Consider the following 90,372-nt stretch of genomic DNA (forward strand, 5'->3'; position numbering starts at 1 on the left):
CCTGCGCAGATGGTACTGCAGTTATGTGGGAGAGTATGTCGTCGCCTTTCTTTAGAAAAACCCTTCACTTTGTGAGGGGTTTTTTGTTTATAAAAAATTGTAGTATGTGTGAGACTTGATAGGTGTCATTGCTGATAATTAGACAGTAGAATTTTATTGAAAAACCATGATTCTAACTAATTGGTGTTTTTTTGTTTACAAATGATTTCAGTATTAAGACTTACTGTTAGCTATTGAACCAACAATTAGCAGGCTATCCTTATCGCGCATTTAGGTAACTGTGATTATAGAAGATTGCAGAAATGTTACGCTTAACCTCTACTATAAAACTTTCAAAAAGTGATGTAATTAAATATTTTATCACTTTATGTATCTTATATGCTATCTTTTAATTTGCATTTTATAATGCCTTTTAAATATAAATAGTATTATATAATCATTTATAAATATTGCTGACCATAAATAATATTTGTTCCTTTAACTTTTTAAATAGATTGTCTTTCAAACACGAATCTTCATACCAATTTTTGATAACTAAATCTGTGGATACTTATGATCTGATATTTTAAATCATTTCTATTTTCATTCTTTATGGTATTTAAAAATCATTTTTTTTATTAATCTACCCTATAAAACTATATTAATCGTATTTAGTAGGAAATGCTATTCCAATCTCTTTAATTAATATTTAAATTCTTAATTAATTCATTTTTTTTCCTAGGTAATGGAGGAACCTTATTTAGATAAAAATACACCGCTAGAGCTGCTTTTTTAGTATTTCGGAGAAAAATATTATAAAAAAACTTCTGCTGACAAGAATTTAAAAAGATCCTTGATTGACAGTTTTATTTATTAATAATTGTAGAATTCCAATTTGACTTTTTACTGGTAGATCAATACTTTCTATCTTTAATGCTTCTTTCGTAAAAAATGTTTAAGAATTGATTTTATTTACTACTTGATTTTGCTATTTATTTGAAGAGATATTAAATCTATAAATAGCTTCTATTTTTATTAATACACTACTATTAAAACTGCTATTTAATCTAGTTCTATTATTTCCAAATTTTACTGGAGTCAATGAAAAATCTATTTTATCTTGAAGATCATAGACATAATAATCATTTGTCGCGTATCCCACCTTGAGTCTTAGCAAAAGATTTTTTATTAGTGAGTTATTTTCAAGATAAGTTGAAAACTCTAATGTGCTGTTTTCAGCATAGGTCGGCGGTCTCTTCTCATCATGTAATCTAAATGTTTCCGAGATTCCTTTATAATCGATTCCTAATTTTAAGTCATTATTTAAAATCATATTAGCATCGAAAATACCCGGCATCAAAGCAGTTATCTCGTATTTTAGGTTTGGACTTTTATAATATATTCCAACTAAAGGCGTGAAAAAGAACCCAAATCTCTCATTTCCTGTGTAAAAGCCAAACTTATAATTAAGGTCTTTACGGATCTTATTGGTCCAAAATGCTATTGCTCCTATGTAAATATCACTTGAATTTAAATTTTTATAATCTGATGCTATTACTGGTAATAATACATAGGTCCCTGTCCATTTATCAGAATGCTCAGTTGTAATTCCTAATTTTAGCCTAGTATAATATAGTTCTGAAAAAGATTCATTCGGAAACAATTTCAATCTCTTTATGCTGAAATCAAATCCTGTAATAACGGCTGTTTTTTCATTTAAAACAATAGGCAAAAGTACTTTTGAATCAAAGATAGATATTGATGTACTTTCTGAATTAGAAGAATATTTAGTATCTAACGATTTTGAATAGTTTATGCCTATAACATCCACATACTCTTGCGCGTTTCCAATTAAAGGAAAAACGATCAGAAGAAAAACAAGTATTTTTTTTACCATTCTATGATTTCGATTATTTTAAAATTTCTAAAATTATTATTAATTACTTTTTATAGTACTATTTGCATCAAACAAATATTTTTAAAGCAACTATTCATATCAATATTCCTCTGTAATAATAGTGTAGAAATACACCACAATTTATTAACTTTTATAAAAGTCACAACCATTTTTCTTTTTATTATCTATATATTTCAACTTGAAATATATATGCTGAGCCTATTTTCTGATTAATTTAGTCAGGGCTAAGTTAAACTTTAATTTGTATTTTTGTAAAATATAAAATTACGATATGAAAAAAATTTTAATGCTTTTGACATTGGTCATTACAGCTGGGTCTCAAGCGCAACAAAGACCAAAATTAGTAGTAGGAATTGTAGTTGATCAAATGAAAATGGAGTATCTATATCGATTTTCTGATGATTACACTGCAAATGGATTCAAGAGGTTAATGAATGATGGATATACTTTTCATAATATGCATTATAATTATATGCCCACTTATACGGCACCAGGACATGCAAGTATTTACACAGGAACTACACCTTCCACTCATGGTATTGTAGGGAATGATTGGTTTAATAAAGCAACGGGTAAAGATATGTACTGCACTGATGATGCTAGCGTACAAACCTTAGGCGACGGTTCAGATAAAGAAGGCGCAATGTCGCCAAAAAACTTATTAAGTACTACAATTACTGATGAGTTACGTATGGCTACTAACTTTAAAGGAAAAGTGATAGGTATAAGTATTAAAGATCGAGGAGCAATTTTACCAGCCGGTCATTTTGCAAACTGGGCTTTTTGGTACAGCAAAACAGGTTCATTTGTATCCAGTACATTTTATGGAGATGAATTACCAAAATGGGTAAACGACTTTAACCAAGAAAAAAAATACATGACCTATATCAATAAAGGTTGGAATTTACTCAAACCAATTGCCACTTATAATGAAAGTCTTTCCGATGACAATCCTTATGAAGGAAAAATAAATAAAGCTAAACCGCCTGTTTTCCCGTATGATCTAAGCGCTATTTATAAAGATAAAGGAGCTGATGTTTTGCGAACCACTCCTTTTGGAAATGATCTTTTGGCAGATTTGGCAATGAAAGCCATTGAAAAAGAGGAATTAGGGAAAGATGATGTTACTGATTTTTTGACCGTAAGCTTTTCGTCTACTGATTACGTTGGACATACTTTTGGACCTCGTTCTATGGAATTGCAAGACACTTATTTACGTTTAGATCAAACTATTGCTGATTTTCTAACTTATCTTGATAAAACTGTTGGTAAAAATAATTACTTGATTTTTTTAACAGCTGATCATGCTGGAGCCGAAAATGCTAATTATTTAAAAGACAATAAGTATAACGTAAAAAATATTCCTTCAAAACAAATTGTTTCCTCATTACAAAAATATTCAAATGAAACCTTTGGTGCTGATCTGATTTTAGATTATTCTAATTTTAATCTTTTCTTTAACAGAGATATTATCAAACAAAAAGGGTTGGAATTTACAAAAGTGAAGCAAAGTTTCAAAGATTTTTTAATGACACAAGAACAAGTAAAAAGGGTATATACAGAAGAAGAGATTTTAGCATCATCAGGTGGCGACTATTTCTTAAGCTTTATCGCCAGAGGATATGATCCAAAACAAAATGGCGATATCGTAATACTTGATAAAACAGGCTATATGCAATATTATGATACTGGAACTACACATGGCTCGCCAAATAGTTATGACACGCATGTACCATTACTCTTTTATGGATGGCATGTGCCAAAGGGTGAACTTCATTCTAAAAGATTAATTACTCAAATTGCTCCTACGCTTTCACAAATGCTGAAAATCCCATTTCCAAATGGTACAGAATCAGAAATTTTAGAAACGCTTTTTGAAAAGAAATAAAGCTAATTGCTATTTGTATTTAAAAAAAAACTCCTTTCGTAAAATATGAAAGGAGTTTTTTGCTTTGTAAAAGATATTTAAAACTTATTTTCTACTTCTGCCGCTTGTAACATTAAATAATGCAAATCGGTATTTTTTATAAAAGGTTTTAACAAATGACTTCCAGGTCCATACATTGCAAGTTCAGTATAATCAGCGGAGTGATCCATGCTAATCCAGCCCACCGAATTGTATTTCTTTTGGATATCAGCTAAAACCTTAAAAGGCAAATGCCTTGGATTATAAAGTCCGTCTTCCAATTTTATATTGGAATAAAAATTTAAGATCTCTTTAGCTTCCTCTTCTTTAACAATGGTTTTATTTGCATATTCAATTCTGTCAATCATTTGTGAAACTGTAGTTTCTTGACCAACTCCATTTAATATCCAATCATTAGTTTGTCTATAATTTTGAATACTATCAAAATTATCATCGGCATTTTTGCCATAGATAATTCCTGGATTAGCGTTACCGTGATCTGTAGTGATAATAACTAAAGTGTTTTTATCTTTCTCGGCAAAATCAATTGCAATTTTTACCGCCTCATCGTGAGCAACTTGATCATAAAGCAATCCTGCAATATCATTTCCATGGGCTGCCCAATCTACTTTTCCAGCTTCAACTTGCAGTACAAATCCACTTGGATGATCTTTCATTTTATCAATGGCACATTTTGTCATTTCGGCTAAGGTGGGAATAGCCTCTGTCAATTCTTTACTGCTTTCTCTGTCCTTTGAATATGGAAGTCCATCATTGTAAAATACACCAAGTATCGGTTTAGAATTATCGCAAGAAAGCATTTCTTTTTTATTTTTGATGACAGAAAATCCTTTATTCGAAAATTCCTTATACATATCTCGTTTGTCTTTTCGACTATCCGATGCGAAATAATTATTTCCGCCACCCATCATCACATCAAATTTTAAATCAAGATACATTTCGGCAATACTATCTTGACTATTTCTGCTTTTTGACGCGATACAAAATCCTGCTGGCGTGGCATGGGTAATAGGAACGGTAGTCACGCAGCCCGCCATTTTTCCCGCTTTTTTGAATTTTTGCCAAATAGGAAGGTGTTCTTCTCCATTAATACCAACATTTAGTGAGCCATTTTTAACTCGAAATCCACTTCCCCATGAAGAACTAGCCGCAGCTGAATCAGTTACAATGGATGAAGCTGATGACATATCCATCAGCGCGCGGGCAACTTTATTGTCTTTATACAACTGAATCCAGTTACTCCCTTTTCCTGTTTTTCTATTTAGATAAATATCAGCCATGTTTAAAGTCCCGATACTCATTCCATCGCTAACAATTACAATAATATTTTTAGCTTTTTTATTCTTATTTAATGTATCAAAATTCAGTTCTTTTGCATTTCCTTCAAAAGGATTTAAAAGTGTCGATCCAATGGCAAATAAAGAACCATTTTTAAAAAATTTCCGTCTATTCATGGCTTGTGGCGTTTAATAATAATCTCAAAAGTAATTAAACTACTTCATTGAATATGTTAACAACATTTTATTTTTCTATAAAATATGCAATTTGTTAAGACTACTTATTGCTAAAAAAATCCCATTTGTTCTAGCAAATGGGATTTTTCAGTTTATACAGTTTCTACTGCTTGAGGTAAAGGAATTTGATTTCTTAATATATCTTCAAATGTTTCATGAGCTCGAATTAAATGGCCTTCTCCATTCATCCACAACACTTCTGCTGGTTTATAACGGGAATTGTAATTTGATGCCATCGAATAGCAATATGCCCCCGCATTGCGAAAACTTAATATATCACCTTCTTTAATCTCGGCTATTCTTCTATTATTTGCGAAAGTGTCCGTTTCACAAATATATCCAACAACAGAGTAAAAACGTTCTTTCCCTTTAGGATGTGATATGTTTTCTATATGGTGTTGCGAACCGTAAAACATAGGTCTTATTAGATGGTTAAAACCACTATCAATTCCAGCAAAAACTGTAGATGTAGTTTGTTTTACCACATTAACTTTAGCTAAAAAACAACCTGCTTCGCTAACTAAAAATTTACCTGGCTCAAAAATTAAGGTTAATTCTTTTCCATACTCAACGCAAAAAGCATTAAATCTTTTAGATAATTTTTTACCTAACTCTTCAATATCAGTTTCAATATCATCTTTTTTGTAAGGTACCTTAAAACCACTTCCAAAATCTAAGAATTCCAAGTTTTTAAAGCTTTTAGCAGCATCAAATAATATTTCAGCGGCATATAAAAACACTCCAATGTCAAGAATATCAGATCCCGTGTGCATGTGAATACCAACAATATTCATTTTTGTATTTTCAACTATACGTACTAAATGAGGTAGTTGATGCACTGAAATTCCAAATTTACTATCAATGTGACCTACAGAAATATTTGCATTTCCGCCCGCCATCACATGCGGATTAATACGGATGCAAACAGGAACTTCTGGATATTTTGTACCAAATTGCTCTAATATTGATAAATTATCTATGTTAATTTGTACTCCCATAGCATTTACCTCTTCAATTTCCTCTAACGAAACGCCGTTTGGTGTATAAAATATTTTTTCTGGTTCATAACCAGCGTGCAATCCTAACATTACTTCTTGAATAGAAACGGTATCAAGACCTGATCCCATGTCTCTCAATAATTGCAAGATGGCAACATTAGATAAAGCCTTCATAGCATAATTAATACGCAGCTTACTTACTTTCGAAAAAGCTTTTGATAATCTATTGTATTGGAATTGTATTTTTTCGGCGTCGTACACATATACTGGACTGCCAAATTGTTCCGCCACTTGAAGTAAATCTTTTGATTGCATGATTATTTATTTTACGCAAATTTATTATTCTTTATTTAGTTTTACAAGATAATAAGCGATTATCACAAAATATAACAAAAAGTTACAAAACGTTTAAAAAATCGTAAGTTTTGTTATATTTTTAAGTATTTATATTTCTCAATTTAAACCTTTCAGCAGTATCTTACTAATAGCGAAATGACTTTAAAATAGCAATTTCACAATTTATAATTGCAGTGTATATTTTGGCTGATCTTTATACAATTGGCCTTCAATGAAAGATTATCACCACGTTCTTTGGGCATTATTAATTTGAATTACATTATTGGTAAATCATCTTTTTCTTTTGTTGGCAAATCAGTATATCCCATTAAATATTGGTCAATCTCTCTTGCGGCATCTCGACCTTTAGATATTGCCTAAACAATTAACTATTGGCCTCTTCGCATATCGTCTGCGATAAATATGTGTGGTTTATTGGTTTGATAATTGTTTTTAAAATCGACTTCTAAACCTAATTGATCACTTAATGTTTTTTGGGTCCTGTAAATCCTAAAGCCATTAACGCTAAATCGCAAGATCAAATTTTCTCTGATCCTTCTCTTTCCGTTAATTCAGGTCTTGATCCGGCAATCATTTTCCAAGCCACTTCAACAGTTTTTAAACCAATTAATTCGCCTTTATCGTTAGAAATGAATTCTTTAGTATTAATTAACCAATTTATATCACAACCTTCTTCATGTGAAGAGGATGTTTTTAATATAATGGCTAAACCGGCAAACAATAACTTTCATTTCGTTGTGTTTTCAGTGATTACCATTTACATAAACAAATAATTTAATTTAAACATATCTCGATACCTCGGTCAGTCTATTTTAATTATTGTTTTTTAACATAATATAGTCCCAGTCTGCATTTTCTTACCGCTATCACTTCACAGAACAATTTACATGACTTTCTTAATTTTAAATGTTAATGACATTTGATAAATAGATAGTCTATTTTAAACTAAATTGTAATATCTCTTTTAAACTTTAAAAAGATTTCTGTATTCAGATGAATTTTGCTATTTTTGTGGCACTTTTAATCTGAAAGAAATTCAGAAGCCAGACAAATTCTATATTATGAACATACACGAATATCAAGGAAAAGAGATTTTAGCAAGCTATGGAGTTCGCATTCAACGTGGAATCGTTGCAAACAGTCCAGTTGAAGCCGTTGCTGCAGCAAAACAATTAACTACTGAAACAGGTACAAGTTGGTACGTTGTAAAAGCCCAAGTTCACGCAGGTGGACGTGGTAAAGGTGGTGGAGTAAAACTTGCTAAAAATTTACAGCAAGTTGAAGAAATTTCAGAGCAAATTATTGGGATGCAATTAATCACTCCACAAACTTCTGCTGAAGGTAAAAGAGTGCATAAAGTTTTAATTGCTGAAGATGTTTACTATCCTGGAGAAAGTGAAACTTCTGAGTTTTATGTTTCTGTATTATTAAATAGAGCTACAGGACGTAACATGATCATGTATTCTACTGAAGGTGGAATGGATATTGAGGAAGTTGCTGAGCATACACCGCATTTAATCTTTACTGAGGAAATTGATCCTTCTGTAGGTTTACAAGGTTTTCAAGCAAGAAGAATTGCCTTTAATTTAGGTCTTTCTGGAAATGCTTTTAAAGAAATGGTAAAATTTATTGATTCTTTATACAATGCTTATATTGGATCTGATGCTTCGATGTTTGAAATTAACCCAGTGTTAAAAACATCTGACAATAAAATAATGGCTGTAGATGCTAAAGTAAATATCGATGATAATGCTTTATACAGACAAAAGAAATATGCTGACATGCGCGACATTCGTGAGGAGAATCCTATCGAAGTAGAAGCAAAAGAAGTAGGTTTAAATTATGTAGATCTTGACGGTTCAGTAGGATGTATGGTAAACGGAGCTGGATTAGCGATGGCGACTATGGATTTAATTAAATATGCTGGTTTTGAGCCTGCAAATTTTCTTGACGTAGGAGGAACTGCTGATGCAAAACGTGTTGAAACTGCTTTCCGTATTATATTGAAAGATCCAAATGTAAAAGCGATTTTAATCAATATTTTTGGAGGAATCGTTCGTTGTGATCGTGTTGCTCAAGGAGTTGTTGATGCTTATAAAAACATGGGTGATGCTATTAAAGTGCCAATTATTGTTCGTTTACAAGGTACAAACGCCGCTATTGCAAAAGAATTAATTGATAATTCAGGAATGCCAATTTTATCTGCTGTTGAGTTTCAAGAAGCTGCAGACCAAGTAAAAGCTGCACTTTCTTAATTAAAAAATGGTATGTATTGAAAAACCTGTTTGCATCAGCAAACAGGTTTTTTTTTGATTCAAATTTTTTGTTAGTAAGTTTAGTCGGCTCAAACTATAAAATTTTGATAAAATTCAATATGCATTCACAGTATCAAATACCTTTGTAGAAACCTATTTTTTACTAATCTGATAAAAAATCGTTAAAGATGAAACTTCACATTCAAAATAAATTCACTAAAGAGCTTCCAGCTGATGCCACTATAGAAAATTATCCACGACAAGTAGAAAATGCTGCTTTTTCTTATGTAGAACCAATTAAACCTTTAAAACCTGTATTAATTCACGCCTCAATTGAAGTGGCAAATTCGATAGGTATTTCACAAGAAGATATTAATGCAATAGAATTTTTAAATGTTTTTTCAGGAAACACCATTTATCCAGAAACCAAACCCTTTGCACTTTGTTATGCTGGACATCAATTTGGCAACTGGGCGGGACAATTAGGCGATGGTCGTGCCATAAATCTAACCGAAGTTGTTCACGAAAATAAAACATATACGCTGCAATTAAAAGGAGCAGGACCTACTCCGTATTCCAGAACAGCAGATGGTTTTGCCGTTTTGCGTTCCTCTATTCGAGAGTATTTATGTGCCGAAGCCATGTATTATCTAGGTGTTCCTACAACACGGTCGCTATCTTTAATGCTTTCAGGCGACCAAGTAGTGCGAGATGTTTTATATAATGGAAATCCTGCTTATGAAAGAGGAGCTATTGTATGTAGAATTGCTCCTTCATTTATTCGTTTTGGAAGTTTTGAGATGTTTGCGTCCAGAACAGATATTGTGAATTTGAGATTATTAGCTGACTTTACAATTAAAGAACATTTTCCACTTATAAAACAAGAGGGAGTCAATAAATATTTAGCGTTTTTCAAGGAAGTTACTCAAAGTACATTAGAGATGATCGTGGACTGGCAACGCGTGGGTTTTGTTCATGGCGTTATGAATACTGATAATATGTCTATTCACGGTATAACGATAGATTACGGACCTTACGGCTGGCTGGAAGATTATGACTCTGGCTGGACGCCAAATACTACTGACAGTCAAAATAAAAGATATCGTTTTGGAAATCAACCAGAAATTGCACTATGGAATTTATACCAATTAGCAAATGCTTTATATCCTTTAATTGAAGATGCTAAAGCGCTAGAAGCCATACTTGATGAATATAGTGTGATGTATGAAAAGCAATATTTATTGATGATGCAAAATAAACTTGGTTTGCAAGAGAAACGAGACAATGATTTATCGCTAGTAGAACAATTGACTCAATTGCTCGAAAAAGCAGAAACAGACATGACTATTTTCTTTAGGAATTTAGGTGCTATTAAAAAAGAAGAATCAACTATAACCGCTTTTGAAAAAATAAAAATTGCTTTTTATAATGAAAATGGTCTTGAGGACATTTTATTATCGGAATGGCATAATTGGTTAGAGAAGTATTGTGTTCGTATCCAAAAAGAGTTAATAACAGATGATGAACGCAAAGTCAAAATGAATTTAGTAAATCCTAAATATGTATTGCGCAATTATATATCACAATTGTCTATTGATGCTGCAGAAAAGGAGGATTATTCATTACTAATCGAACTAGTTGAAATGCTTAAAAATCCGTATGATGAACAACCTAAGTATGAAAAATGGTTTGCCAAAAGACCAGACTGGGCAAGAAATAAAGTGGGATGTTCTATGTTAAGTTGCAGTTCTTAATAGGTTTTAAAAAATTAGATTACGTTTTATTTAATCCCAATTGACTCGTGGCTTCTAAGTATAACGTTACTTTTTTCATCTATATTTTTCTTAGTTTTGGTTAAAATATTGATAATGCTAAACTCATTTTTATTCGCTCTTAAATTATAAAATTCAGTTGAATTAGTTACTTCAACTTTGAGAATATAATTGCGATCCAATAAAATAGAGTGTATGTCTTCTTTAACAAATTCTCCATTTATCATATAGAGAATATCAAGACTTTCGTTTTTTGTAAATTCATTTTTAATTTGGTTTAAATTTAAAAAAACGTAATCCTTTTCGTTTTTTGAAATGATGTAAATCTGACCATAGTATTTTTTATTATGAATTATCGTGTCATTTTTTTTCACAGTAACCGATGCGATTGACTCTGGATCAAAATATTTAAGTGTGGTTTGCGAGTGCAAACTAGAATCCAGAAAGATAGCTGCTTCTTTGGTTTCATTATTTTGCGCAATTACTATTATATTAGTAAGTAAGAATACAATAGATAGAATTGGTTTTATTTTCATTTTAATATATTACTCATTTAAATGCTACATTTTTATACAGGAAAGATAAGTTTTTATGTTTTATTATCGTAGCGTTTAAAATACAAATTAATATCTCTCTACTAATAAACGTGTCCTATCATAAATTACGTAAAAATTCATAAATATAGTTTTTAAACTGTTTAAGTTTTAATAGATAAGCCTGCAATCAAAAACACCATATAAAAAAAGGGAAAATAGTCAAACTACCTTCCCTTTTTTTTTAAATGTGCTTTATTTTATTTTGGATCTAAACCCTCATTAATTCTTGAAATTAAATCAAGGACATGATATTTAGTCATACGATCAGCTGTTTTTGGAACAAATAATCGCAAATTACTTCTTAAATCAATCAACTGACCTCTTGCTATCGAAGGTAAATCTGTTTGAGCAAGATTCACTCTTTTTGTAGTAAAGCCGTATGTTACACCTACAGGAACTGCTCTAACTGTGGCAGAACCCGGTTTTAATAATTCTATTAATTTATCAACATACACTTTTTGTATGTTTCTGCGATAGATGTCAATAGCCGTATTGCTTTTAACTTCAGAGAAAATACCTTTATTCAAGTCTGTAATTAATTCATCAACTGAATAATTGTCTTTACTTGCTGCTGATCCTTCCATTAGTCGCACCATTCGATCTCCAGCCATCAAACTAGATAAAGTAGCATCTTGCATCGCTTTAACTACTTCAACTCCATTTTCTGGATTAATTTTCGAAATTACGTTTTGATCTAATAACCATTTTGGAGTAGTAAACAATTGTGTATTTAAAAATAATACAGCGTCTTTTTGAATACTTTTTGGAACAACTGTAAATTGATTTCCTGTCATATCATAGGTTTTAGGAGAATCATAAATTCCACCTACGTTTTTAGTCACGTGACCCATATATCTTCTAAATTGGCCTGTAAGAGCGCTATAAAGATCATCGAGTTCGCTATAACTTTCTCCTTTTTCACTAGACCATTCTAATAAATTTGGAAGAATTCTTTTTAAGTTTTTGATCCCGTATTCAGAAGCTCGCATCGCATTATCACCAATATCTTCTGTTTGATATCTTGGATCATAAGGACTTGTTTCTGTTCCAAACCATAAGCGATTATCTTTATAAGCCTCTTTAGTCATTTCATTTAGAATCGCTTTTTCTTCTTTTTCTGTACTTACATCTTCAAAATAAGAATAACCCCATTTAATAGCCCATTTGTCATAATCACCTATTCTAGGAAATAAGTCAGTTACTCCATCTTCTGGTTGCGCAACATAATTAAAACGGGCATAATCCATAATAGAGGATGTATGTCCATTTTTAGCTTGGTACTCTTTGTCACGTAATTTTTCAACAGGTGTTGCTGCACTTGCTCCCATATTATGACGCAATCCTAAGGTATGTCCCACCTCATGAGAAGATACAAAACGGATTAATTCTCCCATTAATTTATCATCAAATTTCTTAGCTCTAGCCGCTGGATCAACTGCTGCCGTTTGAATTAAGTACCAATTTCTTAAAAGACTCATGATGTTGTGATACCAACCAATGTGACTTTCTAAAATTTCTCCAGTTCTTGGATCATGAACATTAGGACCGTAAGCATTTTGGATTTCAGCAGCAAAATATCGTAAAACTGAAAAACGGGCATCCTCAAGGCTCATTGTTGGGTCATTTTCAGGCCAATATTCCCCACGAATTGCATTTTTCCATCCAGCAGCTTCAAAGGCAATTTGCCAATCATCAATTCCTTGTTTGATGTATTTTTTCCATTTATCAGGTGTTGCAGGATCTATATAATATACAATCGGTTTCAATGGTTCTATTAGTTCGCCTTTTTTTTGTTTTTGAGCATCTTCAGCAGACTTAGGCTCTAAACGCCATCTAACTGCAAATACTTTTGAATCTGATTTTTGAGACTCCTCTTCAAAATTGCCGAATTGATTTGCAAAATAACCCACACGTGCATCAAATTCTCTTTTACGCATTGGTGTCTTTGGTAATAAGATCATCGATGTATTCATCTCCATCGTGACAACTCCCGCATCTAATGCTGATGGTAAATCAACGCCCACTTTTGGTGTTGGGGTAGTGTTGATTTTTGGTGGTGTTGTAGTAAATGTTTTTACACTTCTAATTTCAGTGTTGATTGGGAAACTACTCACTTTAGAAATAAAGGACCTATCTTTTTGAAATGTTTGAATGTTTAACATCTGCTTTTTAATAGGATCTAGTGAAAATGTTTGGACATCACCGTCGAATGTAGCCGATAAATCAACAACATAGCCTGTAATTTTTCCAGAAGCATCTTTATTATAGGCTAAAACATCATAATTTCCTATAATAGGATCTGAAGTTGAGTTTTTTACTGCTTGCGCCAAAGGCTTATTTTCATCAGGAGACATAATTACATAAGTAATTGAACGTAATAATATATTGTCGTTTAACCCTTTTTCCCAGCGAACAACTTGCCGATTAATTTCTTCACCACCAAATATTCCTCCACCAGCAGGTGTTTTAGAATAGCGCGTAATAGTCATTATTTCGCTACCAATAATAGTATCTGGAATTTCAAATAGATATTTTTTATCCATTTTGTGAACAGTTAGCAAACCCAGTTGTGTTACCGCTGATGTATCAATAACTTTGTTATATGGTTTTGGCTCTTTTTTAGTGTCAGCTGCTTTTGCCTCTGTTTTAGTAGGTTCATTTTTATCTGCTTTTTTCTTTTTACTGCTTTGTGCAACTGTGTCTTGAACTGAAGACAAAAAGAGAAACATCATAAGTACGGATAATGTTTTTTTAATCATTTAGTTGATAGAATTATAGTTAATATTTAATTTTAAGTGCTGAAATGAAAGAATCTTACATTTATTTATTAATTATTTTCAAATCTATAAATATATTTTGAATTCTAATTATATAGTAAATTAATTTTGTCAAATTAACAATTGTTTATCAAGTAATTTTAAAACTATTTTATGACATTTCTCAATAATAGGCTATTATTTTCTGCTTATTTTTGTTACTTAGTACACATTATAATAATCGTCATTTCAAAAAATATATATTGAAATAGAATATGTTTTGAAATAGTTCCAATTTTATAATACTATAAACTTTTTGAATGAGAAAAATTAAATATAAGAAAGGTCATAAATTGCATCCATATCATCTTGAATATACTGGGAATCATAAAAGGCAGGAATCTCAAATGCAATTATTTGTTTATGACACTGTAGATTTAATTGAATACAATGATTTTGATGTTTCAGATTTGCAAAAATGTATCAGCGTTCAAAAAACGAATTGGCTCAATATCCACGGCTTAAATAATCTTGAATTGGTTCAGGCTATTGGAGCCTATTTTTCAATTGATAGTTTTATGTTAACTGATATTTTAAATACTTCGAGAAGAACTAAATTAGAAGAATCAGCTGATGTTTTATTTTTTAATATAAAGTCTTTATTACCAGCTGCGGATTCTGACAATATAAATATTGAACAAATTAGTTTTGTTTTAAAAGATGGTGTTCTAATCTCTTTTCAAGAAAAAAGATCTGATTTTTTCACTCATATTCGGGAACGAATAAGAACACATTCAGGATTAGTGAGAACAAAAAAAGCCGATTATCTACTTTATATTCTGTTAGATGCGGTAATGGAAAATTTCTATATTACAATAGAAAATGAAGAAGATAAAGTGGAAGAATTAATTACTATTTCTAAAGAGAGCGCTGATCCATCAACGCTAGAGCGAATAGAAAAACACAGAGACAACTTTAATTTTTTAAAGCGATCAATAATTCCGCTTCGAGATTCACTTTATGGGATCAAGAGTATGAAAGATGATACTATTTATAGCGCAATTGAAATGGATAGTTTTGGTTTTTTTTCTCGACTGCATCAAAAAAGTTTAGAACTTTTAGAACAAATTGAATCTGATTTAGGTACATTAGAAAGTGCTTCTAATTTTTATTTTTCTTCACAAACGCACAAGATGAATGAAATTATGAAAACGCTTACTATAGTTTCAGCAATATTTATTCCGCTGACTTTTATTGTAGGTGTGTACGGAATGAATTTTGAATTTATGCCAGAGTTGCATTATCGCAATGGTTATTATACAGTCATTGGGATAATGATACTAATTGGAATTGCGATGTTAGTTTATTTTAAAAAAAGGAAATGGTTTTAATTAAATAACAAAGGTCAAAAAAGGAAGCAAGATTTTTAAAAAATAATAAAATAAACAATGAATAAAGCGATTTATATTGCAACGAGTGAGCACAATAGTGGAAAATCTATTGTCACACTTGGTTTGATGAGTATGCTCATAGGTAAAACAGCAAAAGTGGGTTATTTTCGACCTATTATTGAAGATTTTGAAGATGGTAAAAAAGATAATCATATTGAAACTGTTATCTCTCATTTTGGTTTGGACATCGCCTTTGAGGATGCTTTTGCCATTACCAAAAGTAAATTGATTAAGAAAAAAAATAAGGGAAAAATAGGAGATGTTCTAGATCTTATTATTGAAAAGTATAAGCGATTAGAAGAGCAGTTTGATTTTGTTTTAGTGGAAGGTACTAGTTTTAGCGGAGAAGGCACCGTAATCGAATTAGACATGAATGTTTTAATTGCTAAAAATTTGGGAATTCCAACAATTATAGTCGGTTCAGGAGTGGGTAAAACTTTAGAAGAATTAATCGACAGTCTTTATCTCGCTTACGATACATTTAAAGTTAAAGATGTAGAAGTTCTCGCAGTAATTGCTAACAAGGTTCAACCAGAAAACATTAAGTTAGTAACTGATGGATTACAGTCTAACCTTCCAGCTGAAATTTTAGTAAATGCAATTCCTATAATTTCAAGTTTGAATAATCCAACCATAAGAGAAATTGTGGATGTATTAGGCGCTAAAATTTTATTCGGTGAGGAATATTTGAATAATGAGGTGGGAAATTTTAGCGTAGGCGCTATGCAATTGCATAATTATTTACTTCATCTTAAAGAAAATGCTTTGGTTATAACCCCTGGCGATAGAGCTGATATTATTCTGGGTGCTTTACAAGCCAATGAATCGGCTAATTATCCTTCTATTTCAGGTATCGTTCTTACTGGAAATATTATTCCTGAAATCAGTATTATAAAACTGATCGAAGGATTGACCACTATTTTACCTATAATTGCTGTAGAAGGTGGAACTTATGGTATCACAAATCAACTTGGAAACATCAAATCAAAAATTTATGCTGATAACAAGTTAAAAATTGAGACCTCTATAAATACATTTGAGAAATATGTTGATTTAGATAATTTAGCTATCAAATTAAATTCGTTTGAAGCGGAAGGAATGACGCCTAAAATGTTTCAATATAATTTAGTAAAAAGAGCTAAAAAACACCGTAAGCATATTGTTCTTCCAGAAGGCAATGATGACCGAATATTAATGGCAGCTGCTAGATTAATTGCAATGGATGTTGTAGATATTACGATCATTGGAAATAAAAAACAAATAGAAAGTAAGGTATTAGAATTAGGTTTAATCTTGGATTTTTCTAAAGTCCAAATTTTAAATCCTAAAGAGTCGCAATATTATGAAGATTATGCTAACACTTATTATGAACTGCGTAAAGCTAAGAATGTAACTTTGGCTATGGCCAAAGATTTGATGGAGGATGTGTCCTATTTTGGAACTATGATGGTTTATAAAGGAGATGCTGACGGAATGGTTTCTGGAGCAGCACATACTACACAACACACAATTTTGCCAGCTTTGCAGTTTATAAAAACAAAGCCTAATTGTAGTGTTGTCTCCTCCGTGTTTTTTATGTGTTTAGAGGATCGTGTTTCCGTTTTTGGTGATTGTGCCATTAATCCAAATCCTACTGCAGCCCAACTGGCAGAAATTGCCATTTCGTCGGCTGATTCTAGTTTGGCTTTTGGTATTGAACCAAAAATAGCGATGCTTTCTTATTCTTCTGGTTCTTCTGGAAAAGGTGACGAGGTAACAAAGGTTAGGGAAGCCACTGAAATCGTAAGAAACAAACGTCCCGATCTAAAAATTGAAGGTCCTATACAATACGATGCCGCTGTAGATATTGAGATAGGCAAAAGCAAAATGCCAAATTCTGAAGTAGCTGGTCAAGCTAGCGTTTTAATTTTTCCTGATTTGAATACAGGAAATAATACATACAAAGCGGTACAGCGTGAAACAGGTGCATTAGCTATTGGTCCTATGTTGCAAGGACTTAACAAACCGGTAAACGATTTAAGTCGTGGTTGTACTGTAGATGATATAATCAACACGGTTGTTATTACAGCCATTCAAGCGCAAGGATTTTAGAATAAATAGGATATAAAGCTTAGAAATCAGTTTTAAAAAATAACCATATTTTTAACAGCTCTTGGCTAAAAGCCAAAAGCTAAAAGCATATTTTTTCAATGAAAATATTAATTATAAACTCGGGTAGCTCTTCAATAAAATACCAGCTTATTGACATGCCAGCCAATAAAGTGATTTGTTCAGGGATGATTGACAGGATAGGATTAGAGATTTCCAATTTAACTTATGTAACCGACAAAATTAAAATAGAGGAATCACTATTTATTCCAGATCATAAAATAGGTTTAGAAAAAATTGCTGAATTACTTATGGACAAAAAAGCTGGCGTCATTACAAGTACTGATGAAATTGATGCTGTGGGACATCGTGTAGTTCACGGCGGAAGTAGTTTTTCTAATACCGTTATTATAACAGAGGAAGTTAAAGAAAAAATCAGACAGCTTTTTGATTTGGCACCCTTGCATAATCCGGCAAATTTAGAAGGAATTATTGTGGCGGAAGAGATTTTCAATACAGCCCAGCAAGTAGCAGTATTTGACACGGCTTTCCATCAAACAATTCCAGTTATAGCACATAAGTATGCGTTACCTAATTATCTTTTGACAGAGAATAAAATTCGATTGTATGGGTTTCATGGTACGAGTCATAAATACGTTTCAGAAAATGCCATTCATTATTTAACTCAAAATTCAGTTAATAAGGATTCAAAAATTATTACCATACACTTAGGAAACGGTTGTAGTATGACCGCTATAAAAAACGGAGAAAGTATAGATCATACTTTAGGTTTCGGACCCATGAATGGTTTGATAATGGGAACACGAAGCGGTGATGTAGACCAGTCTGTCATTTTCTATTTGGTACATTCACTAGGTTATTCGCTTGAGGCGGTAAATACGATGCTGCAGAAACAAAGTGGCATGTTAGGTCTTACTGGGTATAGTGATTTAAGAGATATTGAGGATAAAGCGGAGCATGGAGATGTCAATTGTCAATTAGCTTTAGCTATGAATGCCTATCGTATTAAAAAATTTATTGGCTCTTACACTGCTGTGCTAAACGGTTTAGACGCCATTATTTTTACGGCGGGAATTGGAGAAAATTCATCTTATATAAGAAAATTAATTTGCACCGATATGGAATATTTTGGTATCGAATTAGACGAAAATAAAAATGAATTGCGTTCTAAAGAAATTAGAGAAATCAATACAACCAATTCGAGAACAAAAATTTTGGTTATTCCAACAAATGAAGAGATTGAAATTGCCAATCAGGTATTTGAACTATTGGTAACCTAAAAAATAATTATCATATCGAAAAAAGCTTCTTTAATTAGAAGCTTTTTTTATACATTATATCGCATAAATCTGATTATATTTGAACATAAAATTACACATTTTGAAAGTAAGAATCATAATAATAACGCTATTATATTTTTTCTCCTCCTCAATTTACTCCCAAGACTTACTTCCCTTTGTTGAAAATTACAACAAGTCTGATTATCATGGTGACAATCAAATATGGAGTGTAGCGCAAGGAAAGGATAAGGCGATGTATTTTGCTAATAATTATTATTTAGTGCGTTACAATGGTGTAAAATGGGAGAAATATAGTTTACCAAATAAAACTATTATCCGATCAGTATTTATAGCTGGTGACCGCATTTATACAGGCTCCTATAAAGAATTTGGATACTGGTATCGCAAAAGCGGTAAAATGTTCTATGTTTCCTTTTCGAATAAAACGAAAGTCTTTGACGATATTGATAACGAAGAAATATGGAAAATCTTTACGTTCAAAGGCAAAACGTATTTCCAATCTTTTAATTTACTTTTCGATTATGATGGAAAGACAATTCAAAAAACTAAATTTCCCTTTCTTGTTTCTTATTGTTTTGTAATTGAGAACCAGTTGCTAATTGGTTCTGTTTACAATGGATTATATAAAATGAATGGTTCAAAATTTGAAAAAATAAAAGGCTGGTCTGTACTAGAAAATAATGTGATTCACGCCATTGAAAAGTACCAGAATAAAACATATATTTTTACCAAAAAAAATGGAGTTTTCGTTGTAGAAAACGGTGTCATAAACCCTTGGACTGATCCCTTGAATAATATTTTTAAAGCTGCAAGTATCAACGTTGCTCTATTTATTCCCGACCAAAAATTAGCAATAGGAACTGCTAACAATGGCGTTTTTATTTATGATTTTGCCACCAAGAGTTACAAAAATATCAATAGGGATAATGTATTGATGAATAATTCAATTTTGAGTATTACACTTGATGGGGAAAAGGACTTATGGTTAGGTCTTGACAATGGAATTGCACATGTTGAGGTCAATTCACCCATTTCTATTTTTTACGATAATTCAGGTATTTTAGGATCTGTGTACTCCGTGGTAAATCTACCTTCTGGCTACTTAATGGCTTCTAATCATGGGGTTTTTAAGTATGAAAGTAAGCAGCTGTCCTTAATTCCAAACACGCAAGGGCAAGCATGGAATATTAGTAAAATTAAAAATAGGTATATAATTGGTCATAACGAAGGAACATTTGTTTACGACAAGGATGAGTTTTATAAATTAAGTTCGATAAATGGAGGATGGAACTTAACAAAAAGCTCTATCAATAATTCATACCTGCAAGCTACTTATAGTGGAATTGTGATTTATAATGATATAAATGATTTAAATAAAAATAGCATCGTTCAAAAATTAGTAAAACCGATTAAATATGCAGCTCAAAGCCGAAAAAATGAGATATGGGCAGCTGATAATAATAGAGGTTTATATAGAATATTGTACAATGATGCCAATGAGACCACTTTAATCGAAAATGTTTCTAATCGAAGCAATTTGAGAAATGATTATGGAGTGAAGATATTTGAATTTAGAAAAGAGATATTATTTTTAATCAATAAACTTTGGTACACATATAATTCGATAACAGATCAGTTAGAACTCAATTCATTATTTAACACCAACTTTAAAAATGTATCCAATATTGTTTCTATTGATGAAAATAATTTTTTGATTTTAGAAAACGGACTTCTTTATACTATTAATGTAGAGGGAAGTATTTTTATTCGTCATTTGATTCAAGAAAAATATTATAGAGGAAAGATCATTAATGATAATTTAAAAATTCATAAAAATAGCAATAACTACTTATTAAATTTAGATGATGGATTTATTTCGCTTCCTATCAAATTCATTAAAAATAAAAAGTCTGATTTAAGTATTGAAGTTTTTGTAAACGATAGTCTCATATCTAATAAATCAACTATTCCTTATAATTCTGAACTCAAATTTCATTTATTATCGGGATTGTTTGGAGTTGCAAAACCTAATTTCTATTATAAACTAAATAAAGAAAAAGAATACACTGCTGTCAATAACGGATTAATTGTATTGAATAATTTGAATAGCGGTAGGAACAAAATCACTATTTATATAAATGATGGACTAAATTATGTCTCACTGAGAAATTTTGAATTTACTGTTGCTAACCCTTGGTATTTCTCTGCGTGGATGGTTTTGCTTTATCTTATCATTATAGCTTTGATCTTATATTTATATTACAAATGGAACAAAATACGATATATTCAAAAATTAGTTTTGCGTGATGAAGAATTGAAGCATCAAAATAAAATTTTGGAGATGGAGTTAAAAGCAGCTAACGAACTCAATAGCCAAGAATATGAAAAACATATACTAGAATTAGAATTACAATCAAAATCTTCTCAAGTAGCGGGTAAATCGCTTTCCATTGCTAAGCAAAGCGAAATGATAGAAAGTATTCAAGAAATTTTGGATTCTGATGTTGATTTTAATAAACTAAAAAGCGAAATTAAAAAAGTCATTAAGATTAATTCAGTTAATAAACACGAATGGGAAACATTTGAAAGTAATTTAAATCAGATTCACAATGAATTTATTATAAAGCTTTCTAAGAAATTTTCAAAGCTAACCCCAAAAGATATTAAACTGTGTATCTATTTAAAGATGAACCTTTCTTCAAAGGAAATTGCTCCTTTAATGAATATTTCTTTTCGCGGCGTTGAACTGCATCGTTATCGCTTACGCAAAAAACTGGATTTAAACCAAGAAGAAAATCTTTCTAAATTTTTACTCACTTTCTAGTAATTAATTCTTTGATTCAATAAGTCTTAAAGCTGTAAAGCAATTATTGACTATACATCATTACTACATCATAGTATATAAGAGGAGCTAAGATAAACTCCTGCAAATGCTATAATATATTGATTATTGCAATATGTACTTATTATGATGTAGTCATGTAGCAAATCTTATATATCAACTATAACGTTGTAATTGACTAATTTGGCTCCACTAACTTTTACAAATAAATAGTATATGAGAAATTTTATTTTAAGCTTTTTAGCACTTATTCTGCTCCCAGCCTATATGTCTGGACAGGTGATTAAGGGAAAGGTATTAGATCAAAGTGGGATAGGAATTCCATCAGCAATGGTTGTTGCTGCTGATTCTAAAACTTCAGTAGATACCGATATTGATGGAAATTTTAGCATTAACGCCAAAGTAGGCGAGGTGTTAAAAATAAGTATGGTGGGTTTTGAGGCTGTTTCTATAAAAGCAACTACAGCTTCAATGACTATAACCATGTTAGAATCTCAAGATACAGCATTGAAAGAAGTTGTAGTAATAGGATACGGATCAGCAAGAAAAAGAGATTTAACAGGATCTATCGTTAAGGTTGAAGGTAAGGAAATTGCTGATAGACCTAATACAAATCCTATTGTTTCTATCCAAGGGAAGGTTGCAGGACTTTCGGTTGTAAATTCAGGACAACCAGGAGCTGAGCCTGACATTCGTATAAGAGGTACAATTAGTAGGTATCAAACTAAACCATTATATGTTGTAGATGGAATCTTAAATGACAACATCAATTTTATAAATCCAAATGATATTGAATCAATGGAAGTACTAAAAGATCCTTCATCATTGGCCATTTTTGGTGTTCGTGGTGCAAATGGAGTGATAATTATTACCTCTAAAAAAGCTAAAACTGGTAAGACAATTATAAATTTCTCTTCCTCTTTAGGAGTTAAAAGTATAACCGGGAAACCTTCACTTACTAACGCATCTCAATTTAAGACTTTGTATGACGAGCAAAGAGTGAATGAAGGGGCAAGTCCTTACACGTCGTACAATTTATTTACTGGTGATACTAATTGGATAGATGCTATAGCAAACAATCAAGCAATAACCTCAATTAATAATATAAGTATTTCCAACGGTACTGATAAAAATAAATTTTATTTTGGAGCAGGCTACACAGAAGATGAAGGATTAATTGAATATGAGAAGTATAAAAAAATTACATTTAATATTAATGATGAATTGCAAATTTCAGATAATATAAAATTTGGAATTGGTGTTAATGGTTATCATGCTGACCTCCCTCAATTGCATAGTTTTGGCGCAGCTTTAAATGCTACACCTATTGTTTCACCATTAAATAATCAAGGAATTTACAATCAGTTGCCTATTGAAATTGGCGCTGCGCAAATTGGTAATCCACTCTTAGATGTTGAAGCAAAGAAATATACTCAGCTTAATAGTGAAAAAAGACTTGTAGGAAATATTTTTACAGAATTTAAGTTATTAAAAGATTTTAAATTTAGAGTGGCCTATTTAGCTGATTTCGGTTTTAATAAAGGTAGAGGATACACTCCTGTAATAGATATTTACTCAGCAGAAACGGATCAAATTACACCGTTTGCCGGGAACATATTAACAAACGTAAATCAGTATAACAATACGTATCAAAAGTTTCAGCAAGATTATTTATTAACATATAATAAGTCTCTTGGTAGTCATGAATTTACGGCTCTTTTAGGATATACTCGATATAGTGAAGATTACTCCGGAATGAGTGGAAGCGTAAAGCAATTTGTAAACGGTTCTCCTATTCCTAATGATAAAAGATGGTGGTATGTGGGTGTTTATCCTTTTGGTGATCCTACAACAAGAGTAGCTAATTCTGATCAATGGGATCGCTCTACCGCTTCAACATTAGCGAGATTATTATATAATTATGACAGTAAATATTTGATTAATGCCTCTTTTAGAAGGGATGGATCATCTGAGATTTCTCCAAAAAATAGATTCCAAAATTTTTGGTCTCTTGGAGCTGCATGGAATGTGCAAAGAGAGGATTTTATGAAAGATCAAACGATCTTTGATGCCTTAAAAATAAAAGCTTCTTTTGGCGAATTAGGAAATCAGTACTCATCTGTTCACTATCCTTTTTATCCAAATTATACAACAGGTTCTACGGCAGTATTTGGTGAGTCTCTAGTACCAGCATACGTTTTAGCTTATAGAAGTAATCCTGATTTGCAATGGGAAACTGTAACTTCTTACGAAGCAGGATTTGAAATGGCAACTCTAAACAATAGATTAAAATTTGAGGCCAATTACTATCATAAATTGACAGACAATTTACTGACATTTATAGACGCTGGAAGCGAAAAATTCTATACTAATTCAGGTCAAATCGAAAATAAAGGTTTAGAATTTTCTGCTACTTGGAGCGACCGTTTCAAAGATGATTTTAATTATTCAATAAGCGGAAATATAACTACTCTCAATAACAATGTAAAATCAGTTTACACAGATGGTTTTCAAGTTTTTGATGGGCCTTCTATCCTAACAGCAGGTGCTCCTATAGGTTCATTTTATGGGTATCAAGTTGAAGGGGTTTATCAATCTTATGCTGATATTCTTGCATCTCCTCCAAGTTCACTAGGGAGTTATGGACCAGGTGATTTAAAATATAAGGATATTAATAACGATGGAAAAGTAACTGCTGATGACAGAGCTGTAATTGGTAATCCAATGCCTGATTTTACTTATGGATTTTCAGGAAATATAGATTATAAAAATTTTAGTTTATCTGTTGATGTACAAGGTGTTTACGGAAATGAAGTTTATAGAGACTGGGGTAATGGTAGCACATTTGCGCAATTTAATTACAGAACAGACCGATTGAACAGATGGACTGGAGCAGGAACTTCTAACTGGGAACCACGTCTTAATGATGGTTCTGGATACAATAAGCAAAACTCTACTTATATGATCGAAGATGGGAGTTATATCCGATTAAGGAATATACAATTAGGATATAGTTTCGATTCCAGTATTACAGATAAATTAAAAATGCAAAGCTTAAGATTGTTTGTAAGTGCTCAAAATCTTTATACTTGGAAACACAATTCGGGCTTTACTCCGGAAGCAGGTGGATCTCCAACAAGATTTGGTGTTGATGGCGGTGGATATCCACTACCTAGTATTGCCACAGTTGGTATAAATGTTACCTTTTAATTAAAAATATAAAATAGAGAAATATGAAAAATTATAAATATATCATTAAAGTATCGCTCTTTTTAGCGTTAATGGTTAGCTTATTTTCAGCTTGTAATGACGATGATTTTTTAGATAAGAAACCGTTAGGAATTGCTACAGAGGGAGATTTAACCGCCGGTGGTTTTGAAGAAAAGGCCTTTGGTCTATATGGCAAAATCAGGAACACAACTGGAATTACTGATTGGACTCGTTATTGGTTTCAAAGTATTAGATCCGATGATGCTTCTAAAGGAAGTACAACCACAGATGCAGCTACAATGGGTAATGTGATGGACCGTTTTCAATATTCGGCTGCTGAAGGAATTCCAGCTGACAACTGGAATGGTCATTTTAGTTTAATTTATGCATGTAACGATCTAATTGCTGATGTAGATGCATCAGGATTAAAGGATCAAGGGAGCATCACTAATAAAGCGGAAGCGAGAGCAATTAGAGGGTTTGCCTATTTTGAATTGCGTCGTGATTATGGAGAAGTTCCTATTATTGATATAAAAATTGTAAAACCTAGTGATGTAATTAAATCGAAATCAACTATTGCTGCTGTAGATGCTTTTATCGTAAGTGACTTGATGTATGCTGCTGAAAATCTGCCTTTGAGTTGGCCTGCTTATCCAGGAAGAGCTACTAAGGGATTTGCTAATAGTTTATTAGCAAAATTATATTTGTATCAAGGAGAATGGAAAAAATCTCTGGATAAAAGTGAAGAGGTAATCACATCAGGACAATATAATTTAGTAAACTCTTATGTTACTTTATTTAGCGAAGCTGGCGACAATTCAAGCGAAGCTGTTTTCGAAGTTCAATTTTTAAGAACTGCGGGTGTAAATTATTCTAATAATTATTGGGAATCTCAAGGAGTTCGTGGTACAAGTTCATGGGATTTAGGATGGGGTTTTCACGTACCAACACAAAATTTAGTAGATGCTTATGAAAGTGCAGATCCACGTAAAGATGCCACTATTCTTTTTTCAGGTCAAAATGACGGTTTTGGACTAACTGTTCCAGCAAGTCCTCCATTAGCGCAACCTTATTGGAATAAAAAAGCTTATACAACGCCTAGTATTAGATTGCAATACGGAGAAAATAAGAATCAATGGAAAAATATAAAAGTACTTCGATATGCTGATGTTATTCTTATGGCAGCTGAAGCAGCAAATGAAAATGGAGCAGCAAGTGCTGCCGTTAACTATTTAGAAATGGTTCGTTCAAGAGCCCGAGGTTCCAATACTGGGATTTTACCTAAAGTAACATCTTTAGATAAAGCAACCTTACGAACTGCTATCAAACAAGAAAGAAGAATTGAGTTTGCTTTGGAAGGGGAACGATTTTATGATTTAGTACGATGGGGCGATGCTACCTCTGTATTAGGAGGTTTGGGTTACCAAGTAAAAAATCAATACTATCCAATTCCACAAACAGCTATTGATCAATCAGGTGGGATTTTAAAGCAAAATCCAAATTATTAACGACTATTGATAATTGTAAAAATTTAAAAGATGAAAATAAATGTAATGTTATTTAGAAAAGCTTTTGGAATAGTTCTTATTTCAATAGCATTTATAGGGTGTCAAGAAATGGATAGACCTGAATTAGGGGACTATGCTAAGGATGCTAATGCAGCAGGTGGACCACTAAAATTTTTTGTAGCTTTTGATGGTACTAGTGATAATGTATTGATGAATGCAGTAGATAGCGTTCGTGCTAATTTCCCATCTGATAATGCGTTGAAATCGATTCCCGGAATCAAAGGAAAAGGCGCACAAGGTCAAATAGGAAAATATATTAGATACGGTTCTGCTAATGACTTTGCTAAAACTGCTGGAAGTTTTACAGTTGCCTTATGGCAAAAGAAAGGCGAGTTTAGAACGGAGGAAATTTTTAGTATGCCAGCTGTAGGCGGATACCACTGGTCAGGAGGTTCTATGTTTTTATTAATGGAAGGAAATGCGGCCGAACCGATTGTCAAGTTTTTTGTGAAAGATGCTACAGATGAAAAATGGTTTGAATGGGTTCCATGGGGACCTACAGGAGCAGTTTCTGGAATTTATGATGGACAATGGCATCATTTGGCCTTTGTATATGACGGGGCAACCTCAACGATGACTCTTTATAAAAATGGTGTAGCAGGAACCACATCTAAATGGGGAGATCATGGACCTATTAAACTTGAGCCATCAAAAATCACCTCTTTAATAGTTGGCGCTGGACCAAGTTTAACTGAAGGAGATTGGTTAGGTAATTCATGGACAGGTGGTTTAGACCAATTCCGTATGTATGCCACAGCTCTCACAGCTGCTGAAGTAAATGCATTGTATACTAAAAAAAGATAAATAGTACTTTAAGGCTTATTATAGCATTTCTATAATAAGCCTTTTACTTAAAAATAAGTTCTTATATTTTAAAAGGTACCCAAATTGGTCTTTTTAAAAAAATTATAAAATTTTCAATTATTACTATATCGAAATGATTAAACTTTCTTTTTTATTCCTATTTATCAGTATTTTTAATTCATGCTCTACATCTACTCCAGATTCTAAATTGGAAGGGACACCGTTACCTGCAACGCCAACTTCACCAATAGTCACTTTGACAGATGCAGAAGCTATGGATCAGGTCCAAAAAGATGTGGTCAAATATTTCTGGGAATATGCTGAAACAAATTCTAAGTTAGCGCGGGAACGCTACCATGAAGGAGACCCTAGTTTTGAATCTAATATTATAACTACAGGCGGTTCTGGTTTTGGGTTAATGACATTAATTGTAGGAATAGAGCGTGGTTTTATACCCAGAGGCGAAGCGGTTTTGCGACTTACAACCGCTTTAACTTTCCTAGAAAATGCCGATCGTTTTCACGGTGCTTGGTCCCACTGGATTGATGGAAACACAGGAAAAGTTATTCCATTTGGTACTAAAGATAATGGCGGAGACATTGTTGAAACTGCTTTTTTATGTCAAGGAATTTTAGCGGTTAGAGAATATTTTAAAAATGGAAATTCCGCTGAAAAAGCACTTGCTCTTAAAGCAGATAATTTGTGGAAAGGGGTCGAGTGGGACTGGTACACTAAAGGCGAGAATGCGTTGTACTGGCACTGGTCTCCAAACTACGGTTGGGATATGAATTTTAAAATACAAGGTTATGATGAATGTTTGCTTGCATACGTTTTAGGCGCAGCTTCACCTACACATCCTATTCCTGCTGCAGCTTATCATGATGCTTGGGCTCGAAAAGGAAATATAACTAATAGTGGATCGCAATATGGAATACCTGTAATTTTAAATTATAATGGTGCTAGTGGTAATGTGGGGCCTCTATTTTGGTCGCAATATTCATATTTAGGTTTAGATCCACGTGGTTTAAAAGACGCTTATGCTGATTACTGGAAATTAACACAAAATCATTCTAAAATCATCAATCAATATTGTATTGCAAATCCAAAAAAATGGAATGGTTATTCTGATAAATGCTGGGGACTTACTGCAAGTTACACACGCAACAATGATGGAAGCACAGGGTATACAGCCCATCAGCCATTAAATGATACGGGAGTGATTACGCCTACCGCCGCTTTGTCTGCCTTTCCTTTTACGCCAGTAGAAAGCATGAAATTTCTACATTATTTATATGATGAAAATAAAAGCACATTAGTTGGAATAGCAGGACCCTATGATGCTTTTTCACCTCATTATAATTGGGTCACTAAACGCTATTTAGCGATAGATCAAGGAACAATTGCTCCCATGATTGAAAATCATCGCACGGGATTAATCTGGAAATTATTTATGCAAGCACCAGAGGTTAAGCAGGGCTTGGTAAAATTAGGATTTTCGTCAACTCAGCATGGCTTTTAAAAATAGGTAAGAGATGAAATATAAAATAATATTATCTACACTTTTATTTTCTTTGATTTCATTTGCACAGAGCGAAGTCGTTGGAAAAATTAAAACTGAAATTGTTTATCAGCAAGAATTAGGTTATGCATTACACATTCCAAAGGATATAAAAGAGAAAAAGCCTTTAATTATCTTTCTACACGGTTCTGGCGAAAAAGGAAAAGACATTGAAAAAATGAAAATTCATGGTCCTTTTAAATATTTAAAAACACATGAATTAGATGCATTTGTTTTAGGACCTCAATGTCCAGAGAATGAATATTGGGATGCTGAGGTACTTTATAAATTGATTTTAAAAATCCAAAAAGAAAACAATATCGATCCTAATAGAATTTATCTTACTGGATTGAGTATGGGAGCTTGGGGCGCTTGGAATTTAGCATTTGCATATCCTGAAACTTTTGCGGCATTAGTTCCTATAGCCGGTTTTGTTGATCGGATTCCGATGGTTGAGCCCTGTAAAATTGCAAAGATTCCAACTAAAATTTTTCACGGTTTGCTCGATGAAGTAGTAACAGTAGATTATTCTATTGCTATATTCAAAAAATTAAAAGCTTGTAAGGGAAATGTAGATCTCACTATTTTTGATGATGCAAATCATGATAGTTGGTCGAGAGTATATGACAATCAAGAAATTTATGACTGGATGTTTAAACAAATAAAAATCAGATAAATGAAAATTAAACTTATAGTATTACTTATTGGATTTTCTTTTTTTGGCTACAGCCAAAAAAAGGTATCCAAAAAGACCGTTATATTAAAACCGAAAACAGAGTTTGTGTCAGATTTAATTTCTAAAATGACTCTGGATGAGAAAATTGGGCAATTAAATCTACCCACTTCTGGAGATATAACAACCGGTCAAGCTAATAGTTCAGATGTGGCTAAAAATATCGAAGACGGCAAAGTAGGAGGTTTATTCAACATTAAATCAGTAAAGAAAATAAAAGAAGTACAAAAAATTGCTGTTGAAAAAAGCCGATTAAAAATCCCATTGCTTTTTGGGATGGATGTTATTCACGGTTATGAAACAACTTTCCCTATCCCGCTTGGACTTTCGAGCACTTGGGACATGGATTTAATTGAAAGAAGTGCTCAAATTGCTGCTCAAGAAGCTAGTGCTGATGGAATCAATTGGACATTCTCACCTATGGTAGATATATCTCGTGATCCACGCTGGGGAAGAGTTTCTGAAGGTTCAGGTGAAGATCCTTTTTTAGGAAGTAGAATAGCGGAAGCAATGGTGAAAGGATATCAGCAAAAAGATTTGTCAAAAAACAATACGATTTTATCTTGTGTAAAGCATTTCGCCCTTTATGGAGCCCCAGAAGCTGGTAGAGATTACAATACGGTTGATATGAGTCGAATACGAATGTATAATGATTATTTTCCACCTTATAAAGCTGCTATTGATGCAGGAGTGGGATCAGTTATGGCTTCTTTTAATGAAGTAGACGGCATTCCCGCAACAGGAAATAAGTGGTTAATGACCAATGTTCTGAGAAATCAATGGGGTTTTAAAGGATTTGTGGTTACGGATTATACAGGTATTAATGAAATGGTCGATCATGGAATGGGCGACTTACAGACGGTATCTGCTTTAGCCATGAATGCAGGGATCGAAATGGATATGGTGGGCGAAGGTTTTCTTAAAACTTTAAAAAAATCTGTAGATGAGAAGAAAGTAAGTATTGAGCAAATTGATAATGCAGTAAGATTGATTTTGAATGCCAAATATGATTTAGGATTATTTCATGATCCTTATAAATATTGTGATGAAAATAGAGCTAAAACTGAAATTTTTACTAAAAGTAATCGAGCTGAGGCGAGAGCTATTGCAGCACAGTCCTTGGTTTTACTAAAAAATAACAAGCAGCTGTTGCCGCTAAAAAAATCAGGAACTATTGCACTTATTGGACCATTGGCTGATGCCAAAGAAAATATGGCAGGAACTTGGAGTGTTGCAACTAACATGGAAAAATCTATCTCTCTTTTAACTGGTTTAAAAGAAGTTGCCGGTACTAATACAAAAGTGCTTTACGCTAAAGGAAGCAACCTTGATTATGATGCAGCTTTTGAAGAAAGAGCCACAATGTTTGGCAAAACATTACATCGTGATAGTAGAACATCTGCTGAATTACTTGCAGAAGCACTTCAAATTGCTGGTGAATCAGATATAATTGTTGCGGCCTTAGGAGAATCAGCTGAATTGTCAGGAGAAAGTAGCAGCCGTACTAACTTAGAGATACCACAAGCTCAAAGAGATTTGCTACAAGCATTATTAAAGACGGGTAAACCTGTTGTTTTAGTTTTATTTACGGGTCGTCCTTTAGTTTTAGTTCAGGAAAATGAAACCGTACCGGCGATACTTAATACGTGGTTTGCAGGAAGTGAAGCAGGATATTCAATTGCTGATGTATTGTTTGGTGATGTGAATCCTTCGGGAAAATTGACAGCTACTTTTCCTAGAAGTGTAGGACAAGTTCCTATTTATTACAATCAAAAAAATACAGGCCGACCTTTAATGAATAAGGAAGGCAAATTTGAAAAGTTTAGATCAAATTTTATCGATGAAAGAAACGAACCTTTATATCCTTTTGGTTTTGGATTGAGCTATACTAATTTTAAATATGATAAGGTCGAAATTTCAGCTGTTAAAATGAAAGCTGACGAAAAATTAAAGATAAGTGTTGAAGTTGAAAATACCGGCGATTACAATGGAAAAGAAGTAATTCAATTGTATATCAGAGATTTAGTAGGTTCAGTGACAAGACCTGTAAAAGAATTAAAGGGATTTCAAAAAATTGCTGTTAATAAAGGTGAGAAACAAAAAGTAACTTTTGAAATAGGGATAGAGGATTTAAAGTTTTACAATGCCGATTTGCAATTTATTGCTGAACTCGGGACTTTTGAAGTTTTTGTAGGCACTGATTCAAACACAGAGAATAAAGTTGTATTTGAGTTGATTAAATAAGTTACTAATATTACCTTTAAGTGAAGCCTTCCATTTATTAAATGGAGGGCTTTTTTGATAAAATAGTTCTACGAAATACGGAGTTTCAGCATTTTTTAATGATGAGAAGGAAAAAAATTTTAAACAATATTCTATTTTAAAGATAAGAAATTGACTGCTTTTAGCTAAATTGCTTTTTCTAAAATAAAGATAGAATTAAGTTACGCTTCAATAAATATCATAAAAACATATTATTAATTTTTTTTCATATTCGGAGAGCAGTTATATTATGATCTAAAATTAGTAGTATAAAAATCTTAACTGGCATCTATAATTTAACTGTTATTATACTACATTTTATTACGGAGTTATCTTTTTTAATTCATAACTTTTATGGTAAATCAAACAGATAAAACTTTAAGATTGGTTATTATTTAAAACAGTGTTACCGTTTTTTCTGATAGGAAATTAATAGTAATCCAAGTAAATTTTCAATTTTATGTTCCCAAATAGGCAAAATGGTTTGTTCCTACCTAAGAACAAGGTCATTTATGTTTAATTGAAGTATTTACCATAATAGAGATCTAAATAGATGCAGGAATTTGACACTTTTTTTAATTCAGACAGATTTGAGTTTACAGTCACTTTGAAGATCTAAAACTATTATTGTTTTGTTATATGTTAGCAAAATTATTCATCACATTTATTAATTTTTGGTTTACTTTCTGTTAAATCAAGTTACAGGTGGTTCTGCTTTTTTTTATCAATATAATCAATGTCGATTAAAATTTTTATTCATTATTTTAATCGTTTATTTAACAAACCGTTCTATTTAATAGTATTTTTCTTGTATTTAATAATTTTAAAATCAATACATCTTCATAACTTTATCTGCTTAAAAAGTATTTTAGTACGATTGACTTTTATATAAAATCAATAATCTATATCTTGTTTACCACAGTAATTTAATATCCTCAATAATTATAAATGTCTATTATAAAATGTTACAAGTAAATATTAATTTCAAAGTATTATTTCGACAATTTTAAAAATTATCAGTCCAAAATCATTAAAATTTTCACTTCTATTAAATCCATATTCTAACAACTAAATATTAGATATACAACACATCGATTTCAAAAAGAATGCAGATGTGAGTTTTACTACCACTTTTTAAAATACTAGTAATCTGCATTTTAGTAAAATTAAATAGTTTTTATTAGTAGATTACAGGGAAAAAACAAAACCAGCGGCTTTTGTACTAATAAAATAATTAGTAATCAACAATTAATTTAAATAATTATTATCATATATGTATTTTATTGATATATTTTTGTGATTATAAATAATTATTAACTTAATTTTAAAATAAAATGAAAAAAAATTTACTTTCTTTCATTTTGATGCTCTTCTCCATTATCGCATGGTCGCAGAGTACCAATCAAGATGATTTTTCTATTACCTTGAATGGAAATAGAATTGCTACTAAAGCAAATTTTAAGCAACAAGTAGATGTGCTTAGAAAAAATGTAAATAAACAGAGCTCAAAGACGAACTACACTCTGTTACAGTTTACGAAAATTCCCACATTAGAGGAACAAAAAGATCTAAAAAATCAAGGAATTACTTTGATTAGTTATCTATCTAATAATGCTTATTATGCAGCTGTAAACTCTAAGTTTTATAACAGTAATAAAGTTTTTAAAAACATTAGAACTTTTATAGAAGTAGATTCAAATTTTAAGATTGATCCAATAATTGCGGGCGAAGTTGTTCCGGATTATGCTAAGGTTGGTAACAATATAAAAGTTGTAGTTAGTTATTTTAAAGGCGTAGATAAAGACTTAATTTCATTAAATTTAAGCCAATTAAATGTAAAAGAGTTTAAAAATATAGAATCTTTTTATCAAGTTTATTTACAAGCTTCAGATGAAAAAATAAAAGAAATCTCAAAATTAAACTGGGTACAAAACATAGAATTAATAGATGCTCCCGTTGTAAGCGATAACCTTCCCGGGAGAACCTCTCACAAAGCAAATGTTTTGAGTTCTACCATCCCGGGAATTGGTTATGATTTAACTGGAAAGGGAGTTAAAATTGGTATTTGGGATGGAAATCTTGAAAAGCATATTGACCATACTGGTAGAGTAATTAATAGAGAGTATGAATCTCCTTCCTCACATGGTAGCCACGTTTCAGGTACAGTGGGTGGAGCTGGAATATTAGACCCTAGAGCTAAAGGAATGGCACCTGAGGTACAAATATATGGCTGGAATTTCAACACTCAATCTAACGGTTTGCCAGTTCATGCTGAAAGAGATCTTGCGGCAATAAATGATGGTGTAGAAATTACGTCAAACTCTTATGGTATAAATCTTACCACAGGTTTTAATTTAAATAGATACTCTGCTGGAGATAGAGGAGATGATGATGTTACTGTAAAATATCCTTTTTTATTAAATGTATATTCGAATGGAAATTCTCAATCAGCATATCCAGGTGGATTTTATACTTCAACAAAAGCTTCTAAAAATGCACTTCATGTAGCTGCAAATGATCCTAATGATGTAATTAGTTCTTACAGTAGCTTTGGGCCAACTGTTGATGGTCGTTTAGTTCCTCAAATTTCTGCTGTTGGTTCAAGCGTTTATTCATTAGACTATAATAATTCATATACCGTAATGAGTGGAACATCAATGGCAACTCCAGGTACATCTGGAACTTTGGCTCTACTTTATGAAAGATTTAAAAATATTTTTGGTGCTAAGCCTTTAGCTTCATTAATGAAAGCATTAGTATCAAATACAGCCAAAGATGTTGGAAATCTAGGACCTGATTATAAGTATGGTTTTGGAAATCTAAATGCTTTAAGAGCTATAAAGGTTTTAGATAAAAATATGTTTTTCACATCTTCACTTACAAATGGAGCTTCTTATGAGAAAAATATTGTTGTGCCTTCTGGCTTAACTTCTTTAAAAGTTATGCTTGCTTACTCTGACATTGGAGCTACTCCAGGAGCCACTACTGTTTTAGTAAATGATCTTGATATTGCAATTCTGAAAGATGGAATAACTATTCTTCCTTGGATCTTAAATCCAAGTGCTCCTAATGCAATTGCAACTAGAGGTGTGGATAACTTAAATAATATTGAACAAATCACTCTTGATAATCCTACTGCAGGAACTTACAAAATTATAGTTACAGGAACTAAAATTCCATTAAATTCGCAAGAATTTGCAGTAGTTTATGATTATGTTGCTCCAGAGATAATTTTGACTTATCCTATTGGAGGTGAAAAATTCATTCCAGATGTAACTGAATATATCCGTTGGGATTATGAAGGTGATGCTAAAGCTTTTACTATTGAATATTCTACTGATGGTGGAAGTACTTATACAACAATAGCTGCTAATATACCATCTGCTGCCAGAAATTTTGCATGGAAAGTGCCATCTGATATTGTTCCAAATGCTAAAATCAGAATTAGCGCAGGGAGTAAAGTAGATTTCTCAAAAGTAGATTTTTCTATAATGGCTGAACCAAAAAATCTTATAATTACCTCAGCAGCTTGTGGAAGTAGTTCTTATAAGATGGATTGGGATGCTATACCAGGAGCAAGATACGAAGTTCTAAAATTGAACAGTTATACTTTTGATGTTGTTGCAACCGTGAATGATCCCACTTATACATTTACAAATCTAACTGTTGGAAATGATAATTGGTTTACAGTACGTGCCGTTGATATGGCTAGTGGATTAGTATCTGAAAGGGCAAGAGCTATCAATGTTGAACCAATTGACAAGCCGGTATTGACAGCGCTTAATCTTCCATTTAAGGAAAATTTTAATGATAGAAAACCAGTTAATTACACCTTAGCTAAAGCCAGTGCAGCAGGAACTATAGGTTATGAGTATGCAAATGCAGCTTTTGTAGATGCTGTAAAAATGTCAGGCGCTCCTACTGCAGGAGTCACTCCATGGGTAGCTAGTACCATAGCCAACGCATTTTCAAATAACCCAAATTATATAAAAAGAATTTCATTTTGTGACATCGATGCTAGCAATGTAGCAGGTAAAGCCATCCGTTTGAAATTTAATTTGATTTGGAATAATAGTAATGCCATTAATAAAAACTTCTTAAGAATATTGGTGAATGGTGTAGCCATTGCAAGTGCTGATAATGTAAGTGTTTATGGAGGAACTTCACTTTCAGGTAATAGAGAATTAACTTATGATTTATCATCATTTGCGGGTTCTAATTTCAGCCTCACCTTTGAAGGAGCTATGGATAATGATGGTACAGCAGCGACAACACCAGTGTACAACACAATTTTTGTAGATAATATTGAAATTTATGAAGCTGTAGCAAATGATCTTGCTTTGACATCACTAACTGCTAATACAGGACTTACAGCTGCTGAGACTGTAACTGTTAAAGTTTATAATTATTCACCTGTTGCCATAAGTAATATTCCTGTTTCTTATAAAATTAACAATAGTGCTGAAGTTATAGAAATGATCGCTGGACCAATAGCTCCGTTAACAGAGGTTACTTATACGTTTACTCAAAAAGCAGATTATTCTGTAGGAGGAGTATATACAGTTGTAGCTAAAATAACACCTATTGATGATGCTGTTGCTACCAATAATTCTATAACTAGAACTGTAGTGAATGTAGGGTCAGATATAATTATAGGAAGTGCTACAGTGACAACCTGTGCAGCAGTGCTTACTGATACTGGAACTCGATTTGGGAATTATCCAGTTAGCGCAAATCAAACCACAACTTTTAAACCGGCTACGGCAGGTAATAGTATTAAAGTAGATTTTACTGAATTCGGTACAGAGAAAGATTACGATTTTCTTTTTGTGTATAATGGACCTTTAGTAACTTCGCCTTTACTAGGTAGATATGATGGAAATGCATTGCCTCCGTCATTAACTTCTACTGCTCCAGGTGGAGAGCTTACTTTTAGATTTACCTCGGATACTGAAGTAAATGATATAGGATTTGTTGCAAATATTACATGTGTGGCTAAGCCATCTGTAACACTGAACGATGTGGCAATTACTCTAATAGTAGCACCAGATGTTCTTGGTAAAAAGACAGCTGCAAATCCGATAACTATCCGTGTTTCTAATTTAGGAACCGCTGCAAGAACTAATGTACCGTTATTTTATCAAATAAATGGTGGTGCTAAAGTTATAGAGTCTATTAATTTAGTCGCTTCGGCAACGGTTAATTTTACTTTTGCAACTACAGCTGATTTATCTACTGTTAATGCTACTTATACAATTACAGCTGGTATAGATGAGGTTGATGATAATTTAACCAATAACTCATTGACAAAAGTTGTGTATAACAAAAACGAATTGCCTACTAATACCAATACTAATGGTTTTGCAATTACTAAATTAAAGTGGAATGATGTTACCAATACTTCAGGTACAACAGGCTACTCTGATTTTAAAAATGTTAAAATTCCAGTTTATGCTGGCTTTACTTATCAGCCAGAGGTAACTATCGCTAAAGCGGAAAGACCTATTACTAGAGACTTATCACCAACACCAGGAGTGTTTACCATGATCGTAATTGATTTAAATGGAGATGGAAATCTAACTGATGAGTTTTATGCGGGTACGTTTTGGGTTAACACCTTAAATACTGGAACTGCACCAGTTATTGCCTCGACTCCTAACACGCATTATTTTAGAAATAATTTCAGTCTAACGGGCGGATTAGTAATTCCAGCAGGTACCACTTCGGGTGAAAAATTGATGCGTGTGATTCACATGTTCCGTTCACCTAATGAGTATTTTAATGTAAATCTTGGACCTACAATTGATAATGTAACTACATCAAGAGAAGATTTTGAAATAGAAGAATACACAATCAATGTACTTCCTTTTACAGCTGCTGATGCAAGTGTTGAGCGAATTACAGTGCCAGTTAAACTAGGTATGAAACCAGTAACTGTAAGTGCAATAATTCGTAATTTCTCTACAACACCAATTTCAAATTTCCCAGTTGCTTATAAAGTAAATGGAGGAGTTGAGGTAGAACAAACCATTACCGCATCTATTGCCGCTGGAGCTACAGCAACTATCGTTTTCACTACGAAAGCTGATTTGGGTGCTGTTGCTGATTATACTATTGAAGTGTATACTAAATTATTAGGGGATACTGATGCTTCAAATGATTCTAAATCTATCTCTTTCTCTCACGTGGCAAATGCTGCGACAAATGTGACAGGAACTTTTGACGGTGTCGATGATTATTTAGCAACTGATATAACTCCTGCTTTAGATCTTACAAATAATTATACTTTTGAAGCTTGGGTTAATAGAAAAAGTGCAACCATCTTTGGTAGAATATTTGACAAGGCTAGAGTTAATTTATTTGTTCACACAAATAATAATTCTACTTACAAAGAAAACAGTTTAGTATTATCCATTACAACTGCAACGGGTTCTCACGTTTTAAATACGGGATTAAATACTGTTCCGTTGAACAAATGGCAACATATTGCATTTACTGTTAGTGCTGCTAATGTGTACACTATTTATATTGATGGAGTTGTTGCGCCATACACGGCAACTGGAACTGCTGGAGCTGCAACAACAAATGCGACTTTACCAGCATACATTGGAGGAAATCCAACATTAACGCGTCAATTAGATGGAAATATTGATGAGCTTCGTATTTGGTCTGGAGTTAGAACTCAAGCTGAACTTGCTGCTAATACTACAACTAAATACATTGGAAATGAAGCGGGTTTAATAGCTTATTATTCTTTTGCAGAGGGAGATAAACAATTTGTTTATGATACAACTACTAATGATAATACTGCTGTAATTAATAATGCAGATACAAATGGTACAGGAGCAGGAAAATTTTGGAATACACCTGTTCTTTTACAAAATTTGCAATTACAAAATCAATTGTCATCTTCTTATGATGCTGCTACTAAAACCTATACTATATTGTTGAATGATGGTGTTGATATCACCACGGCAGTAGCTGAGTTTACAGCAGGAATGAATTCTCTTGTTACTATCAATGGTGCAACACAAGTGAGTGGTGTAACTACCAATAATTTTACTTCTCCGGTAACCGTTGTAGTAGAAGGAGTTGGTTTCAACGCTGGTCTTACTGAAAATTATACTGTAAAAGTACTTTCAGGATTAAGTAATCAAAGTAAGTTGTTAAGTTACGATTTTACAACTGCAAATAATGCTACATTAATGCAACCTATTACTACAGTTATTTCAGGAAGTAATGTAATGGCGACTGTTCCTTATGGAATAAATGTTTCTCAGCTAAAAGCTAATTTTGCTCTTTCATTAGGTGCAGAGCTTTTTATAGATGAAGTAAAGCAAGTAGCATCAACAACATCTCCATTAGATTATTCAGCTAGTGTTTTTGTTACTGTAGTTTCAGAGAATAAGCTTTCAAAAACGAATTATGTGATTACCGTTGACGCTAAAAATACGGAAGCTAAATTCACTGCCTTTAGTGTTGCTAATCAAATTGGCGTTACTGTTATTGATGATGTTGCAAAAACTATCAAAATAGGCGTTAATAATAATGCGACATTTACTTCTTTAGTTCCTACGTTCTTAGTTTCAGATCAAGCTCAAGCTCGTATTGGAACTTATATTCAAAACAGTGGAATTACTGCTTTAAATTATTCAACTCCAGTATCTTATTCTGTTACGGCTCAAAACGGGTTGGTGGAAAACTGGATTGTAACTATTGAAAGAGTGAAGCCGCTTATTTCGTTATTAGGGGATAGTACTTTTATTGTTGGAATCGGTTGTACTTATATTGAGCCTGGCTATAGTGCTTTGGACAATTTAAATAATGATTTGACTTCTAACGTTACAATCACCGGATCTGTTAATACTAGTATTATTGGTCAATATATCTTAAACTATATTGTAAAGGATGCTTTAAACAATGAATCTATAGTAAGTCGTAGAGTAAATGTGACTAATGTTGCATGTAACTTAGATGTAAATTCAAATTCGATAGATGGCTTTGCAATTTTTCCAAATCCAGCTACTGAAGGAAAAGTCTATATTACAAGTGCAACCAATAGTTTAAAAAGTATATTGATTTTTGATATGTCTGGAAAACTTGTTATATCACTTAAAACTGAAAATAAACAAGTAAATATATCAAATCTAGCTAAAGGTGTTTATATTGTAAAAGTTGAAGAAGATGGCAAAACAGCCACTGAAAAACTAATTATAAAATAATATCTTTTTATCTTTGATTTTAAAGCTGTCTAAATTTTATTTAGGCAGCTTTTTTAATTCATGTTGTTTAGTACTGAATGGATTGAATCAAATAATAAGTCATTAAAAGCATCGCTTTTTCAATTTAAAAAGTTATTTGAACATCAAATTTTAAAAATTAGCGCTGACGAGAATACTTTTTAAGTAAAATCCACATTTTACCAATTGATAAAAAAATTCTAGTTTTTCACAGTAATTAAAAAATTTAAAAACATAAAATAATTTAGTGATCTTCGACTAAAAGACATAAGTTGTAGCAAAAAATTATTGCCGCATTTATCTTCTATCCCTTAATTACTTATATGGCCTGCTTTTGACAAAAGATTTTATCATTTAATTTTGTTTTTTCCCAACAGGATTAAAGATGATATTTAAACTTACATGACGTACCTGTTTAATAACAGTGAGATCAATTTCTTCTAATCACTTAGTAATTATAAGTTGATGACAAAATTGTTTTTAATGACAAAATAATTCTTCACACATAAATAATTAATATACTGTTGCTAATCTAATTATATATTGAAGTAATGTAAGCTCTATAACTACTTCACCTTAAATTAAGTTTTCATTTGATGTAAATCTGATCGATTTCAAAAATATGATCCACATTTATCGCTTTTTTAATGTTGTTAAATTAATGCAAAATAAATTACGATAGTAATACTATTAAAATACTTTTTGAGTATGTTTGCCGTATGAAATTTTGTGCCAAAAATTTAGTAGCTTTTATTGTACTCTCGATGGGTATGTTACTGTATTGCGACTTATTTTATGAGCCTTCTACTGATTCATCACCTCTTGAATTATGTTTTGAAAACAATGCAGTTACTGATTATACAAGTACTGATTATGATTGTAATGAAAAGGAGAAAAGCATATTTAGTATTCCATTTACTTTTACAGTAAAGCGAAATGCAAATCATATTTATTTTCATATAACTTTTCGAGCAAATCAACCTTTCTTATCTGTTTGGCAGCCGCCAAAGCTTAGTTAATTTATTTTTATTAGGACATGGTCAATTGACTATTGATCCTATTCCAAGCTTCACTATAAAGCAAAAAAAATTTTTTAATTAACTAAAATTTTCTAAAATGGATTTTGATGATTTTTATAAAAGAAAGAATAAATATCAGAAAAAAATAGCGAAACAGAATTACTATCGAAATGATCAATATAGACAGCAATCTTACTCTGATAGTTCTGGCAAGTTTGACCCAATAAAGCTTATTGAAAGTTTAAAAACCAATAGAAAGCTTAAAATTGTGTTACTAATTATTTTTATTGTTGTAATTGGTTTAGTGATTGGATTAATTGCAATTCTACTTCCTTTAATTGGCACAGTTCTTAATTATATAACAGAAAATGGATTTTCGGGCTTAGCTGATGAAGTGATTAAATTTTTAAATGATTTATGGAATGGCACAAAATAGTAAAACAATTACATCTCACATAACAATGAAAAGGTTGCAGTTACTTAATAGATATTATAAAATCACCCAATTCTATGCGTTTTTAAAACAAACTGCAATAAAAGGGGGAATAGTGGTAGTAGCATTTGCATTAGTACTATTGTTTTTAGAGTATTTTTTTCTAGACTTTAATTATTTGCTAAATACGCTAGTGGCAACTTACTCTGCAGAGGTGATCATTTCGTTTTTCTTAGTGTCAGAAACGGTATTGGGTTTAGTGCCACCAGAATTATTTATTGCATGGGCTTCAAAGTCAGCGATGCCGTGGCTGTTTCTATTTATTTTGGCCAGTATGTCCTATTTAGGTGGAATCATTGCTTATTTTATTGGTAATCGCTTGTTTCTAATACCTGCTGTTAAAAATCATATTGAAAATAAAATAGCATTACATATTACTAATTTAAGAAAGTGGGGCGGATTGTTTGTTTTTATTGGGGCTATGTTGCCTTTGCCACATTCTATAGTAAGTCTGGCTTGTGGACTGATAAAATATAATTTTAAGCATTATCTATTGTGGGCGTTATTTAGATATTTGCGATTTGTTATTTACGCATTAATTATTTTTCAAATTTTTTAATACATGAATTGGTTTAGAAATTTATATGATTGGGTTTTAAGTTGGGCACAAACAAAGTATGGAGCTAGTTTTCTTTTTATTCTTGCGTTCACGGAGTCGGTTTTTTTTCCTATACCACCAGATATTTTACTGATAGCCCTTGCGCTAGGAGCATCGTCAAAGGCTTTTAAATATGCCTTTATTTGTACTATCGGTTCGGTTTCGGGAGCTTTTGTGGGTTATGCCATTGGCAATTATGCTTGGTTAACTGCTAGTGGAGAGTTCTCTGCTTTTGCAAATTTCTTTTTTGACACTATTCCCGGATTTTCAGTGGGATTGTATGAGAGTATCAGGAGCTTGTTTATCGAATGGGATTTCTGGGTGATTTTCACTGCTGGTTTTACACCCATTCCTTATAAAGTATTCACAGTTACCGCTGGAGCATTTGATATTAATCTGGCGATGTTTGCTATAGCATCATTAGTAAGTCGAGGGGCTCGTTTTTTTCTTATCGCTTGGTTAATATGGAAATATGGATCAAGTATTAAGATTTTTATAGAAAAATATTTTAATCTTTTGGCTCTTTCGGCCACGGTCATTTTGATTGGTGGTTTTGTTTTAATTAAATATATAATTTAGAAATTATGGTTGTAGATGGTTATGTATGGGCCTGTTTTATAGGTTTTGTTCTCGTAATGTTGGCGCTGGATTTAGGTGTTTTTCATCGTAAATCACATGAAATAAAAATTAGGGAAGCGCTGATCTGGAGTGCTGTTTGGATTGCTCTTGCCTTAGCTTTCAACTATGGTATTTATGTTTTTATGGGTAAGGAAAAGGCAGTCGAGTTTCTTACGGGTTATGTAATTGAAAAGTCACTGAGCATTGATAATCTATTTGTGTTTATAATGCTTTTTACTTATTTTAATGTAGATACAAAGTACCAACATAAAGTATTGTTTTGGGGAATTTTGGGAGCGCTGGTGATGCGTGCTATTTTTATATTTGCGGGTGTTGCTTTAATAAATAAATTTCACTGGATTATATATGTTTTTGGAGCGCTACTTATATTTACAGGGATAAAAATGCTTTTCCATAAAGATGAGCAAATTGATCCCGATAAAAATCCGCTGGTACGATTGTTTAAAAAGTTCTTTCCCGTCACAGAAAAAGATCATGACGGTAAATTTTTTGTAAAAATAAATGGTCGCACGTTTGCAACACCATTGTTTGTAGTATTGCTTATGGTTGAATTCACCGATTTGATTTTTGCCGTCGATTCTATTCCTGCTATACTTGCTATTACTAATGATACATTTATTATTTTCACCTCAAATGTATTTGCAATACTAGGATTGCGAGCTTTATATTTTGCACTGGCGGGAATAACTAAATATTTTTATTACCTAAAATACGGTTTATCAGCAATTTTAGTTTTTGTAGGTATAAAAATGACGATTGTAGATATCTATAAAATTCCAATTGCTTATTCTCTGATTACTATTGCGAGTATTCTCGTTGTGTCAGTATTGGTATCTGTTGCTTTTCCAAAAAAAGATGTATTAAATAACTAAAAAAAATGTATTATGGATTGTCCTACTTGTAAAGTTGCCCTTGTAATGTCAGACAGACAAGGAATAGAAATTGATTATTGTCCTCAATGCCGGGGAATATGGCTTGATAGAGGAGAGCTCGATAAAATTATAGAGCGTTCTGCTAATGAAGCGCCAACTAATTTTCCTGCTCCACAACAGCCTTCTTTTGGTAATCAACCGCAACAAGGTTACTACAAAGAGCATCGAAAAAAGCATTGGTTAAATGATTTGTTTGATTAATAAATTGTAGTTTGTTTTGTGTAACCGCATTATTTTTATAGTGCGGTTTTTTTATTTGATTTTATCAGGCGTTACTTTCATTTCGTATAAAGTCTAATCTATATAATATATGCTATGAGCAGAAATTTAATTTAAATTTGATTATATGTTTAAATTGCCTCAAGCTTTTAAATCTGCTAAACTTTAGCATTACTTCCCGCTTTAGCTGGAGGAATAATATAATAAATTTTTAATTAGGCTTTAGCCAAGCATTTTGCCTGAAGCCATATTGTTGTGCTTGATTGTTTAGAATGTGTTAAAGTCGAGTCTTATTGATTTTAAAATCGTATTAATTTTTTATTTGTTTTTAGTTTTTAAATTGCCTGTAGCTTTAGCTAGAGGAGGAATAGCAAATTATAAATGGCTTTAGCCAAAATCTATTCTTTCAAAAAATTATATTTCACTATCAGTTCTTCATGTTCTACTTCAAAAGTTTGTTTAGCATGATGTACTTCCTGATTTTTGATATAATTTCTAACTCTTTTCACCATAGATTCTGAAACCGAAACTGCAAAATATTCATCTGGCCATTCAAATTTATCTTTACATAAATTATTAGTATTAATCCAAAATGATGACTCACCTTTAATGAGTTGCATTAATTTTTGGATAGATTGATCAGCACCTAATGAAATCAAGCAATGGCAATGGTTTGTATAACCATTAACAAAATCTACAAAAATTCCTTTTTTAGTAGCATTTTCTTTAATGTGATACCACACTTTTTGTCGTAATTCTTTACTATCCAAGTAAGGAGCTCTATTTTTGGTACTCCAAACAAAGTGGATATAGGTTTTAATGAATGGCATAATTTTTTATTTAAGTCATTTATTATTTTTTTAAATGTTTAATCATCTACGGATCACTTCAGCTTAAGCTTTAGGAATATTAGAAATATTATAATTGATTTTTTATTTGACTTTATCTAAACATTTCGGCTGATTATATATTACTGCATCTAACTTTTTACAATGGGCTGAAGCCCAATACTATTGATTTTTAAATATTTCTTTTTCAAAACATATTTATAATGGGCTGAAGCCCAATTCTATTGATTTATAAATATTTCTTTTTTTAAAAGACCTTTGTAATAGGCCTAAGCCAATCCTATTGCTTTTATAAATTGATAGTACTATTTTATTTTTCAATTGCCTCCAGCTTTAGCTGGAGGAATGGTAATAAATTGCCATACAAAAAAAATCCGCTTTACTAAAGATAGTAAAACGGATTTAAAACATTTAGATTTTATTAGTTAAGCTAATAAAAACAAGAAAATTAATGGAAATATTATTCCCGCTACTGCGAGTTTCCAGCCACGCTCTCTAAAACTGAATTTGCCAGCTTTTATCATTATAGTTCCTGTTAAAGCGATTACAATTAAACTTATTGCAAAAATATCAGAATAGTAGATCCAGAAATTAGAGGTGCTTTTATGCAGCTTCATTGTTTGACTGATAATAGGCGTTTTTATAAACTTTACTACTTCACCTTTTCCTGTTTTAATGTCAATTTCTATGTCGTGATTTTCAAAAGAAATTTTCAAAGTTTCTTTTTTAATACTATGCTTACGAAATTTATCATCAACTCCTAATTTTTCTCCTAAGTCCTTTACATAATCCTCGTTGATTTCATTTTCTGTGGGAAGTTTTACTTCGACAGCTTTTGTTTCAGTAGTGTATTTTTCAGGATGCCATGTTTCTCTATGGTTCATCAATAATCCTGATGCAGCAAAAGATATGATTAATCCAATATAAAAATAGCCTAAGTCACGATGTAAATTACGAAAGGTTTTCTTCTTAATCATAAATGTTTTTTTTGCGAAAATAATCTATTTCTTGATAAAAAATTAAAACTTTTTTCTGAATTTAATTTTTCAATTTTTTAGAAAAAAGCTTTTAACTCTTTCTATTTCAATTAGAATTTATATTTTAATACAGTCATTACTTGACGTGGAGCAATTGGATTTACACTATAATTTTCGTGAACCGTATAGTTTAATTCATTTGCAACATTAGATAATTTACATAAGATAGAGAATTTTCCCCACTCATATCCAGCTGAAATATCAATTGAAGTGTAAGCGTTTAAAGGAATTTCACGATCCCAAATTCCATTAGGATCTCCAGCTCTGTATTGATTGTTCCATCCGCCAACTCGCTTACCAATGTAATTTGCTGATGAGCCTAGAGAAACTCCTTTTAGTAAACCTGTAGGCAAAGTATAAAAGAAACTTAAGTTTGCTGTATTAGCAGGTGTTCTGGCTAATCTATTCCCTTCTATAAAACTACCTTGCAAGCCTGAAGTCTTAGTGTAACGCATGTCATTATAACTGTATCCGGCTAATATGCTTAATCCTTCTATAGGGCGAGCTGTAATATCTAGTTCTATTCCTTTACTTTTGGTAGAGCCACTTAAAACTTTTATACTACTATCTGTATTGCTTGATCCATCTGCTTTAAACTCGGCAGTTTGAGCTAAGTTGCTATTTTCAATTTGGTATAAAGTAATATTCGTACTTAACATTCCTCTCCAAAAATCTTTTTTAATTCCCAGTTCATATTGATCAATCAATGACGGTTTTATCACTTTAAGATCAACAGTTGTTCCTGAATTTGGAGTAAAAGAATTCGAGTAACTAGCAAACAAAGACATATCTTTTGTAGGTTGGAAAACCAGTCCTAGTTTAGGTGTAAAAGCTTGGTCAATACGTTTTGCATCTTCCTTAATGACGCTAGGATTTTTAGTTAAGTCAGTTGTTTCTGCTTGTGATTGTTGCCAAGACCAACGAATTCCTGCTAACACTTTGAATTTTTTGTTAAGCGAAATTAAATCTTGCGCATAAACTCCAAAACGGTTAGTATCTGTTTTTACAATTTTAGTGTTTGTGCCTTCAGGAATGGCTCCACCTTGATTGAAGTTAGCAAAGTCATAAACGTTACCGCTTCCATAAGTTTTTGGATTGAAGGTAAAAGTATAGGCTTGTAAAAACGAATTTTCAAAATCAACTCCTGTAAATAGTTGATGTTTTATTTTTCCGGTTGTAAAATTTCCTTGCAAGCTAATTTGTTCCCCTATTGTTTGCTCTAAATTTCTATTCTGTCCTAATGGTCTGTTCCAATCGCCATTATCGGCTGGCTGTACTCGTTCTGTACCTTTTGAATTTCTTTCAAAATTTTGAAAAGAGCTGTTGAAATTTAATTTCCAATTGTCGTTAAAGTCATGTTTGACTAATCCAGAAACACTCGCTTGTGTTGTTTGGCCGTTTGACCAAAGAGCACCTAGATATGTATTTCTTGGCACGTCAACAATTGTTTTTCCAATAATTCCAGTGCCAAAATCAGGAGTCCAATCATCATGTAAATAATCTCCTTGCAATACAATCTCCGTTTTTTCACTTGCTCTAAAAAGTACCGATGGATTAATATAATAACGCTCTTTTTTGACTACATCTCTAAAACTTTCAGAGTTTTCATAAGAGCCCGTAAAGCGATATGCAATATTTTTGTCTAAAGCGCCATAAAAATCAACTGCTGGTTTGTAGAAAGAATTACTTCCTAATTGCATACTTATTTCACCACCACTTTTAAAAGATGGTTTTTTAGTAACCATATTCAATATTCCTCCTGGAGCTACGTTACCAAACAATAGCGCTGCACTTCCTTTAAGCACTTCAATTCTTTCTAGTGAAGAAACCTCAGGCATTGATCCACTATTAAAACGGAAACCGTTTTTAAACATATTATTAGCAGACATATCATAACCTCTTGACCAAAATGTTTCTTGGGCGCCACCACGAGCTGAACCTACATACAAACCATTTACATTTTTGACCACATCACTCATCCTTACTGCTTGCTGCTGCTCAATTACATGACGTCCTATTATTTGGATACTTTGCGGTAAATCAATTGGCTTTATATTTAAACCAGATAAAACGGTCTCTTTTTTCTTATTCGGGCTTTGTTTGATTTTAATGACGATTTCTTTTAGCGTTGTGATATCCTCAACTAATTTGAATTCGATATAATTAGTTTGATCTGCTAAAACTTTTATTTCTTTAGATTGTTTTTTCATACCATTTGCTTGCAAGGTAATAGTATGGTTTCCCACTGGAAAATTAGTAAAGCTAAATTCACCTTTGGAATTGGTTTCTGTAGTTACGGCTTCCTTGCCTAATTTAATCGCAATACCATCAAGTGGGAATCCATCTGACGAAAGTATCTTTCCGCTAATGATTCCACTTTCTTGAGCTTGACTGAAAAATGATGTAAATAATAAGATAATAAGTAGTCTAAAATGCGTGTTCATAATTTTTATTTGGAATAGTTAAAAATAATGATGCAAATATAAAACGTACTTTTTAATCTACAAAGTTTATTTAGATTAAATATCAATAAGGAAATGATATTTTATGTAATCATTTGATTTTAAAAAGTTTAAACTAAAAATTTAACATCCATTTTATCAAAAAAAGGATTTTTATTGCTAATTTCAATCTTTTTTTAATAAAAATTATTTAACAATTCTTACTTATTTTTATCTATTTATTGTCTTTTAAAATCTTATAAACAAGTTCTCTTGTGGGTTTTTGATCTTTTAATTCGGATCGAATGCGATCAAAGGAAACCTTAAAATCACAACCTGATTTATAATTACTGCATCCATAAGCTGTTTTTCCCTTCAATAATGTTCCGCTTTGGCATTTGGGACACGGCATGGTATCTGAAAATTTAGCAGCTATTACGGGGTTCTTAGGAGCCGTTTTTTTTACTTCTAATTTAAGATTAAAATTTTCGTCAAAACGAAGTAAACCCTCCACTTTACCGGCATCGGTTTGGAAGTCTTTTAAGTTAACTGTCGATCCTTTTTGAAGCAGACGCAAGTATTGATTTTCAGATATTTTTTTTCCTGCAAAAGTAAAAGGCAGTATAAAAATGCAACCTGTTTTATAATTTTCGCAGCCATACGCTGATTTTCCTTTTAAAAGTCTTGCTTTTTTACATTTAGGACAGACTTCCGCCAATATTCCTTCTTTTTTATTTGTAGCTACTTTAGCAAATTGCTTTTTTGGAGTTGCGATGTGCGAGATATTGGCATGATTGGTTTCGCTTCTCACCTCAGAAACTAAGTTTTCTACCATCTGTTTCATATTAGTAATAAAGGATCCAGCCGTAAAAGTTCCTTTTTCAATGTCTTTTAATTGCTTTTCCCAAGAACCCGTGAGCTCAGCTGATTTGACTAAATCATTTTGAATAGTATCAATCAATTGAATTCCGGTAGGTGTAGGCAAAACTTGCTTTTTATTCCTAACGATGTATTGCCTCCTAAAAAGCGTCTCTATAATATTAGCTCGCGTTGAGGGACGACCTATACCATTTTCTTTCATCAGCTCTCGTAAATCTTCATCGTCAACTTGTTTGCCCGCCGTTTCCATAGCACGTAATAATGTAGCCTCTGTAAACTGATTAGGTGGTTTTGTTTCTTTTTCTAAAAATGAAGGTTGGTGTGGCCCTTTTTCACCTCTAATGAAAGTGGGTAGAATATCAGTTTCTTTTTCTTTACTATTAGCATCTTCAAATACTACGCGAAACCCTTTCTTTAAGATTTCTTTTCCAGTGGCTTTAAAATTCACCTCTGCTGCTTTTCCTATTACGGTGGTATTTGCTACTAAGCAATCATCATAAAATACGGCAATAAAACGTCTCGTTATACTATCATAAACTAGCTGCTGATTGTATTGCAATTTATTTTGAATCCCTGTTGGAATAATAGCGTGGTGATCTGTTACTTTTTTATCATTAAAAACTTTAGGCGATTTTTTGATTTTTTTATCTAAAAGCGGTTGAGTCAAAGCTGCATAATTAGTTAAGTTTTGTAAAATGCCTTGCACTTTAGGATAAATATCATTTGGTAAAAATGTAGTGTCGACACGTGGATAGGTAACTACTTTTTGCTCATACAGCGTTTGCACGATTTTCAAAGTTTCATCGGCTGAAAAGCCAAATTTAGTATTGCAATAGACTTGCAATCCGGTTAAGTCAAATAACTTTGGAGCAAACTCATTACCATTCTTTTTTTCTACAGAAATAATTTCGAATTCGCCTTCTTTAACTTTATTGGCTAAAATTTCACCATCTTCTTTTTTTATAAAACGTCCCTCTTCATAACTAAAAAGTGTTTCTCTATACAATGTTTGTAATTCCCAGTAGGGTTGGGGTTTGAAATTTTCAATAGATTTGTAGCGGTCAACAACCATGGCAAGCGTAGGCGTTTGCACTCGTCCTATAGATAAAACCTGTTTATATCCGCCATGTTTTACAGTGTACAAGCGAGTAGCATTCATACCTAATAACCAATCGCCAATTGCTCTTGAAAATCCAGCGTAATATAAATTATCATAATTAGCAGACGGTTTTAAGTTTTGAAAACCTTCTTTGATAGCTTCTGTAGTTAAGGAGGAAATCCATAATCGTTGTACCTCACCTTTATATTTGGCCTCATTCATAACCCATCGTTGTATGAGTTCACCTTCTTGCCCCGCATCACCGCAATTAATGACTAATGAGGCTTTGTCAAACAAGCTTTTTATAATTTTAAATTGCTTTTTAATTCCCGCATTATCTACCACTTTGGTTTCAAATTTCTCAGGAAGCATAGGTAAGTTATTCAAATCCCAGCTTTTCCAATGTGGTTTATAATCATTAGGTTCTTTAAGTGTACACAAATGCCCAAATGTGTACGTCACCACATACCCATTGCCTTCATAATAGCCATCATGCTTTGTATTGGCACCTAAAACAGTTGCAATTTCTCTGGCAACACTGGGCTTTTCAGCAATACAAACCTTCATTTGTGTTTTCATTTTTAAGGATTGCAAATAATAAATTTGTAATTGGATTAAAGAGGAAATTTTTTCGAATTATATACAATATAATCGGTTGCTTTTTTAGGAGCAGCACAGTAGCTTTTTTCAAAACTATAGTTCCTGCTGTCCGCTGTATCTCTTCGCTAGGCTACGAGGATGCCGCTTCCATCAGGGCTATAATTCACATTCTATTTTCAAAACAAGTACTTAAATTATAATAGTAAAAGATAAAAACTGTTTTGTTGATCTACTTAATTTTACTCATTGTGTATTTTTCAGAGCTGGGTTTACCTTGTTGGATTCCAGAAATTTCAACAATAAAGCTATTTTCTGAAATTTTAGTATAATTGATTTTTTGAGGATAATCATTCTTTAAATTTTCAAAAATAAGTTGCTTTTCATCTGAAACTGTCTGATTCAAATTGATAGGCTTGCTATTGTTTTGTCCTTTAATAGTCGTGTTATAATAGAGTTCATCTTTTATTTGTTGTAAAGAAGTAGACTCATAATGCAAAGTGTCTTTATCTTTTATAAAATGAGAACTTCCTTGATAAGTACTATCATTTATTTTTTTCCAACTTTCAGTCAACAAACCATCAACTGATTTGTTCTCCCATTTTCCAAGTAGCCAATTCGAACTTTTAATTTTTTCTTTCTCAGTGCTTTCAGAATTTGAATTATTGCATCCAATAAAAGAGATTACTGCTATTGTAAAAACTATTTTATGTTTCATAAAAATGTAGAAATAAATATTAAATCGAGTGGGGTGCAAAACTATGAAAAAGACTTAAGTTTATTAAAAAAAAATCAATAGATTGACACGTGCTCATCTAAATTGAAATACCTATCGAGTTATAACGTTTTTAAAACTTGTGAATTTATAAAGAATTGGTTTATTAAATCATTAAATCACTTAAAAGTTTTACATGATTTATGTACTTTATCTGGAATAATTAGATTCAAAAATTCTATATTTAAATAATCCTACAACTATACCACCACCAACAGCATTGCCTAATAAAGCTAAAAGTAAAAACCATAAATAATCTAATAAACTGATATCATTAGAATATAAATAAGCTCCAAACACTTCAATGTTACCAACGATACTATGATGAAAGCCTCCAAAACCTATTATGCCTGTAATGATAAAAATAAGTAATATACGTGTCAGTGAATTGATTGTACTATTCAATAACCAAGTCAATAAACCCATTAGCCAACCCGCAACTATTGCACTCAAAAATAAAATCCATGCATCATGATCAATTACATGAGTACCGACACTTACCATGGTTTCATGTGTAAATAGTTTTAATTCTGGCCCTAAGAACCCTATAAAAAGTGTAAATAATATCCCTCCAATTACATTTCCAAATATAACTAACCCCCAAATGCGTAGCAGTTCCCAAATGGTTCTTTGACCATTTAAAACAGGTAATGTCAATACAGAGGTTTGCTCAGTAAAAAGAGCCGATTTACCTAAAATAACAAAAATAAAACCAATAGGATATACAAAACTGAACGTTTTAAAAACAATGCTATCGTCGTATGTACCTTTTAATAAGTAATAAAGTGTGCAAAGAAGAAGATAACTAAACCCAATTTCAAGACCTGCAATAATGGAACTTAAAGTTAAGGCTCTACTTTTAATTGTGAATATTTCCTCCCCTTCTTGAATTACTCTACTTAAAATGTCACGATAACCACTAACTCCATCTATTTCTTTTGATTTTTGCTCTAGCTCTTTCTGATATGTTTCCTGATTTTTATCTTCTGCTTCCATATATATAATAGGTCTTAATATAGTTTATTTAATAAATGCATTCTAAATTTTAGTATTAGTAGATTGTTTTGTAATAACAAACTACTGCTAATATTTTATATTCTAAAGATAGGAATTTACGCTTATATATTTATGATTAATATTTTTTACTTTTACTTTTTACACTTTAACTTTATGATTATTAAACTAAAGAAATAACTAGTAGTTTTATTTCATTTGCTATAAATAATTTTTTTTAGTAATTATTACTTCAAAAATATTTTATTATATTTGATATATAACAGAATTTACTTTTAATTATTTAGATTTTACAACTTAAGATTCACTTAAAAACTATATTATTATGATCGTTGCATCTCATCAAAAAGGCTGGAAAATTATCAACCAGCGCTCTCATGGCTTACTTGCAGCTATGATAGCTTATCAATATGATCTTGATGTACCTAATGAAATGATTGTGCCTACAATTATTGCCATTGCTGAGCATGATGATGGTGTTGCTGAAACTTTAGCAAATAAAAATTTGACTGAGGCGGGAGCTCCAAGACATTTCTTGGTGAATGATGAGTCTATAAAAACAGATTTAACACAACAGTATAATGTAATGGAAAAAGCGACAGCAAAGAGTCAGATCAACGCTTTGCTTACCTCTATGCATATTGATTTTATCTATAGTGATAGAAAAGAAGGGGAAGACAAAAAATTAGATGCATACATCAAAGACCAAGCAAAAAATCGAACCGCTATTTTAAAGCATTTAGATATTGATAAAGATTATGCGAATCGATTGTATCGTTTTGTAGAGTGGTGCGATGCATTTTCACTGCTTATTTGTATGGATAAAATACAACCAGAAGGCCGAAAAATGGAAGTATCTGAAAGTCCAGACGGAGTAATGAGTCAAACATTTTATAAATCAGAAAAGGTGATTACAGTTGAACCATGGGTTTTTAAAAATGATACTTTTAAAGTGTTTTATGAATATAAAGTTGTAGAACAATTACACTTTGATTCGGTTGAAGAATTTGATGAAGTATGTAAAAATGCAATTGTACAAAGAGAAGAATTTACGTTTTCAAAATGATTTTGATGATTCGAGTTAAAAAAAATTAAAATTTCTCTGGCAAAATATTATTCGATTTCTAATTTATGATGCATTTCTTTTAATCTAAAATTCAAAATATAATAAATCTCAATTAACATCAATACGGAAGCAATATAATGTCACTAAACTAAAATTATTTTAGTGAATTACAAAAATAAAAAACCGTCTTGTAATCTACAAGACGGTTTTTTAAATATAAGAGGTTTGGTTAATAGTGTATTTTAATATTATTTATTTTTAAACCTATGTATTAAGCATAACAGGCATTACAAGCATAGTTACTGTTTCTCCTTCTTCTAGACCATCAATAGGAGTAAGTATTCCGGCTCTATTAGGTAAGGACATTTCAAGCATAATCATATCAGATTGTAAATTAGTTAACATCTCTGTTAGAAAACGAGAGTTATACCCTATTTGCATGTCATCACCTTGATAATCACAAGTCAATCTTTCTTCAGCTCTATTAGAGTAATCAAGATCTTCAGCAGAAACATTCAACTCAGCACCAGCAATTTTTAAACGTATTTGATGCGTCGTTTTATTAGAAAAAATAGCCACACGACGTACAGAATTTAAAAATTGAGAACGTTCAATGGTTAATTTATTTGGATTTTCTTTTGGAATTACAGCCTCATAATTAGGATATTTCCCATCAATTAAACGGCACATTAATATATAATTCTCAAAAGAAAAAGTAGCATTTGAATCGTTATATTCAATTTTTACTTCAGTTTCTGATGCGTTTAATATATTTTTTAAAATGTTCAAAGGCTTTTTAGGCATAATAAAATCAGCCACTTGAGATGCAGTAACATCTGTTCTTGCGTATTTTACTAATTTGTGAGCATCCGTTGCAACAAAAATCAATCCTTGTGGTGAAAACTGAAAAAATACACCGGACATTACAGGACGTAAATCATCATTTCCAGCTGCAAATATAGTTTTACTTATAGCTGTTGCTAAAACACCAGCAGGAATAAGCGTTACAGAAGGATCATCTAAATTAATTGATTTTGGAAATTCATCTCCGGGAGCGTAAGCTAAAGCATACTTACCTGAGTTAGAACTGATTTCTATTGTACTATTTTCTTCTACAATGAATGTTAATGGTTGCTCTGGAAAAGTTTTAAGAATTTCAAGAAGTAATTTAGCTGGAATTGCAATGCTACCTTTACTCTCAGAGTCAATATTTAATGTAGCTGACATGGTAGTTTCTAAATCTGAGGCAGAAACAGTGAGTACATTATGGTCTAATTCAAATAAAAAGTTATCTAAAATAGGTAAAGTATTACTACTATTGATAACATTACCTAAAACTTGTAATTGCTTTAATAAATACGAACTCGATATTATAAATTTCATCTTTTATTTTTGTTTTTAACCTATTTAAATAAATGTAAAATATGTTATATGGTACAAATATATCTTAAACTATTGTAGTTTGGAAACTTTTTTATCAAAATCTATTTACTATATTTTCTTTTGCGAATAATAGCAAATGCAGCGCCAAAAAGCGTTAAAATCACTATTGGTAGGCCTATAGTAATCAATTGATTTTGAGTGTAATTTTGATATACTTTGTCTTTATCCAACAAGGGTAAATCTAAATCTTTACCACGAATATTGATAAGTCCATTATCATCTAATAAATAATTGACACAATTCATTATAAAGTCTTTATTGTCATATAAATTGCCAGAGCGCTGATCATAGCCCAATTCTACAGGTTGAAAATCTTTGTCTAATTGATTTTTTATGACATCACCATCAGCTATTACAATCATTTTGTTACTATTACCATTTGTTTTAAAAGTGGACTGTTTAAAGGGCAAAACTCTATTTTCAAACATGGATTGAAAAGAACCTTCTAATAATACAGCTAAAGGGAAATTTCCCTTTTTTTGGTAATCAGCTGCAACACTTTCTTCTGTAACACTATTTAAATTTATTTCTGCAGGAGTTCCTATTTTTTTAGAGTAAGGAGAAGATTGTAGCAAAACCGTTTTTTTAATTCCGTTTTTTAAAGTGTCAATAGGGTTAACAAAGTCAAATTTGATTCCGCCTAAATTCTTTACAATAGGATGATCACTATTAGGATATACTTGTGGTGCAAATTTCCAATTAAACTGCTGGTATTGCGTAGCACTTCCTTGTTCTCCTGAGGCTAATTTTATTGGACTTCCTTGCTCGTCCTTTATAATATCAGGATTTAATCTGATGCCGTATTTAAAAAACATATCATTCAAATTCAAATCTCTAGGATACGCTAACGTGCTTCCAGATGAATTATATAAACTATCCATTTCAGCTGATACTTGGTCTATCAACCATAATGTTTTTCCGCCGTTTATAATAAATTGATCCAATACCTGCTTTTCCTCATCTGAAAATCTTTCTGTTGGTTTAGCAATAACAGCTAAGTCATATTTCTCCAAAGCTTGCAAGCTGCTAACGGGATTTTTAGCTACTGAATCTAATGTAAAAGGCCCAATAAAATAACTTTCTCGTACTTGTAATAAAAATTTGGCCATTAAAATATCTTGCAACTCACCATTTCCCTTAATTATGGCAATTTTCTTTTGTTTAGCTTTAGTAATTTTATTTAAACCTTCAGCAATTGAATATTCAAGATGTTGTACAGAACCAATCACTTTTTGAGTGGTAGAGGCGCCCATAATATTTTTTAACAAAGGAATATTAACTTCCTTATTGTCATAAACAGCAATGGCCCATGGAAAAACCATTTCTTGTGATTGCTTTCCTTTATCTTCAACGGTTATGTTTATAGGAGTCAGTCCCTTTTGATATAAAGCTTTGATTTGGTCCATACTTTCGCTTTTGTTTTCTAATGGATTGACAAATTCGAAAATTATATTTTTATTATAAGCTTGAAATTCTTCTAACAATTGCCTGGTTTCCTGCTGCAGACGTTTAAATTCAACAGGTAAATTTCCTTGCATATAAATCTTAATAGACAATGGATTTTTAACCTGTTTGATGATGTTTAGTGAAGTTGTTGAAAGCGTATATCTATTATCTTTTGTCAAATCAAAGCGTGAAAAAAAATAGCTTCCTATTATATTTACCACTATCAAACCAATAATAGTGATAGCAAGTGCTTTTAAATTATTTTTTTTAGCTGTTTTCATTACGATTTAAATGATTTAAGATTATAAATAGTAAATGATAGAAATGCGATTGTAATACTAATAAAATAAATAATATCTCTAGTATCAATTACACCACGACTTATACTTTTGTAATGATCTTGCATCCCTAAAGTTGAAATAAAAGTAGAAAATGATGGAAAAACAGTTGCTAAACCATCAAAGCCAAAATAGAGTAAAAAGCATAAAAAAACAGCAGTAATAAAAGCCACAATTTGATTTTCGGACAGCGTGGAAGTATAAATCCCGATTGCTGAATAGGCTGAAATGAGAAATAATAATCCAAAGTAAGAACCAATTGTACTGCCTAAATCAATATTTCCTACTGGCGATCCTAAACTATAGATGATCCAAACATAAATAAAAGTAGGAACTACAGCCATTACAATCAAAAGTAAAGCTCCAAAAAATTTACCACTAACGATTTCCCAAATCCCCAGCGGTTTTGTTAATAAAAGCTCCAATGTTCCTTGTTTTTTTTCATCTGAAAAACTGCGCATGGTAACTGCTGGGATTAAAAATAACAAGATCCATGGTGACAGCGTAAAAAATGGAGTCAAGTCAGCAAAACCAGTATTCAAAATATTGTAATCCCCTTCAAAAACCCATAGGAATAAACCGTTTAAAATAAGAAAAATGCCAATAACTAGGTAACCTATTGGCGAACCAAAAAAAGATTTTATCTCTCGTAGTATTATTGATTTCATATCAGTATTGCGAGGAACTAAGCAACCTTACCCTCATTATGTTAGTGTTTTTAAAAATGGAGATTTCAACTTTATAGTATTAAAATTTTGAACTGAAATTACAAAGCTTTACGCCAAAGAAACTAATTTATCTACACTCCAAGCTTCCGGTTTATCATTAAACAATTTTTTTGTAAAACTCCATACATCATTAAAAAGTTCCGAATTTTTATAATTTTCCAAATCAGTTTCAGTGTCCCAGTAACTATAGGTAAAGAAAATACTTTTATTGTTTTTATCTTGATACAATTCTAAAAAACGATTTCCAGCTGCGTTTCTTATCTTATTTTTTACCAATTCAAAATTATTTAGAAAAGCTGGTATATTTTCTTCGTGAAAACTCATTTTTACAATTCGTATAAACATTATATTTTTAAATTTAGGGTTATCAACTGTTGATTTTAGATTTGAAATAAAGGCAATTTATTTTTAAAGTCTATTGTTATTATCGACTATTAAAAACATAGAACTAAGAATTAAACACAATATTAATAATCGATTGATAATTTAACCCAAGTAAACTAGCCGCTGATCCTACGGTAGATGGATTGCTTCTGAAAATAGCAATTTCAAGAAAGCCAGCTTCATTAAAAATGGCTAATTTTTCTCCTTCATAATATTTTATAGGATATTTGTCAGAAGTCGCAATAGCCGAATAATTGGGCAAAATAGTTTTTATATTTTTAGTTTTTAGTTCAATTTCGTAAGTTCTGCCTTTTGCAATTTCTATAAAATATTCTTTTGTAATGTTTGTAACAATATTTCCAAAATGATCAATATAAATTACATTTCCTTTGACAGAACTATGATCAGGAGCGACGATGGCTTGATAAGAACTTACTTCCTTGATTGCCGTGATTCTTTTTCCCATCACATCCATTAATCCATTTTTTGCAAGATGACAAGCTACGTATACAAAAATAGCGATATCACTTGAATCCTCCGGCAATAAATCAGCAAGAGCAATGGCTACTATTTTTTGCGGTTTAATTTTTTGGGTTAGAATACTTAAAATTCCGTTATCAGCAGCAATAAAATAGTGATCATTCCACTTCATCACAATCAATTTATTCTCTTTATTAGATTCCATATCAACCCCTATAAGATGAATAGTTCCTTTAGGAAAACTGGAATATGCTGCACTAATAATATAACTTGCTTCTACAGTGTTGAATGGGTCAATATAGTGTGTAATATCAATAATTTTTGCCTCAGAATACTCGGATAAAATTTTACCTTTTAACGCACCTACAAAGTGGTCTTTCAAGCCGTAATCCGTAGTTAACGTAATTATTGACATAAATTTGTTTATAACTATTAGTGTTTTTTAAACCTAAATTTCATTAAATTTGAGAAGTGCAAAGCTAATAATAGTAAATTCAAATAAAGCAAAAAATAAAATACAAATTTTAAATATTGACGTAATTAACTAAATTAGTAATACTCAAAAAAATAACATTTTTTAATTTAAATCAATATCATTTGAACGAAAGAATAATCGAGCTCATAGACATCGCTCCAAAAGAATTTTGGGGTGCTCAAGACACTCATCTTGAATCAATAAAAAAATATTACCCAAAGCTTAAAATTGTAGCAAGAGGTACAACGCTAAAAGCTTTTGGTGAGAAAGAAGTTTTAGACGAGTTCGAAAAGCGTTTTCACCGATTAATGCTTCATTTTACGCGTTACAACAACATAGACAATAATGTAATTGAAAGAGTTATTCTAGGTGATGTTCAGGAAGATCGAAAATTTAATGGGCATGATAAAATTTTGGTGCATGGTGTAGGCGGTAAAATTATAAAAGCAATGACGCCAAATCAGCAATTGCTGGTCAATACAATTGAAAAAAACGATATGGTTTTTGCCGTTGGTCCAGCAGGAACGGGTAAAACCTATACAGGAGTTGCGATGGCCATTAAAGCGCTAAAGGAAAAACAAGTAAAACGTATTATCTTAACTCGTCCAGCGGTTGAAGCAGGAGAAAATCTAGGTTTTTTGCCTGGTGATATGAAGGAAAAATTAGATCCTTATATGCAACCACTATATGATGCATTGAGAGATATGTTGCCAAATGAAAAATTAGAAGATTATATTTTAAAGGGAATTATCCAAATTGCTCCATTAGCATTTATGCGTGGTAGAACGCTTGATAACGCGTTTGTAATTTTAGATGAAGCACAAAATACTACGCATTCTCAGATGAAGATGTTTTTGACTCGTATGGGAAAAAGCGCTAAGTTTATGATTACAGGTGATCCAGGACAAGTAGATTTACCTAGAAGAACTATTTCTGGATTAAAAGAAGCACTTTTAGTTTTAAAAGATGTGGAAGGAATAGGAATTATATATCTTGACGATAAAGACATTGTACGTCACCGCTTAGTCAAAAAAGTAATTGACGCGTATAAACAAATTGAAAATAATGATTAACAAAAAAGGCTTCTGATGAAGCCTTTTTTGTTGTATTATTAAAGTAATATTCACTAGTACGAAACTTACTAGCAGGGAAGGTAATTTATATTTAAATAGGTACGTCAATAATCAGTTAATAACAGTAAATAAAAAAGTAAAAGATTTAAAATCAAATTTTCATAAATATTTGATAATAGGAATTTGAAAGTCATAAAATTAATATAAGGAAAATATATTAGTTTAAGAATTACTATTATTTGACTAATTCCAATTCATCTTCCATAAATTTTCCAGTTTTTTTGGCGCCTTGCTCATCTTCCCATTGGGTAATTACATTTTCTATAAATTCAGGTTCAAAGTCAATTACTTCCATCACTTGAATACTAAGTTGTTGCTTTACTTTTTGTCCAATTGTAAACATATATTTTAATTTAATGATATTTAATTATGAGTATTAAGAAGAATAATTTTAAAAGCTTATTATAAAAACAAATTAAAGACATAATCCATAATTGTTTTTTTACTTTTAAATTTATGATGTGAATTGATAATGGCGTTGATAAATGCACCATGTGCAATTCTATTTCCACCCTGATCAAGATCCCATATTCCGCAGTTGCTATAATCATTTAGATTATCCCAATCAGGTCTGTCAGTAACGGGATAAATGCAAATAGCGTGTAAATCGACACCGTTTTCTCTTGCTTTGAGACATTCATTTACAATCTCCTCTATCCAATCTACGCGTCCTGAACCTATGTGACCAGTTTCAGATAAAAAGATAGGTTTGCCATAACGTAGATATGCTCCCTGCAACATTTCAGATAAAGGTGTTCGATAATTCATAGGATCAGGCCAGTCGAGAGGCTTACCATGCTCTTGCCATTGGCAATTCCAGTAGTAATTAAATCCAAGTATATCACCATAATCTTCTGATCCACCTAATTCAGGACACATGCGACCGCTAATTATATCCATCGCTTGAAACTGATGTTCATTAATATTAAATATATGGTTGGCATCATCATATTGATTACCGTATATTTTTACTAATGGTTCTACTAAAATAATTACGCAATTAGGATCAATTTTTTTTAAGGTCTTAATCCCTAAAATTGCTGCTTTGCATAAGTGGTATTTCATATCCCAGCCGCTATTTACTGCAAATGGCACTGTTCCGCGTACATCGCCTGAATGCCATGATAAAAAACTTATTTCATTGATAGGTACAACATACAATTCCTGAGCTGAATGTTCTTTATAAAATGTAGCAAAGGCTTCGCATAAATTAATAAAGCGATCACAAAAATGGGGATGAGTAGGATAAATATGATCAGGATAACCAAAATGGATTAAATCCCAAATTTGTTGAACACCATATTTTTCAGCCGCTTTCATTCTAGTATGCACCTCTGAGAAGTCATATTTCCCAGCCTCTATTTCAACGGCGCTCCAGCAAATGCCTTCTCGTACCGTTTTTATACCTATTGCAGTAAGAGCTTCATAATCACTCTCCACTCTTAAATCGTGTTGCGTTTCCTTTAAAAGGTTTACTCTTACACCTGATCTATTTATATGATCGGCACATTCATAACCGCCCATAAAAAATGTATTAAAAAGCTTCATCAGACTGCCGTTTTTTGTGTTATTTCTGTTTCTAATTCACTAAATAAATCAAGTGCGTTTTTAAAAGCTTGATCCATATTAAAATATTTATAATTGGCCAATCTGCCTACAAAGTGAACATCCAAGAGTTTATCTGCTTCAGTTTTATATTGAGAGTAGATCATTTCGTTTCGTGGATTAGGAACAGGATAATAAGGCTCGCCTTCATCAACTGTAAACTCTCTTACAATTGTTGTTTTATCTGAAATTTGATTTCCAAAATGCTTGTATTCAATAATTCTGGTAAAATCAACTTCCATTCCTGGATAATTAACAACAGAATTTTCTTGAAAAAAGGGAGCGTCAACCGTTTCACTAACAAAATTTATCGAACGGTATTCTAATTTTTCTGTGAGGCTGTGTTTAAATTCAAAAAAACGATCTACTGGTCCTGTGTAAAATAATTTTTCGTATCCTGAATATTGATCTTTGACATCAAAATAATCCGTTTCTAATAAAATATCAATATTGTGATGTTTTAAAATATTTTCAAAAAGTTGTGTATAACCACCTTTTGGCAAAGCTTGATATGTATCAGAAAAATAACGATCATCATAATTAGTGCGCACTGGAATTCTTTCAAGTACAGATGCATCAAGTTCAATTGGAAATTTATCCCATTGCTTTTTTGTATAATGCTTAAACATCTTATCGTATAATATAGGTCCTATCTTATTAAGCACTGCCTCTTCACCATTTTTGGGATTTTCAATTGGCGTGCGATTTTCGTTAAGCCAACCTTTCATTTCATCTTCTGTAGTAATGTTTGATCCAAAAAGCCTATTTACTGTCGTAATATTGACAGGTACAGGAACCATCTTGTTATCTACATGAGCGATAACTTTATGTTCCCATGGATACCATTGCGAAAAGATATTGACATACTTCCACACAAGCTCTTCATTAGTGTGAAATAAATGCGCTCCATATTTAGACACAAGTATTCCATTTTTATCAATATAGTCATAGCAATTTCCTGCAATATGATTTCTTTTTTCGATGATTAAAACCTTTTTACCTATTGAGGCATAACGCTCAGCGAGAACAGCACCAGAAATTCCAGCGCCTATTATCAAAATGTCTATTTGTTTCATTTTGCAAAAGTGTTAATGATAAATTGCATTTTATCTACAGTAGTATCCCAAGAGGTGTTTCTCAAAATGTTTTTATATTCCTTACGCATAAAAGCGCGATCATTTTTCTCTAATATAAAGCTTATGTTTTTAGCAAAATCATCGGCTGTGTCTATTAGACGAACACAATTACTATAATCACGAACCACATCAGTGATCTTTGTAGAAATAATAGGTTTTTCGGAGGCCATATATTCAAGCGTCTTAGTAGGACTTATATATTTTGTTGAGTCATTAAGTGCAAAAGGCATCATTGCGATGTCAAATACTTTTAAATAAGCAGGTAATATATTATAAGAGCGCATTCCTAAATAATGGATATTTTTTTCGCGTGGTAAATCACATTCTTCAATTTTAGCTAGTGGTCCAATCATTACAAATTCGATATGCGGTAATAGCAAAGCAGTGTCATTAAGAAGTTTTAAATTAATTCTTTCATCAATTACACCAAAATAACCTACGACAGGACCTTTTAAATGAGCAACATCAGCCGGAATCTCTATTCCATTTAATGCTTTTGCAAAATGAGATTTATCAACTGAACTTGGAAAACAATGTACATTGTGATGCATTTGTTTTTTAGATTCGTATAATGATTTTCCTCCTGTAAATACGATATCAGCGTGAGCGATTAACATTTTCTCCTGTAAAATTAGTTTTTCAGGTGCTCCCTTAAATAAGGAAAGCTCATCCATACAATCATAAATAATAGTATCAAAATTGACTGCGTATAATAATGGACTAAAAGAAGCAGAATAAAACCAACCAATGGCTACACTAGAATTTTTTAAATACTGAGGTAATAATGAAGCAATGGCTTCAATTGATAAAACTTTGGGTTGCAATACATGTAAATTATTATTAATAATGATGAGATTGGCAGAATCTTCCTCCTCAATACCTCTACCTAAAGGTTCTTCAATCATTAAAACTTTTGTGTGTTTTGCTATTCTTGAAATAATGTGTTGAGGTCGTTGATATACAAATTGCCATCTTAAATGACAAAAAACAACCATTTCATAAGTCGCTGGAGAAGTTGTATTTAGCCTCTTATCTGTAATTTTATAATTTGTTTTTTTAGTATCTTTTATCATGATAAGTGAGGTAATATTAATAATTAGGTAAATAATTAGGTATGTAGTCAATAAAAATTATATCTACTTGATAATTTCAAAAATACATTTTAAGCAACGAGTGATAATTACACAATTTTTGCACGGCGTTATATAATTATTATATCGTATTTTAGCATTAAATTATATTATAATGATAACAAAATCAGCGTAGTTACAATTTTTTTTAATACTAGTTTAATGATTAATTTGCATTATTTTTTGATGGTTATATATTATTTAAAAGACGAAATAGTTATAAATAAATAGTCGCTCTTGCTTATTTTATAGAATTTTAAAATTTTAAATATATATTCGTAAAGGATCATTTAAATACGATATTCTAAAGACCAAATTTAAGTAGGTCATATAATTTTTACTATTTTTGATTTCGATTTAAAAAATAGTATCTGTAAAAACTTAAATTTACTCTTATCAATAAGCTGTAATAAAAATTTAAATTAGTTAGATATGAGAAAGCTTTTACTTGCAGATGACGATATGGATGATCGGCTCTTTTTTCAAGATGCAATCGAAGAATTATTTACTACAAACAATTTAATAACTGTTAATGACGGGGTGGAATTAATGAATTTTTTAAGGGCCACACTTAGTGAACTGCCAGATATTTTATTTTTAGATTTAAATATGCCTAGAAAATCAGGTTTCGACTGTTTATCAGAAATAAAATTAAATGAGTTATTGAAAGGAATCCCGGTTGTCATTTTTTCTACTTCTCTAGATCTTGAGGTAGTCAATAAGTTGTATGATAATGGTGCTCATTATTATATACGCAAACCTGGAAATTTTAATATTTTAAAAAAAGTAATTCGTGAGGCAACTATTCGATTAGAAAAAGATAGTATAATCAGACCAGAACGCCGCAATTTTATAATTCACCATTAAAAATAATCATTTTAGAATGTCTAAAAACCCTAATTACTTTTTGAATAATGGCGGCGAAATGGGAGAACTGCTGCGCGCAAAAGATTGGAGTAAAACCCCTTTAGGTTCTCCCGAAACTTGGCCACAACCTTTACAAACAGTAGTTGCTTTAGTACTCAATAATCCATTTGCAATGTATATTGCATGGGGAAAAGAGTATACTCAAATATACAATGATGGATTTCTTCCCATACTGGGTACATTAAAACATCCCAATGCCGTTGGAGGAAGCGCAAATGAAACTTTTATAGAAGTTTGCCCAGTTTTAAAGCCCATAATTAGTAACGTGATGAACGGTAAGGCAATCTATTTGTCTGATTTTGCATTGTGTTTAAATCGAAATGGATACTCTGAAAATTGCTATTTTGACTTATCTTACAGCCCTATTTATCTTGACGATGGTAAGGTAGGAGGTGTCCTTGTTACTGTTACAGAAACGACCATAAACAAACTAGCTCAAAATAAACTTAAGGAAAGTGAAGAGCGGTTTAAAGCAATGGCGGACAACATTCCCAATCTTGCATGGATGGCTAGTGGAGATGGTAGTATATACTGGTATAATAGTAAATGGTATGAATATACAGGAACTACTGCTGAACAAATGATAGGTTGGGGATGGCAAACTATTTATAATGAACAAGAATTAGCGCCTATTTTAAAAGAGTGGAATTCTTCATTAAAAGCAGGCATTTCTTTTGAAATGATTATTCCCATGAAAAGGGCTGATGGTATTTATCATCAATTTTTAACTAGAGCTTTACCACTCAAAAATGAAGAAGGGGAAATCACTACATGGTTTGGTACCAATACTGATATTACAGCGCAAAAAGTGGCTGAAGAAGCTCTTTCTCAAAGTAAAAAAGAATTAGAGTTTGTGATTGAAGCTGCTAAACTAGGCACTTTTGATTATGACCCTACTACTACTACTAAATTTTCAGCAAATAAACGCTTAAAAGATTGGTTTGGTTTATCTACCGATGAGGAAATTAACTTAAATGATGCCACAAATATTATAGCTGAAAGTGATAGAGCAAAAGTTTTACATGCTATACAGACAGCATTACAATATTCCTCTGGTGGGAATTATGATATATCCTATACGATTATAAATCCAATATCGAAAAAAGAAATTATTCTTCATGCTAAGGGTAAAGCTCTATTTAATAAGCAAAAGCTAGCTTGTCGATTCAATGGTACAGTTGAAGATATAACAGTGCAAACCTTAGCTAGAAAAAAACTGGAGCAAAGCGAGAATAATCTACGATTAATGGTTTTGCAGGCTCCAGTTGCGATAGCCATTTTACGTGGGGAAAATTATATTGTTGAAATTGCAAATAAAAGTGCACTAGAATTGTGGAATAAAACCAAAGACGAAGTGTATAACATTTCTGTTTTTGATGCTTTACCAGAAATTGAGCAGCAAGGTATTAGAGAAATCTTGGACGACGTCAGAACTACGGGACAACGATTTACTACCACAGAACTTCCTTTGCAAATTAAAAATTTTGGAGCGCTAAAAACGGTATTTATCAATTTTTCTTATGAGCCACTGTTTGATGAAAACGATCATATTACAGGTATAATGGCTATAGGATTTGATGTAACTCAACAGGTCCTAGCCCGTCAAGATGTGGAGAGAAGTGAGCAAAGTATGCGTAGTTTAGTCGAAAGTGCGCCATTTCCTATAGCTGTTTATACCGGAAATGAAATGCGTATCACCTTAGCTAATCAGTCGATTATAGAAGCTTGGGGGAAAGATACTGATGTGATAGGTAAATTGTATAGAGAAATATTACCTGAACTGCAAAGCCAAAATATTTATGAGCAAATAAGCGAAGTATATAACAGTGGAATTGCATTTCATGCAAAAAATCAACGTGTAGGTATTGTTAAGGACGGAATATTAAAATATTTCTATTTTCATTACAGTTTTACTCCGTTGAGAGATTCTAATGGGGAGATTTATGGCGTAATGAATACAGCAGCCGAGGTAACGGAATTGAATGAAGCGAAACAAAAAATTGAAGAGAGTGAAAAACGATTTCGAGATGCAGTGCAGCAAGCACCAGTTGCAATAGCCATAATAAGAGGTAAACAAAATACTGTTGAGCTTGCAAATGCTTCTTATTTAGAATTAGTAGACAAAGCAGAAATAGAATTATTAGGAAAACCAATTTTTGAATCTTTACCAGAGATAGAAGGGGCAATAAGCCCAACTTTTAAAGAAATTTATAGAACAGAAAAAGCATTCTTTGGTTATGAGTTTCCAGTACAACTACAACGTGCTGGGAAAATTGGAACATATTATTTTAATTTTGTTTACCATCCCCTCAAAGAAGCAGGTAAAATAAAGGGTATCATGGTAGTAGCCGCAGATGTTACGGCAAACGTTACTGCTAAAAAAGCACTCGAAGATAATGAGCAGCGATTGAATATTGTGATAAGTGCTAGTGAACTTGGAGTATGGGAGATAGATTTAAAAACTAATGTTGTAAAAGTATCTGAACGAGCATCAGAAATTTTAGGACTTTCTGACGTTAAAAATATAAATCGTGAAGCACTTTCTAGTATGGTGCATCCAAGTGATGAAAACATTAGACTTATTGCTTATGAAACTGCGCTTAAAACAGGGATACTTAATTATGAAGTTAGAATCATTGTAAATGAAATTATATATTGGATCGAAACTAAAGGAAAAGTATTTTATGATAATGAACAAATAGCAGCTCGAATTATAGGCACTATAAGAGATGTAAGTGAAGAAAAAAACATACAAACGCTGTTAATAGAAAGAGAGCAAAAATTTAGATTATTAGCTGATTCTATGCCGCAGTTTGTTTGGACTGCAACCCCTGAAGGGAAATTGAATTACTGGAATCAAGCTGTTTACGACTATTCTGGATATGAAAAAGCAGAAATAATAGATAAAGGTTGGTTATCTATTGTTCACGATGATGAGCAACAAGAAAACACTCGCAAGTGGATGATGGCTATTGCCAATGAAAACAATTTTTTAATCGAGCATCGTTTCCGAAAGCGTGATGGCACCTATCGCTGGCAATTAAGTCGTGCCATTCCTCAACGTGATAAGGAAGGTAAAATTACCATGTGGGTAGGAACAAGCACTGATATTCAAGATCAAAAAATGTTTACTAATGAATTAGAAAAACAGGTTTCTGAAAGAACAAAAGAGCTTTATTTTAAAAACGAAGATCTTGAAAAAATGAATAAAGAACTACAGTCATTCGCCTATATTTCTAGTCATGATTTGCAGGAGCCACTGCGCAAGATCCAAACGTTTGCTACGCAATTGATTGAAGCAGAGCGCGATAATCTTTCTGAAAGAGGGAAGGATAAATTTCGTCGAATGCAAAACGCTGCCAATAGAATGCAAACACTTATTCAAGATTTACTAGCCTATTCTAGAACGAGTGTTCAAGAGCGTAATTTTGAAAAGGCAATGCTATCAACTATTTTAGATGAGGTTAAAGAGGATTTAGAATATGATAAAATAAATATAGATAATGTAATAACAGTAATAAATGATTGTGAATTAGAAGTTATACCATTTCAGTTTAGGCAGTTACTATTTAATTTAATAAGCAATTCAATAAAATTTTCAAAAGAGAATGATCATCCAAAAATCAGTATTGAATGTACGATTGATTTTGGATCTAAATTTCCAAATAAAAAATTGATCGACATTAAAAAATATTGCCATATAAAAATTCAAGATAACGGTATTGGTTTTGAAAAAGAATATAGTGAAAAAATATTTGAAGTATTTCAACGTTTGCACGGTAAGGAGAAGTATGACGGTACTGGCATTGGTTTAGCTATTGTTAAAAGAATAATAGATAATCATAATGGATTTATTACCGCAAGCGGAGTTTTAGATATTGGAGCCATCTTTAATATTTATATACCTTACACTACTGAATAAATTTAAAAGGTTAATATAAAATATTGAAAAAGGTTAAATTTAAAACAAGAATGCTTGACACTTTAAAAACAAGCATTCTTGTTTTTTTATTTTTATCTATAAACTTCTTGTCCACGATTTGCTTTCCAGTTTTGTTCTAAATAATCAGCATCTTCATCATTTCTTGGATGGACTCCCATCACTACATGTCCATTTTTGACACCTGATTCATATATTTTGGCACGCTCTTCGGGAATTCCAGATCCTACTAGTGCCCCTATTAATCCTCCTGCAATTCCCCCAGCTCCAGCTCCGGCTAAACCAGCAGCTAATGGTCCTGCAACTATTAATCCTAATCCTGGAATAACTAAGCTGGTTCCTATTGCTGCAATTACTCCCACTATAGCGCCTAAAGTTCCACCTATTGCTGAACCAGTTCCTGCGGTCTCAGCAGCTTTTGTACCTAGTTCAGAAGTGTCATTTTGATCTGAATAGTGATTTTTACGGGTTTCATCAGACATTACTAAATTAATGTCATCTCTCGAGTAGCCTCGTTCATGTAATGTATTATAAGCATTTTCGGTGCTTTCACGATCAGAGAACATTCCAGTAAGCATTGGAGTTTTTCCAGCTCTTGCATTGTCAAAATTATTTTCCATGATAAAATATTTAGATAGTGAATTTGTTTTCACATTTACAAATTTGATAATTATCTATCTACAACGTGTTATAGTATTTTTTACAATTTTTATGAAATTTAGATAGCAGCCTACTGTGAAATAAAACATTATAATTTGTGATTTTCTTATAATTTGCGATGCAAAAGCCTACACCATTTGAATAGTTGGATCTGTACTTGAGAACACAGACATTTAAATCTAACGACAAATTTATTAGTTAAATCTTCTTTTATTAAACCTAAAAAACAAACCACACCAAATTAAATGTTTTAGATAATCAAAATTTAAATATGAAATTCAATCTTACAACTTGGATCGTAGAAAGCAACGTTTAAATGTATTTAACCTAAATTAAAAAATTGATTTGTAATTACATAATTGGAAAGTCCAACTCAACTAATTTTATAAAAAAATATCTTAATTGCGTAAATTTATTGGTATTGTTTTAAAGTATTTTTGTCTTAAATGAGCATGTTATTACAAAGAAATCACTAAGAAAAAAAAGATAAAATTTTGAATATTTGGAAAAAAATAGTTAAACAAGGTTTGTTAAAAACACTTTAAAATATTCAACTGCGTGAGGAAAAAACAAGAAAATCTTTTCTTGCAACTTTAGTGGTTTTTACCAAAAGGTTTTAAGATTAAATTTATTTTAATTTAGTAAACATTGATTACAGATTTACTTTTTTTTGACCTTAATTTTTACTGCTTATATAGAAAATAGTACAATAATTATAATTACTAAAATGAAAACAAAAAAACGCATTGCCATAGTAGGAGGTGGTCCAAGCGCATTATTTTTATATAAAAGATTACTTGAGTCAGGTGAAACAAATTTTGAAGTAGAGATTTTTGAGAAAAAAAATACTTTAGGCTCAGGTATGCCATATAGCAGTGAAGGGGCTAATGACGAACATGTAACTAACGTTTCAGATAATGAAACACCTGATTTAGTTACTTCTATAAGCGATTGGCTGAGAATGGTGCCAGCTTCATTACTGGAACGTTTTTCTGTGAACATTGACACATTTAATGAATATAAAGTATTACCAAGATTATTGTTTGGCATGTATCTTACGGAGCAATTTAATATGCTTAACGATATTGCCAATAAATTAGATATTACAACACATATTCATTATCACACTACGGTGTTTGATATTGAATATGACAAAGATGATACTCAAGTGTGGATCATTACAGCAAACGATAAAATTTTATTTGATGATGTGATTATCTGTACTGGACATGCTTGGCCATCGCGTTTAGAAGGCAAATATAAAGGCTGTTATGACTCGCCATATCCACCGTCAAAATTAGAATTTCATGTCAATCATGCTGTTGCAATAAGGGGCGCTTCATTGACTGCTATTGATGCTGTACGAACATTAGCAAGACAAAATGGAAAATTTGAATACGATTCCCATCATAATTTGTGCTATCGCCTTAATGAACAAAGTCAAGATTTTAAAATAGTAATGCATTCTCGTGGTGGCTTATTGCCAGCGGTGCGATTTCATTTAGAAGATTCTCATTTATCTAATGATTATTTATTAAATAGCGCAGAGATTAAAACGCATATTACAGGAAATCAAGGATTCTTATCATTGGATTATTTTTTTCAAAAGAATTTTAAAGAAATTTTTTTGCAAAAAGATCCACAATTTTACGAAAGAATTAAACATTTAAGTATTGAAGAATTTGTAGACGAAATGATGGATCTACGATTTCAATTAGATCCTTTTTTACTTTTAAAGGCTGAATATAGCGAGGCTGAAAAATCGATAAAAAGACATGAATCTGTTTATTGGAAGGAAATGCTTGCTGTTCTTAGTTTTGCAATGAATCATCCCGCTAAATACTTTTCTGCGGAAGATATGTTAAGATTGCAAAAAGTCTTAATGCCTTTGATTTCAATAATTATTGCATTTGTACCTCAGAAATCTTGCGTGGAGTTATTAGCACTACATGATGCAGGTGTCTTATCGTTAATTTCTGTGGGTGCAGATAGCACAGTAGAGCCTCAAACTGAAGGCATTATTTATCATTACACCGATGAAGTTAACAACGAACTTTCTGATTATTATAAAATATTTGTAGATTGTATTGGTCAGCCACATTTATCGTATGAAGATTTTCCATTTGAAAGTTTAAAAAAACAAAAAGCTATAAGTCCAGCTAGACTGCGCTTTAAGTCAAACGCTATTGCCGAAAAAGCTTCATGTGAAGGAAATATAGGCGTAGAATGCGACAGTAAGGGAAATTATTATTTGAAAGTTACAGGAATCAGTATAAATGATAATTTTCAAATAGTAGATTATTATGGAGCCTATATTGAAAATATATATATTATGGCTGTACCTTATATTGGTGGCTTTAATCCTGATTATTCGGGACTTGATTTTTGTGAAGCAACATCATTACGTATTGTAAATAGTATTTTCAATATAAGTGCGGTACAGGTTTAAAGATTTAGTTTCTATCTAAGAGGCTTTATATGTTAATTGAAATAAGGTTTTTATCAGCAAATAGGGTAAGATAAGAATCAAATTTTTTATCAATAGTTGTTCTCAATAAATTGCATTGCAGCTAGTAATTTGATTATTCAGAAATTTATGAAAATAGCTTGATAAGTGAGATTTCTAGTCCGAATTTCATTTCTAAAATCAATTAATAAAAATTCAGTATTAAAAAGCCTTCTACTATTTGATTTAGAAATGCATATGATAGAAGATCAATAATTTGCTAAAAATAGAAGTTAATTACATTTATTTAGTTCGACGTATTTAATAAGTATTTACTTTTAATAAATTTAAACTGGTAAATAAATTGTAAATATTGAACCTTCATTTAGACTTCCTTTTGCAGTTATAAAACCTTTGTGATTTTCGACTATCTTTTTACAAATTGCTAATCCAATTCCTGTGCCTTTATATTCATTTTTATTGTGAAGTCGTGAAAAAAGTGTAAAAATATTCTTGGCGTATTCTTGTTCGAAACCAATTCCGTTATCTTGAATACTAATTTTATGAAATTCATTATTTTTTGAGAAAAATTTTTCTTCTGCAATGGAAGTCACTTTTTCATAATATATTTTTATTAGTGGAGTGCTATCATGTTTGCTATATTTCAAAGAATTCCCTAATAAATTGACAAATAATTGCTGAATTTGAAAAGGTATTACCTGTAAGGTAGGTAAATTTGTAGTTTCTATAATGGCGCTTTTTTCTTCTATAGTTTGAGCTAATTCATTTTTTGCATTTTCAAATAAATAATTTAAGTCTATCATTTCAAAAACTTTCTCCGTTTTATTAGTTCTTGAAAACTGCAATAAATCATCTATTAAAACTCTCATCCTGTTCGTTGATCTTTGAATACTGGCAATATATTGCTTTCCTAATTCAGACAAATTATTGTGATCTTTACTTATTATTCGGGAAATAAAAGTTTCTATCTTTCGCAATGGTTCCTGTAAATCGTGGCTTGCAATATAATTAAAGGCATTAAGTTCTTTATTATTGCTTTCTAACTCTCTATTGCGTTGCCCAGTTAAGATAACTTCATTAATTTCTTCAGTAATATCTCGAGTGGTTCCAATATATATTTTATTTTCAGCTTTTATAGTAACCACTTGCCCCATGGCTCTTAAATAACGTATATCGCCATCTTTTCTAATTATTCTATAGGTAAAAGCTGGTAAGTCATTATGTGTTAAAATGTCTTTAGTATTTTTAACTAAAATATCTATATCATCGGGATGTATAAATTTATTGTATTCCTCTTTACTTGCTATAAATGATTGCGGGTCGCATCCAAGCATTCGATATTGATTATCAGAAAAAGTATATTTTCCTGTTTGTATATCTAATTGCCAGCTACCAAAATTTCCAATAATTTCGGATAACTTATTTACTTCAATTACTACAGAAAGGCTATTTACTGTTTTTTTGAGTAATATTAAATCACTATTCATTTTAATAAATGCAATTGTTATTAAAATTAAAGTGATTAAAAGTGTCAGGTAAATGAGGAAAGGAGTATAATTCATAGTAGACTCATAATCTTGTTGTCTTTCGTTCAACAAATGATTTTGAGTAACAATCAAACGCTCGATTTGGATGCGAATAGAATCCATTGCTTCTTTGCCCACCATTAAATTTTTCCCTATGGTATCCTTATCATAAATTTGATCTTTAAATAAATACAAATTTTTAGAAAGATAATTTTGTCTTTTATTTATATAATATTTTAGTTGTCTTAAATTGTTTTGCTGTGCCTCACTGCTTAATGTAAGCTGCTTTACTCTTTTGTAGGAATTTTTGATTAGAGTACGCGAATTATAATAGGGTTCGAGAAATTTTTTATCATTGCTTAATAAAAATCCTCTTTGACCAGTTTCGGCATCCTTTACATAGGACAATAATCGCTCTAATTCAATATTAATCTCATAACTATTATTTACATAAGTTGCTGATTTCTTTAGTATGGTGATATGTTTGAATGTAATAGCTCCAATAAAAAAGATAATTGCAACTGAAATGACAAAAATAATTTTTAAAAACAAAGGTGAACTATGAAATGGAATATATTTCATGTCACATGCGCATCAAAAAATTATCTTTATTTAAGCCTGAAGTGTGATATTGCCAGTTTATAGTAACCACCTCAGAGAGAATTTTTTTTAAATTTTCAAAGTTATTTGGTTTTTTAATATAAATATTGGCGCCATTTACAAAGGTCTCCTCAATATGCTCTTCTGATGAGGAAGTGGAATAAATTGCTATTGCAATGTCATTAAGCTTTGCATTTTTTTTGATTTCTAACAAACATTCAACACCATTTTTTTTAGGCATGTTTAAATCGAGAAATAAAACATTTGGTAAAATAGAATCCTCATCATTTAAATAATTCATCAGCTCAACACCATCCTTAAAGGTGCTAACTTTAGTATTAATTTTTAATTCATCAAATGCATCAGTAAAGAACAATCTATCGTCCTCATCGTCATCTGCAAGACAAATATTTATATATTCTGTATTCATTGAGGGTATGGTTTAGTTATAATTTTTATTAGACAATTCTCTTCTTTTATTAATTATTTTTTGAAAAGCCGAAGGAGTCATTCCTGTCATGTGTTTAAATTGTGTGCTGAGATGCGCAACACTAGAATAATTCAATTGAATAGAAATCTCAGTTAAATTGAGCGGCGTATTGATCATTAGTTGCTTAGCAAGTTCTATTTTTTGAATAATAATAAAATTTTCAATTGAAGTATAGGTTACCTCCGAAAAAACATTAGACAAATAAGCATAACTTAAATTTAATTTCTCTGCAATATAAACAGAACTCTTAACTATCAAAGGGGTATCGCTATGAACCATTTCAACAATAACATCTTTGATTTTTTGAACTAATACACTTTTCTGATTTTCAACGATTTCTATTCCATATCCTCTGAAAACATCTGTAATTTCTTTAATCTTTTCAGCTGGTAATTTTTCTAAAAAATTAAACTCTCCAAAACCGATTATATTATATTTGCACCCTAATTCAGATAACTTTTCCTGAACAATTTTCTTTGTTAAAAGGGCATAATCAAACTTTAAATAAATTTTCATACAATTTTGTTTAACGGCAAAGATATAAAAATGTTACATTAAATTTATATTCTTAATTGGTGTCATTATAATTATTAACTGACTAGTTTCTAAAAGTACTAAAATAATTTGATATCATAAACGATACTATTACGATGCCATTTGATTTACAGGAAATTAAATTTTTTTTGAATTAGCTAAATTTGACTATCGATAAGCAGAATTTGACACTTTGTTTATAAATAAAAATATATATTTTAATTCTAAATTAACATTGGAAAAACTGACTTAATTAAAAAATAAATAAATGTAATTTAAATACTTTTAATATCAGTATTAACTCTTCAGTTATTTGTAAAGCATTAAATATTTGAACGTCCTTATTATTACAATATGATAATTGTAACACACATTGTTAATGATTCTTATACGTAATTCTCTATCAAATCGTCATTAACATTAAATTATTTAATTTAATTATTCTTATTTCTTCTATATGTTTGTAATTTTGCGTCACAACTACATAGACAATGACTACACAACAATTAATTAAACAAATCAAAATTAAAAAATCGTTTCTAGCTATAGGTTTAGATACTGATTTAAATAAAATTCCAAAGCATTTATTAGAATTTGAAGATCCCATTTTTGAATTTAATAAAGAAATTATTGATGCAACTCATGATTTATGTGTTTCCTATAAACCAAATACCGCATTTTATGAAGCGTACGGTGTAAAAGGTTGGATTTCACTAGAAAAATCTATTAGATATATAAACGAGAATTATCCTGAAATATTTACCATTGCTGATGCTAAAAGAGGTGATATAGGAAACACTTCTTCTATGTATGCAAAAGCTTTTTTTGAAGATTTAAAGTTTGATAGCCTAACTGTAGCACCGTACATGGGTAAAGATTCTATTGAGCCTTTTTTAGAGTTTGAAAATAAACATACCATTTTATTAGCTTTAACATCTAATCAAGGCGCTTTTGATTTTCAAACATTAACTAATAATGGCAGTGAACTGTATAAGCAAGTAATAGAAATTTCTAAAGGCTGGAAAAATTCTGAAAATTTGATGTATGTTGTTGGAGCTACAAAAGCTGAATATTTTGCAGAGATTCGTAAAATTGTTCCTGATAGTTTTTTATTAGTTCCTGGAGTTGGCGCACAAGGAGGAAATCTAGCCGATGTGTGTAAATATGGAATGAATAAGAATGTTGGATTGTTAATCAATTCATCAAGAGGAATTATTTATGCATCTAATGGGTTTGACTATGCCGAAAAAGCAAGAGCTGAGGCATTAAAAATACAACAAGAAATGGAAATCATTTTATGTCAAGCTTAAATTTCAATTTACATTATTTTGAATTTTAAAAAATTTGATTTTGATAATTTTATTTAAAATTGATTTTATAGTTTAATACACAAGTCATGAAACAGAAAAAACTTGTTGATCAAATTGGGATTTCTCACACATTTGACACTTCACTAATGCGAATTATTTCTTTAGTTCCCTCTCAAACGGAGTTGTTGTTTGATTTAGGTTTAGAAGATCGGATTGTAGGAATCACTAAATTCTGTGTTCATCCCTATCATTTTAAGACTACCAAAAAAAAGGTGGGCGGCACTAAAAAAGTACATTATGAAAAAATAAGACTATTACAACCTGATATTATCATTTGTAATAAAGAGGAAAATACACAAGAAATCGTTTCGGAATTACGAAAAATTTGTACCGTGTGGGTCACTGACATAATTACTATCGAAGATAATTTCCAAATGATATCTGACTTTGGTCAATTATTTAATTGTAGAGTAGAAGCCCAAAAATGGAATGACAAATTAGCTTTTGCCTTGAGCGATTTTAAAGATTACCTCAAAAACAAACCTTTAAGAAAAATAGCCTACTTCATCTGGAAAGATCCATATATGATAGCAGGGTCTAATAATTTTATAAATGAATTATTAGTGTTAAATCATTTTGAAAATATCTATCAAAATACAGAAAGATATCCTGAAATTGCTCTTGAGGATTTTGGGACAAAGTATTATCCAGGACTACTATTTCTATCTTCAGAACCATTTCCATTTACTGAAAAGCATGTATTAGAAATGGCAGAATATGTCAAAAATGTTAAAATAATACTCGTTGATGGTGAAATGTTTTCTTGGTATGGAAGCAGGTTAATTAAAGCTTTGGAATATTTTAAAAAACTACAACATAAATTATAATTCACATTCTTCTAAAACCATCTCCTTAATAACAGGAGCGGTTTTATCTATATTGAAATTAATTTTAGAAAGTTTTTCATATTCCATTTTAAGCTTTTCAATTTCACTTTTCTCTTTCAGTAATCCTTTCATGGTGTAATTTTTTTGCAAATTTACATCTTACCGTAAAAAAACAATCTTTATTTTTTGTTAAGTTTAAAATTTAAAATTAAAGTCCTATTTTTACAAAAAAAAGACGTGATCAATTATACCATTTATGAAAATAAAAACAGCGACCAATGGGTTACATTTGTTCACGGCGCTGGTGGAAGTTCGTCTATTTGGTTTAAACAAATTCGTGATTTTAAGAAACAATACAATGTTTTACTTTTAGATTTACGTGGGCATGGAGATTCTAAAAACAATCTAAAAACTGCTTTTAAGCAAAAATATACCTTTTCGGCTTTAGCCAATGACATATTAGAAGTTTTAAACTTTCTTACTATTAAAAAATCACATTTTGTAGGTATCTCTTTAGGAACAATTTTAATTAGGCAATTAGCTGAAATGTATCCAGAACGAGTACAAACCATGATTTTAGGTGGTGCAATATTAAAGATGAATTTTCGCTCTCAGGTTTTGATGCGAGTGGGTAATATTTTCAAATATGTACTACCTTATCTTTTATTATATAAACTATTTGCTTTTGTTATTATGCCTAAAAAAAATCATAAGCAATCGCGTATTCTTTTTATAAATGAAGCTAAAAAATTATATCAAAAGGAATTTATAAAATGGTTTAAACTGACAGCTGAAATAAACCCAATTCTAAAGTGGTTCCGTCAAGTGGAATTAGATATTCCCACACTGTATGTTATGGGCGAAGAGGATTATATGTTTTTACCATCTGTTAGAAAGGTGGTAAGTAGCCATTATAAGTCCTCGCAGCTATTTGTAATAGAAAACTCTGGGCATGTGGTGAATGTGGAGCAACCAAATGCTTTTAATGCTGCAGTACTTTCATTTATAAACAAGACCAAATAAAAAATGCCTGCATTTAAAAAACGCAGGCAAATCTTTAACTAACCAAAACCAAAATAATAAATAACCAGTTTATTACTCAGCAAAGATCATCTATATTTGACTCTATTGTTGTTAAGAATTTGTTATTACTTTGTTGGTTATAAGTTAACTTTTAAATTAACGATATTCGTAATTCAATTAATCTTGCTTTGTTAATATAACGGAAATTTTGCTTCAAAGATTTCAAAGCGTTTATCTAAATCTTTAAGCAATTTTTTTCTTACCTTTTCCTCTTTTATAAAACTATAATTGATACTGTTATAGACGAATTGTTTAATATTAGAATAAGATATGTTTTTATATCTTTTTGCTAATAAAACATATTGCTCAGTCATATTAGAACGTAAAATTCCAGCATCATCAGTACTAATAATTATAGGAACACCAAAATCTTTATATAAAGTCAAAGGATGACGACTCTCTTTTACTTTTAAAATAAATTCATTACTTACTAAATTGATTTCTACTGGAATTTTATTTTTTGCCATAAAACGCAGTAAATCATAAGAATCTTTTTCATAAGCGATATCAACACCATGACCTATACGATTTGCTCCTGCAGTGTGAACGGCTGCACTTATATGCCACGTCAATTCTTCCGGTGGTACTAAACCCAGTGTAAGTTCACCGGCATGCATGGTGTATTTCACATTTGGATAACGGGAATGACAGTATTTAAACATAAGCATGTGCAACCAATAATCTTTCATTGAGGTCTCGCCATCTTCGGGAGAAACAATGTTAACGCCCGCCATTAGATCGCTTCCATCTGCCGATATAAATGCAATAACCAAATTTTTAAATAAATCTACAGGTTCCATAAATCGCAAAACAAAATTTTGATAACGCATTGTAAATTGCGAATCATCAATTTTTAAATCATTATGTAACTTAGAGACAAAATTAGTATTGAAATTTTTTGCGTCACTTTCTGCTCCTTTTGTAATTAAACGAGTATAAATTGAATCTAAAGATTTCAGGATTGTTTTTTCATCTTTTACTAGTGCTAATTTTCTCAATCGGGAATTGAATGGCATTAGCTCATCACTATTTATTGCCGTGGGTATTGTAGATAATTGCGTTTCAATATAACTTACATTTTCTAAAATTGCTCTGTTTTTTAATTCTATTAATCCTTCACCAAAATTCCCTTGAATTGCTGGCTCAAATTTCATAAAGGATTCAAAGAATAATTTATCCGAAGGATAATCAACACCATTGTAATCTTTGACAGACCATTTTTGTATAATTTTTTGCTTAAACAATTCTAAAGTTCCGTTATTTTTTAATGTTGAAAATTGTTCCCACTTTCCTTTGGATGGTCTTTCTTTAAGCACATCCATTGTCTCTGTATTAAGATAGAAATCGTCGTCAATTGCGCGTTTTAGTAGAGGTTCTGCATAAATAGAACCTGAAAAATGATGGTGTAGATCACCGCCTTTTGGCATCTGCGAGAAGAAAGCTGTCAATTCCGCTTCATTATTTCTTATTTTTTCGAAATATTCATTGGTTTTTTGCGAATAAACAGTGGATATTAAAAAGGCAAAAAGTACGGTATATGCTAATTTCATAAAGTGTTTTTTTGAGATTTTTAGAAGCAAATCAACATTATGATTTTAATGTTAGCTTAAAAAATAAAATTTGCCAAAGATGAATATTTCTAACTGGATTTAAAAATTTTTTGAAGAAATTCTATTTTTTTTAATTTAAAATGCAATATGTATTTCAATTAGTTAATTCTGCATAGTAAGTGATCAAACTAAATGAATTTACTTTAGCCACGAATCACGTAAATATTTATCATTCTAATCTTTTGCAATTAAACTAATCTCACCATAATTAAGAAAATTAAATTATTAAATTTTCATAGATTTGAAAATAATGGAAAAAGGTTTATTTCGCAGTAAAAATAAACGCTGCATTTGTTGTAGATACTTTCTATCTTTTTACTAATCTATAAGAAATGATAAAACAACTATCTCTTATATTTTTTGGTGAAAGCGTATAAAAGTTTTAATTTTGCATTTCCTTTAAAAAAACGATTCACCCAAGTATTAAAACTTGATTCATAAACTTTAAATCAAGAATTTCTTCAAAAAATTATTTATGATTTTTTTTGATACAATTTCTATTTGTGAATGTGTATTTAAAATTTGTCTATGAAAAAAGTATTTAATCTATTTGATTTTTCTCAAAAAGTTAATTTCCGTACTGAAATGTTAGCTGGTTTAACAGTTGCTATGACCATGATTCCAGAATCACTGTCATTTGCTATACTAGCTGGATTTCCGCCACTCATGGGTTTATATGCTGCCTTTATTGCGGGTTTAATAACGGCAGTTTTTGGTGGAAGACCGGGAATGATTTCTGGTGGTGCAGGTGCAACGGTAATTGTTTTAATAGCTTTGATGAAATCGTATGGCTTAGAGTATGTGTTTGCCGCAGTAATTCTGGCCGGAATTCTACAAATAGTTGTTGGAATCTTTAAACTTGGAAAATTCATCCGATTAGTGCCGCAACCTGTTATGTTTGGCTTTGTAAACGGTTTAGCGGTTATTATTTTTATGTCGCAATTAGAGCAATTTAAAACCATTGTCAATGGTCAAATGACTTGGATCAGCGGAAATCCTCTCTATATAATGCTAGGTTTAGTTGTGCTCACTATAACTATAATTGTCTTCTTACCAAAGTTAACCAAAGCGATTCCTGCCTCACTAGTTGCAATCATAGTAGTATTTGTTTTGGTATTTTTCTTTGGAATTGAAACTAAAACGGTTCGCGATATTGCCTCTATCAGCGGTGGATTTCCTCCTTTCCATATTCCTAATATTCCTCTTAATTTAGAAATGTTGCAAGTTATATTTCCTTATGCTTTAATAATGGCCGCTGTAGGATTAACAGAAGGTTTATTAACCCTGAACTTAGTTGATGAAATTACAGAAACAAAAGGCGATGGAAATCGAGAGTGTATTGCGCAAGGTGGCTCAAATATTCTAAATGGATTTTTCTTTGGGATGGGTGGCTGTCCTATGATTGCGCAAACATTAGTGAATCTCTCGGCCGGATCTAGAGCACGGTTGTCAGGAATTATTGCTGCTTTGACGATATTACTTATTATTTTGTTTGGTGCTCCCGTAATTGAACGAGTTCCTATGGCGGCTTTAGTGGGCGTTATGGTTATGGTCGCTATTGGAACTTTTGAATGGGCAAGTTTCCGAATTATTAACAAAATGCCAAAACACGATGTATTTGTAGGTGTTGTTGTAGCTGTCATTACTATCTTACTACACAACTTGGCACTTGCTGTATTAATTGGTGTTATTATATCGGCATTGGTTTTTGCTTGGGAAAGTGCTAAAAGAATTCGTGTCAAGAAATATACTGATGTAGCTGGAGTGAAGCATTACGAAATATATGGTCCTTTGTTCTTTGCATCAACTACCGCTTTTTTAGAAAAGTTTGATGTTGCTAATGATCCTGCAGAAGTCATTATTGATTTTAGAGAGAGCAAAATTACCGATATGAGTGCAATTGATGCCGTTAATAAAATTACGGAGCGTTACGCTAAGGTCAATAAAGTTGTTCATTTGCGACATTTAAGTGCCGACTGTAGAATTCTACTAAAAAATGCAAATCAGGTTATTGAGGTCAACATTCTTGAAGATCCAACTTATAAAGTGGTAATCGATTAAATTTAGAGACTATTTGAAATTACTGCAGTTTTTTCAAGCGTTAATAAATTAAGTTATTTAAGGTAAATATTGCAGTTGGTTTTTATAAAATTATAATTTGAGTAGATGGACATACTTTAGCCAGTAAGAGAATTAAGGTTTTAAAGGCTTAATTTTCTTAATAGTTTTTAATTTTTTTCAGAATATTAAATTTTCATTGCCTCCGCGGCCAGTCGACCTGTTTTCATTGCTGCATTTATGGAGCCATTCAATAAGTTATCGCCACAAATAAATAAATGATTTGTAATTTTTAGTTCAGATGGATCAATGGTATTTCTAACACTCTCTTGAGTAGGTAATGCGTATTTAATTCGGTAGCTTTTCAACATTTTCCAGTTATCTACTTTTTCACCGTACCACTGCTTTAGTTCTTGCTTCATATTTTCAGCTAAAGTTGTACCATCTATTTCTGGTGTACCATTGTACGAAACAGAAATTAAAATTTTTCCTTTTGGCGCATAAGCCTCGGAAACATTTGTCATTACAGTCAAATTATTAACCCACTTTTTATTCAATGAAGCATTTAGGACGACAACCGCCTTTTTAGTTGGTGCTTCATTTGCTTCAAAATAAATATTAGTTACTTGTTGCGCGCTCATTTTTTGATTTGGAACAAAATGTTGCGTAAGCTTGTTCGCGTTTGTAGCCAAAAGGATTTGATTAGCTTCATAAACAGTTCCGTCTGCTAATGTGACTTTATTATCAACAATTGCAGTCACTTCACTGTTGCATAAAATACGATTATCAGGAAGCATCGCTAGCAATTGCTTTGGGATTTCTTCCATTCCTAATTCAGGTATAGCAACATCACCATCAGAAAACATTTTCATCACAAAATCAAACATTCGTCGAGAAGTTTTTAGTTCATTTTCGAGAAATATTCCAGAAAGGAATGGCGCGTAAAAACGCTGAATCATTTTTGATGAAAAACCATATTCAATTAACTGTTTTTGCGTCGTTTGTTCCGGTTGTTCAAAAATTTCTTCAATGCTTAGGTTTTGTAATCTGTTTTTTAGCCAAAGCGTGTTGATCTTATCTTTTAAAGTTCCTACAGGGGCAAAAAGCGTTGCAAATGCCGCCGAAGGTCGTCTAAAAGGATCGGCAATTTCGAATTGGCCACCATCATAAAGAACTGTTGCGCCTGGCAACATTTTTTTTAGTTTTAAATCTTTATAATTGAGTAATGCTTGTGTCTCGGGATAGGCGGTTAAAAGCACTTGAAAACCTTGATCGAAAAGAAATCCGTCTTGAGAATCGGTTTTTACTCTTCCTCCTGCACGATCACTGGCTTCTAAAATAAGTACTTTTCGTCCTTGACGATGCAAATAAACCGCTGCCGATAATCCTGCTAATCCTGCTCCAACAATAATTACATCTTGTTTCATGGTGTTTGTAAAGTTTTATACAAAAATAAGCTAAATAGGATTTTAAAAATACGCAATAGACTATCAATTGTACTATTTTTAAAAAATTAAAATCGTACATAAAGATTAAGTTTTTAGAAAAAGATTCATCAATAAATCCGTTTGCTTGTCATTTCCCATCATAAAATCATGTTTGTCAAAAACCGTAAATCCATTTTTCGAATAAAACTGAATAGCTTTGTAGTTGTGTTCCCAAACGCCTAACCAAACACTTTCAAAACCTGCATCTAATGCTATTTGCAGCGCATAATCTAACAATAGCTGGCCTACTTTTTTACCATGAAAAGATTCAATTATATAAATGCGCTGAATTTCTAAATTATTTCCGACGATGTTTTCTGTTTGCGCATCTCCAGAATTAAGTTTTATATAGCCAATCACTTGATCATTTGCAAAAGCGAAATAAAACTGAGAATTAGCATTATTTATTTCAAACGTCAATTGCTCTAAACCAAATTTTTCTAAAATGTAAATTGCAATGTTGTCAGCATTATTAGTCGATGAAAAGGCTTCTGTAAATGTTCGAATGCTAATTTCTTGTAACAGAATTAAATTTTTAATTGTTATTCTTTGAATAGCAACCGTACTGAAGTCTTGCATTTTTTATTTTATTTTGAATGTAAAAATACTAAATATATTATCTTTTTGATTTAGATCTTTTATGGTATTATTATACAAATCAATTGAAAAAGTTCCACATTATGGTTTTCAATTAGTATTTTTGATAAAAATTATACTAAACAAAGTACTAGATGAAAATTGTTATATCACCAGCCAAATCATTAGAATTTAAAAAAGAATTACCAACAGATCTAAATACAGAATCACTATTTTTAGAGCACGCAAAACAAATTCATAAAGTCTTAAAAGAAGTAAAGCCAGTTGATTTATCTTCTTTAATGAGTATTTCAAATAAATTAGCTGATCTAAACTGGCAGCGCACTCAAGATTGGCAAACACCATTTACTACCGTAAATGCACGTCCAGCAATATATACATTTGATGGTGATGTTTATTCGGGATTAGATGCTCATACTATTCCTGTAGATAAAATTGCAATTTTGCAAGACCGTCTCCGAATACTTTCTGGTTTGTACGGTATATTAAAACCACTAGATTTAATGCAAGCTTACCGCCTTGAAATGGGGACAAAAATGGCAGTGGGCACAAGTAAAAATTTGCATGAATTCTGGAAAGCTACTCTTACTCAATCTTTGAATAACGAATTAAAAAAGGACGAATTATTTATCAATTTAGCGAGTAATGAATATTTTTCAGCTATTGACGTAAAGGCTCTAAAGGTTCCGGTAATTACGCCCGACTTTAAAGATTATAAAGAGGGTAAGTTAAAAATAATTAGTTTTTATGCAAAGAAAGCTAGAGGAATGATGGTGCGTTATATTATTGATACTCATGCTGAAACCATAGACGATTTAAAAGGATTTAACTATGATGGTTACCAATTTGATGCTAATTTATCAAAAGGAAATCAACTTATCTTCACTAGATAAATTTATAAAAGCGATTTATCACCTTACCAATTTGATACTAATTTATCAAAAGAAAATAAACTCATCTTCACCGCACAATAGTACAGACGCGATTTATCGCGTCTCCTTCAAAAAAAAAATTAAAGCAAATATATTATCCAGTAAACTAATGCATAGCATCTGCAGGATTAATTTTATTTTTACCTTTTTTTATTACCAAAATAAAGGGAATACACAATAAGAATAATGCTCCTAAATATAAAAACACATCCATATAAGACAATACCGAACTCTGTAAAATCACTTTATATTCAATTGCTTTATATGCTTTTGCCAAAGCTTCGTTTTCGGCAAAACCTTTAGACATAAAACCCATTTTAAATTGTTGAACTGCTTGTTGTACCTCAAAAGAAGTTTTATCTAAATGTGAAATTAAATTCACACGATGTTCTTGATTAAAACGCGCTAAAAAAGTAGTTATGATTGCAATACCAAAAGAGCCTCCTAATTGTCGCATCATTCCGGTAAAAGCAGCTCCTTCGCCTATACTTTTGCCTTTTAAAGTTGAAAGTGAAAGTGTTGTAATAGGCACAAATAGTAACCCTAATCCAACTCCTCTTAATATTAGTGGCCAAAATAAATGTTCTTCACCTGAATCAGTGGTAATGACGTTTTGCATCCAAAAGGTAAATAAGAAAAAGATAAAGAACCCTAAAGCTACCATATACGTTTGAGGAATACCTCGCTGAATCATTTTACCTATAAATGGCATCATAATTCCAGTTGTAATAGAGCTCGGAATCAATAACAATCCAGCATCTAGCGCACTCCATCCTAATACAGATTGTGTGTATATAGGAATCAAAAATGTAGAGCCATATAATCCAAAACCTAAAATAAAACACATTATAGTTCCCACTCTTAGATTTGTATCTTTCAAAACTCTCAAATTTACAATTGGGTATTTATAGGTTAATTCCCTCCAAATAAATAGAATTAATCCAAATACAGAGACTGTAGATAAAATCATTATCGTAAGATTATTAAACCAATCATCTTGCTGACCATGTTCTAAAACATATTGTAATGATCCTATAAAGGCACTTAAAAGAACAATTCCATACCAATCGACTTGACTTGCCTTTAATTTCTCACCGTATTTAGGACTTTTAACAAATGAAAAAGTAAGTAAGGTTGCAATTATTCCAAGCGGAATATTGATATAAAATATATATGGCCATGAAAAATGGTCAACAATATATCCTCCTAAAGGTGGTCCAAGTGTTGGTCCTACAATTACACCCATTCCGTAAATTGCTTGAGCCATTCCTCTTTTAGCAACTGGATAACTTTCGGTAATTATCGTTTGTGCCGTTACTAATAAAGCGCCACCGCCTAAACCTTGTATAAAACGAAACGTTACCAGTTCCCATATATTATCGGCATTTCCGCATAAAAAAGAGGCTACTGTAAATATAATAATGGAGGCTGCAAAATAATTCCGACGTCCAAATTGCTGTGATAACCAACTTGTCATAGGAATTACAATTACATTTGCAATGGCATACGCAGTAATCACCCATGCTACATCAGTAAGTGATGCACCTAGACTTCCCCGCATATTATTCAATGCCACATTCACAATGGTAGTATCTACAATTTCAAGCATTGCACAAAGTACAGCTGTAATGGTAATTATGACTCTCCTAAAGCCATATTCTACTAAATCATCTTCTCCAGTTGGTGCCATTTAATTTATAATTGTCAACTTTAATTTTTAAGATCTTTATTTCGAATTGTTATCATCAAAAGTCTATTTAATCCAGATGCACGTCAACATCAACGTTCATTCCAGCACGAAGTAGTTTTATTTTTTCAGGATCATTTGTAGGATTCAAACTTATTTTTACGGGTAATCTTTGGATTGTTTTCACAAAATTTCCTGTGGCATTGTCAGGTGGCAGTAACGAAAATTTAGATCCTGTTGCTGGCGAGAATGATGTAATTGTGCCTTGAAAATCGTAATCAGGATAGGCATCTACTTTGACAGATACTTTCTGACCAATGATCATTTTATTTAATTGTGTCTCTTTAAAGTTTGCAATTACCCAAGCTTCATTATTATTTATAATATAGAATAAAGATTGTCCTGGTTGTACTAATTGACCTGGCTGAATTTCAATTTTAGAAACTTGGCCATCAATGGCAGCAGTTACAATGGTATAGCTTAAATTCAATTTAGCAGCGTCAAGCATCGCTTTGGCACGTTTGATATTAGAAGCAGCTACTTCTGTTTGTTTGTCTGAGACTTTCGATTTAGCAATAATTACTGATTTTTGAAACGCACTCGCTCTTTGTTGCTGTTGTAACACACGGACTTGACTTTCAGCTTCCATTTTTGCAGCTAGTGCTTGCTCATATTGTTGTTTAGTGATTGTGCGGCTTTTATATAAATTATCATAACGATTGTAATCATTAGTAGCGCGGTCTAATCTTATTTTGGCTGATTCAATATTTCCACCTGCTGACTGAAAATTAGCATCTGAAACCGAAATACTCGCTAAAGCACTTCCTATATCCGCTTTTGAAACCTCAAAACTACCTTCAGCTCCTACAACTGCGGCTGAAGCTTCCTCAATTTTTAATAAATAATCTCTTTTATCGATAGTAAATAGCGTATCACCTTTTTTTACATAATCATTATCTTTAATATATACTTTATCCACATATCCCGAAACACGTGGTATAATAGGGTTCATATTCTTCTCTATTTGCGCATCATCTGTTTCTTCATGTGATTGAGAATGTAGGTATTTATAAGTTCCGTAAGTTCCGCCCAAAATCACTAAAGCCACTAGGATAATAATAAATTTTTTATTTGTTTTTTTCTTTTCCATGGTTATGATTATTTTTGAGCGATATTGAATGTTTGTGATAATTGGCCAGTTACAGACAGTAACTCATAGTATTTTTGAATGGTATTAGCTTTCGCCAAAGCAGTATTTATTTTTGCACTTAATTGTTCTACATCAGCTTCAAGTAAATCATTAGTGTCTGAAAGTCCGTTGTCATATTTCTCTTTTACAATTCTATAATTTTCAGTAGCTTGTTCAACAGCCTCATTATAAACAATCTTTTGTTTTAAAGCTAAGTCGTAATCTTCCATAGCCTTTTTTACCTGCATTTTAATAAAATCTGTCAATATCAATTCAGAATTTTGTACTTCCAAAAATTTATTTTCTGCTAATTTAACTAAAGTTCCATTCTTTAAAATTGCGCTTAAATCGTATGAAATTCCAACACCAAAATTCATTGCATTTTGAACGGTAATGACATTGCTTAAATCTAAAGCACTATAGCCGCCCACAATCGCAATTGATGGATAGTAAGAACCTCTTGCAATCCTTATATTGGCTTCACTAGCTTTTTCTTGAAACCGTATTGCTTCTAAATCCTTTCTATTTTCTAAAGCTGGTAATTCATTAGCGGGAATATTAGTCATCTGAAAATCTGTAAAATTTTCTTCTCGAACTTCCAGCTTTGTATTTGAATCTAATTTTAAAAGTGTCACTAAATAAAAATTAATCACTTTTAAATTATTAGACGTCTCATCAAGTGATAATTGAATTTTAGAAGTTTGCAGTTTAGATTTTAGAAGATCATTTCGAGGAATAATTCCGTTTTTTTCTAATTGAATAAAATCTTTAACGCGCTGCTGGGCGGTCTTTTGATTTTCTTTTAATAATTCAATTGTCTTTTGCGCTTTGTATAATCGTGCATAATAATCAATAACACGTATGGCAATTTCCTCTTTAGTTTGCGAAGCTGTAGCCATTTCAGCCTCATATAAATTTTGATTAGCAACAATGCTATTTTGAATTTTGAAACCCGAAAAAATAGGTAGCTTAGCATTTAGTTGACCAAGCATCACCTGATTTACAAGAGGAAGCGGTTCTTGAGTTGCGGAATTATTCTGATTTAGTTGGAAATTTATATCAGCATTTGCTAACCTCAAATATTGACCAGAAAGTTTTACATCAGGGTATTGAGTGTTTTTACTCGATTCTAATTCATATTTTTTGGTTTTTACTTTCGTATTGGCCAGCGTAACTTCATTGCTTTTGGCCCAAGCCAAATTAATAGCTTCGTTCAAAGTTAAACTTGTTTTTTCTTGCGCTGTTGCGGATGAAATTCCTATAAATAAAATTCCATAGAAAACGAATTGACTAACTTTCATAAATCAGAAGTGCTTTAATTGTTTGTTGAATATGTTTTGTCAAAGTGGTCTTTATGTAGTTATTATACAACTCTTCGGTTTTTAAGTTTAATAAATTTTCGAAGTAGGTTTTATTCATGTGAAAATAAAAAAAAGTACCTAAAATAGTAGGCGTAATAAGTGGGATAATGATATCTTTTCTAAAAATTCCTTTGCGTTGGCCATCTTCAATAATAGTTTCAAGTGATTTTAAATTGCCTTTTCGTAATTCAGATAAATCGTGTAAACTCTGCGCTCTTTTTTTCGAAGTAAATTCAAAATGTAAAATCCTATAAATTCCTCTATTGCTATTGATGCGATTGATATAAAGTTCAATAAGCTTATTTATTTTATCAACGGGTTCGAGATTCTCTTGCAGTAGATTATCCAATTGATATTTTAAATCAGAAGTTCTATAAATGATCAGTGATTCTAATAAACGTTCTTTGGATCCAAAATAATAAGATATCATGGCAATATTTATTTTTGCTATTTTAGCAATAGTACGAATTGAAGTTCCGTCGAAACCTTTTTCTGAAAAAAGGTTTTCGGCAACTTCCAGAATTTGAATTTGTTTATCGTTAAAATTATTTTTCAATAGCAGTGTTTTTTTTCCAAATTCAAAATTAAACAACTGTTTAAATTAAACAACTGTTTAAATGTTAAATTAACATAAAATTAACATAATTGTTTTATACTATTTATATCTAATAGTGTAGAATTAATAAGTTTAATTAAGCAAATCTTATTTAAAAGTATGAGAGTATTTGTCATTGTTAGAAAATGAAAACACTTTAAAACTTGGTTTAAACGGTTCTAAAAGTATCGTAATGATATTTATTTTTATCTTAAGTGATGTTCTAGAACGACGTATCCGCCCGACGAACCCCATATTTTTTAGATCAACCTAAGGGAGTAGTTTTGTTCTAAACAATTTGGACATGGACAAAAATGAATTTATGTTA

The 90,372-nt window shown here is 31.5% G+C and carries 62 protein-coding genes and 1 pseudogene; 30 read left to right on the top strand and 33 right to left on the bottom strand.

Annotated elements, in window-relative coordinates; genetic code table 11:
• Window positions 1-967 precede the first annotated feature (967 nt).
• On the bottom strand, window positions 968-1,876 hold the full coding sequence (locus tag RCH18_RS10180; protein ID WP_326936649.1) for a DUF6268 family outer membrane beta-barrel protein: 909 nt from the start codon (window positions 1,874-1,876) through the stop codon (window positions 968-970).
• Between the two features lie 292 nt (window positions 1,877-2,168).
• Here RCH18_RS10180 and pafA point away from each other — a divergent pair, with 292 nt between their 5' ends.
• A complete protein-coding gene (pafA, locus tag RCH18_RS10185; RefSeq protein ID WP_326936650.1) occupies window positions 2,169-3,785 on the top strand; it encodes an alkaline phosphatase PafA in 1,617 nt (538 codons plus the stop codon).
• Window positions 3,786-3,862: 77 nt separating this feature from the next.
• Here the strand turns inward: pafA and RCH18_RS10190 are convergent, their stop codons facing one another.
• The 3 genes and pseudogenes from RCH18_RS10190 to gltD form a co-directional block, all read right to left on the bottom strand.
• Window positions 3,863-5,278, bottom strand: a complete 1,416-nt coding sequence (locus RCH18_RS10190; RefSeq protein ID WP_326936651.1) for an alkaline phosphatase — start codon at window positions 5,276-5,278, stop codon at window positions 3,863-3,865.
• A gap of 152 nt (window positions 5,279-5,430) precedes the next feature.
• On the bottom strand, window positions 5,431-6,651 hold the full coding sequence (gene lysA / locus RCH18_RS10195; protein ID WP_326936652.1) for a diaminopimelate decarboxylase: 1,221 nt from the start codon (window positions 6,649-6,651) through the stop codon (window positions 5,431-5,433).
• A gap of 296 nt (window positions 6,652-6,947) precedes the next feature.
• Window positions 6,948-7,390, bottom strand: a pseudogene (gene gltD, locus RCH18_RS10200) (glutamate synthase); the annotation flags it as partial.
• A gap of 364 nt (window positions 7,391-7,754) precedes the next feature.
• Here gltD and sucC point away from each other — a divergent pair.
• The gene (sucC, locus tag RCH18_RS10205; protein ID WP_072990607.1) at window positions 7,755-8,948 is read left to right on the top strand and encodes an ADP-forming succinate--CoA ligase subunit beta; all 1,194 of its coding nucleotides are present in this window, start codon (window positions 7,755-7,757) and stop codon (window positions 8,946-8,948) included.
• Between the two features lie 188 nt (window positions 8,949-9,136).
• Window positions 9,137-10,702, top strand: a complete 1,566-nt coding sequence (locus RCH18_RS10210) for a protein adenylyltransferase SelO (RefSeq protein WP_326936653.1) — start codon at window positions 9,137-9,139, stop codon at window positions 10,700-10,702.
• Window positions 10,703-10,728: 26 nt separating this feature from the next.
• Here the strand turns inward: RCH18_RS10210 and RCH18_RS10215 are convergent, their stop codons facing one another.
• A complete protein-coding gene (locus RCH18_RS10215; RefSeq protein WP_326936654.1) occupies window positions 10,729-11,256 on the bottom strand; it encodes a hypothetical protein in 528 nt (175 codons plus the stop codon).
• A 257-nt stretch (window positions 11,257-11,513) separates the two neighbouring features.
• Window positions 11,514-14,075, bottom strand: coding sequence for a zinc-dependent metalloprotease (locus RCH18_RS10220; RefSeq protein WP_326936655.1), 2,562 nt, complete (start codon window positions 14,073-14,075; stop codon window positions 11,514-11,516).
• Window positions 14,076-14,392: 317 nt separating this feature from the next.
• On the opposite strand from RCH18_RS10220, the gene corA reads away from it, so the two are divergent.
• From corA to RCH18_RS10305, 17 genes are all read left to right on the top strand, one after another.
• Window positions 14,393-15,463: a magnesium/cobalt transporter CorA gene (gene corA / locus RCH18_RS10225; RefSeq protein WP_326936656.1), complete on the top strand. Its 1,071-nt coding sequence runs from the start codon at window positions 14,393-14,395 to the stop codon at window positions 15,461-15,463.
• A 57-nt stretch (window positions 15,464-15,520) separates the two neighbouring features.
• Window positions 15,521-17,614 carry a phosphate acetyltransferase gene (gene pta, locus RCH18_RS10230; protein ID WP_326936657.1) on the top strand — a complete coding sequence of 698 codons (2,094 nt, stop codon included), beginning with the start codon at window positions 15,521-15,523 and terminating at the stop codon, window positions 17,612-17,614.
• Between the two features lie 98 nt (window positions 17,615-17,712).
• Entirely contained in the window at window positions 17,713-18,912 is a 1,200-nt protein-coding gene (locus tag RCH18_RS10235) for an acetate/propionate family kinase (protein WP_326936658.1), read from the top strand.
• 100 nt (window positions 18,913-19,012) lie between these two features.
• On the top strand, window positions 19,013-21,757 hold the full coding sequence (locus RCH18_RS10240; RefSeq protein ID WP_326936659.1) for a histidine kinase: 2,745 nt from the start codon (window positions 19,013-19,015) through the stop codon (window positions 21,755-21,757).
• A gap of 234 nt (window positions 21,758-21,991) precedes the next feature.
• A complete protein-coding gene (locus tag RCH18_RS10245) occupies window positions 21,992-24,985 on the top strand; it encodes a SusC/RagA family TonB-linked outer membrane protein (RefSeq protein WP_326936660.1) in 2,994 nt (997 codons plus the stop codon).
• A 23-nt stretch (window positions 24,986-25,008) separates the two neighbouring features.
• The gene (locus tag RCH18_RS10250; protein WP_326936661.1) at window positions 25,009-26,493 is read left to right on the top strand and encodes a RagB/SusD family nutrient uptake outer membrane protein; all 1,485 of its coding nucleotides are present in this window, start codon (window positions 25,009-25,011) and stop codon (window positions 26,491-26,493) included.
• A 30-nt stretch (window positions 26,494-26,523) separates the two neighbouring features.
• Complete coding sequence (locus tag RCH18_RS10255; RefSeq protein ID WP_326936662.1) at window positions 26,524-27,357, top strand: LamG domain-containing protein; 834 nt, start codon at window positions 26,524-26,526, stop codon at window positions 27,355-27,357.
• 133 nt (window positions 27,358-27,490) lie between these two features.
• On the top strand, window positions 27,491-28,876 hold the full coding sequence (locus tag RCH18_RS10260) for a glucoamylase family protein (protein ID WP_326936663.1): 1,386 nt from the start codon (window positions 27,491-27,493) through the stop codon (window positions 28,874-28,876).
• A gap of 13 nt (window positions 28,877-28,889) precedes the next feature.
• Window positions 28,890-29,591: a prolyl oligopeptidase family serine peptidase gene (locus RCH18_RS10265; protein WP_326936664.1), complete on the top strand. Its 702-nt coding sequence runs from the start codon at window positions 28,890-28,892 to the stop codon at window positions 29,589-29,591.
• Entirely contained in the window at window positions 29,592-31,892 is a 2,301-nt protein-coding gene (gene bglX / locus RCH18_RS10270; RefSeq protein ID WP_326936665.1) for a beta-glucosidase BglX, read from the top strand. It abuts the gene before it with no gap.
• 1,352 nt (window positions 31,893-33,244) lie between these two features.
• Window positions 33,245-40,132 carry a S8 family serine peptidase gene (locus RCH18_RS10275; protein WP_326936666.1) on the top strand — a complete coding sequence of 2,296 codons (6,888 nt, stop codon included), beginning with the start codon at window positions 33,245-33,247 and terminating at the stop codon, window positions 40,130-40,132.
• A gap of 737 nt (window positions 40,133-40,869) precedes the next feature.
• Window positions 40,870-41,169 carry a hypothetical protein gene (locus RCH18_RS10280; protein WP_326936667.1) on the top strand — a complete coding sequence of 100 codons (300 nt, stop codon included), beginning with the start codon at window positions 40,870-40,872 and terminating at the stop codon, window positions 41,167-41,169.
• Between the two features lie 97 nt (window positions 41,170-41,266).
• Complete coding sequence (locus RCH18_RS10285; protein WP_326936668.1) at window positions 41,267-41,605, top strand: hypothetical protein; 339 nt, start codon at window positions 41,267-41,269, stop codon at window positions 41,603-41,605.
• Window positions 41,592-42,221 carry a YqaA family protein gene (locus tag RCH18_RS10290; protein ID WP_326936669.1) on the top strand — a complete coding sequence of 210 codons (630 nt, stop codon included), beginning with the start codon at window positions 41,592-41,594 and terminating at the stop codon, window positions 42,219-42,221. The genes RCH18_RS10285 and RCH18_RS10290 overlap by 14 nt, the downstream gene beginning before the upstream one ends.
• A gap of 3 nt (window positions 42,222-42,224) precedes the next feature.
• A complete protein-coding gene (locus RCH18_RS10295) occupies window positions 42,225-42,839 on the top strand; it encodes a YqaA family protein (RefSeq protein ID WP_326936670.1) in 615 nt (204 codons plus the stop codon).
• A 5-nt stretch (window positions 42,840-42,844) separates the two neighbouring features.
• A complete protein-coding gene (locus RCH18_RS10300; RefSeq protein WP_326936671.1) occupies window positions 42,845-43,771 on the top strand; it encodes a TerC family protein in 927 nt (308 codons plus the stop codon).
• Between the two features lie 12 nt (window positions 43,772-43,783).
• Complete coding sequence (locus tag RCH18_RS10305) at window positions 43,784-44,032, top strand: TFIIB-type zinc ribbon-containing protein (RefSeq protein WP_326936672.1); 249 nt, start codon at window positions 43,784-43,786, stop codon at window positions 44,030-44,032.
• 416 nt (window positions 44,033-44,448) lie between these two features.
• Here the strand turns inward: RCH18_RS10305 and tnpA are convergent, their stop codons facing one another.
• The 6 genes from tnpA to RCH18_RS10335 form a co-directional block, all read right to left on the bottom strand.
• The gene (gene tnpA, locus RCH18_RS10310) at window positions 44,449-44,880 is read right to left on the bottom strand and encodes an IS200/IS605 family transposase (RefSeq protein WP_326936673.1); all 432 of its coding nucleotides are present in this window, start codon (window positions 44,878-44,880) and stop codon (window positions 44,449-44,451) included.
• A gap of 443 nt (window positions 44,881-45,323) precedes the next feature.
• Window positions 45,324-45,875, bottom strand: coding sequence for a PepSY-associated TM helix domain-containing protein (locus RCH18_RS10315; RefSeq protein ID WP_326936674.1), 552 nt, complete (start codon window positions 45,873-45,875; stop codon window positions 45,324-45,326).
• A 110-nt stretch (window positions 45,876-45,985) separates the two neighbouring features.
• The gene (locus RCH18_RS10320; protein WP_326936675.1) at window positions 45,986-48,379 is read right to left on the bottom strand and encodes a TonB-dependent siderophore receptor; all 2,394 of its coding nucleotides are present in this window, start codon (window positions 48,377-48,379) and stop codon (window positions 45,986-45,988) included.
• A gap of 232 nt (window positions 48,380-48,611) precedes the next feature.
• Complete coding sequence (locus tag RCH18_RS10325; protein ID WP_326936709.1) at window positions 48,612-50,921, bottom strand: type IA DNA topoisomerase; 2,310 nt, start codon at window positions 50,919-50,921, stop codon at window positions 48,612-48,614.
• A 262-nt stretch (window positions 50,922-51,183) separates the two neighbouring features.
• Entirely contained in the window at window positions 51,184-51,669 is a 486-nt protein-coding gene (locus RCH18_RS10330) for a DUF6265 family protein (RefSeq protein WP_326936676.1), read from the bottom strand.
• Between the two features lie 207 nt (window positions 51,670-51,876).
• Window positions 51,877-52,722: a formate/nitrite transporter family protein gene (locus tag RCH18_RS10335; protein WP_326936677.1), complete on the bottom strand. Its 846-nt coding sequence runs from the start codon at window positions 52,720-52,722 to the stop codon at window positions 51,877-51,879.
• A 343-nt stretch (window positions 52,723-53,065) separates the two neighbouring features.
• Between RCH18_RS10335 and RCH18_RS10340 the strand changes: the two genes are divergently transcribed.
• A complete protein-coding gene (locus RCH18_RS10340; protein ID WP_326936678.1) occupies window positions 53,066-53,806 on the top strand; it encodes a DUF3891 family protein in 741 nt (246 codons plus the stop codon).
• A gap of 264 nt (window positions 53,807-54,070) precedes the next feature.
• On the opposite strand, the gene dnaN is transcribed toward RCH18_RS10340, so the two are convergent.
• The 5 genes from dnaN to RCH18_RS10365 all read right to left on the bottom strand — a co-directional run bounded on the left by dnaN (window position 54,071) and on the right by RCH18_RS10365 (window position 59,040).
• The gene (gene dnaN / locus RCH18_RS10345) at window positions 54,071-55,189 is read right to left on the bottom strand and encodes a DNA polymerase III subunit beta (RefSeq protein ID WP_326936679.1); all 1,119 of its coding nucleotides are present in this window, start codon (window positions 55,187-55,189) and stop codon (window positions 54,071-54,073) included.
• A 101-nt stretch (window positions 55,190-55,290) separates the two neighbouring features.
• A complete protein-coding gene (gene gldG, locus RCH18_RS10350; RefSeq protein WP_326936680.1) occupies window positions 55,291-56,976 on the bottom strand; it encodes a gliding motility-associated ABC transporter substrate-binding protein GldG in 1,686 nt (561 codons plus the stop codon).
• A complete protein-coding gene (gene gldF, locus RCH18_RS10355) occupies window positions 56,976-57,701 on the bottom strand; it encodes a gliding motility-associated ABC transporter permease subunit GldF (protein WP_326936681.1) in 726 nt (241 codons plus the stop codon). The genes gldG and gldF overlap by 1 nt, the downstream gene beginning before the upstream one ends.
• Before the next feature lie 108 nt (window positions 57,702-57,809).
• A complete protein-coding gene (locus RCH18_RS10360; RefSeq protein WP_326936682.1) occupies window positions 57,810-58,106 on the bottom strand; it encodes a putative quinol monooxygenase in 297 nt (98 codons plus the stop codon).
• A 103-nt stretch (window positions 58,107-58,209) separates the two neighbouring features.
• The gene (locus RCH18_RS10365) at window positions 58,210-59,040 is read right to left on the bottom strand and encodes an SAM hydrolase/SAM-dependent halogenase family protein (protein ID WP_326936683.1); all 831 of its coding nucleotides are present in this window, start codon (window positions 59,038-59,040) and stop codon (window positions 58,210-58,212) included.
• A gap of 182 nt (window positions 59,041-59,222) precedes the next feature.
• Here RCH18_RS10365 and RCH18_RS10370 point away from each other — a divergent pair, with 182 nt between their 5' ends.
• Window positions 59,223-60,173: a PhoH family protein gene (locus RCH18_RS10370; RefSeq protein ID WP_326936684.1), complete on the top strand. Its 951-nt coding sequence runs from the start codon at window positions 59,223-59,225 to the stop codon at window positions 60,171-60,173.
• Window positions 60,174-60,408: 235 nt separating this feature from the next.
• Here the strand turns inward: RCH18_RS10370 and RCH18_RS10375 are convergent, their stop codons facing one another.
• The 4 genes from RCH18_RS10375 to RCH18_RS10390 are packed head-to-tail and all read right to left on the bottom strand — an operon-like array spanning window position 60,409 to window position 64,047.
• Entirely contained in the window at window positions 60,409-60,576 is a 168-nt protein-coding gene (locus tag RCH18_RS10375) for a hypothetical protein (RefSeq protein ID WP_326936685.1), read from the bottom strand.
• A gap of 59 nt (window positions 60,577-60,635) precedes the next feature.
• Window positions 60,636-61,781: a hypothetical protein gene (locus RCH18_RS10380; protein WP_326936686.1), complete on the bottom strand. Its 1,146-nt coding sequence runs from the start codon at window positions 61,779-61,781 to the stop codon at window positions 60,636-60,638.
• Window positions 61,781-62,914 carry a UDP-galactopyranose mutase gene (glf, locus tag RCH18_RS10385; RefSeq protein ID WP_326936687.1) on the bottom strand — a complete coding sequence of 378 codons (1,134 nt, stop codon included), beginning with the start codon at window positions 62,912-62,914 and terminating at the stop codon, window positions 61,781-61,783. The genes RCH18_RS10380 and glf overlap by 1 nt, the downstream gene beginning before the upstream one ends.
• Window positions 62,911-64,047 carry a glycosyltransferase gene (locus RCH18_RS10390; protein ID WP_326936688.1) on the bottom strand — a complete coding sequence of 379 codons (1,137 nt, stop codon included), beginning with the start codon at window positions 64,045-64,047 and terminating at the stop codon, window positions 62,911-62,913. Before RCH18_RS10390 ends, glf begins: the two co-directional genes overlap by 4 nt.
• A 489-nt stretch (window positions 64,048-64,536) precedes the next feature.
• On the opposite strand from RCH18_RS10390, the gene RCH18_RS10395 reads away from it, so the two are divergent.
• Together RCH18_RS10395 and RCH18_RS10400 are read left to right on the top strand one after the other, a co-directional pair.
• Window positions 64,537-64,971, top strand: coding sequence for a response regulator (locus RCH18_RS10395; protein ID WP_326936689.1), 435 nt, complete (start codon window positions 64,537-64,539; stop codon window positions 64,969-64,971).
• Window positions 64,972-64,987: 16 nt separating this feature from the next.
• Window positions 64,988-68,953 (top strand): PAS domain S-box protein, encoded by a 3,966-nt coding sequence (locus RCH18_RS10400; protein ID WP_326936690.1) that lies wholly within the window; start codon window positions 64,988-64,990, stop codon window positions 68,951-68,953.
• Between the two features lie 92 nt (window positions 68,954-69,045).
• Here RCH18_RS10400 and RCH18_RS10405 read toward each other — a convergent pair whose 3' ends face one another.
• Window positions 69,046-69,591 (bottom strand): hypothetical protein, encoded by a 546-nt coding sequence (locus tag RCH18_RS10405; protein WP_326936691.1) that lies wholly within the window; start codon window positions 69,589-69,591, stop codon window positions 69,046-69,048.
• Window positions 69,592-70,358: 767 nt separating this feature from the next.
• Between RCH18_RS10405 and RCH18_RS10410 the strand changes: the two genes are divergently transcribed.
• Window positions 70,359-72,080, top strand: coding sequence for an FAD/NAD(P)-binding protein (locus RCH18_RS10410; RefSeq protein ID WP_326936692.1), 1,722 nt, complete (start codon window positions 70,359-70,361; stop codon window positions 72,078-72,080).
• Between the two features lie 344 nt (window positions 72,081-72,424).
• On the opposite strand, the gene RCH18_RS10415 is transcribed toward RCH18_RS10410, so the two are convergent.
• The 3 genes from RCH18_RS10415 to RCH18_RS10425 are packed head-to-tail and all read right to left on the bottom strand — an operon-like array spanning window position 72,425 to window position 75,230.
• Window positions 72,425-74,206, bottom strand: coding sequence for a CHASE3 domain-containing protein (locus tag RCH18_RS10415; protein WP_326936693.1), 1,782 nt, complete (start codon window positions 74,204-74,206; stop codon window positions 72,425-72,427).
• Window position 74,207: 1 nt separating this feature from the next.
• Window positions 74,208-74,654: a response regulator gene (locus tag RCH18_RS10420; protein WP_326936694.1), complete on the bottom strand. Its 447-nt coding sequence runs from the start codon at window positions 74,652-74,654 to the stop codon at window positions 74,208-74,210.
• 12 nt (window positions 74,655-74,666) lie between these two features.
• A complete protein-coding gene (locus tag RCH18_RS10425) occupies window positions 74,667-75,230 on the bottom strand; it encodes a helix-turn-helix domain-containing protein (RefSeq protein ID WP_326936695.1) in 564 nt (187 codons plus the stop codon).
• Window positions 75,231-75,739: 509 nt separating this feature from the next.
• Between RCH18_RS10425 and pyrF the strand changes: the two genes are divergently transcribed.
• Together pyrF and RCH18_RS10435 are read left to right on the top strand one after the other, a co-directional pair.
• Entirely contained in the window at window positions 75,740-76,558 is an 819-nt protein-coding gene (gene pyrF, locus RCH18_RS10430; RefSeq protein WP_326936696.1) for an orotidine-5'-phosphate decarboxylase, read from the top strand.
• A gap of 86 nt (window positions 76,559-76,644) precedes the next feature.
• Window positions 76,645-77,445 carry an ABC transporter substrate-binding protein gene (locus tag RCH18_RS10435; protein ID WP_326936697.1) on the top strand — a complete coding sequence of 267 codons (801 nt, stop codon included), beginning with the start codon at window positions 76,645-76,647 and terminating at the stop codon, window positions 77,443-77,445.
• On the opposite strand, the gene RCH18_RS10440 is transcribed toward RCH18_RS10435, so the two are convergent.
• Window positions 77,440-77,577, bottom strand: a complete 138-nt coding sequence (locus RCH18_RS10440; protein ID WP_326936698.1) for a hypothetical protein — start codon at window positions 77,575-77,577, stop codon at window positions 77,440-77,442. The genes RCH18_RS10435 and RCH18_RS10440 overlap by 6 nt on opposite strands.
• Window positions 77,578-77,682: 105 nt before the next feature.
• Between RCH18_RS10440 and RCH18_RS10445 the strand changes: the two genes are divergently transcribed.
• Window positions 77,683-78,468, top strand: a complete 786-nt coding sequence (locus RCH18_RS10445; RefSeq protein WP_326936699.1) for an alpha/beta fold hydrolase — start codon at window positions 77,683-77,685, stop codon at window positions 78,466-78,468.
• Between the two features lie 191 nt (window positions 78,469-78,659).
• On the opposite strand, the gene RCH18_RS10450 is transcribed toward RCH18_RS10445, so the two are convergent.
• Window positions 78,660-80,078, bottom strand: coding sequence for an adenosine deaminase (locus tag RCH18_RS10450; RefSeq protein WP_326936700.1), 1,419 nt, complete (start codon window positions 80,076-80,078; stop codon window positions 78,660-78,662).
• A 588-nt stretch (window positions 80,079-80,666) separates the two neighbouring features.
• Between RCH18_RS10450 and RCH18_RS10455 the strand changes: the two genes are divergently transcribed.
• The gene (locus RCH18_RS10455; protein WP_326936701.1) at window positions 80,667-82,199 is read left to right on the top strand and encodes a SulP family inorganic anion transporter; all 1,533 of its coding nucleotides are present in this window, start codon (window positions 80,667-80,669) and stop codon (window positions 82,197-82,199) included.
• Between the two features lie 185 nt (window positions 82,200-82,384).
• Here the strand turns inward: RCH18_RS10455 and RCH18_RS10460 are convergent, their stop codons facing one another.
• Together RCH18_RS10460 and RCH18_RS10465 are read right to left on the bottom strand one after the other, a co-directional pair.
• Window positions 82,385-83,623, bottom strand: a complete 1,239-nt coding sequence (locus RCH18_RS10460) for an NAD(P)/FAD-dependent oxidoreductase (RefSeq protein ID WP_326936702.1) — start codon at window positions 83,621-83,623, stop codon at window positions 82,385-82,387.
• A 105-nt stretch (window positions 83,624-83,728) separates the two neighbouring features.
• Complete coding sequence (locus RCH18_RS10465; RefSeq protein WP_326936703.1) at window positions 83,729-84,262, bottom strand: GNAT family N-acetyltransferase; 534 nt, start codon at window positions 84,260-84,262, stop codon at window positions 83,729-83,731.
• A 152-nt stretch (window positions 84,263-84,414) separates the two neighbouring features.
• On the opposite strand from RCH18_RS10465, the gene yaaA reads away from it, so the two are divergent.
• Window positions 84,415-85,173: a peroxide stress protein YaaA gene (gene yaaA, locus RCH18_RS10470; RefSeq protein WP_326936704.1), complete on the top strand. Its 759-nt coding sequence runs from the start codon at window positions 84,415-84,417 to the stop codon at window positions 85,171-85,173.
• Window positions 85,174-85,318: 145 nt separating this feature from the next.
• On the opposite strand, the gene RCH18_RS10475 is transcribed toward yaaA, so the two are convergent.
• The 4 genes from RCH18_RS10475 to RCH18_RS10490 all read right to left on the bottom strand — a co-directional run bounded on the left by RCH18_RS10475 (window position 85,319) and on the right by RCH18_RS10490 (window position 90,005).
• Window positions 85,319-86,902, bottom strand: coding sequence for a DHA2 family efflux MFS transporter permease subunit (locus RCH18_RS10475; protein ID WP_326936705.1), 1,584 nt, complete (start codon window positions 86,900-86,902; stop codon window positions 85,319-85,321).
• A gap of 67 nt (window positions 86,903-86,969) precedes the next feature.
• Window positions 86,970-88,049, bottom strand: a complete 1,080-nt coding sequence (locus tag RCH18_RS10480) for an HlyD family secretion protein (RefSeq protein ID WP_326936706.1) — start codon at window positions 88,047-88,049, stop codon at window positions 86,970-86,972.
• 8 nt (window positions 88,050-88,057) lie between these two features.
• Window positions 88,058-89,389, bottom strand: coding sequence for a TolC family protein (locus RCH18_RS10485; protein WP_326936707.1), 1,332 nt, complete (start codon window positions 89,387-89,389; stop codon window positions 88,058-88,060).
• Entirely contained in the window at window positions 89,379-90,005 is a 627-nt protein-coding gene (locus RCH18_RS10490; RefSeq protein WP_326936708.1) for a TetR/AcrR family transcriptional regulator, read from the bottom strand. Before RCH18_RS10490 ends, RCH18_RS10485 begins: the two co-directional genes overlap by 11 nt.
• Between the last annotated feature and the right edge of the window lie 367 nt (window positions 90,006-90,372).

Source organism: Flavobacterium sp. PL11, from assembly GCF_035985025.1.
Lineage (GTDB): Bacteria > Bacteroidota > Bacteroidia > Flavobacteriales > Flavobacteriaceae > Flavobacterium.

Bases quoted from the DNA above. Each gene is read 5' to 3' on its own strand.
- RCH18_RS10275 (WP_326936666.1), top strand. From the start codon at position 33,245: ATGAAAAAAAATTTACTTTCTTTCATTTTGATGCTCTTCTCCATTATC.
- RCH18_RS10180 (WP_326936649.1), bottom strand. From the start codon at position 1,876: ATGGTAAAAAAAATACTTGTTTTTCTTCTGATCGTTTTTCCTTTAATT.
- RCH18_RS10300 (WP_326936671.1), top strand. From the start codon at position 42,845: ATGGTTGTAGATGGTTATGTATGGGCCTGTTTTATAGGTTTTGTTCTC.
- yaaA (WP_326936704.1), top strand. From the start codon at position 84,415: ATGAAAATTGTTATATCACCAGCCAAATCATTAGAATTTAAAAAAGAA.
- gldF (WP_326936681.1), bottom strand. From the start codon at position 57,701: ATGAAATCAATAATACTACGAGAGATAAAATCTTTTTTTGGTTCGCCA.
- glf (WP_326936687.1), bottom strand. From the start codon at position 62,914: ATGAAACAAATAGACATTTTGATAATAGGCGCTGGAATTTCTGGTGCT.
- RCH18_RS10330 (WP_326936676.1), bottom strand. From the start codon at position 51,669: ATGAAACATAAAATAGTTTTTACAATAGCAGTAATCTCTTTTATTGGA.
- RCH18_RS10285 (WP_326936668.1), top strand. From the start codon at position 41,267: ATGGATTTTGATGATTTTTATAAAAGAAAGAATAAATATCAGAAAAAA.
- RCH18_RS10280 (WP_326936667.1), top strand. From the start codon at position 40,870: ATGAAATTTTGTGCCAAAAATTTAGTAGCTTTTATTGTACTCTCGATG.
- RCH18_RS10450 (WP_326936700.1), bottom strand. From the start codon at position 80,078: ATGAAATTAGCATATACCGTACTTTTTGCCTTTTTAATATCCACTGTT.
- RCH18_RS10210 (WP_326936653.1), top strand. From the start codon at position 9,137: ATGAAACTTCACATTCAAAATAAATTCACTAAAGAGCTTCCAGCTGAT.
- bglX (WP_326936665.1), top strand. From the start codon at position 29,592: ATGAAAATTAAACTTATAGTATTACTTATTGGATTTTCTTTTTTTGGC.
- dnaN (WP_326936679.1), bottom strand. From the start codon at position 55,189: ATGAAATTTATAATATCGAGTTCGTATTTATTAAAGCAATTACAAGTT.
- RCH18_RS10260 (WP_326936663.1), top strand. From the start codon at position 27,491: ATGATTAAACTTTCTTTTTTATTCCTATTTATCAGTATTTTTAATTCA.
- RCH18_RS10455 (WP_326936701.1), top strand. From the start codon at position 80,667: ATGAAAAAAGTATTTAATCTATTTGATTTTTCTCAAAAAGTTAATTTC.
- pyrF (WP_326936696.1), top strand. From the start codon at position 75,740: ATGACTACACAACAATTAATTAAACAAATCAAAATTAAAAAATCGTTT.
- RCH18_RS10395 (WP_326936689.1), top strand. From the start codon at position 64,537: ATGAGAAAGCTTTTACTTGCAGATGACGATATGGATGATCGGCTCTTT.
- pta (WP_326936657.1), top strand. From the start codon at position 15,521: ATGAATAAAGCGATTTATATTGCAACGAGTGAGCACAATAGTGGAAAA.
- RCH18_RS10340 (WP_326936678.1), top strand. From the start codon at position 53,066: ATGATCGTTGCATCTCATCAAAAAGGCTGGAAAATTATCAACCAGCGC.
- RCH18_RS10190 (WP_326936651.1), bottom strand. From the start codon at position 5,278: ATGAATAGACGGAAATTTTTTAAAAATGGTTCTTTATTTGCCATTGGA.
- RCH18_RS10220 (WP_326936655.1), bottom strand. From the start codon at position 14,075: ATGATTAAAAAAACATTATCCGTACTTATGATGTTTCTCTTTTTGTCT.
- RCH18_RS10405 (WP_326936691.1), bottom strand. From the start codon at position 69,591: ATGGAAAATAATTTTGACAATGCAAGAGCTGGAAAAACTCCAATGCTT.
- RCH18_RS10320 (WP_326936675.1), bottom strand. From the start codon at position 48,379: ATGAACACGCATTTTAGACTACTTATTATCTTATTATTTACATCATTT.
- RCH18_RS10425 (WP_326936695.1), bottom strand. From the start codon at position 75,230: ATGAAAATTTATTTAAAGTTTGATTATGCCCTTTTAACAAAGAAAATT.
- RCH18_RS10325 (WP_326936709.1), bottom strand. From the start codon at position 50,921: ATGAAGGTTTGTATTGCTGAAAAGCCCAGTGTTGCCAGAGAAATTGCA.
- RCH18_RS10460 (WP_326936702.1), bottom strand. From the start codon at position 83,623: ATGAAACAAGATGTAATTATTGTTGGAGCAGGATTAGCAGGATTATCG.
- corA (WP_326936656.1), top strand. From the start codon at position 14,393: ATGAGAAAAATTAAATATAAGAAAGGTCATAAATTGCATCCATATCAT.
- RCH18_RS10480 (WP_326936706.1), bottom strand. From the start codon at position 88,049: ATGGAAAAGAAAAAAACAAATAAAAAATTTATTATTATCCTAGTGGCT.
- RCH18_RS10465 (WP_326936703.1), bottom strand. From the start codon at position 84,262: ATGCAAGACTTCAGTACGGTTGCTATTCAAAGAATAACAATTAAAAAT.
- RCH18_RS10235 (WP_326936658.1), top strand. From the start codon at position 17,713: ATGAAAATATTAATTATAAACTCGGGTAGCTCTTCAATAAAATACCAG.
- RCH18_RS10400 (WP_326936690.1), top strand. From the start codon at position 64,988: ATGTCTAAAAACCCTAATTACTTTTTGAATAATGGCGGCGAAATGGGA.
- RCH18_RS10250 (WP_326936661.1), top strand. From the start codon at position 25,009: ATGAAAAATTATAAATATATCATTAAAGTATCGCTCTTTTTAGCGTTA.
- RCH18_RS10410 (WP_326936692.1), top strand. From the start codon at position 70,359: ATGAAAACAAAAAAACGCATTGCCATAGTAGGAGGTGGTCCAAGCGCA.
- RCH18_RS10290 (WP_326936669.1), top strand. From the start codon at position 41,592: ATGGCACAAAATAGTAAAACAATTACATCTCACATAACAATGAAAAGG.
- RCH18_RS10485 (WP_326936707.1), bottom strand. From the start codon at position 89,389: ATGAAAGTTAGTCAATTCGTTTTCTATGGAATTTTATTTATAGGAATT.
- RCH18_RS10380 (WP_326936686.1), bottom strand. From the start codon at position 61,781: ATGAAGCTTTTTAATACATTTTTTATGGGCGGTTATGAATGTGCCGAT.
- RCH18_RS10390 (WP_326936688.1), bottom strand. From the start codon at position 64,047: ATGATAAAAGATACTAAAAAAACAAATTATAAAATTACAGATAAGAGG.
- RCH18_RS10365 (WP_326936683.1), bottom strand. From the start codon at position 59,040: ATGTCAATAATTACGTTAACTACGGATTACGGCTTGAAAGACCACTTT.
- RCH18_RS10435 (WP_326936697.1), top strand. From the start codon at position 76,645: ATGAAACAGAAAAAACTTGTTGATCAAATTGGGATTTCTCACACATTT.
- lysA (WP_326936652.1), bottom strand. From the start codon at position 6,651: ATGCAATCAAAAGATTTACTTCAAGTGGCGGAACAATTTGGCAGTCCA.
- RCH18_RS10475 (WP_326936705.1), bottom strand. From the start codon at position 86,902: ATGGCACCAACTGGAGAAGATGATTTAGTAGAATATGGCTTTAGGAGA.
- pafA (WP_326936650.1), top strand. From the start codon at position 2,169: ATGAAAAAAATTTTAATGCTTTTGACATTGGTCATTACAGCTGGGTCT.
- RCH18_RS10215 (WP_326936654.1), bottom strand. From the start codon at position 11,256: ATGAAAATAAAACCAATTCTATCTATTGTATTCTTACTTACTAATATA.
- RCH18_RS10295 (WP_326936670.1), top strand. From the start codon at position 42,225: ATGAATTGGTTTAGAAATTTATATGATTGGGTTTTAAGTTGGGCACAA.
- sucC (WP_072990607.1), top strand. From the start codon at position 7,755: ATGAACATACACGAATATCAAGGAAAAGAGATTTTAGCAAGCTATGGA.
- RCH18_RS10360 (WP_326936682.1), bottom strand. From the start codon at position 58,106: ATGTTTATACGAATTGTAAAAATGAGTTTTCACGAAGAAAATATACCA.
- RCH18_RS10415 (WP_326936693.1), bottom strand. From the start codon at position 74,206: ATGAAATATATTCCATTTCATAGTTCACCTTTGTTTTTAAAAATTATT.
- RCH18_RS10255 (WP_326936662.1), top strand. From the start codon at position 26,524: ATGAAAATAAATGTAATGTTATTTAGAAAAGCTTTTGGAATAGTTCTT.
- RCH18_RS10305 (WP_326936672.1), top strand. From the start codon at position 43,784: ATGGATTGTCCTACTTGTAAAGTTGCCCTTGTAATGTCAGACAGACAA.
- RCH18_RS10245 (WP_326936660.1), top strand. From the start codon at position 21,992: ATGAGAAATTTTATTTTAAGCTTTTTAGCACTTATTCTGCTCCCAGCC.
- RCH18_RS10440 (WP_326936698.1), bottom strand. From the start codon at position 77,577: ATGAAAGGATTACTGAAAGAGAAAAGTGAAATTGAAAAGCTTAAAATG.
- RCH18_RS10265 (WP_326936664.1), top strand. From the start codon at position 28,890: ATGAAATATAAAATAATATTATCTACACTTTTATTTTCTTTGATTTCA.
- gldG (WP_326936680.1), bottom strand. From the start codon at position 56,976: ATGAAAACAGCTAAAAAAAATAATTTAAAAGCACTTGCTATCACTATT.
- RCH18_RS10420 (WP_326936694.1), bottom strand. From the start codon at position 74,654: ATGAATACAGAATATATAAATATTTGTCTTGCAGATGACGATGAGGAC.
- RCH18_RS10315 (WP_326936674.1), bottom strand. From the start codon at position 45,875: ATGATTAAGAAGAAAACCTTTCGTAATTTACATCGTGACTTAGGCTAT.
- RCH18_RS10335 (WP_326936677.1), bottom strand. From the start codon at position 52,722: ATGGAAGCAGAAGATAAAAATCAGGAAACATATCAGAAAGAGCTAGAG.
- tnpA (WP_326936673.1), bottom strand. From the start codon at position 44,880: ATGCCATTCATTAAAACCTATATCCACTTTGTTTGGAGTACCAAAAAT.
- RCH18_RS10375 (WP_326936685.1), bottom strand. From the start codon at position 60,576: ATGTTTACAATTGGACAAAAAGTAAAGCAACAACTTAGTATTCAAGTG.